104 protein-coding genes, 2 tRNA genes, 1 other RNA gene, 3 pseudogenes and 1 riboswitch (1 of these 111 cut by a window edge) are annotated in these 115,343 nt (G+C 43.2%); of the genes and pseudogenes, 51 read left to right on the forward strand and 59 right to left on the reverse strand.

The genetic code is table 11. The features are described 5' to 3' along the window. Nucleotides 1-520: 520 nt before the first annotated feature. The 4 genes from GB993_RS03925 to GB993_RS03940 all read right to left on the reverse strand — a co-directional run bounded on the left by GB993_RS03925 (nucleotide 521) and on the right by GB993_RS03940 (nucleotide 3,309). A complete protein-coding gene (locus GB993_RS03925; RefSeq protein WP_161003180.1) occupies nucleotides 521-1,054 on the reverse strand; it encodes a TMEM175 family protein in 534 nt (177 codons plus the stop codon). 117 nt (nucleotides 1,055-1,171) lie between these two features. Continuing rightward, entirely contained in the window at nucleotides 1,172-1,405 is a 234-nt protein-coding gene (locus GB993_RS03930) for a hypothetical protein (RefSeq protein WP_161003181.1), read from the reverse strand. 46 nt (nucleotides 1,406-1,451) lie between these two features. After that, nucleotides 1,452-2,114, reverse strand: a complete 663-nt coding sequence (locus tag GB993_RS03935; RefSeq protein ID WP_161003386.1) for an aldo/keto reductase — start codon at nucleotides 2,112-2,114, stop codon at nucleotides 1,452-1,454. A gap of 292 nt (nucleotides 2,115-2,406) precedes the next feature. After that, nucleotides 2,407-3,309 carry a LysR family transcriptional regulator gene (locus GB993_RS03940; protein ID WP_161003182.1) on the reverse strand — a complete coding sequence of 301 codons (903 nt, stop codon included), beginning with the start codon at nucleotides 3,307-3,309 and terminating at the stop codon, nucleotides 2,407-2,409. A 201-nt stretch (nucleotides 3,310-3,510) separates the two neighbouring features. On the opposite strand from GB993_RS03940, the gene GB993_RS03945 reads away from it, so the two are divergent. The 11 genes from GB993_RS03945 (at nucleotide 3,511) to GB993_RS03995 (ending at nucleotide 16,641) form a co-directional block, all read left to right on the forward strand. Beyond that, complete coding sequence (locus GB993_RS03945; RefSeq protein ID WP_238331585.1) at nucleotides 3,511-4,398, forward strand: aldo/keto reductase; 888 nt, start codon at nucleotides 3,511-3,513, stop codon at nucleotides 4,396-4,398. 172 nt (nucleotides 4,399-4,570) lie between these two features. Continuing rightward, nucleotides 4,571-4,936, forward strand: a complete 366-nt coding sequence (locus tag GB993_RS03950; protein ID WP_161003183.1) for a cyclophilin-like fold protein — start codon at nucleotides 4,571-4,573, stop codon at nucleotides 4,934-4,936. 12 nt (nucleotides 4,937-4,948) lie between these two features. Continuing rightward, nucleotides 4,949-5,665: an SDR family NAD(P)-dependent oxidoreductase gene (locus tag GB993_RS03955; RefSeq protein ID WP_161003184.1), complete on the forward strand. Its 717-nt coding sequence runs from the start codon at nucleotides 4,949-4,951 to the stop codon at nucleotides 5,663-5,665. 156 nt (nucleotides 5,666-5,821) lie between these two features. Next, complete coding sequence (locus tag GB993_RS03960) at nucleotides 5,822-7,753, forward strand: cation:proton antiporter (protein WP_161003185.1); 1,932 nt, start codon at nucleotides 5,822-5,824, stop codon at nucleotides 7,751-7,753. A 199-nt stretch (nucleotides 7,754-7,952) separates the two neighbouring features. Beyond that, nucleotides 7,953-8,843 (forward strand): ribosome biogenesis GTPase YlqF, encoded by an 891-nt coding sequence (ylqF, locus tag GB993_RS03965; protein ID WP_161003186.1) that lies wholly within the window; start codon nucleotides 7,953-7,955, stop codon nucleotides 8,841-8,843. After that, a complete protein-coding gene (rnhB, locus tag GB993_RS03970; protein WP_161003187.1) occupies nucleotides 8,836-9,627 on the forward strand; it encodes a ribonuclease HII in 792 nt (263 codons plus the stop codon). Before ylqF ends, rnhB begins: the two co-directional genes overlap by 8 nt. A 180-nt stretch (nucleotides 9,628-9,807) precedes the next feature. Further along, nucleotides 9,808-10,695, forward strand: a complete 888-nt coding sequence (gene dprA, locus GB993_RS03975) for a DNA-processing protein DprA (protein ID WP_161003188.1) — start codon at nucleotides 9,808-9,810, stop codon at nucleotides 10,693-10,695. A gap of 173 nt (nucleotides 10,696-10,868) precedes the next feature. Continuing rightward, complete coding sequence (topA, locus tag GB993_RS03980) at nucleotides 10,869-12,971, forward strand: type I DNA topoisomerase (RefSeq protein ID WP_161003189.1); 2,103 nt, start codon at nucleotides 10,869-10,871, stop codon at nucleotides 12,969-12,971. 176 nt (nucleotides 12,972-13,147) lie between these two features. Further along, nucleotides 13,148-14,506, forward strand: coding sequence for a methylenetetrahydrofolate--tRNA-(uracil(54)-C(5))-methyltransferase (FADH(2)-oxidizing) TrmFO (trmFO, locus tag GB993_RS03985; protein ID WP_161003190.1), 1,359 nt, complete (start codon nucleotides 13,148-13,150; stop codon nucleotides 14,504-14,506). Nucleotides 14,507-14,724: 218 nt separating this feature from the next. Then, nucleotides 14,725-15,705, forward strand: a complete 981-nt coding sequence (gene xerC, locus GB993_RS03990) for a tyrosine recombinase XerC (RefSeq protein WP_161003191.1) — start codon at nucleotides 14,725-14,727, stop codon at nucleotides 15,703-15,705. Between the two features lie 57 nt (nucleotides 15,706-15,762). Next, nucleotides 15,763-16,641: an aldose 1-epimerase family protein gene (locus GB993_RS03995; RefSeq protein WP_161003192.1), complete on the forward strand. Its 879-nt coding sequence runs from the start codon at nucleotides 15,763-15,765 to the stop codon at nucleotides 16,639-16,641. 352 nt (nucleotides 16,642-16,993) lie between these two features. On the opposite strand, the pseudogene plsY reads toward GB993_RS03995, so the two are convergent. Then, nucleotides 16,994-17,596: pseudogene (plsY, locus tag GB993_RS04000) on the reverse strand (glycerol-3-phosphate 1-O-acyltransferase PlsY); the annotation flags it as partial. Between the two features lie 295 nt (nucleotides 17,597-17,891). Here plsY and parE point away from each other — a divergent pair. The 13 genes from parE (at nucleotide 17,892) to GB993_RS04065 (ending at nucleotide 30,212) form a co-directional block, all read left to right on the forward strand. Then, nucleotides 17,892-20,021 (forward strand): DNA topoisomerase IV subunit B, encoded by a 2,130-nt coding sequence (parE, locus tag GB993_RS04005; RefSeq protein ID WP_161003194.1) that lies wholly within the window; start codon nucleotides 17,892-17,894, stop codon nucleotides 20,019-20,021. Nucleotides 20,022-20,076: 55 nt separating this feature from the next. After that, nucleotides 20,077-22,530, forward strand: a complete 2,454-nt coding sequence (parC, locus tag GB993_RS04010; RefSeq protein WP_161003195.1) for a DNA topoisomerase IV subunit A — start codon at nucleotides 20,077-20,079, stop codon at nucleotides 22,528-22,530. A gap of 334 nt (nucleotides 22,531-22,864) precedes the next feature. Further along, a complete protein-coding gene (locus tag GB993_RS04015) occupies nucleotides 22,865-23,863 on the forward strand; it encodes a LysR family transcriptional regulator (RefSeq protein WP_161003196.1) in 999 nt (332 codons plus the stop codon). Beyond that, a complete protein-coding gene (locus GB993_RS04020) occupies nucleotides 23,863-24,789 on the forward strand; it encodes a manganese-dependent inorganic pyrophosphatase (RefSeq protein ID WP_017261881.1) in 927 nt (308 codons plus the stop codon). Before GB993_RS04015 ends, GB993_RS04020 begins: the two co-directional genes overlap by 1 nt. Nucleotides 24,790-24,929: 140 nt before the next feature. Beyond that, nucleotides 24,930-25,316: an iron-sulfur cluster biosynthesis family protein gene (locus GB993_RS04025; RefSeq protein WP_161003197.1), complete on the forward strand. Its 387-nt coding sequence runs from the start codon at nucleotides 24,930-24,932 to the stop codon at nucleotides 25,314-25,316. A gap of 341 nt (nucleotides 25,317-25,657) precedes the next feature. Then, complete coding sequence (locus GB993_RS04030) at nucleotides 25,658-26,020, forward strand: iron-sulfur cluster biosynthesis family protein (RefSeq protein ID WP_161003198.1); 363 nt, start codon at nucleotides 25,658-25,660, stop codon at nucleotides 26,018-26,020. A gap of 68 nt (nucleotides 26,021-26,088) precedes the next feature. After that, nucleotides 26,089-26,538 (forward strand): peptide-methionine (R)-S-oxide reductase MsrB, encoded by a 450-nt coding sequence (msrB, locus tag GB993_RS04035; RefSeq protein WP_161003199.1) that lies wholly within the window; start codon nucleotides 26,089-26,091, stop codon nucleotides 26,536-26,538. Between the two features lie 23 nt (nucleotides 26,539-26,561). Next, nucleotides 26,562-27,110 carry a peptide-methionine (S)-S-oxide reductase MsrA gene (gene msrA, locus GB993_RS04040; RefSeq protein WP_161003200.1) on the forward strand — a complete coding sequence of 183 codons (549 nt, stop codon included), beginning with the start codon at nucleotides 26,562-26,564 and terminating at the stop codon, nucleotides 27,108-27,110. 64 nt (nucleotides 27,111-27,174) lie between these two features. After that, a riboswitch (TPP riboswitch) is annotated at nucleotides 27,175-27,279 on the forward strand. A gap of 143 nt (nucleotides 27,280-27,422) precedes the next feature. Further along, nucleotides 27,423-28,226, forward strand: coding sequence for a hydroxyethylthiazole kinase (thiM, locus tag GB993_RS04045; protein ID WP_161003201.1), 804 nt, complete (start codon nucleotides 27,423-27,425; stop codon nucleotides 28,224-28,226). Nucleotides 28,227-28,237: 11 nt separating this feature from the next. Further along, complete coding sequence (gene thiD, locus GB993_RS04050) at nucleotides 28,238-29,047, forward strand: bifunctional hydroxymethylpyrimidine kinase/phosphomethylpyrimidine kinase (RefSeq protein WP_161003388.1); 810 nt, start codon at nucleotides 28,238-28,240, stop codon at nucleotides 29,045-29,047. Between the two features lie 7 nt (nucleotides 29,048-29,054). Continuing rightward, nucleotides 29,055-29,705 (forward strand): thiamine phosphate synthase, encoded by a 651-nt coding sequence (gene thiE, locus GB993_RS04055; RefSeq protein WP_161003202.1) that lies wholly within the window; start codon nucleotides 29,055-29,057, stop codon nucleotides 29,703-29,705. A 91-nt stretch (nucleotides 29,706-29,796) separates the two neighbouring features. Continuing rightward, nucleotides 29,797-30,066 (forward strand): hypothetical protein, encoded by a 270-nt coding sequence (locus GB993_RS04060; protein WP_161003203.1) that lies wholly within the window; start codon nucleotides 29,797-29,799, stop codon nucleotides 30,064-30,066. A 73-nt stretch (nucleotides 30,067-30,139) separates the two neighbouring features. Then, nucleotides 30,140-30,212: transfer RNA gene (locus GB993_RS04065), tRNA-Ala, on the forward strand. A gap of 165 nt (nucleotides 30,213-30,377) precedes the next feature. Here GB993_RS04065 and GB993_RS04070 read toward each other — a convergent pair. Then, nucleotides 30,378-32,000, reverse strand: coding sequence for a peptide ABC transporter substrate-binding protein (locus GB993_RS04070; protein WP_161003204.1), 1,623 nt, complete (start codon nucleotides 31,998-32,000; stop codon nucleotides 30,378-30,380). Nucleotides 32,001-32,441: 441 nt separating this feature from the next. Here GB993_RS04070 and GB993_RS04075 point away from each other — a divergent pair, with 441 nt between their 5' ends. The 6 genes from GB993_RS04075 (at nucleotide 32,442) to GB993_RS04100 (ending at nucleotide 38,013) form a co-directional block, all read left to right on the forward strand. Continuing rightward, nucleotides 32,442-32,990 (forward strand): GNAT family N-acetyltransferase, encoded by a 549-nt coding sequence (locus GB993_RS04075; RefSeq protein WP_161003205.1) that lies wholly within the window; start codon nucleotides 32,442-32,444, stop codon nucleotides 32,988-32,990. A gap of 186 nt (nucleotides 32,991-33,176) precedes the next feature. Further along, complete coding sequence (locus GB993_RS04080; protein ID WP_161003206.1) at nucleotides 33,177-34,394, forward strand: bacterial Ig-like domain-containing protein; 1,218 nt, start codon at nucleotides 33,177-33,179, stop codon at nucleotides 34,392-34,394. Nucleotides 34,395-34,621: 227 nt separating this feature from the next. Next, entirely contained in the window at nucleotides 34,622-35,536 is a 915-nt protein-coding gene (locus tag GB993_RS04085; RefSeq protein WP_161003207.1) for an ABC transporter ATP-binding protein, read from the forward strand. After that, a complete protein-coding gene (locus GB993_RS04090) occupies nucleotides 35,511-36,266 on the forward strand; it encodes an ABC transporter permease (protein WP_161003208.1) in 756 nt (251 codons plus the stop codon). The genes GB993_RS04085 and GB993_RS04090 overlap by 26 nt, the downstream gene beginning before the upstream one ends. Beyond that, complete coding sequence (locus tag GB993_RS04095; RefSeq protein WP_161003209.1) at nucleotides 36,263-37,411, forward strand: sensor histidine kinase; 1,149 nt, start codon at nucleotides 36,263-36,265, stop codon at nucleotides 37,409-37,411. Before GB993_RS04090 ends, GB993_RS04095 begins: the two co-directional genes overlap by 4 nt. Continuing rightward, the gene (locus tag GB993_RS04100; protein WP_161003210.1) at nucleotides 37,408-38,013 is read left to right on the forward strand and encodes a response regulator transcription factor; all 606 of its coding nucleotides are present in this window, start codon (nucleotides 37,408-37,410) and stop codon (nucleotides 38,011-38,013) included. Before GB993_RS04095 ends, GB993_RS04100 begins: the two co-directional genes overlap by 4 nt. Nucleotides 38,014-38,120: 107 nt before the next feature. Here GB993_RS04100 and GB993_RS04105 read toward each other — a convergent pair. Beyond that, a pseudogene (locus tag GB993_RS04105) lies at nucleotides 38,121-40,366 on the reverse strand (beta-glucosidase family protein). Between the two features lie 43 nt (nucleotides 40,367-40,409). Then, nucleotides 40,410-41,588 carry an MFS transporter gene (locus GB993_RS04110; protein ID WP_161003211.1) on the reverse strand — a complete coding sequence of 393 codons (1,179 nt, stop codon included), beginning with the start codon at nucleotides 41,586-41,588 and terminating at the stop codon, nucleotides 40,410-40,412. A 229-nt stretch (nucleotides 41,589-41,817) separates the two neighbouring features. On the opposite strand from GB993_RS04110, the gene GB993_RS04115 reads away from it, so the two are divergent. Then, entirely contained in the window at nucleotides 41,818-43,023 is a 1,206-nt protein-coding gene (locus GB993_RS04115) for a helix-turn-helix domain-containing protein (RefSeq protein ID WP_161003212.1), read from the forward strand. Nucleotides 43,024-43,121: 98 nt separating this feature from the next. On the opposite strand, the gene GB993_RS04120 is transcribed toward GB993_RS04115, so the two are convergent. The 4 genes from GB993_RS04120 to GB993_RS04135 form a co-directional block, all read right to left on the reverse strand. Beyond that, the gene (locus GB993_RS04120; protein WP_161003213.1) at nucleotides 43,122-43,487 is read right to left on the reverse strand and encodes a VOC family protein; all 366 of its coding nucleotides are present in this window, start codon (nucleotides 43,485-43,487) and stop codon (nucleotides 43,122-43,124) included. Nucleotides 43,488-44,186: 699 nt separating this feature from the next. Then, nucleotides 44,187-44,690 (reverse strand): hypothetical protein, encoded by a 504-nt coding sequence (locus GB993_RS04125; RefSeq protein WP_161003214.1) that lies wholly within the window; start codon nucleotides 44,688-44,690, stop codon nucleotides 44,187-44,189. Continuing rightward, the gene (locus GB993_RS04130) at nucleotides 44,683-44,886 is read right to left on the reverse strand and encodes a helix-turn-helix domain-containing protein (protein WP_161001313.1); all 204 of its coding nucleotides are present in this window, start codon (nucleotides 44,884-44,886) and stop codon (nucleotides 44,683-44,685) included. Before GB993_RS04130 ends, GB993_RS04125 begins: the two co-directional genes overlap by 8 nt. 161 nt (nucleotides 44,887-45,047) lie before the next feature. Continuing rightward, nucleotides 45,048-45,980 carry a helix-turn-helix domain-containing protein gene (locus GB993_RS04135; protein WP_161003215.1) on the reverse strand — a complete coding sequence of 311 codons (933 nt, stop codon included), beginning with the start codon at nucleotides 45,978-45,980 and terminating at the stop codon, nucleotides 45,048-45,050. Nucleotides 45,981-46,093: 113 nt separating this feature from the next. Between GB993_RS04135 and GB993_RS04140 the strand changes: the two genes are divergently transcribed. Further along, nucleotides 46,094-47,737, forward strand: a complete 1,644-nt coding sequence (locus GB993_RS04140) for an ATP-binding cassette domain-containing protein (protein WP_161003216.1) — start codon at nucleotides 46,094-46,096, stop codon at nucleotides 47,735-47,737. A gap of 68 nt (nucleotides 47,738-47,805) precedes the next feature. Here GB993_RS04140 and GB993_RS04145 read toward each other — a convergent pair whose 3' ends face one another. The 3 genes from GB993_RS04145 to GB993_RS04155 all read right to left on the reverse strand — a co-directional run bounded on the left by GB993_RS04145 (nucleotide 47,806) and on the right by GB993_RS04155 (nucleotide 49,633). Beyond that, on the reverse strand, nucleotides 47,806-48,255 hold the full coding sequence (locus GB993_RS04145; protein ID WP_161001316.1) for a universal stress protein: 450 nt from the start codon (nucleotides 48,253-48,255) through the stop codon (nucleotides 47,806-47,808). Between the two features lie 146 nt (nucleotides 48,256-48,401). Continuing rightward, nucleotides 48,402-48,740 (reverse strand): DsrE family protein, encoded by a 339-nt coding sequence (locus GB993_RS04150; RefSeq protein ID WP_161001317.1) that lies wholly within the window; start codon nucleotides 48,738-48,740, stop codon nucleotides 48,402-48,404. A 44-nt stretch (nucleotides 48,741-48,784) separates the two neighbouring features. Further along, nucleotides 48,785-49,633, reverse strand: coding sequence for an aldo/keto reductase (locus GB993_RS04155; protein ID WP_161003217.1), 849 nt, complete (start codon nucleotides 49,631-49,633; stop codon nucleotides 48,785-48,787). Between the two features lie 130 nt (nucleotides 49,634-49,763). On the opposite strand from GB993_RS04155, the gene GB993_RS04160 reads away from it, so the two are divergent. Beyond that, nucleotides 49,764-51,437, forward strand: coding sequence for a glycoside hydrolase family 30 beta sandwich domain-containing protein (locus GB993_RS04160; protein ID WP_161003218.1), 1,674 nt, complete (start codon nucleotides 49,764-49,766; stop codon nucleotides 51,435-51,437). 49 nt (nucleotides 51,438-51,486) lie between these two features. Here GB993_RS04160 and GB993_RS13125 read toward each other — a convergent pair whose 3' ends face one another. Both GB993_RS13125 and GB993_RS04170 read right to left on the reverse strand, forming a co-directional pair. Then, nucleotides 51,487-51,858 carry a transposase gene (locus tag GB993_RS13125; RefSeq protein WP_161003219.1) on the reverse strand — a complete coding sequence of 124 codons (372 nt, stop codon included), beginning with the start codon at nucleotides 51,856-51,858 and terminating at the stop codon, nucleotides 51,487-51,489. Between the two features lie 314 nt (nucleotides 51,859-52,172). Continuing rightward, nucleotides 52,173-53,126 (reverse strand): SDR family oxidoreductase, encoded by a 954-nt coding sequence (locus tag GB993_RS04170; protein ID WP_161001321.1) that lies wholly within the window; start codon nucleotides 53,124-53,126, stop codon nucleotides 52,173-52,175. A 135-nt stretch (nucleotides 53,127-53,261) separates the two neighbouring features. Between GB993_RS04170 and GB993_RS04175 the strand changes: the two genes are divergently transcribed. Further along, a complete protein-coding gene (locus GB993_RS04175) occupies nucleotides 53,262-53,756 on the forward strand; it encodes a TetR/AcrR family transcriptional regulator (RefSeq protein WP_161001322.1) in 495 nt (164 codons plus the stop codon). A 358-nt stretch (nucleotides 53,757-54,114) separates the two neighbouring features. Here the strand turns inward: GB993_RS04175 and GB993_RS04180 are convergent, their stop codons facing one another. Both GB993_RS04180 and GB993_RS04185 read right to left on the reverse strand, forming a co-directional pair. Next, nucleotides 54,115-54,633, reverse strand: a complete 519-nt coding sequence (locus GB993_RS04180) for a DNA-3-methyladenine glycosylase I (protein ID WP_161001323.1) — start codon at nucleotides 54,631-54,633, stop codon at nucleotides 54,115-54,117. A 62-nt stretch (nucleotides 54,634-54,695) separates the two neighbouring features. Continuing rightward, nucleotides 54,696-55,559, reverse strand: a complete 864-nt coding sequence (locus GB993_RS04185) for an aldo/keto reductase (RefSeq protein ID WP_161003220.1) — start codon at nucleotides 55,557-55,559, stop codon at nucleotides 54,696-54,698. Nucleotides 55,560-55,759: 200 nt separating this feature from the next. On the opposite strand from GB993_RS04185, the gene GB993_RS04190 reads away from it, so the two are divergent. Further along, nucleotides 55,760-56,440 carry a YoaK family protein gene (locus GB993_RS04190; protein WP_161003221.1) on the forward strand — a complete coding sequence of 227 codons (681 nt, stop codon included), beginning with the start codon at nucleotides 55,760-55,762 and terminating at the stop codon, nucleotides 56,438-56,440. A 92-nt stretch (nucleotides 56,441-56,532) separates the two neighbouring features. Here GB993_RS04190 and GB993_RS04195 read toward each other — a convergent pair whose 3' ends face one another. Continuing rightward, the gene (locus tag GB993_RS04195; protein WP_161003222.1) at nucleotides 56,533-57,411 is read right to left on the reverse strand and encodes a DegV family protein; all 879 of its coding nucleotides are present in this window, start codon (nucleotides 57,409-57,411) and stop codon (nucleotides 56,533-56,535) included. A 163-nt stretch (nucleotides 57,412-57,574) separates the two neighbouring features. Next, entirely contained in the window at nucleotides 57,575-58,006 is a 432-nt protein-coding gene (locus tag GB993_RS04200; RefSeq protein ID WP_161001326.1) for a MarR family winged helix-turn-helix transcriptional regulator, read from the reverse strand. 210 nt (nucleotides 58,007-58,216) lie between these two features. Between GB993_RS04200 and GB993_RS04205 the strand changes: the two genes are divergently transcribed. Further along, nucleotides 58,217-59,923, forward strand: coding sequence for an NFACT RNA binding domain-containing protein (locus GB993_RS04205; RefSeq protein WP_161003223.1), 1,707 nt, complete (start codon nucleotides 58,217-58,219; stop codon nucleotides 59,921-59,923). A 95-nt stretch (nucleotides 59,924-60,018) separates the two neighbouring features. On the opposite strand, the gene GB993_RS04210 is transcribed toward GB993_RS04205, so the two are convergent. The 7 genes and pseudogenes from GB993_RS04210 to GB993_RS04240 all read right to left on the reverse strand — a co-directional run bounded on the left by GB993_RS04210 (nucleotide 60,019) and on the right by GB993_RS04240 (nucleotide 67,995). Further along, entirely contained in the window at nucleotides 60,019-62,607 is a 2,589-nt protein-coding gene (locus GB993_RS04210) for an ATP-binding protein (RefSeq protein ID WP_161003224.1), read from the reverse strand. After that, entirely contained in the window at nucleotides 62,607-63,686 is a 1,080-nt protein-coding gene (locus GB993_RS04215; protein ID WP_161003225.1) for a carbamoyl phosphate synthase small subunit, read from the reverse strand. Before GB993_RS04215 ends, GB993_RS04210 begins: the two co-directional genes overlap by 1 nt. Before the next feature lie 33 nt (nucleotides 63,687-63,719). Continuing rightward, nucleotides 63,720-64,256 (reverse strand): bifunctional pyr operon transcriptional regulator/uracil phosphoribosyltransferase PyrR, encoded by a 537-nt coding sequence (gene pyrR / locus GB993_RS04220; RefSeq protein WP_017261838.1) that lies wholly within the window; start codon nucleotides 64,254-64,256, stop codon nucleotides 63,720-63,722. A 15-nt stretch (nucleotides 64,257-64,271) separates the two neighbouring features. Then, entirely contained in the window at nucleotides 64,272-65,198 is a 927-nt protein-coding gene (locus GB993_RS04225; protein WP_161003389.1) for an RluA family pseudouridine synthase, read from the reverse strand. Between the two features lie 193 nt (nucleotides 65,199-65,391). Then, nucleotides 65,392-65,838, reverse strand: a pseudogene (gene lspA, locus GB993_RS04230) (signal peptidase II); the annotation flags it as partial. 48 nt (nucleotides 65,839-65,886) lie between these two features. Then, nucleotides 65,887-67,551 (reverse strand): formate--tetrahydrofolate ligase, encoded by a 1,665-nt coding sequence (locus tag GB993_RS04235; RefSeq protein ID WP_161003226.1) that lies wholly within the window; start codon nucleotides 67,549-67,551, stop codon nucleotides 65,887-65,889. A 63-nt stretch (nucleotides 67,552-67,614) separates the two neighbouring features. After that, entirely contained in the window at nucleotides 67,615-67,995 is a 381-nt protein-coding gene (locus GB993_RS04240) for an EbsA family protein (RefSeq protein WP_161003227.1), read from the reverse strand. Nucleotides 67,996-68,053: 58 nt separating this feature from the next. Between GB993_RS04240 and GB993_RS04245 the strand changes: the two genes are divergently transcribed. After that, complete coding sequence (locus GB993_RS04245) at nucleotides 68,054-68,461, forward strand: ribonuclease HI family protein (RefSeq protein ID WP_347877343.1); 408 nt, start codon at nucleotides 68,054-68,056, stop codon at nucleotides 68,459-68,461. A gap of 329 nt (nucleotides 68,462-68,790) precedes the next feature. Then, a complete protein-coding gene (locus GB993_RS04250) occupies nucleotides 68,791-69,069 on the forward strand; it encodes a hypothetical protein (RefSeq protein WP_161003228.1) in 279 nt (92 codons plus the stop codon). A 114-nt stretch (nucleotides 69,070-69,183) separates the two neighbouring features. On the opposite strand, the gene GB993_RS04255 is transcribed toward GB993_RS04250, so the two are convergent. The 4 genes from GB993_RS04255 to GB993_RS04270 form a co-directional block, all read right to left on the reverse strand. Beyond that, nucleotides 69,184-70,329 (reverse strand): THUMP domain-containing class I SAM-dependent RNA methyltransferase, encoded by a 1,146-nt coding sequence (locus tag GB993_RS04255; protein WP_161003229.1) that lies wholly within the window; start codon nucleotides 70,327-70,329, stop codon nucleotides 69,184-69,186. 205 nt (nucleotides 70,330-70,534) lie between these two features. After that, nucleotides 70,535-70,911, reverse strand: an RNA gene (rnpB, locus tag GB993_RS04260) — RNase P RNA component class B. A 25-nt stretch (nucleotides 70,912-70,936) separates the two neighbouring features. Next, entirely contained in the window at nucleotides 70,937-71,341 is a 405-nt protein-coding gene (gene gpsB, locus GB993_RS04265; protein ID WP_186337561.1) for a cell division regulator GpsB, read from the reverse strand. Between the two features lie 68 nt (nucleotides 71,342-71,409). Next, nucleotides 71,410-71,970, reverse strand: coding sequence for an SLOG family protein (locus GB993_RS04270; protein ID WP_161003230.1), 561 nt, complete (start codon nucleotides 71,968-71,970; stop codon nucleotides 71,410-71,412). A gap of 371 nt (nucleotides 71,971-72,341) precedes the next feature. Between GB993_RS04270 and recU the strand changes: the two genes are divergently transcribed. Then, on the forward strand, nucleotides 72,342-72,956 hold the full coding sequence (gene recU / locus GB993_RS04275; RefSeq protein WP_161001336.1) for a Holliday junction resolvase RecU: 615 nt from the start codon (nucleotides 72,342-72,344) through the stop codon (nucleotides 72,954-72,956). A gap of 18 nt (nucleotides 72,957-72,974) precedes the next feature. Continuing rightward, on the forward strand, nucleotides 72,975-75,272 hold the full coding sequence (locus tag GB993_RS04280) for a transglycosylase domain-containing protein (protein ID WP_161003231.1): 2,298 nt from the start codon (nucleotides 72,975-72,977) through the stop codon (nucleotides 75,270-75,272). 81 nt (nucleotides 75,273-75,353) lie between these two features. On the opposite strand, the gene GB993_RS04285 is transcribed toward GB993_RS04280, so the two are convergent. The 4 genes from GB993_RS04285 to GB993_RS04300 form a co-directional block, all read right to left on the reverse strand. Beyond that, complete coding sequence (locus tag GB993_RS04285; protein WP_161003232.1) at nucleotides 75,354-76,088, reverse strand: DnaD domain protein; 735 nt, start codon at nucleotides 76,086-76,088, stop codon at nucleotides 75,354-75,356. Between the two features lie 166 nt (nucleotides 76,089-76,254). Beyond that, nucleotides 76,255-77,550, reverse strand: a complete 1,296-nt coding sequence (gene asnS, locus GB993_RS04290) for an asparagine--tRNA ligase (RefSeq protein WP_161003233.1) — start codon at nucleotides 77,548-77,550, stop codon at nucleotides 76,255-76,257. A 24-nt stretch (nucleotides 77,551-77,574) separates the two neighbouring features. After that, nucleotides 77,575-78,075, reverse strand: coding sequence for a cell wall elongation regulator TseB-like domain-containing protein (locus tag GB993_RS04295; RefSeq protein WP_161003234.1), 501 nt, complete (start codon nucleotides 78,073-78,075; stop codon nucleotides 77,575-77,577). Nucleotides 78,076-78,163: 88 nt separating this feature from the next. Then, nucleotides 78,164-80,971, reverse strand: a complete 2,808-nt coding sequence (locus GB993_RS04300) for a helicase C-terminal domain-containing protein (protein WP_161003235.1) — start codon at nucleotides 80,969-80,971, stop codon at nucleotides 78,164-78,166. Between the two features lie 200 nt (nucleotides 80,972-81,171). Between GB993_RS04300 and mvk the strand changes: the two genes are divergently transcribed. The 4 genes from mvk (at nucleotide 81,172) to fni (ending at nucleotide 85,488) form a co-directional block, all read left to right on the forward strand. After that, entirely contained in the window at nucleotides 81,172-82,110 is a 939-nt protein-coding gene (mvk, locus tag GB993_RS04305) for a mevalonate kinase (protein ID WP_161003236.1), read from the forward strand. A gap of 49 nt (nucleotides 82,111-82,159) precedes the next feature. Further along, the gene (gene mvaD, locus GB993_RS04310; RefSeq protein WP_161003237.1) at nucleotides 82,160-83,140 is read left to right on the forward strand and encodes a diphosphomevalonate decarboxylase; all 981 of its coding nucleotides are present in this window, start codon (nucleotides 82,160-82,162) and stop codon (nucleotides 83,138-83,140) included. Between the two features lie 77 nt (nucleotides 83,141-83,217). Beyond that, nucleotides 83,218-84,297 carry a phosphomevalonate kinase gene (locus GB993_RS04315; RefSeq protein WP_161001344.1) on the forward strand — a complete coding sequence of 360 codons (1,080 nt, stop codon included), beginning with the start codon at nucleotides 83,218-83,220 and terminating at the stop codon, nucleotides 84,295-84,297. Between the two features lie 141 nt (nucleotides 84,298-84,438). Beyond that, nucleotides 84,439-85,488: a type 2 isopentenyl-diphosphate Delta-isomerase gene (fni, locus tag GB993_RS04320; protein ID WP_161003238.1), complete on the forward strand. Its 1,050-nt coding sequence runs from the start codon at nucleotides 84,439-84,441 to the stop codon at nucleotides 85,486-85,488. A 90-nt stretch (nucleotides 85,489-85,578) separates the two neighbouring features. Here the strand turns inward: fni and GB993_RS04325 are convergent, their stop codons facing one another. Continuing rightward, nucleotides 85,579-86,943, reverse strand: coding sequence for an RsmF rRNA methyltransferase first C-terminal domain-containing protein (locus GB993_RS04325; RefSeq protein WP_161003239.1), 1,365 nt, complete (start codon nucleotides 86,941-86,943; stop codon nucleotides 85,579-85,581). 190 nt (nucleotides 86,944-87,133) lie between these two features. Here GB993_RS04325 and GB993_RS04330 point away from each other — a divergent pair, with 190 nt between their 5' ends. Next, nucleotides 87,134-87,964: a Cof-type HAD-IIB family hydrolase gene (locus GB993_RS04330; protein WP_161003240.1), complete on the forward strand. Its 831-nt coding sequence runs from the start codon at nucleotides 87,134-87,136 to the stop codon at nucleotides 87,962-87,964. Nucleotides 87,965-88,031: 67 nt separating this feature from the next. Beyond that, entirely contained in the window at nucleotides 88,032-88,253 is a 222-nt protein-coding gene (locus GB993_RS04335) for a hypothetical protein (protein ID WP_017261815.1), read from the forward strand. A gap of 163 nt (nucleotides 88,254-88,416) precedes the next feature. Here GB993_RS04335 and GB993_RS04340 read toward each other — a convergent pair whose 3' ends face one another. The 3 genes from GB993_RS04340 to GB993_RS04350 all read right to left on the reverse strand — a co-directional run bounded on the left by GB993_RS04340 (nucleotide 88,417) and on the right by GB993_RS04350 (nucleotide 92,010). Beyond that, nucleotides 88,417-89,319: a DMT family transporter gene (locus GB993_RS04340; protein WP_161003241.1), complete on the reverse strand. Its 903-nt coding sequence runs from the start codon at nucleotides 89,317-89,319 to the stop codon at nucleotides 88,417-88,419. Between the two features lie 214 nt (nucleotides 89,320-89,533). Then, nucleotides 89,534-91,033, reverse strand: coding sequence for a glycerol kinase GlpK (gene glpK / locus GB993_RS04345; RefSeq protein ID WP_161003242.1), 1,500 nt, complete (start codon nucleotides 91,031-91,033; stop codon nucleotides 89,534-89,536). 86 nt (nucleotides 91,034-91,119) lie between these two features. Next, nucleotides 91,120-92,010: a YitT family protein gene (locus GB993_RS04350; RefSeq protein WP_161003243.1), complete on the reverse strand. Its 891-nt coding sequence runs from the start codon at nucleotides 92,008-92,010 to the stop codon at nucleotides 91,120-91,122. A gap of 261 nt (nucleotides 92,011-92,271) precedes the next feature. On the opposite strand from GB993_RS04350, the gene GB993_RS04355 reads away from it, so the two are divergent. Both GB993_RS04355 and yjeM read left to right on the forward strand, forming a co-directional pair. After that, nucleotides 92,272-93,702, forward strand: coding sequence for a C69 family dipeptidase (locus tag GB993_RS04355; protein WP_161003244.1), 1,431 nt, complete (start codon nucleotides 92,272-92,274; stop codon nucleotides 93,700-93,702). A gap of 65 nt (nucleotides 93,703-93,767) precedes the next feature. Then, on the forward strand, nucleotides 93,768-95,264 hold the full coding sequence (gene yjeM / locus GB993_RS04360; RefSeq protein WP_161003245.1) for a glutamate/gamma-aminobutyrate family transporter YjeM: 1,497 nt from the start codon (nucleotides 93,768-93,770) through the stop codon (nucleotides 95,262-95,264). 172 nt (nucleotides 95,265-95,436) lie between these two features. Here the strand turns inward: yjeM and rplS are convergent, their stop codons facing one another. The 5 genes from rplS to rpsP all read right to left on the reverse strand — a co-directional run bounded on the left by rplS (nucleotide 95,437) and on the right by rpsP (nucleotide 97,928). Continuing rightward, nucleotides 95,437-95,790 carry a 50S ribosomal protein L19 gene (rplS, locus tag GB993_RS04365; protein WP_017261809.1) on the reverse strand — a complete coding sequence of 118 codons (354 nt, stop codon included), beginning with the start codon at nucleotides 95,788-95,790 and terminating at the stop codon, nucleotides 95,437-95,439. A 184-nt stretch (nucleotides 95,791-95,974) separates the two neighbouring features. Continuing rightward, the gene (gene trmD / locus GB993_RS04370; protein ID WP_161001353.1) at nucleotides 95,975-96,715 is read right to left on the reverse strand and encodes a tRNA (guanosine(37)-N1)-methyltransferase TrmD; all 741 of its coding nucleotides are present in this window, start codon (nucleotides 96,713-96,715) and stop codon (nucleotides 95,975-95,977) included. Then, nucleotides 96,705-97,232 (reverse strand): ribosome maturation factor RimM, encoded by a 528-nt coding sequence (gene rimM / locus GB993_RS04375; protein ID WP_161001354.1) that lies wholly within the window; start codon nucleotides 97,230-97,232, stop codon nucleotides 96,705-96,707. The genes trmD and rimM overlap by 11 nt, the downstream gene beginning before the upstream one ends. A 124-nt stretch (nucleotides 97,233-97,356) precedes the next feature. Then, nucleotides 97,357-97,635, reverse strand: a complete 279-nt coding sequence (locus GB993_RS04380; RefSeq protein WP_161001355.1) for a KH domain-containing protein — start codon at nucleotides 97,633-97,635, stop codon at nucleotides 97,357-97,359. 17 nt (nucleotides 97,636-97,652) lie between these two features. Continuing rightward, nucleotides 97,653-97,928 (reverse strand): 30S ribosomal protein S16, encoded by a 276-nt coding sequence (rpsP, locus tag GB993_RS04385; RefSeq protein WP_017261805.1) that lies wholly within the window; start codon nucleotides 97,926-97,928, stop codon nucleotides 97,653-97,655. Nucleotides 97,929-98,182: 254 nt separating this feature from the next. On the opposite strand from rpsP, the gene GB993_RS04390 reads away from it, so the two are divergent. Further along, nucleotides 98,183-99,151, forward strand: coding sequence for a hypothetical protein (locus GB993_RS04390; RefSeq protein ID WP_161003246.1), 969 nt, complete (start codon nucleotides 98,183-98,185; stop codon nucleotides 99,149-99,151). Nucleotides 99,152-99,237: 86 nt separating this feature from the next. Here the strand turns inward: GB993_RS04390 and GB993_RS04395 are convergent, their stop codons facing one another. Beyond that, nucleotides 99,238-100,284, reverse strand: coding sequence for a CAP domain-containing protein (locus GB993_RS04395; protein WP_161003247.1), 1,047 nt, complete (start codon nucleotides 100,282-100,284; stop codon nucleotides 99,238-99,240). A 210-nt stretch (nucleotides 100,285-100,494) separates the two neighbouring features. On the opposite strand from GB993_RS04395, the gene GB993_RS04400 reads away from it, so the two are divergent. Next, nucleotides 100,495-101,091 carry a stage II sporulation protein M gene (locus tag GB993_RS04400; RefSeq protein ID WP_161003248.1) on the forward strand — a complete coding sequence of 199 codons (597 nt, stop codon included), beginning with the start codon at nucleotides 100,495-100,497 and terminating at the stop codon, nucleotides 101,089-101,091. 114 nt (nucleotides 101,092-101,205) lie between these two features. On the opposite strand, the gene GB993_RS04405 is transcribed toward GB993_RS04400, so the two are convergent. The 8 genes from GB993_RS04405 to GB993_RS04440 all read right to left on the reverse strand — a co-directional run bounded on the left by GB993_RS04405 (nucleotide 101,206) and on the right by GB993_RS04440 (nucleotide 107,647). Then, complete coding sequence (locus GB993_RS04405; RefSeq protein ID WP_017261801.1) at nucleotides 101,206-101,406, reverse strand: cold-shock protein; 201 nt, start codon at nucleotides 101,404-101,406, stop codon at nucleotides 101,206-101,208. A 175-nt stretch (nucleotides 101,407-101,581) separates the two neighbouring features. Then, nucleotides 101,582-101,821: a hypothetical protein gene (locus tag GB993_RS04410; protein WP_017261800.1), complete on the reverse strand. Its 240-nt coding sequence runs from the start codon at nucleotides 101,819-101,821 to the stop codon at nucleotides 101,582-101,584. Between the two features lie 200 nt (nucleotides 101,822-102,021). After that, complete coding sequence (locus GB993_RS04415; protein ID WP_161001402.1) at nucleotides 102,022-103,440, reverse strand: NAD(P)(+) transhydrogenase (Re/Si-specific) subunit beta; 1,419 nt, start codon at nucleotides 103,438-103,440, stop codon at nucleotides 102,022-102,024. Further along, complete coding sequence (locus GB993_RS04420) at nucleotides 103,437-103,751, reverse strand: NAD(P) transhydrogenase subunit alpha part 2 (protein ID WP_161001403.1); 315 nt, start codon at nucleotides 103,749-103,751, stop codon at nucleotides 103,437-103,439. The genes GB993_RS04415 and GB993_RS04420 overlap by 4 nt, the downstream gene beginning before the upstream one ends. Nucleotides 103,752-103,756: 5 nt before the next feature. After that, nucleotides 103,757-104,983: an NAD(P) transhydrogenase subunit alpha gene (locus GB993_RS04425; protein WP_161003249.1), complete on the reverse strand. Its 1,227-nt coding sequence runs from the start codon at nucleotides 104,981-104,983 to the stop codon at nucleotides 103,757-103,759. A gap of 398 nt (nucleotides 104,984-105,381) precedes the next feature. Continuing rightward, entirely contained in the window at nucleotides 105,382-106,845 is a 1,464-nt protein-coding gene (gene ffh / locus GB993_RS04430) for a signal recognition particle protein (RefSeq protein WP_161003250.1), read from the reverse strand. 38 nt (nucleotides 106,846-106,883) lie between these two features. Further along, nucleotides 106,884-107,231, reverse strand: coding sequence for a putative DNA-binding protein (locus GB993_RS04435; RefSeq protein ID WP_161003251.1), 348 nt, complete (start codon nucleotides 107,229-107,231; stop codon nucleotides 106,884-106,886). A 92-nt stretch (nucleotides 107,232-107,323) separates the two neighbouring features. Then, nucleotides 107,324-107,647 carry a MazG nucleotide pyrophosphohydrolase domain-containing protein gene (locus GB993_RS04440; RefSeq protein ID WP_161003252.1) on the reverse strand — a complete coding sequence of 108 codons (324 nt, stop codon included), beginning with the start codon at nucleotides 107,645-107,647 and terminating at the stop codon, nucleotides 107,324-107,326. A 132-nt stretch (nucleotides 107,648-107,779) separates the two neighbouring features. Here GB993_RS04440 and GB993_RS04445 point away from each other — a divergent pair. Then, a tRNA-Arg gene (locus GB993_RS04445) sits at nucleotides 107,780-107,853 on the forward strand. A gap of 87 nt (nucleotides 107,854-107,940) precedes the next feature. Here the strand turns inward: GB993_RS04445 and ftsY are convergent. The 5 genes from ftsY to plsX form a co-directional block, all read right to left on the reverse strand. Next, nucleotides 107,941-109,599 carry a signal recognition particle-docking protein FtsY gene (gene ftsY / locus GB993_RS04450; protein WP_161003253.1) on the reverse strand — a complete coding sequence of 553 codons (1,659 nt, stop codon included), beginning with the start codon at nucleotides 109,597-109,599 and terminating at the stop codon, nucleotides 107,941-107,943. 27 nt (nucleotides 109,600-109,626) lie between these two features. After that, entirely contained in the window at nucleotides 109,627-113,184 is a 3,558-nt protein-coding gene (gene smc / locus GB993_RS04455) for a chromosome segregation protein SMC (protein ID WP_161003254.1), read from the reverse strand. An 18-nt stretch (nucleotides 113,185-113,202) separates the two neighbouring features. Then, entirely contained in the window at nucleotides 113,203-113,937 is a 735-nt protein-coding gene (gene rnc, locus GB993_RS04460; RefSeq protein WP_161001409.1) for a ribonuclease III, read from the reverse strand. Between the two features lie 90 nt (nucleotides 113,938-114,027). After that, a complete protein-coding gene (gene acpP, locus GB993_RS04465) occupies nucleotides 114,028-114,279 on the reverse strand; it encodes an acyl carrier protein (RefSeq protein ID WP_017261790.1) in 252 nt (83 codons plus the stop codon). A 77-nt stretch (nucleotides 114,280-114,356) separates the two neighbouring features. After that, nucleotides 114,357-115,343, reverse strand: partial view of a phosphate acyltransferase PlsX gene (plsX, locus tag GB993_RS04470; RefSeq protein ID WP_161003255.1) — the 3' portion only. 42 nt of this gene lie beyond the right edge of the window; only the last 987 of its 1,029 coding nucleotides appear in the window; its start codon lies beyond the right edge, outside the window; its stop codon occupies nucleotides 114,357-114,359.

The following is a 115,343-nucleotide window of genomic DNA, read 5'->3' on the forward strand; positions in this document are numbered from 1 at the left end:
CGTTTTTTTGAATTTTACCTCTGAAAGCAACAGATGTATCGAAAGCGTCGAAGAAACTGGTAAAATAAAATCATTGGATGATTTTTATGTGAACTTTACTGAAAAAAGTCAAACTTACATTACGAAAAATAAAAGATTTTGCCCTAATTACCTTAAGATATGTACCAAATTCTAATAAATGAAAATCTGTCAACGGATAATACCCGTTGACAGATCAAAGGAGCGATTTTTGTGACTATTCAATGGTAGATTGAACATTGCCATGAGTAAAGCTTCTTTGCAAGGACAAAAAAGACATAAATTTAGTTCTCAATTAGTGAATGGTCCCCGTCTGTGGGGGCCTTTTGTTTACACAACATTGTAATTAACGGTGACATTTAGGTAAGTGAATTACATAGAACCAACAGATGGAGTAAGCCTTTATTATCAATAAGAATGACTTTACGCCCATTTTTATGCCCACTAAAATTCTTGGATAGTATGCCATTTTAAGCGATTTGTGGATGCATTTTTTTGTTAATTAGGCTTTAACCGGTGTAGTGATGATGTTGAAAATCTGACTAAAGGCTGTCAGGATTCCGAAATACGGAAAGAAGTATGTTACCACCAAAGCTAGTATCAGAATTGCATACAACCAATAGTTAATTTTAACCGGTGTATCAGTCATTCGATCGATAGCAATTTCAAGAAAACTGAAGGCCACACCGCCAAGAATAATAATCAATAAATAGAAAGTTTCAGGCTGCCAATGAGTGGCAAATCGACCGACCCATTTGACAGCATAGGGCAAGAATGAAATGACCAATAACCAAATAGCATTGGTCCAAAAAACAAACCCATCGACGTGTTTGGGCAATTTGGCAAACAGGTTGTGGTGATTGATCCAGCCGGCCATTAACTGCAAAAAAGTAATGATGTAAATTAAATACGCTGGCCAATGAACCAGAAGGCTTTGGTAGGTAAATTGATCTAAATCAGGTAAAGATAAAACTAAGATTGTCGCGATAATGGCGATGATTGCATCAGTGTATGCTACTAATCTTGATTTACTCATGAGTACCTCCAATAAATAGATTCATTCATTTATCATAGTAGCATTTTGAACAAACTTAAAACCGCCCTGACTTAGTTTGATAGTGTCAGGGCGGTAATTTTGATGCATAACGTTGAATTAGCGATTATGAACTGCGGCATTCTTTGTATCTTGCGAATACCGTTTCCATTCATGACTTGGTTCAAGTGCTCTGATACCTTCTGACTGTTCAACCTCATACCATTTTTTTAAGACACCCCATGAGATTCCACAGGTTTTAGCGAACGCCGTCAGACTTTGACCTGAGTGTTTGAATTGATGAAACGTATCAAGCCTTTGTTCAAGGCTATACGAACGTCCTTGTTTTTCCATAATAAAATCCCCTTAGAATAGATAGACGATTTATTATTTCGTCTGTCTACTCTAAGGGGACAATAACAGTTCTGTCAGTTGCTGAGCTTTTTGAATACCTTTTGGAGAATACTGTGGCGTGTGGCTTCAAATCACTCTTTTGATCATATTGAGTATTCTGTTTGATATTTCCTGACAGAAATCCATTCGCCATTGGACTGTACGCGACTAGGCCAATATGCAAACTTTCTAGTAAGGGCAGTAGTTGCTCAGCCTTTCTGGCCATCATGGAATAACGGGTTTGGACGGCTGTACCTTTTGTCACTGCGTTAGCCCGCTTGATGTAATCAGCTGAAGCGTTGGAAATTCTCCAGTATTGAATCTTGCCTTCTTTAATAAACTGTCCCATTAAGTCCGCAACTTCTTCTGGACTGACGTTTGGATCCTCCTGATGCTGATAATATAAATCAATGGAATCAACATCTAAACGTTTTAAACTACCTTCAAGTAAATGCCGTAGACTATCTGGTTGAGCGTTTGGAATGCTCTTTGTATGGTCATTATTCCAATAAAGACCTCCCTTGCTGGCGATAACAACCTTGTCACGGATTGGCTTAAGTGCTTGGCCAACGAGCTTTTCATTAATTGATGGTGTGCCATCTGCTTGCTGACCAACGTAAAGTTCAGCTGTATCGAAAATTCTGTAGCCAGCCTCATATGCTTCTCGAATTCACTTTTCGGCAGTTACTGGATCAAGGGCGTTGCCATAGGCGTGTGATAATCCCATTGAACCAAATCCAATCGCTGAAACTGTTAAATCGTTTAGTTTTCTTATCTTCATTTTAATAAAATCCTTTTCTTATTGGACGTTTGGCAATTCCGAATACGAATTTATATTAATTGCAGTTTCAGCAAAAGCGAAGGGACTAAACGGCTAAAAGGGTATTAACTTCAAGTTAATAAAGAATGAAATACTATCAAAAAACAACAGTGAGCCTCTATTTCAGCTCACTGTTGTTTTTTTACTTTTGATTGGTGTGTAAGTTCTGACTAATGATTTTGACGAATTGCTGCATTTTTGCCGATGGGTTCTTTGCATAAATTAATCCATAGGGAGATTCATATGTCCATTTTACCGGAACGGTCTTCATCAGCGGTTGTAAGTTACTCCAAATATCACGAGTTAGCAAAAGGGCATCAGAATTTGCGTATTCATTAAATACGTCGGTATTAAAAAAACGCGTTGTATTAATGATTTTGATTTGCGGATGATTTTTTTCAATATCCTGACAAATTTTATCAATAATGGAAGCTTGATCACGTGGAGGGCAGACAATCGTCTCCCCGTTTAAATCATCAAAATTTAATTTGTCCTTTTTAGCTAGTCGATGAGTCCGTGGAACGGCCAATCGAAACTGATCCATTCCTAAAACTAGTACGCTGTAATTTTGTTGCCATTGCATTGAATCAGTAGGCCCAGATACACAATCTATTTCTGCGCCAATCTTTGCAGACGGCGTTTGTAGAGTGATGTCATCATCGTTAATTGGAATCACCTGAAGTTTGAAATCTTTAAGTGTGTGACTATATTTTCGCCAAATTTCAACCATTGGTGTGCCAGGACGCATGATTGAGGCGCCAACGCTAATAATTTGCTTGCTTTTTTGACCAGTTTCTCGGGCCTTTTCAATTGCGGTATTTGCAGTGGTGTTGATTTTAGTGACGGAATCAAACAGACTTCTGCCGGCATCAGTAAGTATGACACCTTGTGTACTGCGTTTAAAAAGTGGGACTTCCAATTGCGCTTCCAAGTTATTGATTTGCTTCATGACAGAGACTGGAGAAATGAAGAGGCGCTGAGCAGCTTTGGAAAAGCTACCACTTTGCGCCACTTGTAAAAAGGTCAAATACATTTGGTTAATCATTCAATTACACCTCACCAGCATTAACCTAAAGTTAATGCCATTTAAACATTTTGAGCACTTCGCTGTCAAACAAATGACTGATAGGATAACTTCTGTTGAAACGTTGAAGTTGCTTTTTGATCGTAATGATCTGTAAACAAAATCCTATTTTTGGGACGCAACATTTTAACAGAATTTTTCAGATTTTAGGAGGAAATAATTATGATTGAAGTTCCAATGATCAAATTGAACAATGGGGTCGAAATGCCACAAGAAGGATTAGGAGTTCTGGATGCTGGGAGTTTTGATGAAGTTAAACAAGCAGTGTTAGATGCCTTTTCAACTGGTTACCGAATGATTGATACAGCACAAGCTTACGACAATGAAAGCGCAGTGGGAGCTGCAATCTCAGAAAGTGGCCTCAGTCGCGAGGATATCTTTATTACTACAAAAGTTTGGATTAGTAATTATGGCTATCAGGTTGCTAAGGATTCCGTTGAAAAATCGTTACAAGATTTGCAAACGGATTATATAGATTTAGTTTTGTTGCACCAACCATACGGAGATTATTATGGTGCTTATCAAGCGTTAGAGGAACTTTATAAAGCTGGAAAAATTCGTGCCATTGGAGTTGCTAATTTCATGCCAGATCGATATGTCGATTTAGTGCAATACAGTGATGTCACTCCGGCTGTTAACCAAGTTGAAACACATGTGTTTGATCAAGAATGGAATTTACGGAAGTATATGGATCGTCATAATACTCAGATTGAATCATGGGGACCATTTGCAGAAGGCAGACATGACTTCTTTAAAAATGAAATTTTGAAACGAATTGGTCAAAAATATGAAAAAACTGGACCACAGGTTGCCTTACGTTATTTAACCCAAAATGGGGTTGTTATTATTCCTAAATCTGTTCATAAAGAGCGAATGGCTGAAAATTTGAATATTTGGGATTTTAAACTTGACGAAGAAGATTTAAAAGAAATTCGTGGTTTGGACACTGGTAATACGCTTTTCTTTAGTCCACATGATCCTGAAACCGTCGAAATGTTTGCTCGTTTTGTTAAAACTGGTCATTTTGAATTTCGTGAGAACGATGATTAATTTTTACAAAGGTGAATAAAATAACGTTACTGTGATTGCATTCGATACAAGAAGACAATCTAAAAGTTTTTAGGTTGTCTTTTTATTTTACACATCGAATTTTAGATTGTTTCCTTTTAGCATTTTTGACAGTTTATGATTTTGCCCGGTAATAGATAAGAGGTGTCAAACGGTGATAGGGAATGTTTCATTGCAGACTTGTAAACAAGGATATGAATTTGAACTAATTGAAAATAATCTGAGCGAAAGCTTTTATCACTTGCTACCTGTATTCATTGATTTATACGTGGGACAAGATACACGTTACTGGGGATATCTTCCAAGAAAATTAAATATTGAAAATCTTCCTAAAATCGTGATGCCCCCTCGCAGAGGTCTGTACTACGTTCCGAGTTTGCAAACCGTTACGATTTATTATCGTGATGCCATCAGCGAACCAGCAAACGATTTATATTTACTAGGTCGACCCAAGAAAAATTTAGAAACGCTTGCACAACAAGCAAACGACATAGTCATTCGTGCAGAATTTAAGTTTTAAGGAGAGATAAATATGGCAAAAATTTTAGTTACCGGATCAACAGAAGGTTTAGGCTTATTAACTGCTAAAAAATTGATTAATCAAGGAAATGAAGTTGTTTTACATGCACGAAACGAGCAAAGAGCTGCAGAAGTCAAGCAGGAATTGCCGCAAGTAAAAGATATTGTAATTGGTGATTTGTCTTCGAGAAAAGACATTGATAACCTGGCAAAACAAATTAATAAATTAGGGAGGTTTGACACAATTATTCATAATGCAGGAGTATACACTGGTAATGCCAAATTGACCTTTCAAGTTAACGTCCTGGCTCCATACTTGTTAACTATGTTAGTCAAGAAACCCAAACGACTAATTTTTGTTTCTTCGGGAATGCATGCTGCTAGTCATTTGGATTTGGATAATTTGATAGATTTAGATTATTCAGGATCTAAACTACAGATTTTGTTATTAACAAAGGTATTAGCTCGTTTATGGCCGAATGTCACAGCAACTGCGGTTGATCCTGGTTGGGTCCCAACCAGAATGGGCGGCGATGCTGCCAGTGATGATTTAACGCTTGGGTATACTACGCAAGTTTGGTTAGCCACGTTAAACAATTCTTCTGTCAGTGGAAACTATTATCATCACATGAAGTTAGCCACTTATGATCGTCGAGCCGACGATGAAACGATTCAAGATAGGTTTTTAACAGAAATGCAAAAGATTTCTGGAGTCAATTTTGTTAAGTAAAGAGAATTTAAATTGATTATCGAAAGACCTCATCAATCGTGAGGTCTTTTGATTTTTGGCCCAACTTAATTGAATGTCATTTTATCAATTTGTTTATGTCAAAAGTGTCTGTTTAAAAACATTTTCAAGTTAGCCATTTTTCTTAGGAGGCAGTTCATGCAGTTATTTTTTGCAATTATGCTTTTATTATTAGCCGTTGTTCCGGCACAAATATTGTTCCAAAAATTTGATAAAATTCCGATTTCTTTTTGCCAAATTGCGATTGGCTGGATATTATCTTATTTTCCGCTTTATCAAAACTTTACAATTAAGCCGGAGATCTTTTTATTAGTGGTTATCTCAACTCTGATGTTCAGTGATAGCCGCCGGGTTAATCTAGGGAGATTTGCACGTTCATTACGATCCACGTTATCACTAGCTATTACTTTAGTTGTAACGTCCGTCTTAGTTGTTGGTACCGTTGCTCATTTGATTACGCCACAATTGAGTGGGTTTGGCGGCTTTATGCTAGCTGCAATTCTTTCACCGACTGACGCCGTGGCCTATCAATCAATTACTGCAGGAAGGCCATTTCCCCAATATTTAGATAATATGTTGCAAAATGAATCACTATTAAATGACGCCTCTGGACTTGTGGCTTTTAATTTGGCATTGAGTGCTTTAACAACTGGACATTTTTCACTAGCCAGTGGTATTGGTGATTTTATCTATGTATTCATCGGTGGCATAATACTGGGATTAATACTTGGCTGGTTGTTTATGTTTTGTCGGCGTTGGTTGATTATTCATGAAATAAACACCAATATGATTATTGTGCCATATATTATGGCAACACCATACATCGTTTATTTTATCGCTGAAGAATTAAAGATGTCTGGAATTTTGGCTGTTGTGGCGGCTGGGTTATTGCGTACTTGGGAACAAAATAATTGGCAATTGAGCACCGCTCAAACTCAGAATACGGATTTTGCGGTGGAGGGCATGGTAAACTCAATTCTCAATGGTGCTGTTTTTGTCATTATGGGTCTTAATTTACCAAGTATTATTAAACTTGCAAGTACTTACGATGTTTCGATTAGCAAAACTATTTTTCTTGGTATTATTTTGTATTTGGTTTTATTCGGTCTGCGTGTGTTTTGGTTTTCTTCAGGGATTGTTCCTAAAAAAACTAATCAGCATAAGAATGGAATTATTAATGGTTTATTAGCAGGAATCAATGGTGTCCATGGAACTGTAACTCTAATGATGGCTTTGTCGATTCCGTCAACTGTAACCGGCTTAGCAGTTGATTTGAGAGCCACCATTATTCTGATAACTTTAACAGTTGTAATACTGAGTATGTTGATGCCAATGCTTGTTACGCCATTGCTTTTAAATGCCTATCCGAAAACGCCGCGTCATCACAGTGAAAAACAGGTTATTTGGCAAGAACTTGTTCAGGATAGTTTGCGTCGAATTGAAAGTTTACGGCTTAGTGAGGATGTCCAAAATTATTTGAGAGTCTTAATTGTGACACAAAGAAAATTGCCGCGTGTTAGCCAAAAAAAATTACTCAATTTATACCGAGAAACAGACAAACTTGAAAATATGGCAACACAAAAATTATTACAAACAAATACCATTACTCAAAGTGCTAGTGAATATCATGCAGGCATTATTAAACGTGAAGTAATGAATCAACAATTGACCCCTTGGGCTGCCATTATTTATTGGTGGAAAGTTTTAAGTAGTACGGCTGCCTCGAAACAAAGGGCTGCTGCAACAGTTTCTGACAAGACATTATTTCAACAACAAGAACAAATCGAATTAGCAAGTTACCATAAGATAATGCAGTACCTCCTTAAACAGAATTCAGGTTCTCCAGAAGCCAATATTTTAGCTAGAATCTATGTAACTCGTCACGATGACACCTCAACTGTAGAAAAAGTGAATCAGGAACGATTTTATATGATTCAACTCTTTTCTAGTGAAATTGAGTATGTAAGGCAACAATATTGGCGGAATCGTTTAACGCTCAGTGAAAGCCGCTCAATGATATATGATATTAGTCTGCAACAGACAATTTTTATTCGTAGGCATTTCGATTGAGCAAAAGACGAGATTATATTTCTACATGGATTATTAAATCAAGAGTAACTAGATACTTTGGGCAAAATCTTAACAAAGATGGTAGAATTAGTTTTGCTAACAATTCAGTTATGATACTTTTAAGAAATACCGAGCTTGTGTCAATAATATATGAAATTACAATCTCAAAAAATATTTTTCACGAAAGGGGATGAAACCCATGGCTACTATTCAATGGTATCCCGGTCATATGGCGAAGGCCATTCGCCAATTGCGAGAAAACTTAAAGGTTATTGACATTGTATTTGAACTAGTTGATGCACGAATTCCGGAGTCATCACGGAATCCGGAATTACGGGCTACAGTGGCCCAAAAGCCAACCCTCTTGATCCTCGAAAAAAGTGATTTGGCTGATCCCAAAATCACTGGAGAATGGGTGCGATATTACCGTGAACACAATCAACCCGTTATTGCGATTGATGTGAACGATCGAAAATTAGTGGGCAATCTTGTTAAAGCCGCTCGCGAAGTCTTAAAAACACAACAGGAGCGGGCGGAAGCCAAGGGGATTCAAAAACCTGTTATTCGTGCTGTAATGGCAGGTATCCCCAACGTCGGCAAATCGACTTTGTTGAATCGATTGGTTAATAAAAAAGTTGCCATCACTGGTGATCGGCCTGGTGTAACTAAGAAGCAACAGTGGCTGAAGGCTAACGAAGAACTTCAACTGTTGGATACACCTGGTGTCCTGTGGCCCAAGTTTGAAGATCCTCTGGTTGGTAAAAAGCTCGCTTTGACGGGAGCAATCAAGGATTCTTTGTTTGCCAAGGACGATGTGGCACTATATGCAATCAAATTTATGCGTGAGCACAATCAAACTGATCGATTAGCTGAACGATATCATTTAACAGATGATGAACTGACGCTTAGTGACGTTGATCTATTATTGGCTATTACTAAACGACTGGGCTTTAAAGATGATTATGACCGGGCGAGTGAACGTTTGATTTTTGACTTGCGCAAGGGCAAGTTAGGTCGGTTTACGTTTGACACTACCGATGAATTATCTGAAGAATCAGATGATAGCGTGTCCGAGGCGGATCATGAGTGAAACTAAGCCGAAAAAAACATCGATTGCGATGCTACGCGAACAATTAGCTCATGTTCAGCAAGCCGACGATCCGTTGTTAGCTGCATTAGCGGCTGATCCACGAAAAGGTGTTGCGTCGCTGTTACTGCAGACAAACCGGCGATTAACGGCACAAGCTAATGCCGAAGCAGCTTTTGAACAACGTTTGCAACTGGAACGAGCTTGCTGGGCAAAGGGACAGTCATTAGTTGCTGGCATTGATGAAGTCGGTCGTGGCCCCTTGGCTGGTCCGGTGGTGACATGTGCAATTGAATTGCCACATAATTTTCACCTACTGGGTGTTAATGATTCCAAACAGTTAACTGCGCATGAGCGGGAAGCACTGTATCCCCAAATTTTATCCGCCTGTGTTGGTGTTGGCATTGGCATTGCTTCGCCAAAGCAAATTGACCATTTGAATATTTATCAAGCAACGCGGGTGGCCATGCGTGATGCCGTACTAGCATTGCCGCAACAGCCGGATGCGTTATTGATTGATGCGATGCAAATCGACGTGCCAATGCCGCAGCAAAAGCTTATCAAGGGTGATGCGCGTTCCGTCAGTATCGGTGCAGCCAGCATCGTCGCTAAAGTTTACCGTGACCATTTGATGTCGATGTATGATCGCGTTTATCCAGGGTATAATTTTGCACAAAATGACGGCTACGGAACCGCTGCTCATTTAGCTGCCCTCGATCAGCTTGGCGTGACACCAATTCACCGCCGGTCGTTTAGTCCGGTCACTAAAAGATTGCATCAAAATTAATTTGCAATTGCTTTTGATATAACAATAATTAGTAACCGCCGATTCTTTTAAAAAGAGCCGGTTTTTTATTTTGCAGCGAACATTGCTGGAACGAAATTCGTATGTTAAGTCGTCAGGATAAAGTTATTAAGAACTGTTCATGTGCTTGTCTTGATCACAAGATGTTAACGGAGGCTACGCATGGAAAGATTGCTACAAACAATTAACCGGGATGCATTAATTCGACTTCAATTTATGCCTGGTGTGGGCTTAGCTGGGCGACGCAAAGTTTGGCAATTCATGCAGGCAGAGCCGAATGTGCTGCTAACCCTAACAAATTTACTGGACTGCTTAGCTTTGCCAGAAATAAAGGCCGAGCAGCTAGCTAACTGTTGGCGTGATTCACAGTTGTCAAATACAATTACGCGCAATCACCAGTTCGGCAAGGTGACGACTATTCTCGATGAAGATTATCCCACGTATTTAAAAGAAATGTACGCTGCCCCGCTGGTATTATTTAGTCGTGGCAATTGGCAGTTGACTCAGCAAGCCGGACTGGCCGTTGTTGGCGCGCGTCAAGCAACGGCATATTCGTATACGACCCTTAAGCAGTGGTTGCCAGCCGTCATTGCAACAAAGATCCCGATTATTTCTGGATTGGCAGTAGGCGTTGATGCGCTTAGTCACCAACTAGCTGTTCAGCATAATGGTCACACTATCGGAGTCATTGGTACTGGGTTAGACATTGCCTATCCAGCAGCCAATCGTTCTTTGCAACAAACCTTGATGCAAACTCAGTTAGTCATTAGTGAGTATCCGCTTGGCACCGGGCCAGCACGCCATCGCTTCCCTGAACGCAACCGAATTATCGCTGGTCTGGCACAAAGCGTCTTAGTGACAGAGGCCGCAATTCATTCTGGTAGCTTGATTACTGCTAATATTGGTCTTCAAGAAAACCGAAACGTGATGGCGATTCCCGGTCGGGTGACAGACCCATTGTCCGCTGGTTGCAACGCATTAATTAGTGCTGGCGCAACTCCCGTTTGCAATGTAGAGACTATTTTAAACGAACTGCAATTTCAGAGCTAACTGTTCAAATCATCGACTATTATATAGTAGAAAATTCTCGTTTTAGTTGACAGCTTATGTAACTGTGCAGTATGGTGATTTAGATTTGACTGTGCTTATGTGTACGGTTAGACGCTGATGGACAGTATGTTTCATCAGCCAGTAATCAATAATGTTAACAAAGGAGTTGCTTCATGGCGACCTCAAAAACTAAAACAAAAACAAGGGCGAAAACTAAAAAGAACTTGGTGATTGTGGAATCGCCTTCCAAGGCGAAAACAATCGAAAAGTACTTAGGCCGCAACTATAAAGTTGTTGCAAGTAAGGGCCATATTCGGGACTTGCCTAAGTCGCAAATGGGCGTCGACGTCGACCACGATTATGAACCGCATTACATTTCTATTCGTGGTAAAGGCGACACCATTAAAGAACTCAAAAAAGATGCAAAAAACGCTAAACGAGTTTACCTAGCGTCTGACCCGGATCGTGAAGGGGAAGCCATCGCATGGCACTTATCCCACTTATTAAATTTAGATCCTGAAGAAAAGAATCGTGTCGTTTTTAACGAGATTACTAAGGACACTGTTAAAAACGCATTCAAACAACCGCGCGATATTGATATGGACCTAGTCGATGCGCAACAAGCACGGCGGGTTTTGGATCGTTTGGTAGGTTACTCAATTTCGCCAATTCTATGGAAAAAGGTGAAAAAGGGGCTGTCTGCAGGTCGTGTTCAGAGTGTCGCACTTGCGCTGATCATCAAGCGTGAGGAAGAAATCAAGGCCTTCCAGCCGGTAGAATATTGGTCCATTGACTCTGAATTCCAAAAGGGTCGGCAGAAGTTTGCTGCCAGCTTTTACGGAATTCACGGGAAAAAAGCCGGCTTGAAAGATAACGATGCTGTTCAAGAGATCCTAAAGCAAATTGACCAAAAAGCCAGTTTTAACATCACTGATGTTGTGCGTAAAGAACGTCGGCGCATGCCACAGCCACCATTTACGACATCAACCATGCAACAAGTGGCCAACCGTCAATTGAATTACCGGACTCGGAAAACAATGATGGCGGCTCAACAGCTATATGAAGGCATTAATATTGGTAAGGGCGGCAGTGTTGGTCTGATTACCTATATGCGGACTGATTCAACACGAATTGCGCACATTGCCAAGCAAGAGGCTTCAAAGTATATTCATGAAGAATATGGCGCGGAATATGCAGCCGTTAAGCCCGTCAAAGGTAAATTACCAGAAGGGGCACAGGATGCCCATGAAGCTGTTCGGCCAACCAGTGTTTACCGAACACCAGCTGAGATGAAGCAGTATCTGACTAACGATCAATTCCGTTTATACCAATTGATCTGGAATCGTTTCGTTGCTTCACAAATGACAGCTGAAGTCTCCGATACGATGACGGTTACGATTGATCAAAATGATGTTCAGTTCCGTGCCAATGGTTCTAAGACGAAGTTTCCTGGTTTCACCAAAGTCTACAAAGGTGCTGCTGAAAAAGATAATGTGTTACCAGACTTAAACGTGGACGACACGGTTAAGATGGTTAAGAACGATCCGCAACAACATTTCACCCAGCCACCGGCACGTTACTCAGAAGCCAATTTGATTCACGCGTTGGAAGAAAACGGTGTTGGTCGGCCGTCAACGTATGCGCCAACACTGGACACGATTCAACGACGAAACTACGTCAAGCTTGAATCCCGCCGTTTTGTACCTACTGAACTTGGTGAAATCGTCAATGGCGTTATTGTCGATTTCTTCCCCGATATTGAAAATATCGAGTTTACTGCCGGTCTAGAAGAAAAGCTCGACGGTATTGAAAAGGGTTCAGAAGAATGGGTAAAAGTGGTCGACGAATTCTTCAAGCCATTTTCGACTGAAGTAAAAAAAGCCGAAGATAACATGGAGAAAATCAAGATCAAGGATGAAGCAGCCGGTTTTGACTGTGACATCTGTGGCGCCCCAATGGTCATTAAAATGGGCCGTTACGGCAAGTTCTATGCTTGTTCGCGTTTCCCAGATTGTCGTAACACCAAGGCTATCGTTAAGGAAATTGGTGTCATTTGTCCTAAGTGTCATAAGGGTCAAATCATCGAACGTAAATCCAAGCGAAACCGAGTTTTTTATGGTTGTTCACGTTTCCCAGACTGCGACTTTGTTTCATGGGATAAGCCAATTGGCCGTGATTGTCCTAAAGATGGTCACTTCTTGGTCGAAAAGAAGGTCAAAGGTGGCAAACAGGTTGTTTGTCCGAATGGCGATTACGAAGAAGACGTTCAAAAATAGCGATTTATCAACTTGATTGTCATTAAGTTACATTTGCGCATTCTTGATCTTGTGGTTTCTGCTACGAGATTAGGGGTGCGTTTTTACTTACAGACGGTGTAGAATACACACATGCGGTTACGCACCGCTCGACAAAATTCAATCATTCACTTAACGAATAGAAATGAGGCTTCAGCATGGCATCGACACCCACTGTAAACGTAATTGGCGCTGGTCTGGCAGGTAGTGAGGCAGCTTATCACATCGCCAAGGTCGGTGTAAACGTCAAACTTTTCGAAATGCGACCAACAAAGTTAACCCCAGCTCATGAAACCGGTAATTTTGCGGAACTGGTTTGTACAAACTCTCTGCGGGCTAATCAAATTAGCAACGCAGCCGGTTTGCTCAAGGCCGAAATGAGACATTTGGACAGTATCGTTATCCGCTCGGCAGATGCTAATGCAGTGCCTGCCGGCGGCGCATTGGCGGTTGACCGGACACCGTTTGCCGAACAAATCACCAACGAGTTGAAACAGATGCCTAATGTTGAAGTCGTGAGTGAGGAAGTCACTGCCATTCCTGACGGCATCACCGTTATGGCGACTGGTCCGTTGACCGCCGGCCCATTGGCTGAAGCCATTAAGTCCTTTACGGCAGAAGACGACCTGCATTTCTTTGATGCAGCTGCGCCAATTCTAAACAAAGATTCACTGGATATGGATAAGGTGTATTTAAAGTCACGTTATGACAAGGGAGAAGCATCCTATCTCAATGCCCCGATGAACGAGGAAGAGTACAATGCTTTTTACGATGCCTTGATTCACGCTGAGACCGCCGATGTACATGATTTCGAAGACAGCGATGTATTTGAAGGTTGTATGCCTGTTGAGGTTATGGCAAAGCGTGGTCGACAAACGTTGTTATATGGTCCGTTGAAACCAGTTGGCTTAGATGATCCAAAAACGGGCAAGCGTCCGTTTGCGGTTGTACAGCTGCGCCAGGATAATGCAGCCGGTGACTTGTACAACATTGTCGGCTTCCAAACGCATTTGAAGTGGGGCGAACAAAAGCGGGTCTTCCGCATGATTCCCGGTCTGGAAAAGGCCACATTCGTGCGTTACGGCGTTATGCACCGCAATTCGTTCCTAAAGTCACCTAAACTATTACAAGCAACATACCAAACCAAGTCTCGGCCGACGCTGTTGTTTGCCGGTCAAATGACGGGTGTTGAAGGGTATATTGAAAGTGCCGCATCTGGTATTCTGGCTGGTATTAATGCTGCCAAACTTGCTTTGGGACAAGACACCGTAACCTTTCCAAAAACAACGATGGTCGGGTCAATGGCAAACTACATTACGACTGCGGATGCGGAGCATTTTCAGCCAATGAATGCCAACTTCGGAATTGTGCCAGGATTAGACCGTCGTATTCGTGACAAACGTGAACGAAATACTGCGGTGGCTCATCGTGCGTTAACTGATCTTGATGAATTTTTACCTACTGTCGGTATTGAACCGGTTGTGGTAGCTACTGAACAGCCGACTCCTGAAGCCTAGTTATTGGTGGCAGTTTAAGTGGGCTCCGCTTGTCATATCTGTGGTGAAAGTAATCAGAATCATTTCACTGGCAGTTAATAGTGATGAACAGTATTGCTGTAAATGCAACGTTTTGATTTGTAAAAAGTAACTGACAAGCCGATGGTTCTGTTCGTTTGTAAACGCTTGTCAAGCCCTCGTTATTTTGCTAATGTTAGCGGTAACGAGGGCTTTTATTTATGGCAGAAAAAGATATCACATCCGACCCAAGTCAGCTAGAAACCGATTGGGTTCAATTATTCTTGACGTATTTGCAGGTTGAGCGGCGTTATTCAACGAATACTGTGACAGCCTACAAGGAAGATTTACAAGAATTCATGCAATTCATGAAGGACAACGGTGGCTTAAAATCATTTTCCACAATTGATCACCTGGATATTCGGGTATATCTCAGTTATTTATATGACGCACATTATTCCAGAACCAGTACGGCCCGAAAAATCTCATCACTACGTTCTTTTTATGCCTTTTTAGTTAAAAATGATTTGGTTAAAGATAATCCGTTTGTATATGTTAATTTAAAAAAACACCCGTCAACGCTGCCACGATTTTTCTACGACAAGGAGATCGACGAATTGTTGAAGACGGCCAGCGGGGATGGCAGTAAACCGTTGCAATTTCGTGACCGTGCCCTGATCGAAATGTTGTATGCGACGGGAATGCGGGTTTCTGAATGTGCTGGACTGCGCTATCAGGATCTTGATTTCTCAACTCACATGATCTTAGTTCATGGTAAAGGTGATAAAGAACGGTACGTTCCGTTTGGCCGCTACGCAAGTGATGCACTTGATGCGTACGAGCAGCAGTGCCGTACACCATTAATGACTAAATATCATCAACAACATGACTATGTCTTTATTAATCGATACGGTCATCCATTGACCAGCGCAGGCATTGAATACGCATTAAAGCAGGTGATGAAACAGAGTTCACTGACTGGTGATATTCATCCCCATATGCTGCGGCATTCGTTTGCGACACAGATGTTAAACGGTGGGGCTGACTTGCGTACTGTGCAAGAATTACTCGGTCACAGTAGCTTGTCCACGACTCAAATTTACACACATGTAACCAAAGAGAATTTACAGGCCAGCTATCGCAATTATTTTCCACGAGCTGTTGATCATGGCCGTGGCGGTCCAGATGAGCCAGAAAGTTAGCTTGGGTGACACAAGTATCAGAGTTGTTTAAATCTGGTTTGAATCTAGGAGGAAAAAATGATTAAGTTGTCGAATGAAGAATTAACGGTTGCTATCAACGAACATGGTGCCGAATTAACTAGTGTCAAGGATGTACAAACGCATGTAGAATACATGTGGCAGGCAGATAAAAAGTTTTGGGGACGTCATGCGCCAGTTTTGTTTCCCATTGTTGGTCGGCTGCACGATGATCAGTATCGGTATCAGGACAAAACTTATTCAATGACCCAGCATGGCTTTGCTCGTGATCAAGATTTCTTGGTGACAGCACAAACTGCGACCAGCGTTACGTTTACTTTAAAGGATAACGATGCCAGTCGCATCAAATATCCGTTTGCCTTTCAATTAGACGTTATGTTTAGTTTATTGGGCCGCCAGTTAAGCGTGGAATATCGCGTTGCCAACCCGAGTGATGAACCCATTTACTTTTCCATCGGTGGTCATCCTGGCTTCAATGTGCCACTCGGTGACAGTCAAGGGACGTTCAATGACTATACTGTGGCTGCTACTCCGGCTCAAACGTATTCATCATTGAAACTTGATGGTCCATTTAGTGATGTTGACCACCCAACAACCTTGAACTTTGAGCGACCAATGAAACTCAACCATGATTTATTTGAACACGATGCTAAAATTCTTCAATTGAACCAACACCCAGCAACGTTAACACTAACATCAGGGCTTAACGAGCATGGCATTGCCGTCACCCTTCAAAACGCTGATTATGTGGGCGTTTGGTCACCATATCCAGCTAAGGCACCATTCGTTTGTATTGAACCTTGGTGGGGAATTGCTGACGCAGTTAATGCGGATGGTGACCTGACCAAAAAGTTTGGTATTCATGAGTTGTATCCACAAGCGATGTTTAATGCGGACTATAGCATTGAATACTTCTAGGACGCCTTACTTAATAGATGCGACATTTTTAACTAAATTATGAGCGCAATAAAACAGCGTTTACTAACATTTTAATGTGTTAGCAAACGCTGTTTCTAGTCGTTTAACTAGGGTGTGTTAAACGTTATTTTGACTCCGTCGAAGGTGCATCCGAAGTGGACGTATTGCTATCTGACTGCGCTTCTTCACTAGTCGCTTTGGTTGCGGCTTCTGACATTTTCGAAGCTGTAGAAGCCACATCTTTAATGGTTTCTGGATTCACGTCAGCTTTGTCGTTTTCGGCACTGATCGCTTTCGAATCATCGGCGTCCTTCTTAGGCTTGATCGGATGGGATAAACGATAACGTCGATATAGGCCGAAGGGAACCATGTTTTCGGTACCAGCCTTGATGCGATCTAAATTGGCACGGTGTCGGTAAATGATAAAAAGCGTTAGCACAAATGCGACCGTGGTCAGTATGCCATCTTGATAGAGCAAGGACAAAAATGTGATGATGGTCAAGGCAGCCATTGAAGCCACTGAAACCATGCTAGTAATGTAAACTAGGCTGCCGAAGATAATGCAGGCCACGATGAAAAATGGAAAATTATAGCCTGCTAGAATCCCGGCACTAGTTGCGACGGCCTTGCCACCTTTAAATCCGTCAAAGATAGAAAAGGTGTTACCAAGAATGGCACCCAGTCCAATCAGTAAACCGTTGATAACGACACCATGAACGATGGGAGCACCAAATACAACTGGTTGTAACGTTGATAAAGCACCTTTTAAGATATCAATGAGCATGACGACCGTGCCAGCTGTTTTACCAAGGACGCGGTACGTGTTAGTGGTGCCAATGTTGCCAGAACCAGCTTTGCGAATATCTGTATGGAAGAAGATCTTGCCAATCCATACACCGGTGGGAATTGACCCTAATAGGTAGGCCACCAAGAGCATAATCAGTAATTTGAGCATGGGTAACTTCCTTTGTTAAAACTGAATGTGTTCTATTTTATCATGAAGACCATTGGCTGCCAATTTAATTCACAAACTGATGCTTGACAGATGTTCAATCTCATGCGAACATACATTCGTATCAAATGGTAACTTCACGAAATTTATGATGTTTTCCATAGTCAGAAATAGCTGATTAAAACTCAGGTGACTCAAAAATGTCATGCCAAACTTGGTCGGAGTGTGTTATTTTAATTTAGACAGTCTATTTACGTTGTGCTTAAAGTACACGTTTTAAAGAGAGGATGTTGGGTACATGGCTTCATCAGCCAAAGATTACAATGCATCAAGTATTCAAATATTGCATGGCCTAGAAGCCGTCCGCAAACGCCCAGGGATGTATATCGGCTCCACGGATGCACGGGGTCTTCATCACTTGGTCTACGAAATCGTAGATAATGCGGTTGATGAAGCGCTGGCCGGTTTCGGTAAAGAAATCAACGTGACGATTCACGCAGACAACTCCATTACGGTTAAGGATCATGGCCGGGGGATGCCAGTGGGAATGCACGAGTCTGGCATCCCAACGCCTGAAGTTATCCTGACCGTGCTACATGCCGGTGGGAAGTTTAACGACAGTAGTTACAAGACTTCTGGTGGACTGCATGGTGTCGGTTCCTCCGTTGTTAATGCCTTATCTGAGTGGTTAACGGTAACCATCGTTAAGGACGGAATGAAGTATCAGGAAGACTTTAAGGACGGCGGTCACCCAGTTGGCACTTTGGTTAAACTGGGCAAAACTAAGGAACACAATGGAACAACTGTTTCATTTAAGCCAGATCCAAGTGTCTTTACAACGGTCGTTTACAACTTCGGTACACTGGAAGAACGCCTGCGTGAGTCTGCGTTCTTACTGACAAACGTAAAAATCACGCTCACCGATGAACGTGCCGGACAAGAACGCACTGAAGAATTTCACTACCCTGATGGAATCAAGGAGTTTGTTGCCTATTTAAACGAAGATAAGGACACTTTGGGCGATGTCATGTATTTTGATGGCAGCAAAGATGGTGTCGAAGTTGAAGTGGCGGCACAGTACAACGATGGTTACTCGGAAACGATGTTGTCATTTGTTAATAATGTGCGGACTCCTGGTGGTGGAACGCACGAGGCGGGATTGCGGTCCGCTTGGACGAAAGCGTTCAACGAATATGCGCGTAAGGTTGGCTTGCTGAAAGAGAAGGATAAGAACCTCGAAGGCTCTGATGTGCGTGAAGGCTTATCCGTTATTTTGTCACTGCGGATTCCGGAAGCCATTCTGGAATTTGAAGGTCAGACAAAAGACAAACTTGGAACCAGCGAAGCCCGCACCATTGTTGACAATGTCGTTAATGAGCAACTCGGCTTTTACCTCATGGAAAACGGTGAATTTGCGCAAATGTTGATTCGCAAGTCCCTGCAGGCCCGTCAGGCCCGTGAAGCTGCCCGCAAAGCCCGTGACGAAAGCCGTAACGGTAAGAAAAAAGGCCGTCAGGAACGGTTGCTTTCAGGCAAACTGACTCCTGCACAATCTAAAAATGCTAAACGCAATGAACTATTCTTAGTTGAGGGTGATTCTGCCGGTGGTTCTGCTAAGCAAGGCCGAGATCGTAAGTTTCAAGCCATCTTGCCGTTACGTGGGAAAGTCCTAAATACAGAAAAAGCTAAACTACAAGACATCGTCAAAAATGAGGAAATCAACACCATGATTTATACGATTGGTGCTGGTGTTGGTGCCGATTTTGATATTAAAGATGCCAATTATGACAAGATTATTATCATGACAGATGCTGATGATGATGGTGCTCATATTCAGATTTTGCTACTGACCTTCTTCTACAAATACATGCGGCCAATGATTGACGCCGGCCGAGTATACATTGCCTTACCACCGCTTTATAAGCTTCAAAAAGGCGTTGGTAAGAAAACTCAGATTGAATATGCTTGGACAGACGCAGAATTAAGCGGTAAAGAGCAAAAGATTGGCCGCGGCTATTCTCTACAGCGTTTCAAAGGTCTCGGTGAAATGAACGCTGATCAGTTGTGGGAAACGACAATGGATCCAGCGAGCCGTACTTTAATTCGTGTTCGGATTGATGACGCAGCCTTAGCTGAACGTCGTGTCACAACGTTGATGGGTGATAAAGTTGAACCACGTCGAAAATGGATTGAAGACAACGTGGCCTTTAATTTGGAAGAAGACGGTTCAATTCTTGATAATGCAGCCGTTAACTCAGCCCATCATGTTGAAGATGATGAGCCAAACAATGAAGACGACGAAGCTGTAGATACTGCAACGACAGTAACAACAGGCAGTCAAAAAGAGCAAACGACTGATAAGCGTTCAGTCGATGCTCACGATTCTAAACAACAAGGGCCAACGATTACCGTTTGGGACAATAAATAATTAGTTAATTAATTAAACAAGGTGCTTGTTTTAATGCAGGAAAGGAGCAGAACTTGTGGCAGATGACACACAAAACATTCAGGAACTAACCCTGGAAGATGTCATGGGTGAACGGTTTGGCCGTTACTCAAAATCCATCATTCAGGATCGTGCCTTGCCAGATATTCGTGATGGCTTAAAGCCAGTTCAGCGGCGCATTTTATATGCCATGAACAAGGATGGTAATACTTTTGATAAAGCATTCCGTAAATCTGCTAAATCCGTAGGTAACGTCATGGGTAATTACCATCCACATGGTGACTCATCCATTTACGAAGCCATGGTGCGGATGAGTCAGGACTGGAAGTTACGAGCACCGCTGATTGAAATGCACGGGAACAACGGGTCAATTGATGCTGATCCGCCGGCTGCAATGCGATATACGGAAGCTCGTTTAAGCAAGATATCCGGCACGATGCTACAGGATATCGATAAAGAAACTGTTGATTTCGTTCCTAACTTTGATGATACGGAACAGGAGCCAACCGTTTTACCGGCTCGTTTCCCAAATTTACTGGTAAATGGTGCTAGTGGTATTTCTGCCGGTTATGCGACAGAAATTCCGCCGCATAATTTAAACGAACTGATTGATGCACTGATTTATTTACTAGCGCATCCCAAGGCATCAACTGATGACTTAATGGAGTTCGTTAAGGGGCCAGACTTTCCGACTGGCGGCATTATTCAAGGCTTAGATGGTATCAAAAAAGCTTACAATACTGGCGCTGGCCGTATCGTGTTGCGTTCTAAAACAGCCTTCAAGCCCCTTAAGGGTGGCAAGCAGGAAATTGAAATCACGGAAATTCCGTATGAAGTCAATAAAGCCCTGCTTGTTAAAAAAATGGACGAAATCCGGATTATGAAAAAGGTCGAGGGCATCGTTGAAGTCCGTGACGAATCCGATCGGCAGGGGCTGACCATTGCTGTTGAGTTAAAAGCTGATGCAGATGCACAGGGTATTTTAAATTATTTGTTGAAAAACACTGATTTGCAGATCACGTATAATTTCAACATGGTTGCTATTCATAATATGCGACCAGAACGCGTTGGTTTAAAAACAGCCTTGCAGGCATACATTGACTTTCAACGTGAGGTGATTACTAAACGGACGCAGTATGACCTGGATAAGGCCAAAAAGCGTCAACATATTGTTGACGGTTTAATTAAAGCTTTATCCATTTTGGATGAAGTGATTCAGACCATTCGTGGAAGTAAAAACCGCAAGGATGCCAAGCAAAACTTGATGGATAAGTATGACTTTACTGATCCTCAGGCGGAAGCAATTGTGACGTTACAGTTATATCGTTTGACTAATACCGATGTAACCGAGTTGCGGCGTGAGCATGCCGAACTGGACGCCCAGATTGAAAAGCTTGAAGACATTTTGGCTAATGATGCCTCCTTGCGCAAAGTGATGCGCACGCAGATGCAGGACGTAAAAAAGCAATTTGGTTCACCACGGTTGACCCAGATCGAAGACCAAATTGAAGAACTTAAGGTGGATCGAACTGTTATGGTTGCCGATGAAACCGTTGTTTTAATGGTTTCACATGATGGTTATATCAAACGGAGTTCGCCAAGGTCTTATCAAGCTTCTTCTGAAAACGACAACGGTCTTAAAGAAGAAGATTACCCGATCTTATTGAAGCAAGTTTCCACACTGGATCATTTATTTATGTTTACCAGCAAAGGAAACTTGATTTACCGACCGATTCACGAGGTCACTGATGCTCGATGGAAAGATACCGGGGAACACATTTCCCAATCAATTGGTCTGGCAGATGATGAAGAGCTCATTGCAGCCTTTACATTCAGCAGTCTGGAAGAGCCGGGAAATTTTGTTATTGCAACTGCGCATGGTCTTATCAAACAGACGGCGTTTATGGACTTGTTACCGGGACGAACGTATAAGAAACGGGCTAGTGTCTTCGAAAAGTTCAAGCAAAATGATGATCAAGTCGTTGACATTACGTATGTCAATTCAGAAGCGCCATTGACGGTTATGCTAATGTCCCGTAATGGTCTTGGACTGCGGTACGACTTGGCTGAGGTGCCAACTAATGGCGCACGAACCAGTGGTGCCAAGTCGATGGATCTGCGTGGTGATGACGTTGTTGTCAACATGCAGCTGGTTAAAGACTCTGATGACGCTATCATTGTTACTCAGCGTGGTGCCTTGAAGAAAATGGCCATCAGTGAAGTGCCAGTAACAAGTCGTGCTCGTAAAGGTGTTCTATGTCTGCGGGAGCTCAAGGCTAACCCACATGAAATCGTTGCCTTCATTGCGGTTGCTCATGACAGCGTATCTCCAGTTGAAGTGGTTACAAGTCGTGGAATTCGTCATGATATTTTGCCCGCTGAACATGAACGTAATGCGCGGTATTCAAACGGCTCGTTTGTAATCGACATTGATACCGAAGGCGTACCAACGTCACTTCGTCATAAGGAACAGACATTGATTCTTAATTAATTTCAAAACCAACAGGTGGTTTATTAACTAGCTATACCACCGCAAATTGAGCATAATGATTCGTTAACTTAAAAATTAACGATCGTTATGCTTTTTTCGTTCCGTTATTGGATTTATGGATGGGCTTCTTCATTGCATTAGTGAATCGGAGTGCGTATGATTATCACTGTACCAATATGACTGCAGGACAAACACGTAAAATCATTTTGCATTATTTAAAAATAATGATGAATTCAGTTTTAATGCTTGCGTAAACAGACTTCCATTGCGTACAATTATCGTATCGAAAAGATTTTATTTATAATAGATGATTAATTTGAAAGGCGGCTGGATAATGAAAAGCAAACAGGAGACTATCTTTTCTTCGAAAACATTGACCTACTTTTTACAACTGGCAGAAACAATGAACTATACACAGGCAGCCCAAATCCTTGGGATTACACAGCCTGCATTAACGCAACAAATTAAAAAGCTTGAACGAACAGTGGGTGCACCATTATTTTATTCAGTCGGAAAAAAATTACGTTTGTCCGAAGCTGGTAACACCATGCTTAGCGCAACACACGAAATTTATGAGGTGTTGAACCAAGCCACAGACGAGATTCAGCAATCAACGTCTGCTGAGTCTGGCGAAATCAACATCGGACTATTAGCTTCTGTTGAATATTCTGTGTTCGAAGATTTCGCCATTCAGTACTATAAAGAAAATCCTGACGTTACCATCAACTTCCATATGTTGACGCGGAAGGAAATCTGGGATCGTTTGGAGAATAACCGCATTGATCTAGCAATTATGTATTTGCCAGATGATAGCATTAAAAATTGGAAGCCATACCGGTCAAAGAAGATCATTACAGAAGATTTGTTATTCATTCACAGTGATGAAAAAATGGCCAAACGAAAAAAGATTCGTTTAAAGGATACCCTTAATAACGTTTGGGTCACATACCCTCGTGAATATTATTTAGACCAGGTTTTACGTGAAAATTACAAAAACGCCATGGTTGACTTACCTAATGCAGTGGCCCGTTTCACAACGCCTGATCAAATTTATCAATTCAGTGCTGAAACTGGGGCCTACACAGCACTGCCAAATAGTTATATTATTGCTAAAGGAGCTGACAGCAATTTACACGCTGCCCAGTTTGAACCTGGAATTAAATTTGACTTAGCGTTCGTTTTCCGTAAAGATAAGGATGAGATTCCTCGTGTGGGTCGTCTGCTTGATGCATTTGATTCATACTTGGAGGCCGATGACTATATTTCACGGCTGACTCAAATTCATGATCAAAAATATGGTGTTACCCACCACGACGAAGGAGCAAAAGATTAATGAGTAAGGAACTGGTTTTTGGACACCAAAGTCCTGACACCGACGCAATTGTCGCTGCAAAGGCATATTCATACTTACAAAACAAACTTGGATATGATACTGAAGCGGTTGCTTTAGGCGAACCAAACGAAGAAACACAATTTGTTTTAAACTATTTTGACGAACCAACACCACGGGTTATCACTAAGGCCAGTGACGAAGTTGATTCAGTTATGTTAGTTGACCATAATGAACATCAACAAAGTGTTTCTGACATTGAAGATGTCACAGTTACTCACGTTGTTGACCATCACCGGATTGCCAACTTCTCAACATCATCACCACTTTTCTACCGTGCAGAACCAGTTGGTTGTACCAGCACGATTTTGATGAAGATGTTTGACGAATACAAGATTGAAATTCCAGCACAATTAGCTGGTTTGATGTTGTCTGCGATTATCTCAGACACGCTTTTACTGAAGTCACCAACCACAACGGATGACGATAAGGCTGCAGTCATTGCATTGGCTGAAATTGCTGATGTCGATTACAAGACATATGGTTTGGAAGAGCTTAAAGCTGGTACCAACTTGTCTTCTAAGAGTGAAGCCGAATTGATCGAACAAGATGCAAAGTCATTCGAAATGGGTGGTAAAAACATTCGCATTGACCAAATCAACACAGTTGACTTGGACGAAGTCTTTGCTCGTCAAGACAAGCTTGAAGCAGCCATGGCGGCCGATGCTAAGGAAAAAGGTTACGACCTGTTCCTTGTCTTGGTTACTAACATCTTGGACAGCGACTCGCGCTTGTTAGTATGGGGCGAACCAACTGATGTTGTTGAAAAGGCGTTTAACACAACGTTAACCAACAACACGGCCAGTTTACCAGGTGTTGTTTCACGTAAGAAACAAGTGGTTCCACCATTGCAAGACCAATTTAAATGAGCTAGTTAATAAAGACGTTTACAGTGTATCTGTAGACGTTTTTTTAATTGAACCACTAAGGATTTTAAGTATAAATAGTTGCCTCACAACAGCTCACGGCGAATAATAAGCGTGTGAGAAACTGAATGGAGGCGTTAAAAATGGCAGAAGAACATGAATTGACGTTTGACGATGAAGTCGTGGCCCAATTAAAACCCTTACTTATCGACGGAAATCAATTATTATTAAGTTACGATGATGGTGTTGGCCCATACTCACATCATGGTCTAGTGGCACTCCAAGTGTCGTTTCAGCTCGTAGTTGTGGGCAAAGATGCAAATGTTGATGACTATCAAGCATTGATTCCTTCTAATTTAGGTCCTGTACGCTATAAAGACTATTCTGGCCGATTCCTTGGTAAACAGTTGCATGCGACGTTTAACCGTCTTATGCACGCGATTAAGCTGTCTGACGAGGGCGAACAGATCGATGATAACGTTGAGGTTATTGTTGATGCTTCCGCTAGTCAACCAGCACAGTCAAACTAACGTTAGTGACATAATGAGGCTGTGACATAAGTTTATTTGGAATGAATAATGTGGGCAATATTGCTTGCCAAAGTCCTGAGCATTCCGTTTAACCCAAAACTAACCTATTCCCGAACTTGGAGAATAGGTCAGTTTTGGGTTAATGATCGTTTTCAAAGCATACTTATGTCATCGCTCCATTTCTATGACAAGTGCAAAGCAACGAGGACACTGTTCTTTTCTGGTTGAGCAGAATGCTTGCGTTATTCTCTATTTTGCGGAGAATAAAGGTATCGTTAAGTACGCAAGACACAATTTAATTGTGTACGAGATATATTTTTTGATCTACAAGGAGGGTCATTATGAAATTATCCATGTCATCAGATGCTAAGACTAAAATTGCGGCCGCTATGGGACCAAATCAACGTTTATTACTCAGTTTTGACGATGGTGTTGGACCGTTTTCAAACGTTGGTTATTGCTCATTGGATACTTCGTTTGATCTGATTATTGTCGACAAGGATGCAGAAACGCCAGACTATGATGCTATGATTGATTCAGATCTCGGTCCTGTGGCCGTAAAGGACTACAGTAAAACCTATATGTCTGAACACATGCAATTAACAGAAAACACAACATTTCATACCTTACAGTTGACCGGTGACAGTGAACAGTTGGATCCAAACGTCCAAATTAAAGTGATGTCTGGTTCAACAGCGGAATAAGGATAATTGCATGAACGTCATCAAGACACAGCAATGTCGATTCAACATCAGAGAAGGAGATTTGACAATTGGCAAAAGACAAACAAACAAACATTGATAAATTGAGCCCAGAAGCATACGCCGTCACCCAAGAAGCCGCCACTGAGCGGCCGTTTTCTGGTAAATATGACGCCTTCTATCAAGATGGCATTTACGTTGATATTGTCAGTGGTGAACCGTTATTTTCCTCAACAGATAAATATGATGCCGGTTGCGGCTGGCCGTCATTCACACATCCAATAACGAAGGAAACATTAGCGGAACATCGTGACCAATCATTGGGTATGGAAAGAACGGAGGTTCGCAGTAAGGAAGCGGACTCTCATTTGGGCCACGTCTTCACAGACGGTCCTCAAGCAGAGGGTGGCCTCCGCTACTGCATTAACTCGGCAGCGCTGAAGTTTATTCCAGCAGATGAATTGACACGCAATGGTTACGAAAAATATGCTAAACTGTTCCCAAACGTTAAGCAGGTTTAATAATAGTGATGGAGGCGCATTAAATGGCAGAAGAAACAGCAATTTTTGCAGGTGGTTGTTTTTGGTGTATGGTCAAGCCGTTTGAAACAGTAGATGGCATCAATAAGGTGGTATCAGGTTATACCGGTGGACATGTGCCTAATCCAACGTATGAACAAGTCTGCAGCCATACAACTGGCCATACAGAAGCAGTTAAAATTTGGTTTGACCCAGAAGTAATGTCTTACGACAAACTGGTTCAAATTTATTGGCAACAAACGGACCCCACGGATGCGATGGGGCAATTTCAAGATCGTGGTGACAGCTATCGGCCCGTTATTTTTGTCAAAGATGAGACACAACGCCAAATTGCAGAGGCTTCCAAAAAGGCGTTAGCTGAGTCCGGTCGTTTTGATGCCCCAATTGTGACGCAAATTGAGGATGCCAAACCATTTTATCCGGCGGAAGATTACCATCAGGATTTCTATAAAAAGAATCCGTTACGTTATGCAATGCAGGAAAGTGGTGGCCGCGAAGCCTTTATCGATAAGAAATGGAAGACAGCCACAAAGACATCGAAAACAACGGACTAATGTTATTAAACGTAATCTGACTTCTAATTAGAATGCCGAGTATGCTAAAATAATGACATGTAAACTATTCCACTAGGGGTGTTCGGCAACTGCTGAACTGAGACGATGGATATCGGACCCTTCGAACCTGTAAGTTGAGACTTGCGAAGGAAAGTGGCCAGTGTGTGATTGTTTTTAGGCACTGAACCTTTTTCCTATGGGTTCAGTGTCTTTTTTGTCGCCGCTTTATGACGCTGTGTATTTATTGAGTTTCTGATTAGCATCATTAATTTTAGTCACTGTTGGGCACCATCATCGAATTGGAGGATCACAATGAACCTGTCTTTATTGGAAACCATCCGGGAAACTAATCCTGCTGTCTTCACTATTGCTAACAGTGTCACGATTGCGGAAGTGGCAAACGCCGTTAACGCTATCGGTGCGTCTCCCATTATGTCAAAAGCTAAGGAAGAGGCTGGCGACCTGGTTGGGATTGCTGGCGCAATTGCGTTAAATTTAGGCACTTGGACGCCTGATCAAATTGACCAAATGGTGACTGTTGGTAGCTTGGCTAATCAGCATCAACGGCCTGTTGTGATCGATCCAGTAGCAGTTGGCTTACCAAGCCGCCGCCAGCAGTTTGATCGACTAATAGCCACTGCCCAGCCAACAGTCATTCGAGCCAACGCGGGAGAGATGGCGGCTTTGTCAGGCGATCTATCTAACAGTAAGGGAATTGACGCTACCGGTGCTGTGGCTGATCCTAAACGCATTGTTCAGGCCGTGGCGCTGCATTATCATTGTGTTGCTGTGATGACCGGAGCCATTGATTGGATCAGCGATGGCCAGCAGACAGTCAGTCTTCATGTCGGAACGCCATTGTTTGCGACACACGTTGGTTCCGGTGATATGCTCAGCAGCGTCTTAGCTGCTTACTTAGCGGTGGAGTCCAATGCGATGACAGCCGCAGTGACTGGTACCGCCATCTTTGGTGCGACCGGTCAGTGGGCAGTTAACCAAGCCAAACTAACGCTTAGACAGCCTGGTTCGTTTGGCATCGCCCTGATGGATAGTTTTAGTCAAGTGACAGCGGAAACGCTATCGTCATATCTTAAAGATAAGGTCGTAGATGAATAATGACAGAACAGATGACATCACAATTTCCACAGGCTCTTTCCATTGCAGGTTCTGATTCTGGCGGTGGGGCAGGCATGCAGGCCGATTTAAAAACAATTCAAGAACGACACGTTTTTGCAACAACGGTTTTGGTGGCTATTACAGCCCAAAATACCTTGGGTGTGCAGGACTTCATGGCTTTGCCAACCAAAATTATTGACGAACAGTTTGCTTCGTTAGATGCTGATTTGGCCATCAAGGCTTGCAAGACTGGCATGCTCGCTGACTCTATTCGTGTCCATAATGTTGTTGAAAATCTTACCCGTTATGACTTTGGTCCACTCACGGTTGATCCAGTGATGATTGCTAAAGGTGGTGCACCATTATTGGCCGAAGACGCTATTGATACCGTTAAGAAAGAACTAATTCCGTTAGCCACCATTGTGACGCCGAACCTTCCTGAAGCTGAGGCACTAACAGGATTAACCATTGAAAATGATGCTGACATGCAGCATGCCGGACAACAATTGCAGGCGATGGGGGCCAAAAACGTGATGGTCAAAGGCGGTCACGAGGCGGATCCGACAACGGCCAGTGATTTTGTTCTGCTTGAAAACGGACGGTCGTTTTGGCTGAGAAGTCCGCGCTTTGATACACACAATACACACGGTACCGGCGACACGCTATCTGCTTGCATCACTGCAGAATTAGCCAAGGGTAGCGACATTGAAACGGCCATTCGGACGGGTAAAGCCTATGTTAGTGCCACGATTGCACAAGGCATCAAAGTGGGCCACGGCCATGGTCCGCTTAATCACTGGGCTGTGGTATCGGAGGAATAATCGAGCGATGAAATTTCAGAAAGAACAATTAGCAGCTTATTTTGTTGCGGGTTCTCAGGACATGGTTGATGGCCGCCAACTGCCAGAAGTTTTAGAGACGGCCATTGCCGGTGGTATCACGGCCTTTCAATATCGTGAGAAGGGTCCCCACGCACTTTCTGGTGATGCCAAACTAAAATTGGGCAGCATATTAAGAGAATTATGCAAACAAGCTAAGATTCCGTTTATTGTTGATGACGACGTTGAACTAGCGAGACATCTAGATGCTGATGGTGTCCATGTTGGACAATCAGATGAAGCAATTGCAAAGGTTATAGACGAAGTACCAAACATGATTATTGGTTACTCATGTCACACACTTGCCCAGATTCGCAAGGCTAATATGCTCACTGACGTTGACTACATTGGTAGTGGACCAATTTTTCCAACCATTTCCAAAGCTGATGCAGATCCAGCTGTTGGCACCGACGGGCTGACAAAACTCGTTAGTGCATCGGTGAAGCCCATTGTCGCGATTGGTGGCATTAGTCTGACTAACCTTAATGAGATTAAGGGCACCGGTGCGGCAGGTGCTGCGGTAATCAGTTTATTAACGAGAGCCACAAATATAAAAGCCGCCGCAACTGCTATTCGACAAACCTTTTCAAGCAAATCTTGAGCCTTATTTATGAACGTGTTTCAACGCTTGCAACACTCTATGAAAATCGCTACACTAAATGACGTTTATAAAATCTTTTGGAGGCAGTGAAATGAAAAACAGACCTAAACCAATAAATCCGGCAATGCCGACAAATATTGCGGTGGTAATGCTTACTTTAGGCGTTCTTGTTGGCGGAATTATTGGCTGGCTACTGCCAGTACCATTTGACGGTTCATTTATCTTAGGCGTGGTTATCATGTTGATTTTTGACTTTGCTTTTTTGGCTATTTACCGACGTGTAACGATCGCTAAACAAAAAGCAGCCAATGCACAATTGGCCGCGACACAGTCAACAGACCAACCTGCTGAAAAAAAGTAGACTGGTAGATTGCGGTGTTACTAAGTTGTGCTATGCTTGACAGTGAAATAACAGCAGAGATGGCTGTTATTTTGGGCCCGTAGCTCAGTTGGGAGAGCGCCTGCTTCGCATGTAGGAGGTCGACAGTTCGAATCTGTTCGGGTCCATAAAAGTCTTATTAAGAATCAACATGAAATGCAAAGGCATCCTGTTCCTAGATTTCTGGGAACAGGATGCCTTTGTATTAAGATGCGTTTTAAAATTTCGGGAATGTAAGGTCATTCACGTCGTCAATTCTACATAAGTTAATGCTACACCTAGTTTTAGTGTGCTTACTTAAGTTCAACATTTTGATAATTGTAGTTAACCCCGGCACTACTGTAAACCAAATCGCGAATATTGCTACGTTGAAGCGTACCGCCAACTGATGAGCCCCAGAAAAGCGGCACAATACCAACATCTTTGGTCAGCGTGCGCTGGGCATTTAAGAGGTCTTGATAACGGGCGTTACTGTTTAAGGCGTCTTGACCAGCAGCTAAATCCATGTCGTGATCAAATGCTGTACTCGTCCATTTTGCGTTAATTTGTTTATTTTGACTTTGAAAAAGCGATAAGAAAGTTGTTGGGTCGTTAAAGTCACCATTCCAAGTTAAAATCGTGGCGTCATAATTCCCCGAAGTAATGTCACTTAACTGCGCCTTTAAGGGAACTGTTTGGACATTAACCGTTACGTGAGGGAGTTTTTGCCATTGAGATTGAAGATATTCTGCCAGCTGCTTGCCGTTGTTTTGATCATTCGCTAATAGCGTAATGTTCAGGTTCTGTTTGCCACTTTCTTTGAGACCAGTTGCCATGAGTTGTTTTGCATGTGCCATATCATACTTAGTCACTGCGGGTACTGCTGCTTCGCTCGCGAAGTCCTTATGAGTTGATGGATTAGTAACCAATTTTGCTGGTGTAAACCCAGTTGCAGGGGTAGAACCGTCTTGCAACGTATTCCGCGTTAGTTGTTGACGGTTAATCGCATTCGACAAGGCTTGGCGCACAGATTGATTTTGAAGTGGTGACTTTTTTGTTTGATTAAGTCCAACAAAGCCCGAGGCCGCGCCACTACGATATTTATAATCGGCTGCCTGCTTTTCATTAGCGACTTGTGTGCCAGACAGTCTGACAAGGTCGGCTTTGCCTGTCTTATACAGGTTCAATGCCGTGCTTGGGTCTTTGACAACCGTAAAGTGGATACTGTTTAAATGCACAGTACGTTTATCCCAGTACGCACCATTGCGTTTAAGCGTCCACGTATTATTGGTACCGTGCCAGCCAGTTACTTTAAAAGCGCCGTTGTAAACTTGATGTTGCGCAGTTAGGCCGTATTGCTTACCATATTTTGTAACAACTCGATGATCTTGAGGGAGAAACTGTGGCATTGTTAATAGTTGTTTGAAATAAGGAATCGGTTTATCAAGAGTAACCAACAAGTGGTAGCGTGATGTTGCGTGAATGCCTAAGCTTTGAACTGGGGCCAAACCTTTTTGAATCTTATCAGCATTGTGCACGCCAGAAAACAGGTAAGCATACTGGGAAGCCGTTTTTGGATCATTGGTTCGCTGCCATGCCTGCACGAAATCCTTTGCCGTTACAACATCACCATTTGACCAATGCGTATTGTGCCGGAGTGTGAAGTTCCATTGAAGACCGTTTTTCGAAACGGTTGTGTGTGTCGCAAGTGCCTGCGCTGGTGTGCTGTTGGTCGTTTTGTAAAGGCCAGTCATCGTGTTGGCCAATGCGGTGTGAGAAGTGCTGTCCGTGGCCTTTGATGGATCCAAAGTAATCATTTCAGTGGGTGAAACGACTATTATGGTTTTCTTACTCGTGGTATTACGATGGCAGGCGGCTAAACTCGTGGCCGTTAATAATGAACTGACAATTAATGCAAATTTTGTAAAGCGTTTCATGAATGTCTTCCCCTATGAAAGTTTTAATTGACCAAGTAAAAAAGACAGCCCACGCGGACTGTCTTTGGTCAAAAAACACCAAGTCCGCGGTTTGATACCCATGCAGACTTGATGTCAAAAGTACATCAACGAATAAGCCGGCACAGATACAATTTGAGTATCACACTCAGATTGCATCCGTGTTAACGGCGGTTACGCAACCTGATTACCAGCTTTGCCAAGTATTGAGTTGTTGTGCGCAACGGTTCATGACGAACTTCCTTTCACTTAAACTGTCTTTTTTAACTGGTAGCTACGATACAGAATTAGAGATAATCTTGTCAAGTACGTTTGCTAAATGATTTTCTCTAAAAACGATTTAAAATGATCAGAAAAGCTAATTTGACGGGCACTTTTATGGTAAATTGAAAGGCATAAAATGTTTTTACTAAGGGGATAAACATGTTTACACATCAAATCGATGCTCACTTAGCCTTAAAATTATTAAACACTGAAGATGCCGAAGATTTAATCAGCTATATTGCGGAAGACCGCCAGGAACTTAGAAAATGGATGCCTTGGGCAGATAAAATGCAATCCATTGAGGATGAACAAAACTTTATTCAGTATGCCCGCAGTCGTTTTGCTGACAACCAAATGTTGCCATTGACAATCGTCATGGATGGCAAGCCAATCGGCAGTTTGGATCTGCATGAAATTGATAATGTTAACCGTCACGCGTCGATTGGCTACTGGCTAAGTTCTCAGTATCAAGGACAAGGCATTATGACGCGATCTGTGGAACGCTTACTGACAATTGGGTTTGATGAATTCAACTTACATAAAATCATCTTAACTGCCGACGTGAATAACAAGGCTAGTCAAGCCGTTGCTGAGCGATTAGGTCTTCATCAAGAGGGAACGATGCGTGATCAGGAAATCATCAATGGGCATTTTTGTAGTCTTGTTCAGTACGCAATGCTAGAAGATGAGTGGACGAACGAAAATTAAAGTTAAGGGTGTTTAGCAGCTTTTTAACTTCTTAACGTCAGTTTATTCAGTAATCCTTTAGTGAATTTTGTGATAAAGAAACATAAATGCTTTAATAGGGCTGTTCAAGGCGGTTTTTATTGAGTACAATAGTTTTAGAAAATCTTAATGATTCTAATTTGCGATAAATGTTTAGGAGTGAGCCCCATGATTGAACCACATCGAAAAACAACTGAACAAAAGGATTCACAGGCACAAAATCAGTTACGTGTGATTACCAATCAGGCCACTGTCATTGCGCAAGACCAAACGACCTATGTTGGTGGACCTCACTACGGTAAGACAAGTTTTGTTAAGGCTGTCTATGACGCTACAGGTCAGGCCGTTGATCCAGCAAAAGTTCAAGTTGACCTCACCAACGTCGACTGGGACCAACCGGCCGATTACCGGATTAATTTGCAGTATACCAATCCTGGAAAAACGGTATCTGCAACTGCACATTTACATATTTTTGCGTTGGATGGCCGCGACATTACTATTCATGCCGGTGAGCCAATACCTGACAAAACTGCTTTTATAAAACGACTAGTGGATCCAGGTCACATGGCTAACGCGACCCAGAATGTCAAAATTAAGTTTGACGATGGTGAGCCTAACATTATGGCAGACAATAGTTACGGGTTAATGCTGACATATACCGTTAATGGTGTCACCGCGGGTGCGCATCAGGTCCTCCATATTTTGGAAAATATGGTCAACGTCAACACGGCCAACCAAACGACTTATGTGAACGGTCCCCGTACTAATCCTGACCGTTTCGTTCAACATCTTTATGATGCAGATGGTAATGCCATTGATATTGAAAAGGCGATTGTGGACATGTCGAAGGTCAACTGGCAGAAAGCTGGCCGGTATCCGGTTACTGTTCGTTACACGGATCATGGTAAAAATGTGTTTGTAACGGCCTACGAAAATATCTTTTCACTATCTGCTCATAATCAGATTATTGTTGCTGGTGATGGCGACCCAATTCCCGCTCGTTACGTGGCAGATGCGAAGGATCAATATAATCGTGATCGGTCTCGTTGGACGGCTATGAGTTATGACGATCCAACAGCCAATCACAAATTGCCGGGGACATACAATGTTACGCTCAGTTTTGAAGTCAATGGTTCCACGGCTACGGTGCACCCAACGTTACAGGTTCTGCCCGAGATTTTACGACCACAGGGTAGTGCAGATAATTTAACGATTCACATGCAGAGTCAATCAGCCCGTGAAAATACATCCGCCACCTCACAGGCGGCTGGCGTTCGTCACGGATTACGACACATGACGACTGGTTCACGAGTGGCTAATAATGCAGCCAAGGAAGCTGAAAAGAAAACGCGTGGCTTTTGGGCTCGCTTGTTTGGCCGCAAATAAAGTTCACGGCGCAATGAGACGTTTGACCGTTTATAAACTGTAGATAGGCGTTATTTTAAAACAACAGTTAGCATCGCATCGATTAGTTTAACTAATTGGTGGGGTGCTATTTGTAGTTCCATCAGTTGAAGTGACATTTGTCATATAATGTTGTGACATGTACTTCTATTTTTCGACTTGAGAAGTAACTAAACTAAGCTCATCAAATAAAAGAGATGGTGAGCAATATGTCGTCAATAATTGAACTAAAGAATGTTTCAAAAAAGTTCAAACAATTATCAGCAATTAGTAACGTTAATTTAAGCGTTGATGAAGGCGAAATCATTGGTTTGGTCGGAGAAAATGGTGCAGGTAAAACAACCTTAATTAACCTAATTTTGGGACTTCAAAAGCCTGATACCGGTCAGATTAAGGTTTTTGGCACGAATCCAGGAACCACCGTCTGCCGTAATCAGATTGGGGCCATGCTTCAGGAAAATGTAAGCATTAAAAATTTACATGTTGATGAAAGTTTTCAGCTTGTTCGAAGCTTTTATACGCATCCATTATCATTGGAAAAATTGTTCACAATAACCGGGTTAAGTGAGTTCAGACACCATAACATGAGTGCTTTGTCCGGTGGTCAGCGGCGGCAATTAGCATTTGGTATTGCACTGGCCGGTAATCCACGTGTCATCTTCCTCGACGAGCCAACCGTTGGATTGGATAGTATTGCAAGGACACAATTTTGGCAGAGCATTGAGCAACTCAGGCATCAAGGAAAGACAATTTTCGTTACTAGTCATTATTTGGAAGAAATCGAAGCTGTTGCAGAGCGACTATTAATTCTACAACACGGTAAAATTAAGTTTGACGGTTCATTAGATGCACTGACGTCTTTATATAGTGGGGCAACAGCCACATTTGAATCGGAATTAGCTGTTAATTACTTTAAGACATCCCCATTGGTTCTTGAGGCTAAAAAACACGGCGATAAAATCACTTTAAAATTGAGCGATGGGGATCTCTGGTTACTCGAAAGCCAACCTTTTCTCGATAAAATCCATCGTTTATCGTTAATGCCTAATTCGTTAAACGAAATTTTTACTGATGTGACACAAACTGGAGGACGCAATCATGAATCAGCTACACACGCAAACTAAGTACGCAATCAAACGAGAACTGCTTCGTAATCCCAGATTTTTTCTTTTTAATCTCGCAATGCCAGCGTTTTTTTATATTTTATTTACCAAAATTCTTGTTCAGGGAAGTGCGACTGAAAAACAGCAATTTAACTTAAATTATATGGGTAGCATGATTGCCTACAGTGTTCTCATTAGTATGATTTTTTCAGTTTCAGCTTTTTTAGCGGAAGATCGCCAAGAAAACATGCCAACTTTATTGGCCATTACACCAGCAAAACAACTATATTATTATGTAGGACTGATGCTGACGATGACAGTGATGAACATTCTATCGGCATCTGTAATTCTTACCATCGCGACTATTATTAATGGTGTTCATTTGACACTAAGTTCACTACTTTTAATAGTCGGATTATCGGCGCTAGGTGGGTTACCATTAATGCTGATTGGCGTTCTTGTTGCTAAATCAGGAAGACCGTCATCGGTCAATAGTTTATGCAATCTGGTTGTCTTTCCAATGGCAATTATCAGCGGTCTGTGGTGGCCTATCGGTCTATTGCCACATTGGATGCAACAAATTGGTAAGCTCATGCCCACATATGCAGTTAATTCTTTGTTGAATGTGGTCACTAAACAAATGCACTTTAATTGGTCCTTTATCGTCATTTTGGCAGGGTGGACCGCGGCGTTACTGATCATCATATGGATGTTATCGAGGGTCAAAAACGACAGGAGTATTCAAGCATGACCTTTTTACGGTGTTATATTTTGTTTCCATCTAGATTTGGGTTTTACCCTTATTTTTGGTTGATTTTTCTAAGCTATCCAATTGCAATTGGTTTCGCAGAGACCGGCATTCGGCGGGTGCTTACGTTATTTTTTCTAGCAATTTTCTTTTTGTGTTATCGAAACAGCTACGAAATCACTAAATTACTGCCATGGTCAATCGCCGGCCAATTAATTGTGTGCGTGTATATGATGTTAGTGGAAAACTACATGGCGTTATTTATTTTCATTGCGTGGGTAGTTGGTTCCTTACCGTTCACGAAACGAGTTCGTTGGCGCTATTTAACGGCTTATTATGGCACTTTCACGGCTTCGGTGATTGCTGCAGTTATGAAACTCGTCGCGGTGACGCCGCATTTTCAACTCACTGATCGGCTTGATTTACTTGTCTTGCTAGCATTTGCCTATGGTTCACCAATTGCAGCAATATCAGTGATGAGAACTGCTGACAAATCGCGTGCTATCCAGCAAACTAATGAACGTTTGGAAAACGTTATTCGACAGAATGAACGAAATCGAATTGCTCAAGATTTACATGATACTTTAGGGCAGTCATTTTCAATGATCACCATTAAGACAGAATTGGCAAGAAAATTACTCAAGGTCGCGCCTGAAAAGGTTGATGAACAGCTTAATGACGTTGAAAATGCCTCACGAGATAACTTGCAACTTGTTCGTTCAATCGTCAACGATTTGCGACAGTTGAACATTGCTGAAGTCATTATTAATCAAAATCGCAACTTGCAAGATGCCAATGTTACACTTTTGACTATTAACGAATCAATTAGTAATACTTGGCCGCGTCAATTACAAATTACGTTAGGTGCTGTTATTCAAGAAGCAATCACAAATATTATTCGTCACGCGCATGCTGATCATTGCTGGCTGACGTTTGGACAGCAAGGAAATTTGTTAACAATTTCAATTCGTGATAACGGAAAAGGCATTCACAAACCACGTGAAAACAGTTCAGGTATAAGCGGTATGATCAAACGAATGGAAACTATTAACGGAACCCTGGATGTTGCTTCTTCATCTGAAGGGACAACCTTGACCATTTCCTGTCCCAAACCTAAGACAAATAAGGAAGAGGAGCTTCAATCATGATTCATCTATATCTGGCAGAAGATCAAGGTATGTTGAATACAGCGCTAACTACCATCTTAAATCTTGAACCTGACATAACAGTGGTCGGTTCAGCGACGGATGGTCAAACTGCGCTAAATGAAATTCGCCTCAAACACCCTGATATCGCGATTCTTGACATCGAAATGCCTAAACTTAGTGGTTTAGACGTGGCAGATCAGTTAAGGAATGATCAAAGTGCCACTAAATCGCTCATTTTAACAACGTTTGCCCAGCCAGCTTATTTTAAGCGTGCATTGGCAGCTGACGTGGCCGGTTATTTACTTAAAGACAGCCCAAGTGATGATTTAGTTGAAAGCATTCACAAAATCATGGCTGGTCAAATCATTTATGCGCCAGAGTTGGTTCACGGAATGTACAATGCTTCGCAGAATCCGCTGACTAAACGAGAATTGGAAGTGCTTAGTGCTGCTCGAGACGGTGCTTCGACGGTTGAAATCGCCAGAATTGTGTCCTTGTCACCAGGAACCGTTCGTAATTATATGTCAGCCGTTCTAAGCAAGATGGGCGCACATAATCGATTAGACGCAATTAATATTGCCAAGAAAAATAAGTGGCTGTGAACAATCAAAATTGGACAGAAAACGCATCCAGCTGATTTACTTGACCTAAACAACAGTAAATCAGTTGGATGCGTTTTTATTTGATCTTATTGAGTGCAACTGAAGAATTATTTTTTCAAAGCCGCATTGCTTTGATCAATGAAGGCTTGAACAGCGGCGACGGGGAAGCCACCAGCAACGAGCGCCCGCAATGGCGTATTAAACAACATCTGCTGGTCGGCAGCACTAGCATCGTCCTGGTTAGTAAATTGGGCCAACTGTTCGCCAAACATTTGCATTAACACAGATTTTGTTGTGTCGTTTGCCAAGAGAACGTTAAGGTACGTATCCATATTGACAACAAGCGGCCGACTAGCGAAGTGTTTGATGGTTAACTGTTTGATTAGCGGTAAATCACGTGAGGATGATCCAACCGCAATTTCATACAGACCATTGTCGGCCTGCCAAGTCATGCTGTCAGCATCGTACCAACTGAAATCGCGAGTATGCAAGGTGAAGGTAACCGTTTTAGATTTACCAGCAGAAATAGCAACTTTGTCAAATTGACGTAGTTCACGAACTGGTTTTTCAACCGGACTGACGAGGTTACTAATATACAATTGTGGTACTGCAGAACCGTCAACTGATCCAGTATTTTTAACGGTCACGGTAACTTTCAGATTATCTTCCTGCCAGTCACCAATAACTAAATCACTCAATTCAAACGTGGTGTAACTGAGGCCAAAGCCAAATGGAAAGGCAACAGCTTGATGATGCAGATCATAATAGCGATAGCCAACGAAAATGCCTTCGTGGTAACGCTCATGCTCGTTACTCTGGTCAAATGTCCCATAGCTTGGTGTATCAGCCAGTTTAATTGGAAAGGTTTCCGCTAGTTTGCCACTTGGATTAACGTGACCGGTGAGGATATCAATTGTTGCTTCACCAACGGCTTCACCAGCCAAGTAAGTTTCGACGATCGCATCAACCTGATCTCGCCAAGGCATTTCGACTACTGAGCCATTTGCGAGAACAACACTAATATGAGCAACATGTTGTGCCAACGATTGAATTAAATGCGTTTGATTTTCTGGCAGTGATAGGTTCGTTTTATCGAAGCCCTCTGATTCGTCATCGTCACGATAGCCTACAAAGACAACAACTTGATCAGCATGTTGCGCCAACTCAATTGCTTGCTTTTCAAGATATTCATCAATCGCCGTTTTTGATAAATCGTAGCCAGAGGCAAACTGAACGTCTAGGTCTGCTTGCTTCGCTGCTTCTAGAGCTGACACAACATGGTCTGGTGTGACATGTGAGCTGCCTGAACCCTGATACCGCGGTAGATCTGCCATTGCGCCCACAAAGGCAACCGATTTGCCTGACTTTAGTGGCAATACATGGTCCTTGTTCTGCAATAACACAATGCCGCCATCAGCAAGCTTTCTAGCAAATTCATGGTGTTCCGCACGATCATACGGAACCTGAGCAGACTTTTTATCTAACAAACTAACGACCATGGCTAACACTCGACCGGCTGAAAGATCTAGTTGTTCATCTGTAATCGTGCCAGCTTTAACAGCGTCGACGATTTCACTAGTTGAGCCATCACCTTTACCAGGCATTTCAAGGTCCAAACCAGCTTGGAGGGAAGCAACGTGATCAGCTACAGCCATCCAATCTGACATGACGACACCGGTAAATCCCCATTCCTGACGTAAAATATCGGTTAACAACCGCTCGTTTTGGACATTGAGGACACCATTAATTTTGTTATATGACGCCATTACAGCTTCGGGGTGTGCTTGCTTGATGATGCGTTCAAACGGCGCTAAATAAATTTCTCGAAGTGTGCGCTCATCCATATCAGAAGAATTGGTGAAACGGTGGTTTTCACGATTATTGGCCGCAAAATGTTTAACGGTAGCGCCAACACCCTTATCATGCAAACCATTGATATAGGCGGTACCAATTTCACCGGCTACGAGTGGGTCCTCTGAATAATACTCAAAATTACGGCCCCCGAGTGGCGAACGTTTGATGTTTACACCTGGTCCCAAAAGTAAACTAATGTTTTCAGCTTGAGCTTCTTCACCTAAATGTTGACCTAAATCACGTGCCAGCGAGCGATCAAAAGTGCTAGCGACAAGTGCTGCCGAAGGATAGGAAATTGCCTTGACGCTCGCGTTAACACTAAGCGTTTCGCCTTCCTTGGGTATTTGTTTACGCAAACCAGCTGGGCCATCAGTCATCATGATGGCGCTGATGTTAGCCGCGTCTACGGCGGCAGTAAACCACATTTTTTTCCGCTCACCAGCGCGGCCTTTTGTTCGAGTGTGAGTTGATCAAGCACTGCCGAAACCTTTTTATCCATAATTTGACGCCTCCAAAAAATGTGTTTAATTAGACAAGGTATATTACTGAACGTCTGATTGCGTTTTCTTCGGATGATGAATTAAACGGCCAACCACGACGATGACACCGATAATGAGAAACGCAATGCCAGAAATAGTGAGGTTAAAGCTGGGTGTTGTGTTATGGAACAGATTGGCAACCAGACCCCAGAAATAAGGTGCAATGAATGACGCGATGTTAATGCCAATTAACATTATGGACGATGCCAGTGTAGCCGAATTAGCCGGTGCAACATCGGCTACCCGGCCAAATAGATAGGGGCCAACAAAAGCAGAAGTAATACCTAAAAGGGCAGCAATGACAAACGTTAACCACAGCGTTCTGGATAGCGCCAAACCGACAATTAAAATTCCAGTCAGTAATGCGCTTCCGGGCAAGACTGACGTTGCAATCCGTTTGTACACTGATCCATACACCAAACCACCAAGCATCTGACCACCGCCGACAATGGCTAAAATAAGGCTACCTTGAGCAGCTGTTCCGTATCCGCCAGCAATAATTAAAGTTGATGCCTTAAGTGTAACCAACGTGAACAACATCATGATTAGAAACCATAACAATGAGTATCCGATAACGGCCCGATTAATAGATTGCTTTGGTTGGTCTTCATCGCCTTGCTGATGCCGATCACTTGGCACCACTAAAGCGAACAGCGCTAAAATCAAGAACGAAATTCCGTAAACGATAAAGGTAGCATGCCAACCCATTGGCGTTAGCTGAGCAACGACTAGGAAAAACAAGATACTGCCAACCGCCGTTACTGCACCTTGAAATCCAAGTAGGGTTGCGCGCTCATCGCCCTCATAATAAATGCTAAAAATACTATAGGCAATAGAATTGAACAGTCCTAAACCTGCACCAAATCCCAGTCTAGCCGCTAAAATGACCCAGTAGCTGCTGGTAAACATTGGAATAATTCCAGAAACACCGGTAATTAGTAGACCTAAAAGCACAGTATTTTTCATTCCAATATGATCACTAATTGCCGAACTAAAAATGACAAATATTAAAACGGTAATGCTTGGCGCAGTGATGAGTCCTTCAACAGCAGCGTGACTAACGTGTGGTAAACTAGCCTCCATCAATGGGATAACGCCAGCAACTGCATTGGCAGCCACTAACACAAGTGAAATTGACAGGATTGCAACCTTAAACAGCCAGCTTTTTGGTGAACGAACCATGATGACCAACTCCTTTAGTATAATGACAACAACACTAAACACTTCTGTAAGCATGTACCCAAATGGTCTAAAATGTTAACGCTTACATTTAAGCTCATTTTATCAACTATTGCCGTAAAAACTGGTAAAATACCCTTGAAAAAAGCACTGTTGGAACATTATTTTTATAATTGGTTTAGATGGTATTTAAGAATAATAAACAAACAATGTGAATTAGAAGGAAATGCACATGAATCAAAAACAAACAACACAAGTGTTAGTCAATTTTTATGTCTTAACGCACCTTGCTGTCAGCAAAATTGCCTGTAAAAACCGCTGGATAAGTGCGGGAAACGGGCGTTGGCACGAACTGCGAAAGAATCAATTTGAAACGTTTAATCGCATCATTGATGATCAAACACAACTAATCTATTTTGCTGGCGACCATGGCGAGCAATACCTGTGGTGTCAACGACACAAGGACAATGGTATCCTCATCGGTCCGTTTATCAATTCAACAAACGAAGGGCGTAAACTAAAAAGGGCGACTGGAGAAGAAATGAACCAGTCACCCTCATTGGCTGAACAATTTGATTATTTTTCCAGAACTTATAATGGTCTACTACCGACAGTTATCAGCCAGACGCAATTAATCGCTAGCGTAGAATTACTGCTGACTGCGTTGTTTGATCAAAAAACGGTCAACACATTAATCCATCAGCTGACTAGTGAACTTCGTTTGCCACAACCCAAGGTCGACGCCATAGCTAAAGATGTATCTTCCTCACAATTGGACCGCGCCTCCTATCAGGCCGAAACTGCCCTTTATAACACCATTAGGGCAGGGCAGGATGATCAGGTCATCGTTGCATTCCAACGATTCTCCAACAGTGGCAAGCCAGGCCTAGTCGTTCCAGGTAATCAACTTCGCAATGAAAAAGACTTAGCCATCGCAGCCACCACGTTAGCAACTAGGTCAGCCATTCAGGGTGGCTTATATGCAGACAGCGCGTATGCCATTAGCGATCAAACGATTCAGATGATTGAGGCTCAGACGAGAACGAACGATGTTGTTGGGGTTTTAATGACCCAAATGACTCGTTTCGCTAAAGAGGTTCGTTTAGCAAACCAACGCCATTATTCGAAAGACATCAATGCACTCACGGCTGAAATTTATGCTCACCGGGATACCGGTATTCAGCTGACCACTTTAGCGGCACAACAACACAAATCTGCCAAGTATTTAGCAAGTCGTTTTCGCAGTGAAACAGGTCGAACATTTATGAATTATCAAAATCAGTTCAGGCTAACGTTTGCTCAAGAACAACTGACAACCACTTCGGCCAGCATTACTGAAATAGCGGCAATGATGAACTTTGAAGATGCCAGTTACTTCACAAAGTGGTTTAAACGGTTGTGTGGTCAAACGCCTAGACAATACCGGCAGCAACATTAAATTGTGAACTATAGTGAATTGAATTGGGTAGAGAAGTTTCAACTAGTTGTATTATACAACCGGATATATTAAAACGTATTGCAGTAATTCAAGCGTTATTACTGATTCAACTGCTCAGCAATCACAAAAAAATGGCCTTCGGGGTCAGCAAAATTAAATGTTCGCACACCGTTATTCACGATAATGTGGCCAGTATTCGGTAATCTTTTATGAAGCTGTTCAAATTCATCAATGAACAGCATTAATGACGGCGTTGTAAGTGATACTTCAGGTGAATACCGTTTGATAAACGATGTTGTAAATAATGAAATTTCGAGGGCTGAAGTGAATCGTAAGACGATGTTTTGACTTTTGTCGGACATCTCATTGGTCTCAGCAATTTCAGCGTGAAAATATTTGTGCCAGAAATTAGCACAGACGGCAACATTAGTCACATAAAGCATGATGCGATTTTTAACGATCATAATTGAACCTCCGAGAAATTGATTAGATGACTGTGTGTCAATATACAGCAAAGTATTCGTGAATCTAAATGAAGTATACGAGACATGAACAGTTGATGTCGAACGATGCGTCTAAAAAACGAGACATTGAGATTTAAGAGCATGTTCACGTTATTTAAAGAGCTTCTTTTACTACTTTGTATAATATATATTATGTAAACTAGAAAGCGAAATTAAAAGTATTCAGTCAAAATGTAATCAGTTTGAGTCCACTCTCTACTGCATACATACTTCTGAATGCTTTTAAAGTCTATCTAACTTTGCCGATCAAGTTTACGATACGTGAACACCAGTCAACTCATACGCGTTACTGAAAAATCAGTTTGGTTTAACGACATTGCTAACAGTGAGTCTCCATCCATAAACATTGAAATTGTGATGATTTAAAATTATGACTAAAGCAATGTAAAATCCAGTTATTCTTTGGCTTATTCGCATGACCTGTAAAGTGTTTTGCCACTCACGCTCATCATTGGAATGCTGGAATGCTGTCGAGTGATAGTCGTTTAAGACTAAATAGGTCCGTTGCTTTTTCCCCGTTATTTGTTAATTGCTTTCTAAGCCGTATCAATCTAATTTCGCTGACTATGACAGTAGCGTACAGTATCAGTCGAACAAGATGACCAACGAAACCAGGTATCAATATTGCAATCAACTATTTCAGAAGCGCTGACTGTCTTCTTCTATTTTAAAATAAATGAACACATAGCCCCATTCCTTCACCAAAAATATGTATCCGATGAGGCTAACAACTATAGACCCCATTATATGTGGTGAAAAAAAGCCTGATCCAAAATCACCTGAACCTTGAATGAACTCTGGTAACATCGTGGCTGTGACCAATGGCAAACTTAAAGATATCAACATAATTCGCGTGCTCAAATAATCTGCCTTGAGTAATTGCTGCCACTCTCGTTCATCATTTGCTTCCAAAGTGATAAGTTGACGGTGTTTTTTACTGGTAAAGATACTGGCTTGATATGCCGGCTTTCCAATTTTTTCTAAATAGCTTTGAGCCCACACAAAGGCAAACAAACTTATCATTAAAATAATGCCAGCACTAAATTTAATTATCACCCTGCTCCAGAAAAAATACATAAATTCCATTATCATGACTGTGTCTAGTACCGCATGTCGTAAAATAGCATGTTTCGTTTCAATCATGTTTATCACCCCATAAAAATAGTTGATCCACTCTCAGTCCAAGCACATCGGCTAACTTAAACGCCAAGTCCAAAGATGGATCATACTTATCGTTTTCAATTGCATTGATGGTCTGCCGAGTTACCCCTGTTTTAGTCGCTAATTCGGCCTGAGAGAGTTTTTGCTGCTTACGTGTTGAATTGATCACGTTCTGCACGACCGTCAGCTCCTTTGTTTATTAATCTAATGTCAAACGTCTTTGACACTTAAAGTAAAACATCTTTGACATTTCGTGTCAAACAGTTTTTACATTTCATCTCAAAAAAAGAATTCAAAGTGAGCGGCTAAAGCCGAGTAAAAACACCTTGTTAATTCAGATCAGTGATAGCGATGATATTCTTGTGCACGTTTGAGTTGAAACGTAATAATTTCTTCCTGGATGGAGATTTGATGCTTATCTTTGCCATTAAGCATTCGAAATGTCGTTAACAACTGATGCGCTTGGTTGATAGCGTCCTGTTGGTCATCGGCAAAGTAGAGTGCACCAATAACATGGCTCATTAATCGCTCCAGTCGGCAATTAAAGTCTGATGACAAATCAGATAACGCATCAATTTCCTTCCAAGCTTTCTTGGCATCACTGAATTTAGCGTCCTTTACATACGTTGGTCGTGTCAGCAAGTCCTGCAAGTAATTAAGCCACAGCATCTCTCTTAAATTAGCAGCATATGAACCATTCATGGCAGCATAAAAATGATAGCAAGCCTCTCCTCGCTCAACTAATGCCTGTTTGCGTTTTAATGAATTGACAGTCCAAATCGCTGGGCCGGCTAATTGTAGTTCGAATAAAGACCACTGAGACAGATCTTCCAAGTGTTCAACAGCAATTAAACTTGGTTCAACCGCCATCTTGAACATGTTTGTTCCATACGCGCGCACTAATGTATAGATTTCACTGGCCAATAATCGATCAGATTCCAACCGTGAACTCCGTTTTGCTATATACAATTGTTTCAGTTCGTCAAAGCGATGCTGTGCATATAAATCGCTTATTGTATTAAGCAAGCTGGCCTCAGAAGTGATTTGATGATTACGTCTGAGGTAATCAAATTCGGCTGCGCCAACACTGAGCCGATCTAGTAGCTGCCATAAATGAGTTGCATCCACATCGTACTGGCCGTGTTCTAAACGACTATAAAAAGAACGTGAAACGATGCCCTGATAAACTTCTTTTTGGGTCAGTGCCCTAGCCTGTCGCAACTGTTTAATCACAATACCGGCTGGCAAGATTGGCTGGTTATCTTTTTGCATATTCCGTTACCCTCTTTTTAAAAGCCTCTATATGTGCAGTATACGCCACATTTTCTAAAAGCTGCCCATACGTCTGTTTACTAAACTTAGTGACAGACATTGGAGGGACTCAAATGAAAAAGTACATTATGCAGTTCAAGCGACAATTCATCTTCGCAATTTGTTTGTTAACTTTGGCTCAGTCATTGACGGTTTACGCGTCGGTCATCAATGCAAATATTCTAAATGCATTGATCAAACGACAAGTAATTCAGTTCGTTCAACAGGTAGGAATACTGTTATGTATTTGGTGCACCGTCGCACTCATTCAATATGTCTCTGAAGTGTTTGAACAACATCTTATTCAAAACCTCGATATTGCCATCAGAACGGATATTGTCACCGTATTAACGGCCGAGCCATACAACATATATAATCGGCGCGACTCAGCAACTTATGAATCTTGGCTGAATAATGATCTACAACTGATTAATCAGCAAGGTTTTGAAAGCTTGTTTATTGTTATTGAAGACATTGCTGGTGCACTTTTGGCCTTAGTTACCCTAGCCTATTTTCATTGGTTGCTAGCTTCAGCGGCGGCAGTGCTGACAGGATTAATCATTTTACTGCCGCGCCTTTTGGATCACCGATTAAGCGTTACGAGCACTGGTTTAACACATCAAAATGAGCAATTTGTTAGTACCCCACATGATGCCCTTCACGCCTTCAACCTGCTCTATACTTTTCAATCGTTGCCTTTACTAATTGCTAAAGTTCGTTCCGCCTCAGTGACACTGAAATACGCAAACGTTAAACGAACAGTCGTTCAGACACAAATTGGTATAATCGGCTTTTTAGGTAATATTCTTTCGCAAGTAATTTTAATTGGCCTAGCCGGTTTATTGGCCGTTCAGCATCTTGTCAGCATTGGCACCATCAACGCGGTCGGCAGTTTGGCGGGCAATGTTTTTAATAGTTTGGGCAACCTAAGCAATACACTTGGATTGATTCGCGGCACACGGCCAATTTTTCAAAAATATGTTGATGAGCAGGCATTCATGACGGCATCGTCCGTCAAACCAGGCAATGCGCAGAAAGACGTACCACTCGTGCTTCAATTAAATAATGTGTCATATCACTATCCAGCAAGCTCGATACTGCTATTTGATCATGTCTCGCAAACGTTTTATCAAGGTCAAAAAATCTTGCTAACTGGCGCAAGTGGTACTGGTAAGTCAACCCTTTTGAAACTAATTGCTGGTTACTTGCCGCTGACTGAAGGGACGATTATGCTATCACGTCATCAAATATCAGCTAGGTCTGCAGACTACGTCTTAAGTAAAGTTCTTTACTTAGATCAACAACCATTGCTTATTCAGGGCACGGTTCGTGAAAATTTGCGGTTAAATCAAACATTCACGGATCAACAGCTGATTCATCAACTGTTACAAATGAAATTGGTAACTTCAGAAAAAGATGGAGCTCATTTTCTTAATTTACAAGTTGGCACTGACGGTAATTGCTTATCTGGCGGTCAACGACAACGGTTAGCATTAGCAAGAGCTTTATTACGTCAACCAGAAGTGCTTCTGTTAGACGAAGGCACTTCCGCAATCGATCCAGCCACTGCTATTTATATTGAGAAGTTGTTATTAAACATGCCTGCTTTGACGCTCATTATGATCAGTCACACGGTTCACAATCAAGTTCTGCCATTATTTAGTCGTGTCATTGATTTTGCAAACCTAACTCGAACTCAGGACACACAGACTAATTAATATTCAGAGCAAATTAAAACGCTTCGACCAAAACGAAGTAATGGCAGAAGCGTTTTAATCAACATTATTCAGGCGTCATCTTTAACTACAAACACGTTAACAGTCGCATGCCGAACAACATAGGCAGTAACTGATCCCATGACCGCCTGACTGATGGCGTTCATTCCCGTAGCCCCAATAATGATTAAATCAATTTTGTGTTCTTCTGGGTAGCTACGAGCAAGCGTAGATTTAATATTGCCTTGCAGTAGCTTTGTTGAAAAGTTTGTAAAACCACTTTCCTTAACTCGCTTGGCAACATCCTCTAAATAATTTTCGGTTGCGAGTCGAACATCCTCGTTAAATACGGTCGCATTAGCGCCACCACCGTAAGCGGCATAGATGTTTGGATCAATGACACGGACGAGGTGTAAACGGGCCTTGCTTTCTTTCGCCAGAGCAATGGCTGTTGTCAAAGCCCGTTCAGCATTTTTGGAACCATCGAGGGGTACCATAATGTCTTTTGGTGGAAATGCCATCTTAATCGCCTCCTTCAAAGGGATTAGGTTTATGAAATCTGACTTATATATATCATAATTTGATTTCATCCTCACATAATCTGCCTTTGAATGTTCAGTGAACATTTATAGTCGCTAAATCAGCGATTTTGCACAGCATTCCACGTCTATGGTTTGATATACGCGTACCCGGACTCTTGTAATTTAATGAGATCTAGAACACCCACGGGGACCACAATCACGCCCTCTGGCAATTGATCGGCAGTAACATGATGCGTAGTCATCGAGTTATGACAGGCATGAAATTCAACTTCGGGAAAACGGCGAACGGCATTTTGACCATCCTGATCCAAATATTTGGTGATGGCAGCGCCGTTGACTAACACGGCAACTTGCAACTGCTCCTTAGGTTCAGATTCGACGTATGTGGTTAAGTTAGCGACATTTTGCATCGTGTGAGCCCAGTGATCAGGCTGATCCACATGAAAGACAACCTTATGACGCATTTCAACAGCTCCTTTAATTTTTCGGCTTTTATAAAATTGGCTTGTTAAATCACAGCTAGCGGAACTTTATGTGTTGGCGTCGGGAATGCGATATTTATCCGCGTCAGTTCTTCATCGCTAAGCACTAGGTCCGCCACAGCAACATTTTCTCTGGCATGATCGATTGTCCCAGACTCTGGAATTGCCAACACATCAGGCAATTGAATAACCCATGCCAACATAATAGCAAACACCGACACATGGTGGGCCGCAGCAATGCTTTTCAGTGTTTCATTGTCTGCCAAGTTGCCTCCCAGTGTATCGCCTTGTGCAATAGGTGAATAAGCAAGTGTTGGAATATAATGTTCCTCTTGCCATGGCAACAGATCAAATAAGGTGCCACGATTTTGTAAGTTGATAAGCACCTCATTAACAGCAACCTGGTCGCCATCAGGCACGCTTAGCAATTGTTGCATATCATCCACGTCAAAGTTTGATACGCCCCACGCACGAATTTTACCTGCCTTCTTAGCAGCTTCCATTGCACGAACCGTCTCTGCAAGTGGAATATTGCCCCGCCAATGTAACAGGTATAAATCAAGGTAATCAGTATTCAAGGCTTCCAAAGAACGATCTAGACTGCGCGGTAACTGTTTTGCACTCGCGTTTTCTGGCAGGACTTTGGACACAAGATAAACATCATCGCGCTGATGTTGGTTTAACACTTCACCAACGAGCCGTTCAGAGCGGCCATTGCCGTACATTTCCGCGGTATCAATCACTTTAGCACCGGCATCAAGTCCAGCAGATAGCGCACCAATTTCGCGCGACCTGGTCGCCTCAGAATCGCCAATATGCCACGTTCCTAAGCCAATTGCGGGCAGTACTTGCTGATTGATTGTGACTGTTCTCATCTGTAACACCCTCCCATTATTTCAACCACTTTTACCATACCTGTTTTAAAACTATCTCACCAGTTAAAACCCTTCTCTTCAATAAACACCATGCTATACTTAAGGAAATCGTGGTAAAGGAGCGGTCTACGTGGCAAAGCGGAAACTTGGTTCGTCAATTAAATTAGTCGTTATTGCCATGCTAACCGTGGGCGCTACAAACGTGATCAGCAGCACTTGGCCTGCATTAGCCATGTCGGTGTCGAAGGCTGATCCACGATACCAAACGACGATGACGACTACCAATCAAGCTGGTCAGCATGATCAACGGCATCTTGTGATGGGTAAACATATTGATCACGTTTCCAATAGTACTGGCTTTGTACAAGTCTTCCCTAATCGTCGTCGCCAAACATTTACTGGCGTTGGTGGCGCCTTAACAGACAGTGCTGCCAGTGTCATTCAAAAGAGCCGTCCGCAAACACGCCGTCAAATTCTGACGGCCTACTTTGGTGCTCAAGGAGCTCGTTACACAAATTTGCGTTTGACGATTGGATCGACTGATTTTTCGACGTTTGGCTATACGTATGCTAAACAAGCCACGCCAGCGACATTCAGTTTAAAACCTGACGATGTTCACGTCTCACCGGTCTTACAGCAGATTCTCAAGCAGGCGCCCAACGTCCAAATTATGGCCGCACCATGGGCGCCACCAAAATGGATGAAAGTTAGTCACCGCCGTGATGGTCAAAACTTTCTCGTCAACAACGCATTAAAGCGTGCTGCTATGTCCGCTTATGCTGACTACTTAGTTAAGTACGTTGACGCGCAACAACGCCGCGGTGTCGCGATTAAAACGTTGTCCTTGCAAAATGAATTACAAGCTAGCTCGCCATGGGAAGCAATGACGTGGACACCGGATGCAGCAGCGACCTTTATCACCCACTACTTAGGTCCTAAATTAAAAGCACGGCATCCACAAACAAAAATTATGGTTTGGGACTACGTTAAAAGTGACGCCACTCAGCCAATCATGATGGGCTTTAATCAATGGACCCAGGAGTTTTACGCGCATCGAGGTGTGCACCAATACGTCGACAGCGTTGGTGTGCACTGGTACGCCGCCAGTTTAAATGCTCAGATGAGCTTGGGCAACCTTAGTGGTCAACCGGCTTGGGATGATAATTTTAACAACCTGGACCTGTTTCATCGTCAGCAGCCCCAACAACAGATTATTGCCACGGAAGCTGCACAAGAAAAAGGCGTTTGGCTCAATCAGTGGACGCCAGCAGCCCGTTATGGATACGACATCATTAACGATTTTGAACACCATGTTCAAGGGTATCTCGATTGGAACTTGGTCCTCAATGGTCAAGGCGGTCCGACTCACGCAGCCGTTAATCCCTGTGGCGCTGCAATCAATGTTTTACACGCCGGCACACCGAAAGAGCAATTGGTGATTAATCCTGCCTATTACGTTCTCAAAAGAGTCAGCCGTGATGTCCAACCTGGCACCGTGAGTGTCGCCTCAACGACAAATCGTCAATTGGATCACACAGCCATTTTGCAACACGATGGCTCAACGCGACTGTTGGTTGAAAATCGGTCCTCTCAAGTGCAAACAGTCCAGGCTGTTATCGGGCATCGGGCTTACAAAGTACGATTAACGCCGCATTCTTTCAACAGTCTGCAATTACCTAAGCAAACGGCAAAAAATTTGAAAACGCCACCGATAACACATACGCCAACATCACTGAAGCGCTTGTCGCGGTTCGATAATCACTGGGTAACGCCAATCTATCGTTTCTTAGGATTACAGGACTAGCAATTTAGGTTCTATGTCAACTGTTGTTGGTTTTCTATTTAACACCCAATTATCGAATGATGATTGGGTGTTTTGTTTTAATTGTTTTGGTGAGTAAAATCCGTAAACGAAAGTTGTTAAATCGAGTGTAACCATACCCATTTCGTTTATGGACTTTAATGCGATTATTAGTGCCCTCAAGTGGCCCATTAGAATACCGATAGATCAGGGCATTATCCACGTATTCAAGATGATCCTGCATGTAACTTAAGTGCTTTACTAAGGGCTCAGAACACACATTTGTCTCAACTAATGCCAGATGTAGCTCTTCAACATCGCTTTCAGTGATCAAGTATTTGAAGTAGGTAAATTTCCGGAAGTTCTTGTAGTCAAGGTTTCCAGCCGTTGATGCCCCATTCAAATCGCCTCCCTTGACCATCATTCCTTTCTAAATCTTGGCATGGTATATTGCCAAAGCTAATGGAATCGTTTTAGGCGATTTAATCTTTGAGGACTTCTCCGACAAGGTTCATAACAAGACAGTTGCTCAAGATTACGTCTGAGTTTCGCTTCTAAATTCAAATTGCTGAGTTAACAGATTTATTGTACAAAAAGACACTAATAACCGTCAGCATTGACAGTTACTAGTGTCTTTTAAATATCAGCATTATTTATATTTCACAAGGACAAAAAAAGGCCAGTTTTTATCGAAAATATCGTTCCTATTAGATTCCATTCTAGAAAAAATGCGTTAACTTAGTCAGTAAAGTAATGATCCATGTCATCTAAAAGTTGGGCATGTGTAGGTTTCCACTTTAACGTTTGCCGAGTCAACTTACTCGAAGCCGGAATGTCCATCGCAAACAACATTGATTGTGGCGCTGCAAACAACATTGATTGTGGATCTACGCCGCTTTGTTGGTCGGGGTGCTGTGGGTCAGCATAAACATCTTTCACTGCTACATGTAATTTATCAGCAATCACGCTCCGAAGATTCTTCATCTTAAGTTGTTCCTCATCATTGGCATTGAAAAAATGCAACCCATCATGCGACCTCAAAGCGTATTCCAAAGCAAGTACAAACAAATGACCCGCATCCAAAACATGAACGGCAGTCCAACGATTTTGCCCGCCATTATAATTTTCAACAAATCCTTTAGACTTTGCATCGGCAATCATGTTTGATACAAAGCCATGATTTAAATCTCCATCTCCATGAACAATGGGTGCCAATCGCACAACATAGGCATTCACGCCTTCATTCAACAGCTCACGGGCCACGACCTCGGACTTACGTGGTGATCGCTGTGGAAATCCAGCATCGGCTTCATCATTTTCAGTAAAAAACTGACCTGGCAACATCACGGCAGTTCCATGTGTAACGATTAAAGGCTTCTGTGTTCCTTTTAAAGCCTCCCCCATCACACGAATGTCGCGTTCATCCAGTTCACATATTTCACTAAAGGTTTTAAAATGTTCTGTTGCCCCCATACCAAGGTGCAATACCGCATCAGCTTTAGAGGCAGTATCGGCTAATAAATCATAATCCTCTAAACTTCCTTTTAATGCTTGTGCACCCCATTTAGTCAACTTTTCAACACCATTATCAGAGTGAGTAAGTGCAGTAACTTCATAACCCTTTTCAATTAGTTCTTTGGTTAACGCAGTGCCTATAAAACCCGTTGCGCCAGTCATAAATACTTTTGTCATGTATAAATCTACCTTTCTCAATTATCATGATAACCAAACAATAGAGACATAATATCACCTTTGTGTTAATATTTGGGAGACAATAATCAACAGTGTTGCTTAATGCAACACAATCTACAATTGGAGGATTTAGGCATGCCAGATTTACGTACGCGACGAACACAAGCAATGATTCTTCGAGCTTTTACTGAGTTACTGACGCAAGAACCCTTCAGCAAAATTACTGTAAATGAAATTGCCGATGCTTCACTGATCAACCGTTCAACTTTTTACAAACACTTTGTTGATAAATTTGCACTGCTTGAGTACCATTTCAATCAAGTCACTGTTAATGACCACATTGAAACCCATGACATCTATCGGCACCCGTTTAAGATGCTTGCCGAAATTAAATCATCTAGCTTACGGCCATTAATACAAACACAAGCAGACGACGAACAGTTTGTAAAAGAGTTTTCTAATTTTTTCTTTGAGAGAATAATCAGTCAACACAAAGAAATTTCTCCACTTAATCAATGTTTCTTTATCGGTCGTGTAAATGCAATTACACGTTGGATTCGAGTAACACACCAGCAATTCGATATTTTTAGCGACTATGACGAACTAGATCGCATTTTTAACAATGTCTAGTAATTAAACGACGACTCGCAATCAAATAAACATACTATCAGGTTTCGCACCTGGCTCTATTAGATTAAATGAAAATCATCACCACAATAGTTTAAGATTCCAAGCCATAATTAATTATTATCGTCATAACTTTTTTTATTTTGGGTTAGGCATCTCCAACAGGTAACTTCGATACTATTTTGTCAAGGATCCAACCATGACTGAGATGTTGAACTGATTGATATTTTGGACACAATTCTTGAACAAATTATAAAAGCACTGCCAAGTAATCTGGACGATTATTTAAAAATAAAGCACCCCATAGTTTCGACTCATAGTCGTCATTATGGAGTGCTGTTTTGTACATGTATGGTGTGTTTTAGCTGTCCCACACCTGATCTTGAATCATGCCGCAAGCTTTCATAAACATATAAGTCACGGTTGGTCCAACGAACGTAAAACCGTGTTTCTTCATGTCTTTGGCCACCTTACCAGCAAACGGTGTGCTCGTTTCCACTTCATCGCGTGTTTCGTAACTCTTAGTGTGAGGTACTTCGTCGACAAAATTCCACATGTAATTGGCAAAACTGCCATATTCTTTTTGAACACCGATTATGGCCCGAGCATTTTTAATAACTGCCCGGATTTTTCTGGGATTGCGAATCATATTCGGATCGTTTAAAACGTTGTCAATATTTTCTAAGTCCATGGCAGCAACCTTAGCAATGTCCATTTGATAAAAATTACGCCGGTAAGCTGGCAACTTGCTAGCAGCTGCTTGCCAACTTAACCCCACCTGAAAAACACCAACAGTTAATAATTCAAACATCCGCTGATCGTCATGAGTTTCTTTCCCAAAATCGCGATCATATTCAATTACCCCAGCTGATTTAGCCATTCGCAGACTCCTTAATTGCCTGCGTCGTTAGTGATCGATGAAGTAACTTAACGCAAGCTAATTTATTTATGATTGTCGTAGGTCGTAGAACGCTTTAAGAACGCTTCATCGTTAGGATCTGAACCCACCCGACCGTTGCGGTCTAACGTCGCAATGGTGCGCATCTCTTCAGGCGTTAACGAAAAATCAAAGATGTCCGCATTCTCCTCGATTCGTTGCTGATGAACGGACTTGGGGATGACCACCTCACCGCGTTGAACGTGCCAGCGGAGAACAATTTGTGCTGCACTCTTATGATGCTTAGCGGCTAAGTCAGCGATCACCGGATCACTGAGCACGTCACTCTTGCCACCGCCCAATGGACTCCATGCCTCGTGAACAATATGGTTGATTTCACAGTACTCATGGACTTCATTTTGTTGCAAGTATGGATGTGTTTCAACTTGGTTAATCATCGGTGAAACCGTGGCCGATGCCATCAAATGTTCAATGTGCCGTGGTTCAAAGTTGGAAACACCAATCGCCCGAATTTTACCAGCGTGATACAGGTCTTCCATGGCCCGCCAATTTTCTTCATAGCCAGCAGCTGGCCAGTGAATCAGATACAAATCCAAATAGTCAAAGCCTAATAGGCTTAGTGACCGGTTAAATTGATCAATTGTTTCCTGATAGCCGCGGATATTATTCCAAACTTTGGACGTGACAAATAAGTCTTGTCGTGGCACACCACTTTGACGAACACCATCGCCGACAGCGGCCTCGTTACCGTAAAAACTAGCCGTATCAATATGACGGTATCCCGCTTTCACTGCGTCAACAACACTGTCAACGACGACTTGCGGATCATTGACACGAAAGACGCCTAATCCAATTTGAGGGATTTCAACGCCATTACTCAATGTGATGCTAGGAATGTTTGAACTCATGTTTGTCATCCTTTCTCAAATAAACTTACTTGTCCATTATCTCGTGAATGCCGCCATGTTTCAAATCCATTCATCATTCGTTTAAGAAAAAGAATGCGCAGTTACAGTCGTTATCAGCACACAGTAAATAATTGTCGTAAAATTAAAGATAGTATGTAAATCTGATGAAATGCAATCAACTATGAAAGTTGGTGATTCTTATGCAAAGAGCTACGGTAATTAGCGATCACACATTTATCATGAAAGTCAGAACTGCGATTCTGCTTGCCTTTATTGGTGGGATGGTCGATGCCGATTCTTTTTGGTTTCACGGCGGTGTTTTTGCGAGTCTGCAGTCTGGTAACCTGGTCCTTCTTGGGATTAACATCGCTCGCGGACATTGGACTGCTGTTTGGCAACGGTTGATTCCATTGCTGATTTTCTTCTTGGCTGTTGGTGTTACCCGGATCGTTCAGCAAACTATTTCAGTTCAGTCACTTCGCCAATGGATACGGATAACCATTGCTGTCGAAACGCTGTTAATTATCCTATCGGCTACGCTTAACTTCCTACCTAATATCGTCATTACGTCGGGACTCTCGGCTTTATCCGGGATTCAACTGCAATCCTTTCGCAATATTGACGATGTGACATTTAATTCGACGATGATGACGGGCAATATTCGTGCTTGTGCGGCCTTTTTGTTTGGTGGCCTCTGGCAACATGATTGGGTAATGGTTAATCAAGGGCTAAAACTACTCGGTATTTTCTCCGGCTTTTGTATTGGCGCCGTGACGCTTGTTTTTCTAAGTGATCAATTCGGGCAATTATCGTTGTTGCTAGCGGTAATCATTCTGATCATTATTTTAGTGGACCTATTGTCCACACATCTCACTGATTAAACTGCAAAATAAAAAGCCATTTTCATGTTTGCACTGTCATCAGACAGTACCGTTGTGAAAATGGCATTTTAAATTAACAATCAAAATTTTAGTTAATCTTTATAAGCGCGTTTGTAATCAATAACCCAAGCTAGGGCAAGCGCTTTTTCACCTAAATGAGCACCGATAACTGGCCCAAAATAACTTAGCTCAAACGGCATTTCAGGAAATTGCTTGGCTAGTTTGTCCCGCCACGTTTGCGCGGCAACTGGATCGTTGCCATGGATGACGATGCCTCGTAGCGGATAGTCAACCTTTTGCTGTGCTTCAGTAAACAATGTTTCCACTCTTGCCAACGCCTTTTTAGTGGAACGCACTTTTTCGAAAGCGACAATTTCATGTGTGTCGTCATCAAATGTCAGTAGTGGTTTGATTTTTAACACAGACCCAATGAAAGCTGAGGCGTTGGACAACCGGCCGCCACGCACCAAGTTCTGTAAATCGTCAACCACAAAGTATTCACCCATCGTGGCGCGCATTTCTTCCAGCCGAGCAATAATTTCATCAGCATCAGCACCATTCTTAACCATGTGCGCGGCTTCCAGAACCAAATAGCCCATCAACCTAACCGTAATTTGCGAGTCAAACGGAATTACTTTGATTCGATCACTAACTTCACTAGCGACGCCTTGCAACGAATTAACAAAGCCAGAGATGGTAGATGCTAAGTGAATGCTAATTACGGTGTCATAACCCTCATCAGCCAAGTGGTTATATAAATCAATCATCTCACCTAATGGTGGTTGCGACGTACTGGGAAACGATTTTGATTCACGCAGTAACTGGTAGAATCCTTCCGTACTAATGTCGACACCCTCGTCAAAGGTCTTGCCGTCCACAACAAACGAAATCGGAACTACGTGGATATTATTTTCATCAACTTCAGTTTGCGACAGGTAACAGGTACTGTCTGTAACCACGGCAATCTTCATAAGCTCTCGTTAGCCTTCTTTTTTCCAAAATGTATTTTTCAATTCTAACACACATCAAAAAAAGCGACTACCACTCATCGACAAAATGACGGTATCGCTTCTATATGAACATAAATAATAGTGCCTCAATAATAAAGGTCTCTTTATAAACAGTAACTATACGCTAGTTAACGCCGTTTTTATTTGTTCGGGATAAGCTCGTTTCTAACCGATTTAACAAAATCTGTAGCAAGTTTTTTTCTTCATCTGTCCACTTATCAAATACCGTAGCTGTGAGCTGTTCGTACCCTTGGTTGATATCAGTCAATGCCTGTTGGCCCTGTTCCGTGACGTGATAAATGAGCTGCCGGTGGTCACGGCCAGTTGCTTCTTTGTCGATCATGGCCTTAGTACCGAGACTCTTGAGCTGACGACTCAATGTAGATGTGTCAAGCGTAGTGGCAGCTGACAACTGTTCTTGCGTTGTGTGACCGTCTGCCAAATTCATCAACAATTGCCATTCTGCGATGGTTAACTGATATTGTTTAGTTAATGCTAATAATTGTGCTCGATGAATTTTTTCACTGTCTCGTAAGGCTTCTAAACTCTGTTTCATATGTATGTACCTGCATTCGTTAATATTTTCTTAACCTGTATTGTATTGTACAATATCAAACTTGCACTTTACAAGTACCATTATTCAATTCTTTATTTTGCCTTGTAAATTAGAGACGTCTATAATAATAAAGACTGTTCTGTAGTTTGCTTGATCAAAAGTGGACTAACATTTATCACACAATCAATTTTATTAAGGAGGTGCTTTGAAATGTCCTTTGATGGCGCTTTTACGCATGCAATGGTTACCGAGTTGCAACAAACCTTAACTGGTGGTCGAGTTGCTAAAATATCACAACCCTATCCTAACGAAGTGGTTTTGACCATTCGCAACAATAGCCAAAACTACCCTTTGCTACTGTCAGCTCATCCAACCTATGCTCGTTTGCAGATCACCCGCATTCCGTACGCCAATCCTGCAACGCCAAGTAACTTCACCATGATGTTACGGAAATACTTGGATGGTTCAATTCTCAATAGTTTGGAACAAGTTGAAAATGACCGGATCGTCCGTTTGGCATTTAACACCCGCAACGAATTAGGTGACCAGGAGACAATTGCCCTCACCATTGAAATGATGGGCCGGCACAGTAACGTTTTTCTAATTGAACAAAGTGATAACCGCATTCTTGATCTTATTAAGCACGTTAATCCTGACCAAAACCGGGTTCGCTCATTGCTGCCTGGCGCTACTTACATTGCGCCGCCAAAACAAGACGACGTCAATCCGTTTACGACTAGTGCCAACGTTAACGATCTAGTTCGTGATTATCCTAATGAAGACGTTTTGGCTAAGCAGCTGCAGCAAACCTTTCAAGGATTGGCCCGCGATACAGCATTAGGGTTAGCTGGTGCATTACATGCCACTAACGGTAGTGTAGAAGAACGTTTCACCCATTTCTTTGCGCAATTCAATCAACCGGTACCGACATTAAATCGGCTAAAAAATGGTAAAACAAGTTTTAGTGCGTTTGCGATGCCAACACCCAACCTTGACGATACCCAAACATTTGCGACCCTCAGCGAACTGTTAGACTTTTTCTATCAGGATCGGGCCGAACGTGAACGTGTTAATGAGCAGGCTGGTAACCTGATTCACATTGTTCGTAACGAACTTAAGAAAAACCGTAGCAAGTTAAAAAAATTGCAGCAAACCATGGCTGAAACCAATCAGGCCGACAGCTTTCGAATCAAAGGTGAATTGCTGACGACTTACCTCAATCAGGTCAAACGTGGGATGACTGAAATCACCTTGCCTAATTTTTACGATGATGAAAAACCATTAAAAATTAGCCTGTCAAATCAAATTGGACCATCTCAGAACGCACAGAAATATTTCAATCGTTACCAAAAGTTGAAAAACGCGGTTGCTTATGTGACGGAACAAATTCGCCTCACCCAAACCGAAATTGATTACTTGAGCAACATCCAGGCCCAAATTGAGCTTGCCAGTCCGAAAGATATCAATGAAATTCGTTTGGAATTACAGCAACAAGGTTATATTCGAGTTCATCGTAAACGCGGCAGTAAGAAGCCACGTTTACAGATTAGTCAACCAGAAAAGTTCCATGCTAGTGATGGAACTTTGATTTCCGTTGGTAAAAATAATCTACAAAATGATAAACTTACCCTCCACACAGCTAAAAAGACGGATATTTGGTTGCATGTGAAAAACATGCCCGGTTCGCACGTTATTATCCATAGTGCTGACCCGTCGGACGAGACGATCGATGAAGCAGCCAACTTAGCTGCTTACTTCTCTAAAGCCCGTGATTCTGCCAGTGTGCCGGTTGACTATGTTCAAGTTAAGCGTGTCCACAAGCCCAATGGTGCTAAACCTGGTTTCGTCATTTATGAAGGTCAGCAAACAGCCTATGCTACACCAGATGCTGAGCTAGTCAAAAGACTCCGCGGTTAAGCCAGTAACGCTATGCAGCTAACGTAAATAAAAGAGGATTCGCGCAAAATTATGCGAATCCTCTTTTTGTCTCGCCGTAAATCAACTAGCGATTGTTAGTTGATGATTTTAAACTCGTACGGAAACTTCACATTAATCTTGGCACCTAATTTGAACTGGGCGCCGGCCAACGGTAAATTGGCACGCCAACGCGTATCAAGATTAACAGGAATATCGACCATTTCGACATCCCCACGCGTGGCAGTGATAAATGGTCCCTGACTGAAATCGCGTCGATCAGCGGCCGTCGTTTTGTCTAACAAGGCGCGGACCAGCATGCGAATCCAGTTAATGCCTGTGCCCTTGTTCAACAAGCCAAACTCTGGGAATGGTAGGGCAGTGGTGACCATTCTTGAATGACCACTGAACGCAGAGAACAAGGTATTATAAAAACCGCTTTGTCGCATAGAACCAGGTTCCGCATCAATCCCTGGCACGCCTTGGTTGTCAACGACCAGTCGATGCGTTGGTGCATGATAAGCCGTTTGGGCAATTTCAACTGGGTCAGCGACGCCAATTTTATTAGTATGGTAAACAACTCTGGTTAAGAATTGGTCGCCATCTTGAGCTGCCTTGCTGGCCTTGTCCTTGTTAATAACAATGACGTTAATGTGGCGCAATCGCAATGCACCAATCAGCTTCAGCCGATTGCCGGGCACAAACACCCAGCGTGGATGTTCCAAGTCAATAATGCCTAAAATATCCGAAATTTCCTGAGGCTCCAAGTACTGTTTATCGGTCAATTGTGGAATTAAGCTGATTGCGTTGGGGTTATTATTGACAACTACCGTTTTGATACCTTGCTGATGCAACTCACTAATCACAGTGCTCATCACGTATTCGCCGGCAGCCCCGTCACCGAGCCGAAAAGCACCAGTTGTGACCACCAACGCAGTATTGTCAGCTAGCGGTCGGCTTTCATTTTCCAGTTCGTACGTTGAATAAAATGTTGGCACTACTTCTGAAAACTCACCGGCAGTCGGTTCAACGGTCTTATAAGTTGGGATAATGCCAGCGGTGTGTGCCTGGTTCATAACGGCATCGGCATTTGTCTGCCATAGCTGAGCAATAAGCCCATCACTAAAACCATAATACTTTGCTCGTTGCAACCATTCTTCAGATCCTGAGTGGGCCGCAATATCAACTTCCAGATTATAAATGTTGCGTAATTTGTGAAAATAAAACTCATCGATTTGCGTCAGCTCAGCTAATTCATCAGATTGGTAGCCGCGACGAATTGCTTCTAGCAACAGCATCATACGGTTATCATGGGGGTGAATTAATTGCTGAATCAGATCGTTGTCTGATAATTTTGATAATGCATCAAAAGCGAAATCGCGATTGTGATAGTGAGCCGCCCGCATCGCCTTTAACATCGCCTCTTCCAGTGAACGACCAATGCCAAGCGTAGCACCCACCGATTTCTGAACAGTTGTGAGCTGACGGTCCACTTTCACCCCACGTCGTTCTGCCTCATCAAAAGCAAAGATTGGAAAACGGACAACAACGTGGTCTAATACGGGTTCAATTAACGCCGTCCGTTTCGCAAAACGACTCGACAACCGAACCTCAGGCAAAGAGATGCCCGTCATGACATTAGCTGCTACCAGTGCAATCGGATAGCCACTAGCACGCGACAGCATGGCTGAAACGCGATCATAATAAGGATTTACTTTCATGATAAAGTAATTGTCCAATACCGGATCCAACGCAAACTGAACGTGCATCACACCGACGATATGCAATCGCCGAGCTACGTGGAACGCTGCCTGACGCAACTTTTGATACTCACGATCCGTTAAAGTTTGAATTGGGGTCACTTCAATTGAATCGGCTGCATGAATACCAACCGGATCCATATCTTCCATCGCACCCAGTAAAAGCTCAGTTCCGCGTGCATCACGAAGGACCTCGAAAGACACTTCTTTCAGACCGACGATACTCTGATCCACAATCACTTGACGTGTGCGTGAGCGTTCAAAAGCGGCTGATAGAGCAACATCCAATTGGTCCGCATTTTCGGCCAGTACACGATCACCCTCACCACGCGGCGCCACCGACTTAACAATCACTGGGAATCCGACCTGACGAGCAATATCGAACGCATCGGATGTTGTACTAGCTACTTGCGACGTAATCACGGGTTCGCCTAAATCACGAAGCGTCTGATTCATTAACGCAGGATTATTGATTAAGCGAACTGTCGTCAACGGCATCCCCAAAACATTAATGTGCTTGTCATCCAAATAATCGTGGGCAATCAATTCCTCAACAGTTCTCATGGCAGTGAGTCCGCCAACCGTTGGCACGATGCTGGTAATATGTTCACTTTCAATTACCTGGCGCACCGTAGCAACGTCAGATGGATCTCCCATAATCACTGTCGCACCGCATGCATTTTCCATTGAAAACGAAAACGGATTGTTGTTTAAATAAACTGTATCGTAGTTGTGTTTATGAAGTACACTCAACGTTTGATAGGTCGCAGCATCTAACTCCGTTTCGTGACCAAAATCGTTCGGACCGTCACCAATCACTAACAGGCGCTGGTGAACAGATGCCGTTTTTTCTGCTGAGTGCTCGGCTTGATTAAATGCCGCAAGCTGAGCAGTCGTTTGTGCACCCTGACTTGTTTCTTCTGCCATTAATGCTGTTCACCTCTAATTCCTGTGAGCTCGATGAAGTCGTCAAACACTTGGGTTGCTTCCCACGGACCCGGCGCAGCATCCGGAAAGAATTGAACCGAAAATGCTGGATAATCACGGTGGCGTAACCCTTGGATTGAACCATCGATCAAGTCAATATGCGTAATCAAAAGCTGATCACGATTGATACTATCACGCTCAACGCCATATTCTTCGGCCTGTGCCGCATACATAATCTGATTAGTAATGATTTCACGGATGGGATGATTCATTCCCTGATGAGCAACTGGCAGGCGTTGAATCGTTGCACCATTAGCTAGCGCGAATAGTTCGTGACCTAACCCGATTCCTAATAACGGCACGCGCGTTTCCAGCGTTTTAATGGTCGTTAAAATGTCCTTACCTAGATCACGCGGATCCCCAGGTCCACTCGACAAGATAATGCCATCCGGATCGAGGTTAAGAATATCATCAGCAGTCGTCGTGTATGGCACCACAGTTACATTTGCATCACGAACCGCCAGTTCCCTTAAAATACCGCTTTTTAGACCAAAATCCATGACCACAATGTTATGACCCATGCCGGGGTTGGCATATGGGCGTGGTGTGGCCACCTGTGAAACTTGCTGATTTGTCAGCACGATGGCATTAAGTTGGTCAAACGCGTGCTCATCAGCAACGTCAACGATGCTGGCGTTAAGACCATTATGGGTTCTCAGCTTACGGACTAATTGCCGTGTGTCAATGCCTGCAATCCCCGGAATGTTATGGACACGTAGAAATTGATCCAAACTTAAAGATCGCTGTCGATTGGTGGACACTTCTGCCACTTCGCGCACCACGACCCCTTTAGCAGTTGGCAAAATTGATTCATAACTTTCATGATTAACGCCCACAGCGCCAATGGTTGGTGTGGTAAAGACAATTATTTGATTGTGATAAATCGGATCAGTAATAATTTCTTGATACCCGGTGACACTCGTATTAAAAACGATGGTGCCGCTTGTAGTTGCCGGCGATCCAAACGCTTGACCTTTATAGGCCGTGCCATCTGAAAGAATTAAATAGCGTTCTGTCATCTGCACGTTCCTTTCTATCTGGTACCTTGTCTGTTAATCTTTGCCGGTGATGATTTCAACGCTATCCTTACCATCAACTTCGTTCACTGAGACTTGGATTCGTTCATTTTGGGCCGTTGGAATATTCTTACCAACAAAGTCAGCCCGAATTGGCAATTCACGGTGACCACGATCAACCAACACTGCTAAGTTAATACTGTTGGGCCGGCCTAAATCCATAATGGCATCCATGGCGGCACGAATGGTCCGACCAGTAAACAAAACATCATCGACCAATACCACTTTTTTATCCGTTACAGACGTATTGAGATTACTGATAGCGGCCTTAGTTGTTGGTTCTGAATTCGCAATGTCGTCACGATATCCGCTAACATCCAATTGGCCAACAGGAACAACTGTATCTTCCAGCTGATGTAAACGTGATGCAATTCTGTCAGCTAAATAGACCCCGCGTGTTTTAACACCGATCAAAACTAAATTTCCAATCCCACGATTACGTTCAATAATTTCGTAGGTGATTCGAGTCAACGCCCGTTGCATCGCCATTGCATCGACAACTTCTTTTGCCATTTTGAGTTACCCCTTTTATTTATTTTCTTGTGCGTCCAGCTGTTTCAACATCGTGTTAAACCATGCTGGTAACGGAATTTCAAACCGCATTGTTTTACCAGTACGAGGATGAACGAATCCCAAAGTTTGTGCCGTTAAGTACTGACCATTACCTGGCAGTGTCTTTTTAGGCCCGTATAACGGGTCACCAGCTAGTGGATGCCCAATATAGGCCATGTGGACACGAATCTGATGTGTCCGGCCGGTTTCTAGTCGGCAACTAATCAGCGTGTACTGTTGATATCGTTTGATTACATGAAAATGTGTCACGGCATGACGGCCATCTTTAACAATCGCCATTTTTTTGCGGTCCTTCGGAGAACGGCCAATCGGTGCGTCAACGGTACCATCATCTTCGCTAATAACGCCATGGACGAGTGCAATGTACTGGCGCTCGTTTGTTTTAGCCTTGAGTTGTGCAGACAGACTCTGATGGGCCAAATCATTCTTGGCAACCATTAATAAGCCAGACGTATCCTTGTCAATTCGGTGAACAATCCCTGGACGCAAACTGCCATTGATCGTTGACAACGGACTATGCGCTAACAACGCATTGACCAATGTATGATCCGGGTGCCCAGGTGCAGGATGAACCACCATTCCTTGCGGTTTATTAACGACAATAACATCGTCATCTTCATACACAATGTCTAAGGGAATAGCTTCAGGAACCAAGGCAATTGGCGTCGGCGTTTTGGGCACAAACGTTACTTTGTCACCAGCGGCCAGCTCATCACGTTTTTTAACGTCTTGACCATTAACCGTTACCCGGTGATCAACGATGGCACTTTGTGCTTGGGATCGTGTGATGCCAGCTAACTGACTTAAAACCTTGTCCAAACGACCGATTTGCGTCGTGATGATAAAGGTTTGCGTGGCTGGTGTAGTAACTTGAGCTGGCATGCTGTCATATTCTTGGCGATGCGCTTTCGCATCAGTTGCTGATGTGCTGGTTGTTTCGTTTCTATTCATAGTTGTGTCAATTAATCCTTAATTATTTTGCTGCGTGTCGGGGACCACTGTGTTTAATTGGTCGATTATCTTTTTTAGGGGTCTTAGCCTTCTGTTTGGAACTTGCTTGACTGTGTCCTGTTGTATTGTCATCACGGTCAAAAATCACCGCAACAATCAACAAAATCACGCCAACCGTGAGACACCAATCTGCAAAATTACTGATTGGAAAACTCTTCATGAAGTCCAGTTGAAACATGTCGACGACATAGCCCAAACGAATACGATCAATAAAGTTTCCGAGTGTTCCAGCCATCATAAAACTGATGCCCCACATGTATAATCGCTGGGCGCGTAACCGCCACATCGCATAAGCCAAGACGATAACCGCCACGATTGTAATCACAATAAAGATGTCAATGCGGCCCGTCAAAATCGACCATGCGGCACCATTATTTCTAAGGCTCGTTAATGATAACAGTCCCGGGATGAACGTATGCGTGCTACCTAAGGCTAGATTATTCGCAATATAGTACTTGATACCTTGATCAGCACCCACCAGCACAGCAATAAAAATCCAGTAATATATCATTGGCGTAACGTGGCTCGTGGCCACAACTCCTTTTCATCAAGCTGATTATTAGAAAATTCCAGAGATCTTGCCATCATCTGTAATTGCCATATCTAAAGCGGCAGGATGTTTCGGCAGACCAGGCATCGTTAAAATGGAACCAGTTAACGCCACCATGAACCCAGCACCTAAACGAGGCTCAAATGCCCGAATATGAATGTCAAAGTCCTTCGGGGCACCGAGCTGCTTTGGCCGATCTGTTAGTGAATACTGCGTTTTTGCCATGCAAACAGGTAGCTTATCCCAGCCACGTTTTGCATACCGGCGTAATTGTGCCTTGGCATGCGGTTCCAAGACAACGCCACGGCCGCCATAAATGGTCGTCACAATTTTAGTTGCTTTAGTCACAATATCATCGTCAGCATCGTATAATGGCTTGAAGTCGGTCGGTTGTTGAGCGGCACGAACAACGGCATGAGCTAACTCAGTTGTCCCATCACCGCCATGTGCCCATTCATCAGCTTCCACAGCTTCTACATGGAACTGTTGACAGTAATCCTGGATCAACTTAATTTCTTCTGAAGTGTCTGATGTAAATGCATTAATAGCAACGACAACCGGAATTTGATAACGTTGCATACTTTCAATGTGTTTACCAAGGTTGGCAAGCCCTTTTTGTAATGCATCAAGGTTTGGTGTTGTTAAATCAGCAAGTGCTTGACCGCCATGCAACTTAAGCGCACGAACAGTGGCCACCAAAACAACTGCATCCGGTGTTTTACCTAGAACTGGTACTTTGATATCAAGAAACTTTTCGGCACCCAAATCAGCCCCAAAGCCAGCCTCTGTAACAGCATATTCACCTAATTGAAGGGCTGTTCGCGTTGCCAACACACTGTTACAACCATGAGCAATATTTGCAAATGGGCCACCGTGGATGATAGCTGGTGTGCCTTCCAAAGTTTGAACAAGATTTGGCTTGATTGCTTCCTTGAGGAGCAAGGCAATGGCGCCGCCAACCTGTAAGTCAGCGACGGTAACTGGTTGCCGATCGTAATTTTCAGCGACAACGATGCGGTTGATCCGTGCTTTTAAGTCGTGCAGATCAGTTGCCAAACATAAAATGGCCATCAGTTCACTGGCAACAGTAATATCAAAATGATCTTCCCGAGGCATACCCGAGGTTGGACCGCCCATGCCGATAACCGTATTCCTCAGCGCACGATCGTTAATGTCCAAGACACGGTGAAAACTGATCCGTCGTGGGTCAATATGCAGCTCGTTACCTTGTTGAATGTGATTGTCAATTAACGCAGCCAATGTGTTATTGGCAGTTGTTAAGGCATGAAAATCACCGTTAAAATGCAAATTAATATCTTCCATTGGCGCAACTTGTGCATAACCACCACCAGTGGCACCGCCTTTCATTCCCATCACGGGGCCTAAGGAAGGTTCGCGTAAAGCCAAAACGGCCCGCTTACCAATCTTACGTAAACCATCGCCAAGTCCAATTGTAACTGTCGTCTTACCCTCACCAGCCGGTGTTGGATTAATTGATGTAACCAACACCAACTTGCCAGATTGACGTTTGCCAGTTAACGGCAAATCAATTTTGCCTTTGTAACGACCAAATGGTTCAATTTCATCCTCTGTTAAGCCTGCCGTCTTGGCAATTTCACTAATTTTACGTAATTTAGTTTGTTGTGCAATCTCGATATCTTTTGGTTGTGTCATGAACAACTTCCTCTCCTCAGACCGTTTAGGGTGTCTGTTATAATAAATCTTATTAGGGTTGGTCTAGTCAGCACTAACAATGGTTTTAATCTTCGCCAATGAGTGTTTGGTTACGCGGAATCGATAATGTTTGCCGCCCAAAGAAAAACTCATGGTGCGACCACTAAGTGACAATTGTTCCAATTGATGAACATTGACGGTTAGTGCTCTGGGCGCCAGCATCCGACGAACAATCAGGTTTTGACCGGTAAAGACCAGTTGACGGCCTAAAAGTTCCCAAGCAAGCAATAAAATAAATAAGCAAGCGATGAAAATCGCCGGCCAGTTAAACCGCGCCATTTCATATTGAAAAATCACGCCACCACAAAAGAATATGGCGACCCATGACCAAATAATAACCGCAGTTAAACCGCTTGGCCGATAAAAAAAACGTTGTGTGTGCATCGACGTACGAAACCCCTTTCTTTCAAACACTTCTATTTTACCAAATTTAAGGACTAAGATGATGATCAAACTTTATACAGATGCGGCGAGCGTCGCAACTCATCCAAAAATAGCTCAAATTTCCAGCGGTGCGGGCATTCTTCTCGTTCAGAATGGTCACCAGTATCCCTTCAAACAAACAATCAGTGCTCTTGATAATCATGCCGCTGAATTTCAGGCTGCTATCCTTGGCTTTAAGGAGGCTCAAAAATTGAGTGAGCCGGAAGAAACGGTGATGTTTTTTACGGATAGTCGTTTGGTAGCAGATGCTGTCGGTAAAGGCGTTATGAAACATTACCCAGACCTAACGCAAAAGTTACTGACCCTCCAAGATTCGTTTTCATTAGTCATCACACAGTGGATTCCGGACCGTCAGAACATGGGTGCTCACAGGCTTGCATTACAAGCACTACATCAAGCGCATTAAGCGTATCATATCGAGAATTTATCAGAGCCAATTGACAACAATATTTAACGGATTTAAATATTTCGTCCAGTTTCTGTTATTCGTTTAATCACAAACGACTGCATGCATTACAGTTGCCACCTTTTGACTGGCATTGGTTAATACTTAACCCTGTTTGCGTGTGTTAATTACGATTGCTTGAAATTATAAGCTTTTGAGCATACATTAATAACAATCACATAAATGACGTGTTGATTGTAGACATTCAATCACGATACCTCGGCCAACTTTTTGTACAACGTTCGTTTGCCACTCAGCTAATTAAGCTGTTTTTTTGGGGGGATGTTGTTATGTTAAATGCAACGAAGCTTGAAGCAACCAAGTACTATCCGTCTAACCCACTGAAAAGATTCAGTTTCATCGCTAAATCAGCGTTGCTTGTAGCCTCAATTTTTGTTTATAACGAAACTGGACTAGGACTGCTAGCCATTGCTGGAATGGTATCTTTGAACGCTCATTTCATGACATTTGAGGACACTGCCGACAGAAACCCGCTGAATCTTGTCGATTTAGTTGTATCGGTTTTGCTTATTATTCTCACAACCATTTTAATGATTATTCGATCTTGATTAAGCTGTGGTTTGACTAGCTGAAATAAACGCAAAATATTCGAAAAAACCGACTGGAATTATTTTCCAATCGGTTTTTTGATATTCAGCTCCCATGTCTATTCATATAGACTTCTACTTATTATGATGCCAAATTGGTTTGCCCCAGTATTGGTACAAATCTGTCCGTAAAGCCCCATTATAAAGTTTACGTTTCTTAGTCGCTCGCTGACCGTACGCAGTCTCGAAATCTAAATCACTGGTCAAAATGTATTTACTCCACGTTGTCAGTGGTTTAAATGCCTTACCCATGCCTTTGTACAAGGCACGAACGGCCGTTTGATCGCTCAAACGTTCCCCGTATGGCGGGTTGGCAACTATAACACCGTTAATTTTATCGGTCGTCAATGCCGTTACATCTGCCACACTAAAATGGACATCTTGGCTCAAACCAGCTGCTTGAGCATTCTTTTTGGCAATGGCAACCATTTCAGGATCATTATCACTACCAGCAATGTCAAATTCGCTGTCATAATCGGCTGCGGCATCTGCTTCGTCCCGCACTGTGTCTGCCACTTCAGAAGAAACCCATGGCCAGCTTTCACAAATAAAGTGGCGGTTGTATCCAGGAGCAATGTTACGTGCAATAAGTGCTGCTTCAATTGGTAATGTTCCTGACCCACAAACAGGATCAAGAAATGGCATGTCAGCGGGGGTCCAATGCGTTAATAAAATTAATGCGGCTGCCATATTTTCTTTCAGTGGCGCGTCCCCTTTAGCTACCCGGTAACCACGTTTGAACAATGAATCTCCGGTTGTTTCCAACGTCAACATGACTTGATCTTTATTGATGGCCACTTCCAGTGGAAATTTAGCGCCCGTTTCTGGTAGTCGAGTTCGCCGGTGGTAAACGTCACTTAACTGAGTAACGATGGCTTTTTTTACAATTGCCTGAGCATCGGGAACACTATGCAGCTGTGAATTATGTGAACGCCCTTCCACTGGGAAATTAGCGTCCATTGGCAAAAGCTCATCCCAGGCCACAGCCTCAGTCTGGTCGAACAGTTCGGTAAATGTTAGCGCAGGAAATTCCTTAACCACAATTTTGATACGATCAGCTGTCCGTAACCATAAGTTGGTCCGTAATATATCTTTAACAGTGCCGTTAAAGCGGACACGGCCATTTTCAACCTGGGTTTCATACCCTAAATCTCTCAGTTCGCGACCAACCAAGGCCTCAATACCTGCGGCACAAGTCGCAATTAATTGAAATGTTTGCATCTTTACTCCTTACTATGTTGTGAGTGACTGTAATTGAGTCAGTTGATCCTTTGCAATTACTTATCCCCACCAATTCGATAACCATCTTACCATTTGCATTAGCAAGGTGCTACCTAATTAGGTAATCAGTACAAGGTCGTTGATTTTCTAATGCAGAGCACAAAAAAGTCCTTCTCACACGTGAGAAGGACTGCCTGTTGCAAATTTCTGTAAGCCATGTTTTGTACTTCGTAGACCTCAGGCGCAATCTACTCCGTGGTAATCATCTATCTCAAGGTCAAAGACCTTCCCCCACAATCAGTTCAGTTACCTATGTGAAGCTCCCCTACCGTAGTTTGGGTTTCCCGCTCGAGGGGTTTACCGCGTTCCACCCAGCATGTTTCCATACTGGTTTCGTCACTGTGGCACTTTTCAGGGATACTAGCGCATAGCCGAAGCCTTAGCAACGTTTTCCCGCCGTTACCTTCAAAAGAAGGCACCCCAGCTTATTTTTTCACTGAGCACGAACACTACAGGCATCACAGCCTGTGCGAGCATGGACTTTCCTGACACAACATAAGTTATGCCCAATTACCCGAAATTTGCAATATTTGGTTAACAAATAAAATTAGTCGTTCCAACCAGACTGGGAACCGGCACTAAAAGTGTCTTGACCCTTCTGATTGTTGGCACCATTATCCAGCTGAGAACCAAATACATGGCGTTCCAAATTGCTAAGCCGCTTTAAAATATCCATGTTAGTTACGCTATTATTAGCCTGGCTAGTGGACGTTTCAACGTTGCTTTGAACAGATTGACGAGCGTTAACTTGACGAGTTAAATCATCAACCTTCCCGGACAACTGTTCGTTTTCGGCGCGAAGTTGAGAAATTTCACGATTGAACGTTTCGTAATCTTTGATTACAAGGTCCAAGAAACTGTCAACGTCCGTTGGATCGTAGGCGGTTCCCATTCGTTTTTCCTTAAATTCTTTTTGCAGAATATCCTGCGTCGTAAAGTTGATCTCTTGCATGAACATTACACCTCATCATCTATCTGTCGAAACACGACTTTAAGTATTGTATCGCATGTTGACGAAAATTAAAACGACTGTCGATGATTTTCTTGATATTCATCGGCACTCTCTTGCAACCAGTCGAAATCTATGAGGGTCATTTCATAAGGATGCTGGTCGTTAAAAGCCTTGATGGCTAAGTAATCGTACGTAGGTTTGCCCTCGTGTTCTATATCATATACTAAAAGTGCCGCATCTGTATGCGAAAGCATAAAGGCTTGATAATTTTTTAATTGTTGCGGTGATTGATAAGATTGCTTTGACACTGAATCTGAAAAATCTACCCGTTCCCGTAGTGTTGCAAGCTGGGCCTGATTGTTTTCATTCCAATTCTGCCCGAATTCAGCAAATGGTAACATCATGGCCACTTTTAGTTGCGGGTAATCAGCCTTGAGGTCATTGGCAACCTCAATCGTCCATTGTTCAACACCCAGCTGACCACCTGTAATGATCCAGTCAACGCCATTCTCAATTTGGTTAGTCAACGTTTGCCGGAGCGCGTACTTTAGTACTGTGAGTTTAGGATCTTTACTGCCAAATACGCCGAGTTCATAACTACGATAACCAGTAACCCATAACCGACTCATATTAGTGAATATCCTTCCCGATTAGTTAAAATCAATAAATAAAACTCACATTAGTTATCCTTAGTTTTAAATATCATTTTGCCATAAACAAAGTCAGTGACGCAAATTCCTGTTTAAATCAGCCCAGTTTTGTCAAAAATTGCACTTTTTCATCACAAACACATTAAACATAAGTTACGGGTTTGTTAACATCATTACAGTCTCGGAGACTATTCGGCAAATCTGATATAATGGGCGCAATGTAAGAAAGTGTGGCGAAAATGCCTGCAAGTCTGGTAGCGTTAGGAAGTTTTAGATATTTAAAAACTAAAATTCAATCACTACCTGTGCTTTTGCGGGCTGTCGCACACAACTAAGGAGTGTGGTCTGTTGTGAACATCCGTTACCCAAACGGAGCCGCTTATCATGGACCAGCAAAACAGTCTGCCCCCCTGCATACCGGCACCAGAACGAATTACGGTGACCGTGGAATGTCTTTGGAGGCGGAACTAAACGAAAGTAATCAATACTACCTGACAAATGGCATTGCGGTGATTCATAAAAAACCGACACCAGTTCAGATCGTAAAAGTTGATTACCCCAGACGGTCCGCTGCAACGATTAAAGAAGCCTACTTTAGGCACCCATCAACAACCGATTATAATGGTGTGTACCAAGGCCACTACATCGATTTTGATGCGAAGGAAACGAAAAATAAAGTTTCTTTCCCGCTAAAAAATTTCCACGAGCACCAGGTGGAACACCTACGTGCCTGTGTTCAGGCCGGTGGGATCGGCTTTGCAATCATTCGATTCACCAATGAAGGGGATACGTTCTTGTTACCAGCCTCTGTCTTGTTCAAATTTTGGGACAATCAGGCAAACGGTGGCCGAAAATCGATCCCCCGTGCGGACATTGAAGCAAATGGATATTCAATTCCCTTTCAGCTTAATCCGCTAGTTCCATACCTAAGTGCAGTCGATTCATTGATTGCAAAAAAGAAGTAACTGTTTAAGGAGAGCAACATGTCTGACAATAATGATCAATCTCAGTCACGAATCGCCCGGTATCATGGCGACGATGGCAGTCTACAAACATCCGGTCCCAAACGAAGACGACCACTTTGGCGAACCATTTTATACTGGTTACTTGGTATTATCTTGCTGGGTCTCTTGGCAGGTGGCGGTTTGTTTGCTTACTACGCTTCCAGCGCACCCAAAATCACGACTGCACAATTAACCAGCCAAAACTCCACCGAAATTTTAGATGACAGCGGTAATGTGATTTCAAACTTAGGCGCACAAAACCGGACGTACGTGCACTCACAAGATATCCCCAAGACATTGAAGCAATCCGTTGTTTCAATTGAAGACCGTCGCTTCTATAAACACCACTTCGGAATTGATCCAATGCGAATCATTAGTGCAACATTGGCCAATATCCACGGTAGTTCATTGGGACTACAAGGTGGATCAACGTTGACACAACAGTTAGTTAAACTGTCTGTCTTTTCAACAGCTGCTTCTGATCGTACGTTAAAACGTAAATCACAAGAAGCAGCACTTGCCTATTACGTGGAAAAACATTACTCCAAAGATCAAATTTTGGAGTACTACATCAACAAGGTTTACATGGGTAATGGTGTTTATGGCATGGCCACTGCCGCCAAATACTATTACAACCAGCCATTAAAGAAGCTTAACTATACTGAATTAGCAGTTCTTGCAGGAATGCCACAGTCACCAACCTACTATGACCCAGTGGCCCATCCTAGTTACGCTAAGCAACGACGTGATACCGTGCTGCGGGCAATGTATGAAAACAAAGTTATCACTAAGCAACAACTAACCGATGGCCTGAGCACTCCGATTTCTTCGGGATTGTCCGTTAACCATACTGTTAATGGCACAGATTCAAATGATAAAATTTTCGATGCTTATCTTCAACAAGTTATCAAAGAAGTTGAAAAGAAGGGTTACAACCCTTATAAGGAAGGTATTAAGGTTTACACCAACCTTAATATGAACGCTCAGAAACGGTTATACGACATCGTTAACACTGATAAATATGTTGATTTTCCTAGTGACCTGCTTCAAGTTGGTGTCACGATGACAGATCCTCAAACCGGAGCTGTCACAGCCATGATTGGTAGCCGAAAACAAAACGTTGCCTTTGGGTTAAACCGAGCCACACAAACGGATCGGTCCTCCGGTTCAACCATCAAACCATTTATGGATTATGGTCCGGCCATCGAGTACAAACAATGGCCAACGTTTAAAACTGTTCAAGACACTAAGTACAATTATCCAGGCACTAACATTCAACTAAATGACTGGGATCAAAAGTATCAAGGCTCCTTAACAATGCGTAAGGCGTTGGTTGAATCACGTAATATTCCCGCTATTCGAACATTGGAAGCAGTCGGCTTGAACCGGGCAACTGAGTTTATGGCGCAAAACGGCATGAAGTTTAAGTCAGCCTTACAATATTCAAATGGGATCGGTGCCTATGTTTCCAGTGAACAAGAATCAGCAGCCTTTGGTGCCATTGCCAACGGCGGAACATACAGAGCCCCTCATTTAGTCAATAAAGTCATTACTGCTGACGGTGTTACTCACAAATTCAACGTGGCCTCTCACCGATCGATGACTTCCGCAACAGCTTACATGTTGACGGATATGCTTAAGGGCGTGCCAACGGCTACGTGGGCACCGGGCGCACAAATTCCTGGTTTATATCAGGCCGGTAAAACTGGTCAGTCAGGCTATCCAAGCAGTGTGTCGGGCATTCCAGACGGCGCTGTTATGGATGCTTGGTATTCTGGTTATACACAGCACAGCTCCATTTCCGTTTGGACGGGTTATGATCAGCCAAATGAACCAAATCATTACATGACAACAGCACAGTTATCAATCGCAGAGTCCATTTACAAGAACCTCCAAATGTACATGGCACAAACACAAGCCAATGATAATTGGGTTCGTCCAAGCAGTGTTCAAGTCGTTCGGCATAACGGCGTTGATGAACTTGCCGTAGTCGGATCAGACTGGAAACAATATCTGAACGAAAAGGATCAAAGTAGCTCCACTGGTTCTTCCTCCTCTATGGTTTCCTTCTCTTCTTTCTCACGAGACAACAATTCAAGTTCAAGCACGTCCGATAACGCCGCTTCCAGCCGCGAGTCTGAAAGCAACGCTACTCAGGGTGGCAATAATGACAATAGTTCTTCGAACGACACTAGCTCAAGTTCGTCGAGTAGCAATTCCGAGAGCAATAGCTCATCGAATAGTGAAAACAACAATAACCAAAGCAGCAGTCACTAATAATTTTTACAGCTACATTTAAAACGATTTTAAAAGGGCACCCCTCTTAGCCGAAACTAAGAAAGGTGCCCTTTTCATTTACTATGATTGTGCCGGTGGTTCAGAAACTTTAAATAAAGGAATGCTTGGCCCCTTTGGTGTCGACTGCGTCGGCGGCGTGGCCTGTTTTGTGCGCCTTTGTGACAATTCTTTTTCCACCTGTCCCGCAGAAGTTAGGTTTTTCTGGCGCCAACTGAGGAGGATTCGATCAATATAACGCAAGCTATAAGCTTGGTTTAGCACTGCTTCACGTAAGGCAATTAGAATTAATTCGGGTTTGAAATGATCCTCGTCAAACCAACGTGCGATTGTTTGAAGCTCTGTTGGGCTGAGTGGCCGACCAAACTCAACCTCAATTTTGTTAAACACATCTTCCCTTGCCGACTTTGAATCAGGTGCAGATATAGCAGCGGTGGTTGTATGCACACCACTGAGTGTATCCGGCAAAGCAGCCAGCTTTTGGTATAGCGGTGAAAAGTCGTAACGATCACGCAATTTTCCGGTCTCATCGGCTTTAGACTCAATCAACAACAAATCTTTCTTGAGTAAATTATCCAGCTGCGTATAAACATCAGCCGTAGTGGTACCCATTACGTTTGCAACGGCCTCTGCATCAGGAAAATCAATACCACGATCCAAAGAACGTTTATATTGTAAAAACACAATCAGCTCTTCGTTAGTCATATTTAATGCGCGATAACGGGTTAGAATTAAATTATTGATTGTCGTTTCACCAGCCTGCAATAAAGCTGACGCAAAATTTTCCAATTCGTGCACCTTCTTTTCTTCCTGTACTATACCAGTAATTGCACCTGAACACTATTCCAGATGGCTGGTGATTAAACACCCCGTATTTTAAAAATAATTAGTATCGCTCACCCCACGTAAAAGTGGTTTTCATGAGATTGTCTCATAAAAACCACTTTAGCAAATGCATTTAAAATTACGGGTAAATCCGGTTGATCATCCGTGGGAATGGAATCGTCTCACGTAAATGATCTTGAAGTGTAATCCATGTTAAAAACCGTTCGAGACCCAAACCGAAACCGGAGTGCGGAACACTACCGTATTTGCGTAAATCAAGGTACCAATCGTAGTCTTTAGGATCTTGACCAGATTCCACGATTCGGTCACGCAAGTAATCAAAGTCAGTATCACGTTCAGAACCACCGATGATCTCGCCGTAGCCTTCTGGTGCAAGCAAGTCGGCACAGATAACCACATCATCACGAGTTGGGTGTCGCTTCATGTAAAACGCTTTGATTGCCTTTGGATAATTCAAGACAAACACGGGTTGATCAAAGTGATTAGCGAGGAATGTTTCTTCAGGTGATCCAAAGTCAACGCCCCAATCAACATCGAAGTCGTTTTCTTGAAGCAGTTTAATCGCATCATCATAGGAAATCCGTGGATATGGTAACCGCGTGTACTTCTTCAACGTTTCCACATCACGCCCAATAACAGCTAATTCACTTTGACAGTTATCAATGACTGACTGAACTAAAAAGGCAATGTATTGTTCTTGAATGGCCAAACTATCTTCTTGGTGCATCCACGCCATTTCTGGTTCAATCATCCAAAATTCTGTCAAATGCCGACGGGTCTTTGATTTTTCCGCCCGAAAACTAGGTCCAAATGAGAATACCCGGCCAAACGCCATCGCCGCAGCTTCTTCGTACAGTTGACCAGTTTGTGACAGAAAGGCATCCTGACCAAAATAGTCTGTTTTAAATAATTCAGTCGTGCCTTCTGGTGCAGAACCAGTCAGCAATGGTGCATCGATCTTAATAAAGTCCCGGTCATTAAAGAATTCAAACGTTGCACGAATGACTTCATTACGGATTTTAAGTAAGGCATGTGGCTTGGAAGAGCGCAACCACAAGTGACGATGATCCAACAGAAAATCGATGCCGTGCTCTTTTGGCGTAATCGGATAGTCTTCACTTTCGCCAACGACTTCGAAATCCTCAATTTCCATTTCGTAGCCAAACTTAGAGCGACTGTCCTCATGAATCGTCCCAGTTACATATAAGCTCGTTTCTTGACGTAGTTCTTTAGCTTCGTCGAATTTTTCTTCGCTAACGTCATTTTTTCGTAAGACACCTTGAAAAAATGCTGTCCCGTCACGAAGCTGTAAGAACGCAATCTTCCCGCTAGAGCGTTTATTGCTAAGCCATACACCAATACGAACTTTTTCATCGACGTGTTCCGGTGCGTGAATGATGCTGATTGTTTCCACTGAAATTTCCCCTTTTGTTTTAAATTATAAATTCTGAATGGATTGAACCATGGTGCCATCCTTAAAACGAATTAAGTCGTAGCAAAGGTTGCCCTTCTGATTTAAGTAAGTAACCTCCCAAACGGGTTCTGACTTGCGAATACCTAAACCAATATTCAGCACCTTTTTTGGATTGTTCTTCTGCCAAACTTGACGGAGGATTGCTGTTTTTGAAGTACCATCGGATTGCTTCAAAATCTTCGTTTGTCCATTTTGCTTAGCCACCACAACGTAAACCGCTTGATTTTTCGCACTGCGACCACTAACCGAATAATAGGTGTGTTGTCGATTGTAAGTCAAAAAATCCCCAGTATCGCTGATACCCTTTTGACGTGCAATACTAACAGTCTGTCCCGCAGCAGTTTTAGCTGGTCTCAAAGCCTCATGAAAAATGATGCCAATGCTACCAGCAATAAAGGCCACGATTAGCACGGTCCATAGAATGATTTGTGACCACTGTCGCTGCTGATGCTGTTTTCGCTGCATGCTAACCTCCATTCGTTCTGTTAACACGAAAATGTCAATAACCTGATTAATTATAGCAAACATCGCCAATCAAACAACGGTCTACTAGTCATTTAAAGAAATTTTGTGTTTGTTTGATGATTTCTGCCGTTCCTTGGGGGATCACCGTCAGTGCATCTGGTAACGCCTTTTGCATGGTGCCACCATAACGCTTTGTTATCAATCGTGGATCTAGCACGACAATGACACCGCGGTCATTGTCTGTACGAATCAGCCGGCCAATGCCTTGACGTAAACGGAGGGTCGCTTTGGGCAGGGCAGAGGAATAAAACGGATTGTGCCCCTTGGCTTCCAACTGAGTATTGGTGGCGGCGACCAGTAAATCCGTCGGTGCGTCAAACGGTAACCGTGTAATGACAACTAATTCTAATGCATCCTTAGGCAAGTCAATGCCTTCCCAATAACTGGCAGCACCCAACAAAACGGCACTATTTTCAGCCGTAAATCGTTTCAAATTTTTCTCGCGACTACCGGTAACGCCTTGTGCATATACAGTATGGTTCTCCGGTAGCAAACCGTGTGTCAGCGCCTCATAAACAGCGCTAACCGCGGCTAAAGAATTAAACAGGACTAACGTTTGACGGCTGGTCGTTTGGACAAGCTTAGCAATCGTTGAAGCCCAATAATGAATTTGCTCATCCGGATGATTAAGATTGATCGCCGGTGCATCTGTCGCAACAAACAGTCGCGCTTGTGATGCATAGTCGAAACGTTCAGCAAGACGTTTGGTAGCCGTTTCTTGCCGATCTAAATCCAACTGATCAATTAGGTAATTCGCTCGGGAGGATGTGAATAACGTGGCCCCCGTGAATGTTGGCTGCTTGAAATGTGCATAAACGTTTTGACGGAGCCAACCGGTTGCAAGTAACAGGCCGCCACTGAGTTTCAAGCTTGACGAGTCCCCATATTGATTTTGACGTATCCAATAAACGTTAGCGGTTTCTTGATCATTTAACTGAGCCTTGAACGCATCAAGTTGTGATAACAAGTCTGTAATCCGCCCCACGGTGCCGGCAAATTCATGCATCAGCGCTGCATCCGAATTCAGCCACTTCTTTGATTGAACCGTAAACCGTTTTTGTAACTTAGTCAGCGACGTCGTTAACGCTATTTGACCGTTCATCAGTGTCGTAAAAGCACCTTTATCATCGTTCATTAGTTGCTTGAGTTGACGATTATCAATCAACTGTTCGACGATGCGTTGACCTCGAGCGCTAACTTGAGCACTCAGTAAAAATTGTCGATACATGGAATGACCAAATTGATCTAGATCGGCATCCAATTTAATCAGCGTATTGGACAAGGACCGCAATTGCGTTGCGGCAACGGCATCCTCACTAAACATCTCGGTTAGGTGATGGTCATGTTGATTAAAAATATTTGCCTGCGCGTGGTGTAACAGTGACACCAAATCGTGAAAACGAACTGTATTGCGATGTTGATTAACAGCGACATCCGGCAAATGCTGGGCCTCATCAACTAACAAATATGGCTTATTAAGCAACGTGTCCAGTTGATCGGCATGCTGCGTTAAATACGCGTGATTGACAATAATCAAGTTTGCCTGACGAATACGTTGGTCTAACCGTCGCAAATAATCATCCTCATAAAAAGGATCGCTTGGCTTAATGGTTTTTAGACCACGGTGACAAACTTCTTCAAATAGCTGTGCTCGATATGACGTTAAGTGCAGCTCATCTAAGTCGCCAGTTTCAGTTTGTAACAACCACACTAAAATACGTGCTTTAAGAAATTGACTCTGTTGAGAATGTTCCGGTAGCGTCAACGTATCTGCAAACCGATTAAGATCTAGATAGTGTTGATTGCCTTTAACAGCCACAACATTGAGATCAAACGGTAACATTTCTTGTAATTGTGGCAATGTCTCCTGCATAAACTGGCCCTGCAATAGCGTGGTTTGAGTTGAAATGACCGTCGATTGGCCCGTTTGTGATAAATAAGCAAATGGCACCGCATACCCCAACGTTTTACCAATCCCTGTCGGCGCCTCAATGATCAAATTTTTAGTGTTTTCATGACTGTAGTTATTGAAAATTTGATTCATCATTTTGGCTTGCGGATCTCGCCAACTAATTTTGGAACCCCATAATTTCTGCTTAGCCGCCTTTGACTTTGGGTAAGCTTGTGGCTGTCCCAAATCAACAGACTTAATTGGCGTGGCTTCGTGAAGTACCAACCGATCACGGACATATTCACCAGCCGGCAATTTGCCGGGATGATGACGTGCCTCTTCTAACGCAACGTTGAAGACTGCTGTCGTGTCCTGTGGTAATGACAGGTTCAAGTTAGTCAATTGCCTCAGTGTATTAATCGGAAGCTGATGAAGTTTATCCAATAATTTAATTAACAAAACAGCCGTTGCATCTGCATCTGAGTCGGCTGTGTGTGGCTGATCGTGCTCAATGTGAAAATGAGCGCTCAAATCCCGCAAACGGAAACTGGGCAGCGTTGGAAATAAAATTTGGGTCAGCGTCACCGTATCAATTGCCTCGATTTGAAGTGCCGGATACCCCACCCTGGCAAATTCGGCATTTAAAAAAGGAAAATCAAAGTTCACGTTGTGCGCAACAAAGACCGTGCCCTGAAGCATAGCATAAAACGACGCCGCAATATCATCAAAAAAGGGAGCGTTCGCAACGTCACGATTCGTAATGCTGGTTAAATGTGTAATGGCGCTTGGAATTGATTTTCCCGGATTAATTTTCGTACTATATTGATTGACGACCTTACCGTGTTTAACAAACGCGCAGCCAATCTGGATGACGCGATCGCCATCTTTTACGCTGGTGCCAGTCGTTTCAATATCAACGACGGCGTAAGTTGTGTCTTTATCCATTAAGTCTGAATACCTTTCTACGTAAATAATGACAACACCGATTGAACATCTTATGTTTAGCGTTTCCGATGTTGAAATTATGATCCTTGTTTCATTCTACTCTGTTTGTTGCAGTAGGCAAAGACCCGCTAAGCATGATAAAGCATTTGTGTCTGTGGTATGATGATGGTCGTAAAATATGCCGAAGGAGTGACGTCATCATGCGTGTTGCAACAGGTAGCGCTCATGCAAAGATTATTTTAATTGGTGAACATAGCGTTGTTCATAGCCAACCGGCGATAGCTGTCCCCTTGCTCAACGTTGCCGTAACCGCTACATTAAGTGAGACAACGCGCGGTCAACGTCTAGTAAGTAGCTACTTCACCGGGGCACTGGTCGACTTGCCTGGTGAATTTGAGGGATTACGCGTCTTACTGCAACGCTTGTTGCGTCGGTTTAATGCTTTATCTTTAAACTTTGATTTAAAAATTGATAGTGCCATTCCTGAAGAACGTGGTATGGGCTCTTCAGCGGCGGTTGCGACCGCCGTTACGCGCGCCGTTTATGCTTTTTTTGAAACCGCGCTGGATCCACAGCTATTATTAGACACGGTTAACATTGAGGAAGTTATCACGCACGGCTCACCATCTGGCATTGATGCAGAAACGGTTAGTTCTACACAACCAGTGTGGTTAGTCAAAGGTAATCCGCTCAAACATTTTCCGATTCACATGAACGCATTTTTAGTTGTTGGTGACACAGGTGTGACGGGTCAAACCAGCATGGCAGTTAATTCGGTCAGCGAACTGCTGAGAGATGATGAACAGCCTGGTGTCGGTCAACATTTGATCAATCATCTCGGCACCTTAACCGCTGCGGCCGCTAAGTATCTCCAACACGATCAAGTTCGTTTGTTAGGACAAACATTGACTGCTGCTCAGCAGGACTTAACCGATCTTGGCGTTAATCACCCTGTTTTACAACGTTTAATTAATGCCGCAAATGATGCAGGCGCATTGGGTGCCAAACTAACGGGTGGTGGCCTGGGGGGATGCATGTTTGCACTGACTCAAACCGCCGAGCAAGCCGCTAAAGTGGCCAATGCCTTGAAACAGCACGGAGCTGTGGCAACTTGGATCGAGCCATTGACACAACGATAGCCTGATCACGAAGATCAGAATAAAGCACGAAAGATAGGACATTAGCAATATGACAATTTCGCAGACGCCTGTAATTGCAAAGGCGCACACAAACATTGCGTTAGTTAAATACTGGGGTAAAGCAGATGAACACCTTATTTTACCCACCAATGATTCGATTTCCATGACGCTAGATCATTTTTACACCACAACCAGCGTTCAGTTTGACGCACAATTGGCGGCTGATGACATCATTTTAGACGGAATCAAGTTGCCGACAGATGGTCAACAACGAATTCGTCAATTCATGGATCTAGTGCGCCAACGTGCTAACACTAGCCTCTTTGCTCATATTGAAACGAGTAACCACGTACCAACCACAGCTGGCCTGGCTTCATCTGCATCCGGTTTTGCAGCATTGGCTGGGGCCGCTGCTAAAGCTGCCGGTCTCAATTTATCCCGACGTGAACTGTCTCAGCTTGCAAGACGAGGCTCCGGCTCTGCCACCCGTTCGATCTTTGGTGGTTTCGTTCAATGGCACGCTGGTCATGACGATGAAAGCTCTTTTGCTGAGCCGTTGGATGAAAAAGTTGACTGGCCAATTCGAATGGTTGCCATTGTGGTCTCACAAGATGAGAAAAAAATTGGCAGCCGTCACGGCATGAAACAGTCACAAACATCACCGTTCTTTAATGACTGGGTTCAGCAAGCAAATGCGGACATCGAGCCGATGAAGGCCGCATTACTTAAAAAAGATATAAACCGTGTTGGTTCAATCGCGGAACACAATGCAATGTGCATGCACGCAACGACTCTTAGTGCCACACCGCCTTTCACATACTTTAATGGCGATACCATTAAGGCAATGCAATTAATTAACGACTTGCGCTCAATAGGTCTGAACTGCTATTATACGATGGACGCAGGTCCGAACGTAAAAGTTATCTGCCTAGCAGATGAAGTTGACGCCATTTTGGACCATCTACGGCCAGCATTTGGTAACGACCAATTGGTTGTTGCAAAGCCAGGCCCAGGCTTGACCTATTTATAAAATTTTGAAATGAGCAATGTTTGCGCTATTCAACATGAATAACGCACACATTTTTTGTCTTGAAAGGACATGATTAATTGATTAGCGTGAAAGCGCCCGGCAAATTATATATTGCCGGCGAATATGCGGTTGTTGAAGCGGGGTTCCCTGCCATTATTGTGGCATTAAACCAGTTTGTAACTGTCACAATTGAGGAAAGTAAAAACTTCGGCACAATCGAGTCTGAACAATACAAAGAAACTTCAGTGAACTGGCGGCGGGCTGGCGATGAACTTGTGTTTGACAATCGGGATAATCCCTTTCATTACTTGCTCTCCGCTATTCGTCTGACTGAAAGTTACGCACGCGCATGCGGACGTGAACTGAAATTCTATCACCTGTCAGTAAATTCACAGTTGGATAGCAAGGATGGCAAAAAGTTTGGTTTAGGCTCTTCCGCTGCTGTTACGGTAGGCACAGTCAAAGCACTCTGCAAGTTTTATCAACTGCCGATCACTAAGGACACGCTATTTAAATTAGCAGCTATTGCCCATTTGGATGTTCAAGGTAACGGTTCCCTAGGTGATATCGCAGCATCTGTTTACGGTGGCTGGATTGCTTACCATTCATTCGACCATCAGTGGCTAACAGCCAAGCGTGATGATCTACCGCTAATTGATTTGCTAGCCCTTGACTGGCCTGGACTGTCTGTTGAACTTTTGACGCCGCCAGCAGATTTAAGGTTGCTAATTGGCTGGACTGGTTCTCCCGCATCAACATCTCACTTAGTTGATAAGGTCACGTGGGCTAAAAGTATGGATCAACTCGAATACCGAACATTCCTGCAATCAAGCCGTGATTGTTTAAACCGGATGATTCAAGGATTTCGAGATGGTGCAATCGATATCATCCAACGCGAACTTCGCTTGAATCGCAAACTGTTGCAGCATTTAAGTGCCTTCAGTCATGTTCCGATTGAAACAGTCGCTTTAAATAGCTTATGCGCGATTGCTGAAGATCACGGTGGCGCAGCTAAGACTTCTGGTGCTGGTGGTGGTGATTGCGGTATCGTTTTGATTGATCGACACGAGGCCGTTGATACACTGTTGCAGGATTGGGAAACTCAAGGCATCACTACCCTGCCATTGAGTGTTCATAATGTCATGGATTTAGTTTAACCACTCTAAAATAAAAGTGAGCGCCATATTCAAACTAAAAACCGTAGAACCCGATTATCGGTTCTACGGTTTTATTTCTCAAATCTTTGTGACTGATTAAAATAACAGAATTCGCTGAGGATAAAATTTAGGAGGCCAGCCATGAGCAAGTTAACTGAATCCGCCCACGCACATCGTAAGGATGAGCATCTCGCTATTGCTTTAAAACAATACCAAGAAAAAAGCGACGCCGGTTTTGACGATATTCAAATCATTCATCAAAGCTTGCCAGAAATTGCAGTTGATAACATTGATTTGTCAACTCACTTTGCTGGATTGACCTTATCGACACCGTTTTACATCGAGGCAATGACTGGCGGCTCTGAGAGAACCGGTCACATCAATGCTCAGCTCGCTGAAATTGCGGCCGCAACTGGCGTGGCAATGGCAGTGGGCTCGCAAAGTATTGCTTTAAAGGAACCTGCAGCAGCGTCAACCTTCACCATTGTTCGAAAGGTAAATCCGCACGGCCAAATTTTCGCAAACATTGGTGCTGGTCACTCACTTGACGATGCACAGCAATTAGTCGACATGGTTGCTGCCGATGCATTGGAATTACACATCAACAGTGCACAAGAACTAATTATGCCTGAAGGTGATCGGGATTTGCGCTGGCGCGACCACATTACCGAAATTGTTAACGGCTTGTCCGTCCCTGTTATTGTTAAAGAAGTTGGTTTCGGCATGAGCCAGGAAACCATTAACACTTTAAAACAGATGGGTGTTCAATACATTAATGTCAGTGGCCGTGGTGGTACTAACTTTGCTCGGATTGAAAATGAGCGCCGCCATCATCAAGAACTGGGCTATTTATCTAACTGGGGGCAAACGACCGTTCAATCCCTTCTGGAAGCACAAGCAGTATCCGATATGCAAACTGCTGCCTCAGGTGGCGTGAGAACCCCATTGGATGTCTTAAAAGCGTTAATCCTAGGGGCAAACGCCGTTGGTGTGGCTGGCCACTTTCTGCGTGTTCTCATGACCCATGATGAAGAGACCCTGCATACGTACATTAAGGATTGGCAAAGTGATTTACGCTTGCTGTACGCGTTAACGGGATCACGCACAACAGCCGATTTACGAACTGTAAAAACAGTTCTATCCCCCGCCCTAATGAATTATTGTCAGCAGCGAAACTTAAAACGCCAATAGCAAAGACGAGTCGTATAAAAAATGTTCAGTCCGTTTGAGACTGAACATTTTTTATTAGCTGTTGAATTGATCTAACACTAAGTCTGTTAATTAATCAGCTTTCACTAGAAAACGTAATCCCTTAGGGTAACCGTTCTTAAGTGTCTGACCGACCACCTTGCCGAAACCAATACCGTTGCCGTTAATGGTCGCCAGTGTCCAACCATTTTCAGTTGGTTCTTCTAATGTCACGGTGTCACCGTGAACAAACTGTGCCCATTGGGCCTGAGTCAAAGCCACTGTTGGCCGATACTGATCCGGATGCGTGGCAAGTGCTAACGCAAACGCTGGCTCAAACCGGTTCTTTTTTAACGTGCCCAGATGAAGGCCAGGCCGCAATACATTCAGTTTACCGAGATCTGGCGTTAACGCAGGAACAGCATACAATTGAGCCCCAAATACGGTCAACGATTGCCCCGCTGTAATTGATTGAGTAAAGTGTTGTTGCTCAAATGCCTGCCATAGTTTAACCTCATTTGCGTCAGGTTTCGGCAATCTCGCTGGTTTATGGGTGACGTTTGTCTTACTCGAACGACGCATCAATTTAGCGATAAAGTGGCCTTCGCCATCCATATGATGGGGGAACAACCGGCCAGCTTTACTCAGTTCAGAATCATTATTGGCCCACTGAGGCCGAGCCGCTTCCAAACCAGGTAATTTCGGCAATGAAACCAGTTCAAAATCCGGGAATGACGTCAATACCCACGCCATCATTTGCTCATCTTCCTCTGGTGCGAACGTGCACGTCGAATAGATGAGTTGGCCTCCTGGTCGTACCATCTTGACAGCTTCAGTCAAAATTTCTCGCTGACGCGTGGCACACTCAAGCGGATAGTCAGGCGTCCAGTATTGAACAGCGTCTGGATCTTTACGAAACATGCCTTCCCCAGAACACGGTGCATCCACCACGACCTTATCAAAAAAGTTGGCTAACTGTTTTGAAAGATGAGCAGGCGTTTCGTTCAAAACAACTGCATTGGCAACACCAAAACGTTCCATGTTTTCTGCTAACACGGCTGCACGTTTGGCAAAAATTTCATTTGTCATTAATAACCCTTGCTGTTGTAATCCGGCCGCAATTTGAGTTGATTTGCCACCTGGTGCTGCACAGAGGTCAAGAATCCGTTCTCCCGGTTGGGCATCCACAACTGCCCCAACATAAGTCGCAGAAGGTTCTTGGTTATAAACCACTCCCGTCGTATGTGCAGGCGTATGACCACTAACATGGCCGTAATAGCCTGTGGGAATCCCTGTAGGATCGCTTAATGAAACGTTTTCTGGAACCGCGTTAGCCTTTAGCGGATTAACACGAAACCCTTGGTGGATCGGCTGATCAAAGCTGGCTAAAAAGTCCTTTGCCTCGCTTTCATCCATTAATGTTGAATATTTCTCGGCAAAACCCGCCGGTAACTGCATTTTGTTCCCTCCATAACCGTTTTAAAACACTCGCATCAGTTTACACCGAAATCTTTAGTACGTCACGTTATCGCCATGAATCACCGGGCTACAGATGAGTTTCTTAGCAAACTTGCAGAACCCAAATGAATAAGGTAAATTAGAACGAAGATATTTTTGGACGAAAAAATCGTCTAAGGGAGATGATTTCGTGAATCGCAAGCTTATTGCCATCGATCTGGATGGTACTACCTTAAATAACCAATCTGCTATTTCACCGTTTACAAAGCAGGTTTTACAAACAGCTGTTGCTAGTGGTCACATCGTTAGTATCGTCACTGGCCGGCCTTATCGTATCTCACGTCAATACTACGATGAACTCGGCTTGCATAGTGCAATGATCAATTTTAATGGCTCACTTGGTCATTTACCGCACCATCAATGGCAGCATGAGTACCAATACACCATTGATCGAGACATTGCATTAGATCTTCTGGCACATCAATCATCGCTTGGAATTGAGACGATTGCTGCCGAAAACAAAACAAATGTATGGGCCAATCATGCGAGTGATGGCACAATTGACTTTTTTCCAACCATTCTGCAACCACAACAAATTCTCAACGCACGAAACTTAACGACTGACCCAACTGCACTCACCCTTTACTTCAGTGAACAACACCGTGATCAACTGATTCACAATATTACTACTAGGTATGGCGATCACATTGATATGAATGTTTGGGGCGGTCGTTGGCCCGTATTAGAAGTCGCCCACAAAGGGGTTGAAAAAGCCACAGGTCTCGAGTTTTTAGCCCAGACCTATCACATTGACCGCAATGACATTATTGCTTTTGGCGATGAAGGCAATGATCACGCAATGATTAGTTATGCCGGTTGGGGTGTTGCCATGGCTAACGGCATCGACGATCTTAAAGCTATCGCTCAGGATGTGACACCTTTAGACAACGATCATGACGGTTTGGCTCACTACCTACTCGATTATCTCAATCTGCCAGTTGCCCTCGCGAAAGCTGAATAATTGCTTTTTGTTCTGCCTGCGAGCATGATGATGGTAATCATTTTTTACCTCAAAGGAGGTCTTGCTGATGACTGAAGAACATGTTCTTTTCAATCCTGGTGATGCGATTGCCAATGCGCATGATTATAACGCGGTATATCAGAGCGCACAGATATACAAGCATAAACACCCGCACGCCCTGTTTATTGTCTCAGAGACGGATGGTAAACCATACGTTCTGTTTGATAAAGTTGATCAAACAGATGATCCTAAGGATGGCAAACGTTACCGCGTTATTAAAAAAATGTAGGTTCCGTTCAATACTAGCAATTAAATCACAATATAAAAAAGATGTTTCCACAAAAGGAAGCATCTTTTTTTGATTTTTTAAATAAGAAAATCAGTAGTTGCATTATACACTTAAAGCAAATGTATAATGCACTATCCTGCCAGAATAAGACATGTAGTCGCAATCACGTTGCACTGCTACCCATTCTTTGTAACAGGTATACGGCTACAACCACCAGGATGGAACCAATCACTTCCATCACACTGATCTGCAGATGAAAGAAAATGATGCTCAGGATAAAAGTAACAACTGGCTGCAGCGCATCAACAATGCTAATTACCGCTGAAGGCGCAAAGTTTAAACTGTACAGCAATGAGGAGAACGCGAAGATGGTGCCAACAAGAATAACAGCACTAATAGATAATACCAGCTTACCAGTAATGACCGGCGTGTGACTCCAAAATGGATGCCATAAGTTAAATAGCACACCGCTGATAAACATCCCCCAGCCAAGTACTACAAATGGTGAATGTTTGGCAACGATTTTCCTTGGTAACACCACATAACATGCCGCCGTGACACCTGCTAACACACCCCAAATAATTGAGTTCATCGGTACCGCCAGAGAATGGATATTGCCCTTCGTTATTGCTAAGAAAACACCTACCAATGCAATACCAAACGCAATTAAGTCAGTTTTTAACGGCCGTTCATGTTTGAAGACTAAGGCCCCTAGCACAATAAACAGCGGACTTAAGTATTGCAAGATAGTGGCCGAAGCTGCATTACCAGTTTTAATACTCATGTAAAAGGTAAATAAGTTTGCCATTAGCCCAATCAGTGCATAGGCGAACAGCCAACCGATCAAGCGCCACGATTTAAACAGGTCAAAAATGTGACGACCTTCGCGAAACCAACTAATTAAGAGCAAAATAACGCCGGCACCAAGCGTCCGCACCGATAAAAACCAGGTTGCTGGGATATTCTGTGTTTGAGAAATAAACTGCAAGATCGTGCCTGAAATCCCCCACAGTGTGGAAGCAAAGGCTGCCCACAGAATACCCTTTGTGTAATTTTGAGTTTTCATGAATCAATCCTCTAACCTAATGTATATTTTTAACCGCCATCATTAACTTGATTGAACTCAATAAAATCCGTACTCCATTTTGCCCGTTTTTGGTAGTTTCAATCAAGGATGGATACTTCACAGTAAACTTTTTCTCGTCATTCTTGCCGTGTTAATACGTTTTAATAATTTACTGTTTTTACTGTAGTTCAGCTTTCTTTTTATGAGAAAACGATTATTGTTCAAACGCTTGGGCGGCTTTAATGGCGACCTGCCAGCCATGATAAAGTTGATTACGTTTACCTTCCGCCATTTGTGGTTCGAACTGGTCGCCCGTCATATACAAGCGACGTAACTCTTCTTGATCTTCCCAAAAGCCAATCGCTAGTCCAGCTAGGAAAGCTGCTCCAAGCGCTGTCGTTTCGTTAATCTTGGCACGTTTGATGGTTGTATTTAGAATGTCAGCTTGAAATTGCATCAAATAGTCATTCTTGGATGCACCACCATCCACATGCAATGTGTCAATTTTCAAACCGGTGTCACCAGCCATTGTATCGACCACGTCGCGAGTTTGGTACGCAATTGCCTGCAATGTTGCCCGCACAAATTGTTCACGGGTTGTTCCACGTGTGAGTCCAAACACAGCGCCACGCAGTTCTTGATCCCAGTATGGCGCACCTAACCCTGTAAACGCCGGTACCACGTAAATATGATCATCTGGATCCGCCGCCATGGCCATTGCTTCAGAATCCCCAGCGTCTTGAACCAGCTTCATTCCGTCTCGCAACCACTGAACCGCCGAACCAGCAACGAATATTGATCCTTCAAGGGCATAAGTTACTTCACCATTTAAACCATATGCAATGGTCGTTAGTAACCCCTTAGTTGATAATGTGGGTTGCTGACCAATGTTCATAACAATAAAGGCACCAGTGCCATAAGTATTTTTGACGTTGCCTTTGTCAAAAGCTGTTTGACCAAAGAGTGCCGCTTGCTGATCGCCTGCGATACCACAAATCGGCACCGACACACCTGACATGGTGTAATTTGCCGTATAGCCGTATATTTCGGACGAGCTTCGCACTTCAGGTAATAACTCAGCTGGAATATCAAAAGCCTTTAACAAATCGGCATCCCACTTCAAATCATGAATGTTGAACAGCATTGTCCGACTGGCGTTTGTATAGTCTGTCGCATGAACCTTACCACCAGTCAGCTTCCATAACAGCCATGTGTCGATGGTGCCAAACAGTAGGTCACCAGCTTCTGCGCGTTCACGACAACCTGGCACATTATCCAATAACCACTTGATTTTAGAAGCAGAAAAATAAGCATCTACCACAAGCCCCGTCTTTTGACGAATTGTCTCAGTCAACCCGGCCTGTTGCCATTGTTCTGTAATGCTGGTCGTCTGTTTTGACTGCCAAACGATGGCATGATAAACGGGCTTTCCCGTTTTGCGGTCCCAAATAATGGTTGTTTCACGCTGGTTGGTAATCCCAATTCCACGGATTTTGTATGGAGCAAGGTGCGCCTGAATCAAGGCATCTGCCATCACTGATTGAACACTACTCCAGATTTCCTCGGGATCGTGTTCCACCCATCCCGGTTGCGGAAAGTATTGTGGAAACTCTTTCTGAGCTTTTCCTACAATCTGTCCTTGATGATTGAAAATCATGGCCCGACTACTAGTCGTTCCCTGGTCAATCGCCATCATGTACTGCTCGTCGTTCATGTCGCAACTCCATTCATTGACAAGATTCGAATTTTTGAACACGTTCCACCAAACAAAGATAAGTTTAGCAAACTTTTAGGCATCTGTTACCCCTGTTTTGACGATTGCCTCAATTCTGCCTGCTTATCTTCATCAAAAAAGTTGCCTGCAATATCAACCGTTGCAACCAGGTTCATAAAACTGTCTGGATCTGTTTCCTTAACGGTCGTTCGCAAATCGTACAATTCATAACGTGAAATGACGATCATTAATGTTGAATTGTCACGATTCGAAAAGGCGCCACGCGAGGATAAAACAGTGACACCGCGAAAAAGGTGTTCTCGCAACGCCGCGATTAATTCATCCGGCCGGTTCGTCACAATAAGAGCAGTCATCTTCTGATGACGTGTGTGAATTGTATCGACCATTCGTGAGGTTGCGTAGATAGTGATAATCGTAAATAGCGCATTTTCCCAACCGATGAAGAAACCGGCAACAGCAATGATTCCGGAATTGAGCATCATCGTCAGTGTCCCTATTGAGCGGCCAGTCGTTTTTTGCAAAACCATGGCAATGATGTCCATGCCGCCGGTTGAAAATCCAAACCGAAATGGAAAACCAATGCCAATACCAGTCAAAATACCGCCAAACAATGCGTTTAGCAATGCATTATGAGACACACTCACCTCAGGAATTACAATTGCCAGCACGGATGTCACAATGGCGTTAGCAAAGCTCCAAGCCGTAAAACGTGGCCCAATTTTGCGCCATCCCATGATGCCAATCGGGAGGTTAAAAGCTAGAATAAACCAACCAGTTGAAATATCTGCACCAGTAAATTTAAGTCCCCAGTGCAATAACTGTGCAATCCCATTGAGTCCGCCAGCAAAAATGTTACTGGGGATCAGAAAAACATTCAACGCAACGGCACAGCATACGGCCGAAAATAATAAAATTACAATTTTGATAAACGGGTTTTCATCATTCCATCGTGTCATTTAGGGGATCCTTTCTTTTTGCTCTCAATGACCATAATTAAACCACAATCTTGACGTTTATGACCACAAGTTGAAACCAATTTGGCGGCTATCCTCACAAAAATGTCATTCTTACAAACGTTTGATGAGAAAATGCGATGAAACCGCTTAAAATCGGTCACCTTTTCGCACCTGTTTTCTCTTTTCTGCTACAATTTATTCATTGTGTTTTTGTAATTTTATTCATAATGTTTCAGATTGATTGAAAGAGAGGCATCCTTGATGCAAATAGATGACACCAGAAGACCATCGGCATGTACAAGTATTTTAATTGGTCGTTCCGCCTCAACGGACGGTTCCGTGATGATCGGCCGTAATGAGGACAGCAAAGCTTCCTGGCCAAAGCACTTTGTCGTTCACCCAGCTCAAACCTTTAGTGAGACGCAACAGTTTAAGTCAAAGGATAATGGTTTTACGATGCCACTGCCGAAGACGGCAATGCGTTATACCGCGACTCCTGAATGGACGACAAAGTATGGTCTTTTTGAGGAAGATGGTATTAATGAAGCAAATGTGGCCATGTCTGCGACGGAAAGTGCTTATTCTAACGCTCTCGTTCTGGCAGCTGACCCCTTAGTTGCTGATGGCATTCAGGAAGAGGCAATGGTTACCGTGGTGCTTCCATACGTTACCTCGGCTAGAGAAGGCGTTCAACGACTGGGTAAATTAGTTGAAACTTATGGAACAGCAGAGACAAATGGTATTTTGTTCGCGGATTTACACGAAGCTTGGTATTTAGAGACTGGTGCCGGCCATCAATGGGTAGCACAGCGTATTCCAGATGATGGCTATGCAGTCGTTGCCAATCAGTTGGCCATTCAGCAAATCGATTTTACCGATCATGATAACTTTATGTTTGCTGATGGGATTGAGGACTTTGTCCAGCAGCATCACCTCAATCCTGATGCTAACGGTTTTAATTTTCGCCATATTTTTGGTACAACGGGTGTGAGTGATGAAATGTACAACACGCCGCGCGTTTGGATCGGTCAAAAAATGTTTAATCCAGAAATTGATCAGTCACCAACCGATGAAGAATTGCCTTTTATTCGTTACGCTAGCAAACGTCTTTCGGTTAACGACGCAGAAGCTTTTCTCAGTAATCATTACGAAGGCACCGAATACGATCCAGTTGGCCGCGAAGCAACGCACAAACACGCCTTTCGTCCGATTAGCTTAGCCAAAACACAAGAATCCCATGTCCTCCAGCTTCGGCCAAATGTGCCTGCAGTCATGGCTGGCGTTCAGTGGTTGGCGATGGGCGTTGCGGCTCAAAGTAATTATGTTCCCTTTTACACGGCCATCAATAGCACACCATTAGCCTATCAACGTGGACAAGGCAAGTACGCCGCCAACAGTGCTTACTGGACGTTTAAGTTGGCTAGCGTGCTACTTGACGCTCATTATCGTCACTTTGAAACGCCTTATCATCAAGCTCAGCTTAAATTACAAGCAGATCTCGGCGCACACCTCTGCGAAAGCGATGCTAAAGCCCTCAAATTAAGCGGTGACGTATTGATTCAGTATCTGACTGATAGCAACGCCGAATGTGCCAAACAAGCTTTAGACACGTATACAAGCCTAATCAGCGATCTTATCACTAACAGCACTGATTTTTCGCCTCTAAACTTTAACACAGACGAAAATCTATAAAATATTACATTCACACCAGTACGGGCGATTTTTCACTGGCAATGATATTGAGGAAGTAAATACAAATGGAAAAGAAAAAGACCCTGTCACTTGGGGCATTAGTCTTAATGATTTTCACCACTATTTTTGGTTTTGGGAACACTCCGGCAGCCTTTGAACAAATGGGCTACGGCGCAATCTTCTGGTATTTACTGGGCGCACTGTTATTCTTTCTGCCCAGTGGTTTAATGTTCGCTGAATACGGTTCCTCGTTGAAGGAATCAAAGGGTGGCATTTATTCATGGTTGGATGCGTCCATTAGTGAAAAATGGTCCTTCATTGCAACCTTCATTTGGCTATCAGCATGGATCATCTGGCAAGTTATGATTTCGCAAAAAGTTTGGATCACTCTTTCAACCATCATTAGCGGTCACGACACCACGAACAATTGGCATTTTCTAGGCTTGAACTCAACGTTAACAGTTGGCCTACTCGCCTGTCTGTGGATCATCGCCATTACTTGGGCAGCCTCACGTGGAATGTCCTTCATCGCTAAGGTTTCATCAGTTGGTGGTATTGCCATTATGGCGCTTAACGTGATTTTAGTACTTGCTAGCCTCATCATTTTAATCGCTAATCATTTTACACTGGCCCAGCCAGTTAACCATTTATCCGACTTTGCCACTTCACCAAATCCACAATTCCAATCGCCCATTGCGATGATCAGCTTTGTCATTTATGCCATCTTTGCTTACGGTGGTTTGGAATCCATTGGTGGGGTTACTGACTCACTGGACAAACCTGAAAAAACATTTCCTCGGGGCATCTTGATTGGCACCATTGTCATTGGGATTAGCTACTCACTTACCATCTTTTTATGGGGGATTTCAACAAACTGGAGTATGGTGATTGCTCACGGGAACGTTAATTTGGGTAACATTACTTATGTATTAATGGAGAACCTAGGGGATATTCTTGGCCTCTCAATTGGTCTATCAGCTTCTAGTGCTCATATTTTGGGCGAGGTATTTTCACGTTTTGCCGGAATCAGTATGTTTTTAGCTTATTTAGGCTCTTTCTTTGTCCTGATATACTCACCTCTAAAATCCTTTATTTTAGGTTCACCTAAAGAACTTTGGCCTAAGAAAATGACCCGTTTGAACAAGCATGATATGCCAGAATTTGCGATGTGGATGCAAGCTACCGCGGTTGTCATCTTTATCGCAGGGATTTCATTAGTGTCTGTGCTTACCCACAAAGATGCTAAGTTCTTCTATAATGTGCTGACGTCAATGAGTAATGTGTCAACCACCTTGCCTTACCTCTTCTTGGTAGGTGCCTTTCCTTATTTCAAGAGAGAAGATCGTCCACGTCCGTTTGTCGCCTACCATTCACATCGCTGGATGATATTCGTTGTTACTGTTGTGATGGTAACGTTAAGCATCGGAATTGGTTTCTCCATTCTGCAACCATTTTTGGAAAAGGATTGGGTAACCGCCATTGCGACTGTTGCTGGTCCACTGATTTTTGGCTGTATTGCCTGGGCTTTTTATGCAAACCGGGAACATCACACCACCGACTAAACATTTTTTAGTCAATAGATAAAAACTACCATCACTGCCATTGGTATTGTCCTTTTTCGACGTGCTAACGGTAATGATGGTGGTTTTTTAGTATTTTTGAAAAGCAATAATTAAGCCAGCAAAAAACGCCACCTGTCCGAAGACAAATGACGTTTGGCTCAAATCGCAAATCTTAACGACGTGCTTCCTTGATCCGGGCTGCCTTACCATGCAATGCACGTAAGTAGTAAAGCTTACTACGACGAACACGGCCATGGCGAGTTACTTCAACGTGGTCAACTCGTGGTGAGTTAACTGGGAATGTCCGTTCCACACCAATCCCGTTACTGATCTTACGAACAGTGTACGTTGCGGAAATACCAGCACCGCGGCGCTTAACAACAACACCTTCGAATAACTGGATACGTTCGCGAGTACCTTCAACAATTCGTGCGAAAACACGAACAGTGTCGCCGGCACGGAAATCTGGCATGTCATCGCGAAGTTGCCCTGCGGTGATCTTTTCAATTAATTGGTTCTGTCTCATAATGTGAGAACTTCCTTTCACTCAAAATTCATAAACGGGCATCCCGCCAGCGGAATATTGGTAGTATTGGGCTCAAAGCCACAAACTAGATTACCATAGAACAAGCGCATTTGTAAAGGCATTTTCCTTTACAGAATTAATGAGTTCTGCGGACCAGGTAATGCCGCAAACTTATCAAACGCACTTAGCCCCGCGTTTCTTCATCTATGACATCAGCTAATAAACGACGTTGTGAAACCGTCAATTCGGCATTATCAAGCAGGTCTGGTCGCCGTTGATAGGTCCTTCTCAAGGACTCTGTTTCACGCCACTGATCAATCAATTGATGATTACCGTTTGTCAGCACCTCAGGCACTTTCATGCCTCTAAAATCTGCCGGACGTGTGTACTGCGGATACTCCAGCAAACCGTTACTAAATGAATCTCCGGGCGCTGAATCCGTATTTCCCAACACGTCAGGAATCAATCGAACCGTTGCATCAATCATGACCATAGCGCCAAGCTCCCCACCGGTTAGCACGTAATCGCCTAGGGATACTTCATCGGTGACTAAATGACGAATCCGTTCGTCATAACCTTCATAATGGCCACAAATAAATGTCAAATGTGACTCTTTAGAAAAGTCTTCCGCAACATGCTCGGTAAAAGGAACGCCAGCCGGGTCGAGTAAAATCACGCGCCCTCGATCACCCGCTTCTTGTTCAACATGATCCATGGCATCAAAAATCGGCTGCGGCATTAACAGCATACCAGCGCCACCACCATAAGGCGTATCATCGACATGATGATGTTTATCCGTCGTAAACTGACGAAAATCAGTCACGTTGATATCTAGAATTCCTTTATCAACAGCCTTACCAACGATGGACTCAGTTAATGGCCCACTAAACATGTCCGGAAAGAGACTTAAAATATCAATTCTCATCGCTGTCCAACCCCGCCATCATTTCGATATGAACGACACCATTAGCGATGTCGACATCTTTAACAACTTGATCAATCACCGGTAACAACAAGTCAGACTTGCCTTGTCGCTTAACCACCCAGACATCATTTGCACCAGGCGCCATAATTTCAGAAATCGTGCCAAGGTCTTGTTGATGTTCGTCAATAACATGAAGCCCAATAATTTCACGGTAATAATATTGACCTTCAGGCAATTTTTGCTGCTGATCTTCCGTAACATACAGATCAGCGCCCTTATATTTTTCAACCAAATTAATATCGTTCATTCCTGTAAAAGTAATGAGGATAAAACTTTTGTGGGGTCTTGAGGAGGCGATGGTTAATTTTTCTTGGTGCGCGCCCGGCGTTTGTGCCGTGACGTAAACCTGACTGCCAACCTTAAAACGTGACTTTGGAAAATCAGTACTGGAGATAACCCGAAGTTCTCCCTTCAGACCTTGTGTATTTACAATTTTACCAATGGTGTAAAATGCCATTCCAATCTCCTTAACATTTAACGTGCAACAGCAAACACTCTATAACTAAATATAAGTGGTGTTCTCACAGCTAACTAATAAATATTATAAAAAAAGGACCGAGAAATAATCATTCTCAGGTCCCTTATTTATTCTCGTCAACAATAATCAAACGAACCTTTTGTTGGTCAACCGTCCGAATGCTGTACACCAATGTGCGAATTGCTTGCGCAACCTGACCATGACGGCCAATAACTTCACCAATATCATCGGGCGCAACCGTTAATGAATAATTCATAAAACGGTCCCCCTGTTCCGCCTGTACAGAAACTGCATCAGGATGTGAAACAAGTGGTTGGACCAACGTTTGGATTAGTGAAGCAACTGCATCGACTGATAAACGATTATTTTGATTCGTACTCATGAATTGTCGCCTCGAATTTACTTCTTAGTGAACTTAGCTTCGTGGTACTGCTTCATGATACCTTCACGTGAGAAGATGTTTTTAACAGTGTCAGAAGGTTGCGCACCATTGTTTAGCCACTTCATTGCTAATTCAGCATCTAATTTAACTTCTGCTGGGTTAACCAAAGTGTTGAAAGTACCAATTTGTTCGATGAAACGGCCATCACGTGGTGAACGTGAGTCAGCAACAACGATACGGTAGAATGGGCGCTTTTTAGAACCCATACGTTTTAAACGAATTTTTACAGACATGAGATTTCCTCCCTCAATTTCTTAACGTGTACTAGTTTATCTAAACTCACCTAGGGTGTCAAGAGGTTTTTCTTTACAGTTGAAATTATCCCACTCTAACGCAGATTTTCAACCCTCGACAATTCTGTAAAAAAAGTTAAGATGCTTAAAGTCTGGTCAAGATTGGCAAAACTTAAACCTCATAATAAAAGCGCTATGATACATTAACAGTACATTTAATTCGATAAAAACGATCCACTAAAAAGGAGTTTCATATGCAAAATAATTCGGATCCGCGTATTAGCTTTCTTCATCCACAATTGCGGATTGTTAAAACGGACGCGATCAATCGTCCCACGAATGCACGGTTATTGCAAGCTGTGGGCGCGACAGCAATGGACAGTCGGGGCACAGACCTCACCGCCCATTTGAACGCCAATCTTGAAAATATTGATTTTTCAGTCGCAGGTCAGCATCAGGTACCCGTTGCCGTGATGGACGACCGGGGAAATGTCGGCCGTGCTGCCTTCACTTTGACCATTGTCAATACGGAAGCCGATCTTGACGGCCATTCCCCGATTGTTGTTGAATCCGCACCAGAGTCTGCTGCCGCGAGTCAAGTTGCTTCAGGTGCTACCCAGCCCAAAAGTAAACGTCGTCGTCCAAAACGGTTGATCATTGGAGGCGTCGCTGCACTTTTAGTACTGGTGCTCATCATTTGGGGTGTTTCCGCTCACCAAAATGCAGCAAATCAGGCAGCCGAGGCTTCTTCTTCCAGTCTGGCCGCCAGTTCCTCTGCAGCGGCCGCTAGCAGCGCCGAGGCATCTTCTAAGGCTGCTGAATCATCTGCCGCTGCCTCATCGCAACAAGCATCCTTAACCTCTCAAAACAGCAGCTTATCTAACAAGGTTGGCAGTTTAAAATCGCAAGTCAAAGAAATGACTACCGTCGTTAAAAATACCCAACAAGCGGTTAATGACTACAAAGATAGTAACGATCGAGCACAATATGAGTCCACGATTTCCTCTCTTCAGCAACAAGTTTCAGATCTTCAGCAACAAGTGCAACAAGGAAATTCGAACGCTGTCGTTCGTGGTACCATGTCATCTCAGCTAAATAAGCTGTCGACCACAGTCGGTGATTTAGAAAATAGTTCCAGCCCTTCTGATGCTAGCAGTACACTAAAAGATAGTGGCGTTAACGGCATCGTTAATAAAATGCAGGACTTGCTCAGCAGCTTTTAATAGTTTAATGAACGCATTATCAAAAAAGGTACCAGCCTCTGTCATCCCATTTAATTGGAAGTCAGAGGCTGATACCTTTTTTACGTTTAATGTGAAGCATCACGGGCAAGTGAAAATGGCTTAAATTGATACTGATAACCCTTAGGATACTGAGTTAGTCCCGTCAAACGAACACGATACTTGTGACCATTTACAATCTTTAAGGATGGCCGGTAAGTAATGATTGAAGCAAACTGGCCAAAATGATTCGTACGATCAAGATTGACGTGAGATGCGTTAACCGTCCGTTTGGCAGTTAAGTCAGTGACCTGTACTTGGACCCTGCCTGTTGTCCCTTGTTCCATGGTGAAAGCACTCGACCAATAAACGGGGCGATTTTTAACGTCACTCGTTAAAAGCTCTTTCGGAAAAACACCGGTGGTCGGATAGTTGATTACGACAGCGCGATTGGACGTGACGGCTCGTTGTGCCTGATCCGTAAAATAAATGTCACTGTAGGCAAACGTCGCGTTAGGACGGTGTGCGACGCCTATGCCAACGCTATGGATAACCGGAGACAACAACCACGCACGATGACCAGTATTGTTGCCCTCCACATTGAAATTGTCGCGAATGTAATTGCCCATAGTTGCGTCAAGACGCTCTGGCACGTTCATTTCACCAATATTACTATTAAGGGTGATTTGCTGACCTTCTTGCCACTGTTGCTGACTAACAATTCCCGGTCGTTCGATCCCCTTTAAACCATGTTGAAAGTTATTAGCGGCAGCCATGTCAGCCGCTGCAGTTTGGGCTTGTTGATTAGTATTAAATTCGTAGTGAACAGTTGGCAATCCCTCAATTTGACGATAAAAATTCAGTGATGCCAATAATTGCGTCTGATACTGATTGGAAAGTTTGCCAGCCACCAAATGCTTTTTAAAAGACGGGCGTCGTGCGTAACTATTGTGATCGTCATACTCACGTTGACTAATTTTATGGTACATTTTACGCTGCTTATCGATTTGTCGCTGTTCAGCATTAGTATAAGTGGCAGCTGATACAGAAGGCGTATGAATTATTGATACTAATGTTAAAGCACACACACTCACGCCAATTGAAACTAACCATCGCTTTACCCATCTTTTTGACATTACCGTTTGCTCATTCCCGTCATTCAAAATAATGACCTTGAAAAATAAGTTAACCTGTTTAATCCCCTTAACTCATTTAAAAATGCCATCGTATTTCTATCATTTATTTTAGTATAACAACAAACTGTGAGCGAATCAGGTCCAATTGCTAATTCTTTCATTCATTGAAATGTTGTATGCTAAATGTAATTCATTTAGGGACGTGTTCACGTGCAAATTAATTACTTTAAAAAAAGATGGGCACTGTATTGGCCACAATTTGTTTATTTCGCGATCATAATGATGTTAATCTGGTTGCTTGTACCGACTATTTTTTATGTCTTTCACTTAGATGGTCAGTCTGCCCGCGATGGTCTTACACTCGGCCTTAACGTAAATACTAGTGGCCGTTTAAACAACTGGCAAAATGTTCTCAGTCTTTTTGAACGCAATTATGGCCTTGCATGGTTTTGTGTCAGCGTTGCTTTCTTACCCTTGCCCTGCTACTGGCTATTTGCCATCATTAATGCCTTAACTGTTGGTATAGTTCTAGTTGGTTCTCAACCAATTGCGACTTTATTTTTGGGCATTCTGCCTCATGGAATATTTGAAATCACCGCGCAAATATTAACATTTTGTATTGCGGCTCAGATTACTAAATACATTCAGCAGTCAATCCACCAGCTCTGTCATCCAACTCAATGTCCACCAGCGATTCAGTGGTCAACATTATTAATTGATATGTGCAGTATTGTTCCTTTGTTGTATGTTGTCTCAGCTATCATCGAAACATTCATTACACCTGTATTACTACAGGATTATTTTTAAAATGAGCTACTCGATCCCTAGCAAGAGAAGCAAATGAAGCCGTAATTTCTAAAGTCAAACACAAAAAAAGAGCATTCACAAATGTGAATGCTCTTTAAAATCTAATTATTAAAATTAGTCTTTGTTAACGTTTGTAGCTTGTGGGCCACGGTCGCTGTCTTCAACATCGAAGGAAACGTGTTGACCTTCGTCCAAAGTCTTGAAGCCGTCGCCTTGGATAGCTGAGAAGTGAACGAATACATCGTCACCGTTTTCGCGAGTAATAAAGCCGTAACCCTTGTCAGCGTTAAACCATTTAACAGTACCTTGTTCCATATGAATGAAACCTCCATGCGCATTGCGCAAATTAATTTTTGCATCTAAAGCCGGGCGAGAAAGGTTGTCATTCAAAAGAACTAGTACACTTACTACCGAACTATCAATACAATGACTATACTTTAACCCTAATTAGACCATAGAGCAAGCATAAACATCTTTTATCACCAAAAACTTATACAACCGGTGTCGGTACGACTAATTTTTTCGCAATGACAACCTTGTCGTTAAGGTCATCTAATGTGGATTGATAACGGGCTGTGAAGTCCTTTACGTTTAGTTTCAACAGCACCGCATGATCGTAAACTTTCACAATTGTGCCTTTAAAATTTCTTGGCAAACCTGTGAATCGTTTGCATACCACGTGCTCGTTGACCTTAAACTGTTCAGTCGTTGAGTCCTCTGTTTCACTCATGTAAACGCCTTCCTTCGCCACCAACATAACACTCTTAAGTTATTTTGGTAACTGAAAGAACTTTTAATGAATTCAACCACAAGCGTTAACCCATTATATTGAACTGCGCCAAATTCTGTCGAAGACAATAAAAAGAACCATCTCAATGAAAGTTTATCCATCGAAATGGTCTTTCTATTCATCACGAACAATTACTCATCTTACTGGTTAATGTACTCTTTAGTCGATGCAATGATGTCAGCAAGACCCTTCTTTGCGTCGGAGAAGAACATCTGCGTGTTATCCATCGAGAACAGTGGATTTTGAACACCAGCATAACCTGTGCTCATTGACCGTTTGATAACAACCACGGACTTCGACTTATCAACATCCAGAATCGGCATCCCAGAAATGGCATTACCACTTTCGCGAGCCAATGGGTTGGTAACATCGTTTGCCCCAATAACAAGTGAAACATCAGTGTTTTCAAACATGGAATTTGCTTCTTCCATCTGTTTCATCTGGTCGTAAGGCACGTTAACATCCGCCAACAGCACATTCATATGTCCTGGCATCCGCCCAGCAACTGGGTGAATGGCGTAATTGACATTGATGCCATTGTCCGTCAACAGTTTGGCCAACTCAGCGACTTCATGTTGCGCTTGAGCAGCAGCCAACCCATAACCAGGAACGATCATGACATTGTTAGCATAAGCGAGTTGCAAGCCAATATCGTCAGCTGACGTTTCTTTAACGTTAACGGGTGTTTCATCGGCAGCAGAACTGCTGTTGCTATCGCCCGTACCGAAACCACCGGCAAGGATGTTGGCAACTGAACGGTTCATCGCATCAGCCATCTGTAAGGTCAAGATCGTCCCTGCAGCACCAACCAATGCCCCAGCAATGATCAATACTTGATTATCGATAACAAACCCGGCAAACGCAACTGCCAACCCAGTAAAGGCATTTAACAGTGAAACAACAACCGGCATATCAGCCCCACCAATTGGCAAGGTCATTAACAGACCAAAGACCAAACTGGCAATTAAGCCAAGCACCATGAACCAAACATTTGTTGGCAAACCAATCATTAACCAGGCAGCCACTAAAATAGCAATGACAACTAACACATTGACCAGACGAGCGCCTGGGAATGTAATTGGCTTACCTGGAACATGACCAGATAATTTCCCGGTCGCAATCAGCGAACCAGAGAATGTAATTCCACCAATAATAACATCTAGTAAAACTGGTAGTGAAAAGGCAACGCTCAAGTGGGTGCCGCCCGCTTTGACCGCGTAGTCGAAGATCCCAATTACAGCGGCAGCACCACCACCAACAGCGTTGAACAAACTAACCAATTGAGGCACATCCGTCATTGGCACCTTGCGTGCACGGGCAACCCCGTACCAAACACCAAGTGCTAGACCGAGAATCAATACAACCCAACCGGTACCAGTAATCTTGCCCTCAGCGATGATCGTGATCACAATCATAATCACGGCTAAGAACATCCCAACTGCAGATAAACCATTACCACGGCGAGCAGTTTTCGGTGACCGCATTAAGTGCACACCAATCACATAACAAACGGCGGAAATCAAATAAACTAAAGAAGCAACAGTCGTTAACGCACTCATTTATTCTCATCCTCCTTTGAAGCAGATTTCTTAGGACGATTAAACATACCCAGCATCCGGTCTGTAACGGTATAACCGCCAGCCACGTTAACCGCGGCGAAGAAAGCGCCTAGAAAGGCTAAAACATAAAAGATCCAACTGTTTGCTTCCGCAGCGATCACAAATGCACCGACGACAACAACCCCGTGAATGGCGTTTGCCCCAGACATCATGGGCGTTTGTAACGTTGACGGAATCTTACTCATAACTTCAAATCCAACTAACAGACTCATCACAAAGATGGCCAAGTTGGTATATAATTCCTGACTCATGACGGCTAAGCTCCTTTCGAATCATTTTTAGACGTAGATTGACCATCTTTGGCAGCCTCACTTGAAGCGCTGACAGTTTCCTCAGCAGCTTTCCGCTCTGGCAACTTCATTGCCCCACGCAGACGGTTACTAATAATTTCGCCATCCTTGGTAGCCAATAGTTCACCAATAACGTCATCGTCCACATCCAGTGTCAACTGGTCATCTTTAGTAATGTAAGTAATGACCGCTTGAACGTTCTTAGCAAACATATCGGAAGCAGCGGATGGCAACTGACTTGCCATGTCACCAGCACCAATAATTTGCGCCCCAGCGTCGGTTGTTACCGTCGTCGCAGGTTTTGAACCAGCAACGTTACCGCCAAGGTCACTAGCGGCTAAATCAACAAAGATCGTCCCAGGTTTTGCTTCATCAACGGATTTTTGAGTTACCAACAATGGTGGCTTTCGACCAGGCACTTGCGCCGTAGTAATGATGACATTATTCTCTGCAATGAAACCAGCCAATTCATCTTGTTGCTGTTGCGTTTCTTCAGGTGTTAATTGACGAGCATAACCGCCTTCACCAGCACCTGAAACAGATGTCGTCAAGAACGTGGCCCCCAGCGATTCAACTTCGCCGCGTGAGGCCGGACGGACATCATAACCCGATACAACTGCACCCAAACGTTTGGCTGTCCCAATGGCCTGCAATCCAGCGACACCGGTACCCAAAACTAGTACTTTAGCCGGTTTGGCGGTACCAGCAGCGGTAATCATCATTGGGAAGTAACGTGAGAAGCGATCTGCCGCCAATAAAGCCGCTTTGTAACCTGCAACACTGGATTGTGAACTGAGCACATCCATTGTTTGCGCACGCGAAACAGTCCGTGGCAGTAGCTCAAAAGCTAACGCACTAACCTTTTTATCAGCAAGTGCCTTCACCGTATCCTGATCAGTCAATGGTGCCAACAAGCCAATAATTGCCTGACCTGCCTTTAACTGCTGAATTGTTGCGGCGCTTGGTTTGTCAATCATGGCAATGATACTAGCCTGATTAATGGCCTCATCCCGACTAACGACCTTTGCACCAGCTTTGGTGTAGGCGTCATCTGGGTAGAACGCGTTTACCCCGGCGCCCTGTTCAATTAAAACTTCATAGTTGCTCTTAACTAACCGACTAACGATGTCAGGTGTCATTGCGACACGATTCTCGCCATCGGCTTCTTTAAGCGCAGAAACTACGATTGCCATTCAACATCCCTCCAATTTTGAAAGTGTTTTCACGTATTTAGCATAGCGCTTACACAGATCGGAAACAATGTCATATATCAAACAATGCTGAAAAATATGAAAAAAATTTTAGCGACTTTGAAAATTTTTAAACTAGAAGTGTTAGAGCTTCATTAAATAAATGCTTGAAATAGTAAATGTTTATTCAATATGGGTGATAAATCCGTCCCCTTATTTGGTCTATTAAAATCATTACCCTATGCCTAGTCGAAAATTTTTTTCATCACCAACGGTTGACTTTCGAATTAAAACACGGAATTTTTTAAAGCATCCTGAAATGAATGTTTACACGATTTTTGGACAAACAAAAAAATGACTTGCGGCCTTCAAAAAATTGGGCATTCACAAGTCATTTTCTATTAGCGACGGCGTTTGTTCTTCTTAAGCCGCTTCTTTTTATTCTTCTTTGTTTGACGGACCATTCGGTTAACCGCCATTTTGCCTAAACGACCTGACATTCCAGAACCGCTGCCCATCATGCCGCCTAAACCACCTGGCACCATTTGGTCCAACGCACCCATATTACCGTTAGACATCTGTTTCATCATCTTTTTCATTTGATCAAACTGCTTAATCATCCGGTTGACTTCTTGAACAGGTCGACCAGCCCCAGCAGCAATTCGACGGCGACGACTCGGGTTTAACACCTCGGGATGTTCACGCTCTTGTGGCGTCATCGAATACACTGTCGCACGCATGTGGGCAAGATCCTTAGGGTCAATTTGGGCATTGGCGAGCGCAGGATTGTTAGCCAATCCTGGAATCATTTTCATGATACTCTCCATGCCACCCATTTTGTTCATCTGGTCCATTTGATCGAGAAAATCGTTAAAGTCAAACGAATTTTCCCGCATCTTTTGTTCCAAATCAGCAGCTTGCTTCTCATCAGAAACTTGTTGAGCCTTTTCAATCAGGGTAAGCATATCCCCCATACCCAAGATTCGTGAGGCCATTCGGTCTGGATGGAAAGTATCCAGATCGGACATCTTTTCGCCTTCACCAACGAACTTAATTGGCTTGCCAGTCACGGCCCGAATTGACAGTGCAGCACCACCACGCGTATCACCATCCAGCTTGGTCAGGACGACACCGGTAATATCCAGTTTGTCATTAAATCCAGTCGCCGTATTGACCGCATTTTGACCGGTCATCGCATCGACAACCAGCAAAATTTCAGTTGGATTAGCTAGCTTTTTAATGTTAGCCAGTTCATCCATCAGCTGTTCATCAATTTGCAAACGACCAGCCGTATCGATAATCACGTAATCGTTTTTATCGGCTTCGGCCTTCGCCAAACCTTGGCGAACAATTTCCACGGGATCAACATCAGTCCCTAATTGGAAGACTGGAACATCAATTTGTTGAGCAACTTGTTCCAACTGATCAATCGCGGCGGGACGGTAAACATCGGCCGCAATGAATAATGGTCGAGCGTGTTGTTCAGTCTTCAACTTATTGGCTAACTTACCAGCAGTCGTGGTCTTCCCGGCCCCTTGAAGACCAACCATCATAATAATTGTTGGAATTTTTGGTGCCTTATTTAATTCTGAAGCATCAGAACCCATCGTTTTTGTGAGTTCTTCGTTCACAATTTTGACAATTTGTTGAGCTGGATTCAAACCATCCAGCACTTTACTACCCATGGCACGATCACGTACCGTTTTAACAAATGTTTTAACAACATCAAAATTAACATCAGCTTCCAACAAGGCAAGCCGAATTTCCCGCATGGTTTCACGAAGGTCACTTTCAGAGACCTTGCCCTTACCACGCAGTGTTTTCATTGCATTTTGTAATCGTTCAGTAAGCCCTTCAAAGGCCATGTGTCATTCCTCCATCGTCAGCGACTCTGAATAATTGCTTATTCAGAATCGCTTTCTGTTGTTTCAAGTCGGTCAGCTAACTGAATTAGCTGTTTGTCGCTAGGATATGCGCGTCGTACATAACCGGAAATTTCATCAGCCACCTGATTACGTTTGAGAAAATCACTAAATAGATGCAATTTTTGCTCGTAACCTTCCAGAATTTTTTCTGTTCGTTTAATATTGTCATAAACGGCTTGGCGACTTACGTCAAAGTTTTCTGCAATTTCGCCAAGAGAATAATCATCGCCGTAATATTGTTCAATATAAGCTTTTTGTTTTTCCGTCAGTAACGGTTCATAAAACTCAAATAATGAATTTATGCGATCATTTTTTGCGATTTCCATCTTTCCACGCACCCTTCATTATTCCCGATACCGTAATAGTTTAACATTTTGACTCACTAAAGAACACTGCACAGCCACGTCAATCAAAAGAATTAGTTCTTTTTGGGCGATTTGTCCGGCATCAACCGTTTATGCCCTTGCTCATCATAAACACGGTGCTGATCAATTCTTAGTTTGGCTGTTATGGCCTCACCCAAATCGACGTGTTCCATCTCAGCAATGCCCGGTAGGAAAATTGCAACATCGGCCAATTCTTCAATAATGTTGTCCTGATCTTTTTTCAAAGTAGCCTCAAATAGTTCGCTTGTTTCACTGTACAATTGTAAAAGTTCAAACCGCACATCAGTCGTGTTCCAGTTATGAGCTGCCTTATTAGCCATAATTGCCTGTTGTAGCATTGTCGTATCAATTTCCATATTATTGCCCCGCGTAAATCATCGCTTGAAATCAAAAAAATTTTTCAACAAATAGTTTACCCTTTGCACTGATAACATTGCAATTGACGAAGACAATCGAAACCACTAGTATTAGTAGTGTAATCAAGTTATGCACGAGTGGCGCAACTGGATAGCGTATTGGTCCTCGAAACCAAGGGTTGTGGGTTCGAACCCCACCTCGTGCATCGATATAAGAAAAGAAGGATTGTCGACATTGCCGGCAGTCCTTCTTTTTATTGTTTTTATAATTAACGCTTAATTTAAAAACCTGACTATTCTTTAATCAATCCTTTAAACAGTCCGTAAACGAATTCGTTTGCATCAAATGGTCGCAGATCGTTGACTTGTTCGCCCAGACCAACAAATTTAACGGGTAAATGCATTTCATTTCTGATTGCCAACACGATACCACCTTTAGCAGTACCGTCAAGCTTCGTCAATACAATACCAGTAACGGCTGTAATCTCGCCAAACGTCTTTGCTTGGTTCAACGCATTTTGACCTGTTGTGGCATCTAGCACGAGTAAGACCTCATGCGGAGCCTCAGGAATTTCACGCGTTAACACACGCTTCATTTTTGACAACTCGTTCATCAAATTAACTTTGTTTTGCAAACGACCAGCCGTATCAACCATCAAAATATCAAAGTGTTCATCTTTTGCGCGTTGCACTGCGTCAAAAACAACTGCGGCTGGGTCACTACGTTCAGGTAACGCCACTACGGGAACGCCATCGCGTTGTCCCCATACTTGTAACTGTTCAATGGCACCAGCACGAAAAGTATCGGCCGCAGCCAACAAAACTTTTTTACCTTGTTGCTTGTACATGTTAGCCATTTTCCCGACCGTTGTGGTTTTCCCAACCCCGTTGACACCAACGAAGAAGATGACGGTAGGTCCACTTTTAGCCATGTTGACGGCAATGTTTTCGTCAGCACCATCCTGATCGTATAAGTTGACTAACTTTTCTACGATCACGTTTTCAACATCCTGTTGCTTTTTCGCATTTTTCAATTTAACTTCGTCGCGAAGCTCATCGGTTATCTGAACTGCAGTATTGAAACCAACATCAGCGCCGATCAGCGTTTCTTCAAGATCATCAAAGAAATCTTCATCAACAGACCGGAAATTAGCTAAGAACGCATTTAAACGATCACCAAGCGTCTTACGCGACTTGGCTAATCCCTGATCATAAAGTTCAGCATCCGTTCGCGTATCTGTCGCTGACTCAGATGCTTCACTCGACTCAGACTCAGATACGTTATTTTCGGAGACACTGACAGATGTACTGATAACAGACTCACCCGTAACTGACTGACTGGCTTGTTCACTTTGAGACGCTAATTCAGATGCTCGTTGTTCTGATGCGCTTTTTTCAGCAGCATCTGCGCTCAGTGAAGCGGTCCGATGTGCCAATTGACGAGCCGCCGCTATCGAATTAGCGACAGACTGCCGCGCCGTCAGGCCACTTGTAACGTTGCTACTAGCAACGGCCGACTTTGCCTCAGACGGTTGGCTGTCCGTTAACGAGGAAACACTTGCAGTTGATTGTTGATGGTCTTCGTTTCTGTCTAAGTCCGCGTTTAAGCCAGATTTTTGTGCAGAAGCATCGTTGCTCTCGTCAGTTACTAATGAGGCGTCACTAGATGCCGCAGTGCTTCCTGTTACCGATTCCATCGCTTCATCCGGCTCACCGTGTTGGCTGTTAGCCGATGAAGGCGTCTGCGAATAATGGCCAGACTGGCTATCATGATCCTGACTAGGCTCAATGGAGGTTGCTATTTTAACTCGTTCAGAGTCGGAATTAGCAGCTTGAGCAGATTCTGAACCGACCGCCGATTGCGAGGCCGTTTCAGAATTTTCACTGGCCTGACCTGAGTCTTTTTTATTTTCTTCAGCGTTTCGACGACGAAAAATATCAAATAGTCCCATTTCTTCACCTTCTCAAATTTAAATTTATTATGACACAGCTTCAACATCATCGAGAGAAACCGAAACCATTTTTGAAACACCCGATTCCTGCATAGTGACCCCGTACAGCACGTTTGCGTTCACCATTGTGCCTTTGCGATGTGTAATGACAATGAATTGTGTATCACCCGCAAAATCGCGCAGATAACGGGCAAACCGCGTAACATTGGCTTCGTCCAAGGCCGCTTCTGTCTCGTCGAGAATTGCAAACGGAACGGGCCGCACGTCAAGAATCGCAAACAAGAGTGTAATCGCAGTCAAGGCTCTCTCACCGCCTGAAAGCAAACTCATTCGCTGGAACTTCTTGCCAGGTGGCTGTGCCATGATGTCGATTCCAGTCGTCAATAAGTGTTCCGGATCAGTTAGAACGAGTTGCGCCTTACCACCACCAAACATCTGGACGAAAATCTTGCTGAAAGCCTTGGCCACGTCATCAAACGCTTGTTTGAATCGCGTCTGAACTTCTCCGTCCATTTCTGTCATAGTTTCCTGTAACTGCTGTTGGCTGGTCAATAAATCTGACTGTTGGCGTGCCAAGAAATCATAACGTTCTGAAACACGCTGGTATTCGTCAATCGCGCCAATATTCACATCACCAATTTCATCCAAACCACGCTTGAGTAGCTTCAACTGCTTTCTAATCTCATTCGGATCGAGGTCATTCAAACCAGCTTGAGCATCTTCGAAACTCAATTGATAGGTTTCGCTCAACGTATTTAAATCATTATCTAACAATGTTTCCAGTCGGGATTGACGGGCACTCAAATCATTCATCTCACTCAGAGATGCACGTTGAAGCCCCTGAATCCTCGTTAACTCGGCATCGCCAGTCGTTAATTGATCACTCAATTCCGTCAAGTCAGCATTTGTTTGTTTTAACTGCTTCACAACTTGCTTAACTTCGGCCTGCGATTTGGTCAATTGAGCAGCAACTTCACTCATTGACATCCCCGAAACCGATTGGCTCGTTTGCAACGATTTCAAACGATCAGATAATGATTGCTGACGGTCAGTAAGATCCTTCAAGGATTGCACGCCCCGCTGGTAATCAGCTTCTTTAGCAGCTAATTGCGCTTTAGCAGTCGCTAACCAAGTCATCTTTTCTTGTAACTGAGTCGCTTTCGTTTCATCGTCTGCCGTTAAACTCGTCAAGTCCCGTTGTGCTTGTTCACGTTGTTCTTTGATTGTCGCCAGCTGTTGCTCAGTTGCAACTGTGTTGGACCTGTTCTTTGCTAACTGTGATTCATAATCAGCTGCATCCTGAACCTGTTGGTCACGTTCAAACTGACTAGCAGAAAGCTTTCGCTTGGCTTCCTTAATTTTATCACCGAGCAGCTCTAATTGACCTGATTGCTGCTGAACCTGAGTATCAGCATCGTTCATTTGATTTCGTAAGTCTGTCCCCGTGCTAGCCATGGCGTCGACTTGTGATTGTAAATCAGCAACATGTTGTTCCTGTTGATCCAATTTGGCCTGCATTTCTGCAATAGCCGCTGTCAGTTCATCACGTTCAGCGCGCTGGCTTAATAGACCTGCCTGAGCATTTCGATTGGCCCCACCAGTAATCGAACCACTGGCATTCATGACCTGACCATCTTGTGTGACGATTCTAAAGCGATGACCAGCGATGTTCGCAATCGCAATCGCAGCATCTAAATCAGTTGCAACAACAGTGGTTCCCAGCAAATGATCGATGACTGGCTCCAATGACTGATCAAACGTCACTAATTCCGCCGCCAAGCCGACATACCCGTTGGTGGATGAAACTGCTGACAGCTGTGCTGATGACAGTCGACGGCCATGGATGGTCGTTAATGGCAGAAAGGTTGCTCGCCCGGCTCGTTTCTGGGTCAAATAATGCACTGCATCACGGGCTGTCTGCTCATCACGAACAACTAATTGCTGTAATTGAGCTCCTAAAGCCGTTTCAATGGCCTTGACCAAATCCTTAGGTACGGTGATGAGATCCGCCACTGAACCGATTAAGCCACTAAACTTGTTTCGTTGCTTCAAAATCGCCTTAACACCTTGATAAAAACCAGCGTGCTCCTCATTCAAAGCTGCCAGACTATCCGCACGGGCCTTGGCCCGTTGTTGCACGCCTAACGCGTTGTACCAATTTTTTTGTGCTTTTTCAAAGGCTTCTGTAAGCTCATGGTACTTATCACCAGCATCCTTAAAGCTAGCACGTACTTTGTCCTGATTGGATTTACTAACACTCAGTTGAGCTGCTAATTGATCACGCTGGGCCGTTAATTGATCCAATTCTGCACGGGCTTTGCCAGCTTCATCCGAAAGGTGGGCGCGGGCCTGACCACCTTGCTCATGTTCCCGTTCCAAATAATGCAACTCATTGTGCAAGGTTGTCAGTGACTGCATTTGCTCAATGTATGCGTCTTGTAACTGACTAATTTTGCTTTCTAACGTTACTTGTTGCTGTTTGTTTTGCCCATCTTTAAGGCCTGCAACGACACTACTGGCTTCGTCAATGGCCTGTTGTTGAGTAGCAATAGCCGCCTTTAAAGTATCGTTATCAGCACTCACTTTTTGTGCATTTGTCTTTGCTTCGCTTAGTGCATGTTGCACTTCTTCCAACTGTTGCTGTTGAAAGGCTGTTTTAGTGCTGGCATTAGTCCGTTGACCCGTTAACCGCTCAACTTGCTGCGTAAGTGTTAACTGTTTGTTCTGCAAAGCATCTTTTTTGTTCAGCAATTCTGTTTGATGCTGTTTCATCTTTGCGACAGCTTGCGTTTGGTCTTTTACTTGTTGCTCATAGTCACTCACAAGCATCTTGGCCTGGGTCATTTTCTGATCGACCTCGTGCTTAGCGCGTCGATTATCCTGAATTTCAATAACCAATCTAGATTTATCCAAATCGTCAAACCGGTGCTTTTGATCAAGATAGTCCTTAGCCATGGCACTTTGCTCAGCCAACGGTTCCATCTGGCTTTCCAGTTCCGCAATAATATCATTGACCCGGTTCAAATACTCGCGAGTCGTGCCTAATTCTTTTTCAGCCTTGTCCTTATTTTGCTTGTACTTATAGACACCGGCTACTTCTTCGATAATTGTGCGGCGGTCTTCCGGTTTACTATTAAAAACGGCTTCAACACGCCCCTGACTAATAATCGAAAATGATTCTCGACCTAAGCCAGTATCCATGAATAAACTAACAACGTCACGAAGCCGACACTGATTACCATTGATCCGATACTCAGACTCCCCGTTACGAAAAAGACGCCGTGTAACGCGAACTTCAGCATAATCACTCTTTAGATAATGATCACTGTTATCAAACGTAATCGAGACTTCCGCCCGGTTAAGTGGCTTTCGGTTCGCTGCGCCGGCAAAAATCACGTCAGTCATTTTGGTTCCACGAAGATCACGCGCAGACTGCTCGCCTAAAACCCAACGGATGGCTTCAATAATATTACTTTTACCGCTTCCGTTCGGGCCGACGATACCAGTCATGCCCGGCATAAATTCAATTTTTGTCTTATCAGCAAACGATTTAAAGCCGCTGATCTCTAAGGCCTTTAATTTCATGCAACATCCATCCGTTAATTAATCGAGTTCGTCCTTACCATGCGTCACTAAGGTTTCTTGTTGACCACGAAGGCTTTGAAGTGCTTGTAACGCAGCGGCTTGTTCCGCATTTTTCTTTGATTTACCGGTGCCTTCACCAATAATCTTTTGATCTGCAGCAACGGTCATCGTAAAGTTGCGATCGTTTTCGGGGCCATCTTCACGTTTAAGCTCGTAATCAATAATGACATCGCCATCGCGTTGTAGCCATTCCTGCAATGCCGTTTTATAGTCAATCGCATGATCGAACCAGCCTGCATCAAGTTTGGGAAAAATAACCTTTGTGATAAAGGCAACAACGGCATCTTTGCCTTGGTCCAAATACAATGCGCCAATAAAGGATTCAAAAATATCACAAAGTAATGATGAGCGGTGACGGGCACCCTCTTTTTCTTCTCCGCGACCCAAACGGATGTATTGATCAAAATGGCACTCTAGTGCAAACTTGGCAAAACTAGCCTCTTGAACCATTGCCGCACGTAGCCGTGTCAACTTACCTTGTGGCATTTCTGGATACCGCTTATAAATGTACTCTGATACGGTCAATTGAAGCACCGCATCACCTAAAAATTCAATTCGCTCATAAAACTTCAAGTTTTGATGTGGATGTTCATTTACGTAGCTGGCTTGTGTAAACGCCTCGTCCAGTAGTTCCGGATGCTGAAAATGAATATCAAATCGTTTTGCTAACTCGTCTTCTAGTCCTGCAATCAATGTGAACGCTCCTTAAGTCCTATTGTGACAATGCATTTTTACATAAACTGACTGTTTAAAAAAACCGCCTGTGAGGCGGCTTTACCAAACTTAGTCAGTTTTTTCCTGATGATCATAAATGTAATCGACCACTTGACCAATGGTCGTCAATTTTTCGGCATCATCATCCGAAATTTCGGCGCCAAAAGTATCTTCTAGTTCCATGATAAATTCAACGAAATCAATGGAATCAGCATCTAAATCAGTTCGAAAGTTAAGGTCATTAGTAATCTTGTCCTTGCTAACTTCAAACCGGTCTTCAATAATTTTAGAGATTTTATCAAAAATTTCCTGTTTAGTCATGTTTAACCTAGTTTCTCATAAGTGTTTTACAGTCATTTAGTCTATCGTTTTAGGGGCGAAATGTCTACCTCTCGAAGCTACTTTTCAGTGTTATCCGCGTTCGTTTGGTCCGCCGAAGTATCAAAATAGTCAATTGTTTGTTCAATTAATCCGCTAGCAATAATCTGATGAATCTGACCCATTGTATTGCGAACGGTTTCTGCTTTCGAAGAACCATGAGTTTTGATTACTGCACCTTTCAAACCGAGCAACACTGCCCCACCATGCTTGGAATAATCCATGACTTGACCAACTTGGTGAAACGCATTACGACTCAATACATAGCCCATTTTAGCTTTGGTAGAGGCCATGATTTTTGAACGAATCAACGTCATCATGGACAGTGCTGTTCCCTCAATGGCCTTTAACGTAGCATTTCCAGTAAAACCATCTGTCACAACAACGTCAGCCGCGCCATTTAACAATTCGCGAGATTCCACATTACCAATAAAATTAATGTTTGTCATTTCTGACAATCGTTGGTATGCCTCACGATGCGCCTTGTCACCCTTATCCGATTCGGTACCGTTGTTCAGTAAACCAACGCGAGGTGTTTTGATACCCATCACGGTTTGACCGTAAAAATTGCCTAACACAGCAAATTGTTCAATGTTGGTAACCTTATAATCAGCGTTAGCACCAACGTCTAACATGGTGAAACTACCAGTAGCATCCCCAGTGACAACTGGCAACGTAGTCGTTAAGCCTGGTCGATCGATTCCTTTGACACGACCAATAATAAACAATCCCGCGGCAAGGACAGCACCCGTATTGCCAGCAGAGAAAAATGCATCTGCCGTATGTTCCTTAACGGCAGTTGCGGCTAACACGATGGATGAATCCTTTTTCGTCCGCACCGCGCGCACCGGCTCATCTTCCATCGCAATGACGGAATTTGCGGGCACAACAGTAATACGATCATCGTTTTGAACCAACGCTTTAATTCGCTCTTCCGGTCCAAAGAGTTGAAAGGACATGTCAGGATATTTGTCCCGAGCCAACTCAACACCTTTGACAATCTCTTC

Source organism: Furfurilactobacillus milii (assembly GCF_009864005.1).
In the GTDB taxonomy this organism is placed as follows: domain Bacteria; phylum Bacillota; class Bacilli; order Lactobacillales; family Lactobacillaceae; genus Furfurilactobacillus; species Furfurilactobacillus rossiae_B.

Bases quoted from the DNA above. Each gene is read 5' to 3' on its own strand.
- GB993_RS03925 (WP_161003180.1), bottom strand. From the start codon at position 1,054: ATGAGTAAATCAAGATTAGTAGCATACACTGATGCAATCATCGCCATT.
- GB993_RS03930 (WP_161003181.1), bottom strand. From the start codon at position 1,405: ATGGAAAAACAAGGACGTTCGTATAGCCTTGAACAAAGGCTTGATACG.
- GB993_RS03940 (WP_161003182.1), bottom strand. From the start codon at position 3,309: ATGATTAACCAAATGTATTTGACCTTTTTACAAGTGGCGCAAAGTGGT.
- GB993_RS03945 (WP_238331585.1), top strand. From the start codon at position 3,511: ATGATTGAAGTTCCAATGATCAAATTGAACAATGGGGTCGAAATGCCA.
- GB993_RS03955 (WP_161003184.1), top strand. From the start codon at position 4,949: ATGGCAAAAATTTTAGTTACCGGATCAACAGAAGGTTTAGGCTTATTA.
- GB993_RS03960 (WP_161003185.1), top strand. From the start codon at position 5,822: ATGCAGTTATTTTTTGCAATTATGCTTTTATTATTAGCCGTTGTTCCG.
- ylqF (WP_161003186.1), top strand. From the start codon at position 7,953: ATGGCTACTATTCAATGGTATCCCGGTCATATGGCGAAGGCCATTCGC.
- rnhB (WP_161003187.1), top strand. From the start codon at position 8,836: ATGAGTGAAACTAAGCCGAAAAAAACATCGATTGCGATGCTACGCGAA.
- dprA (WP_161003188.1), top strand. From the start codon at position 9,808: ATGGAAAGATTGCTACAAACAATTAACCGGGATGCATTAATTCGACTT.
- topA (WP_161003189.1), top strand. From the start codon at position 10,869: ATGGCGACCTCAAAAACTAAAACAAAAACAAGGGCGAAAACTAAAAAG.
- trmFO (WP_161003190.1), top strand. From the start codon at position 13,148: ATGGCATCGACACCCACTGTAAACGTAATTGGCGCTGGTCTGGCAGGT.
- xerC (WP_161003191.1), top strand. From the start codon at position 14,725: ATGGCAGAAAAAGATATCACATCCGACCCAAGTCAGCTAGAAACCGAT.
- GB993_RS03995 (WP_161003192.1), top strand. From the start codon at position 15,763: ATGATTAAGTTGTCGAATGAAGAATTAACGGTTGCTATCAACGAACAT.
- parE (WP_161003194.1), top strand. From the start codon at position 17,892: ATGGCTTCATCAGCCAAAGATTACAATGCATCAAGTATTCAAATATTG.
- GB993_RS04015 (WP_161003196.1), top strand. From the start codon at position 22,865: ATGAAAAGCAAACAGGAGACTATCTTTTCTTCGAAAACATTGACCTAC.
- GB993_RS04020 (WP_017261881.1), top strand. From the start codon at position 23,863: ATGAGTAAGGAACTGGTTTTTGGACACCAAAGTCCTGACACCGACGCA.
- GB993_RS04025 (WP_161003197.1), top strand. From the start codon at position 24,930: ATGGCAGAAGAACATGAATTGACGTTTGACGATGAAGTCGTGGCCCAA.
- GB993_RS04030 (WP_161003198.1), top strand. From the start codon at position 25,658: ATGAAATTATCCATGTCATCAGATGCTAAGACTAAAATTGCGGCCGCT.
- msrA (WP_161003200.1), top strand. From the start codon at position 26,562: ATGGCAGAAGAAACAGCAATTTTTGCAGGTGGTTGTTTTTGGTGTATG.
- thiM (WP_161003201.1), top strand. From the start codon at position 27,423: ATGAACCTGTCTTTATTGGAAACCATCCGGGAAACTAATCCTGCTGTC.
- thiD (WP_161003388.1), top strand. From the start codon at position 28,238: ATGACATCACAATTTCCACAGGCTCTTTCCATTGCAGGTTCTGATTCT.
- thiE (WP_161003202.1), top strand. From the start codon at position 29,055: ATGAAATTTCAGAAAGAACAATTAGCAGCTTATTTTGTTGCGGGTTCT.
- GB993_RS04060 (WP_161003203.1), top strand. From the start codon at position 29,797: ATGAAAAACAGACCTAAACCAATAAATCCGGCAATGCCGACAAATATT.
- GB993_RS04070 (WP_161003204.1), bottom strand. From the start codon at position 32,000: ATGAAACGCTTTACAAAATTTGCATTAATTGTCAGTTCATTATTAACG.
- GB993_RS04075 (WP_161003205.1), top strand. From the start codon at position 32,442: ATGTTTACACATCAAATCGATGCTCACTTAGCCTTAAAATTATTAAAC.
- GB993_RS04080 (WP_161003206.1), top strand. From the start codon at position 33,177: ATGATTGAACCACATCGAAAAACAACTGAACAAAAGGATTCACAGGCA.
- GB993_RS04085 (WP_161003207.1), top strand. From the start codon at position 34,622: ATGTCGTCAATAATTGAACTAAAGAATGTTTCAAAAAAGTTCAAACAA.
- GB993_RS04090 (WP_161003208.1), top strand. From the start codon at position 35,511: ATGAATCAGCTACACACGCAAACTAAGTACGCAATCAAACGAGAACTG.
- GB993_RS04095 (WP_161003209.1), top strand. From the start codon at position 36,263: ATGACCTTTTTACGGTGTTATATTTTGTTTCCATCTAGATTTGGGTTT.
- GB993_RS04100 (WP_161003210.1), top strand. From the start codon at position 37,408: ATGATTCATCTATATCTGGCAGAAGATCAAGGTATGTTGAATACAGCG.
- GB993_RS04110 (WP_161003211.1), bottom strand. From the start codon at position 41,588: ATGGTTCGTTCACCAAAAAGCTGGCTGTTTAAGGTTGCAATCCTGTCA.
- GB993_RS04115 (WP_161003212.1), top strand. From the start codon at position 41,818: ATGAATCAAAAACAAACAACACAAGTGTTAGTCAATTTTTATGTCTTA.
- GB993_RS04120 (WP_161003213.1), bottom strand. From the start codon at position 43,487: ATGATCGTTAAAAATCGCATCATGCTTTATGTGACTAATGTTGCCGTC.
- GB993_RS04125 (WP_161003214.1), bottom strand. From the start codon at position 44,690: ATGATTGAAACGAAACATGCTATTTTACGACATGCGGTACTAGACACA.
- GB993_RS04135 (WP_161003215.1), bottom strand. From the start codon at position 45,980: ATGCAAAAAGATAACCAGCCAATCTTGCCAGCCGGTATTGTGATTAAA.
- GB993_RS04140 (WP_161003216.1), top strand. From the start codon at position 46,094: ATGAAAAAGTACATTATGCAGTTCAAGCGACAATTCATCTTCGCAATT.
- GB993_RS04145 (WP_161001316.1), bottom strand. From the start codon at position 48,255: ATGGCATTTCCACCAAAAGACATTATGGTACCCCTCGATGGTTCCAAA.
- GB993_RS04150 (WP_161001317.1), bottom strand. From the start codon at position 48,740: ATGCGTCATAAGGTTGTCTTTCATGTGGATCAGCCTGATCACTGGGCT.
- GB993_RS04155 (WP_161003217.1), bottom strand. From the start codon at position 49,633: ATGAGAACAGTCACAATCAATCAGCAAGTACTGCCCGCAATTGGCTTA.
- GB993_RS13125 (WP_161003219.1), bottom strand. From the start codon at position 51,858: ATGATGGTCAAGGGAGGCGATTTGAATGGGGCATCAACGGCTGGAAAC.
- GB993_RS04170 (WP_161001321.1), bottom strand. From the start codon at position 53,126: ATGACAAAAGTATTTATGACTGGCGCAACGGGTTTTATAGGCACTGCG.
- GB993_RS04175 (WP_161001322.1), top strand. From the start codon at position 53,262: ATGCCAGATTTACGTACGCGACGAACACAAGCAATGATTCTTCGAGCT.
- GB993_RS04180 (WP_161001323.1), bottom strand. From the start codon at position 54,633: ATGGCTAAATCAGCTGGGGTAATTGAATATGATCGCGATTTTGGGAAA.
- GB993_RS04185 (WP_161003220.1), bottom strand. From the start codon at position 55,559: ATGAGTTCAAACATTCCTAGCATCACATTGAGTAATGGCGTTGAAATC.
- GB993_RS04190 (WP_161003221.1), top strand. From the start codon at position 55,760: ATGCAAAGAGCTACGGTAATTAGCGATCACACATTTATCATGAAAGTC.
- GB993_RS04195 (WP_161003222.1), bottom strand. From the start codon at position 57,411: ATGAAGATTGCCGTGGTTACAGACAGTACCTGTTACCTGTCGCAAACT.
- GB993_RS04200 (WP_161001326.1), bottom strand. From the start codon at position 58,006: ATGAAACAGAGTTTAGAAGCCTTACGAGACAGTGAAAAAATTCATCGA.
- GB993_RS04205 (WP_161003223.1), top strand. From the start codon at position 58,217: ATGTCCTTTGATGGCGCTTTTACGCATGCAATGGTTACCGAGTTGCAA.
- GB993_RS04210 (WP_161003224.1), bottom strand. From the start codon at position 62,607: ATGGCAGAAGAAACAAGTCAGGGTGCACAAACGACTGCTCAGCTTGCG.
- GB993_RS04215 (WP_161003225.1), bottom strand. From the start codon at position 63,686: ATGACAGAACGCTATTTAATTCTTTCAGATGGCACGGCCTATAAAGGT.
- pyrR (WP_017261838.1), bottom strand. From the start codon at position 64,256: ATGGCAAAAGAAGTTGTCGATGCAATGGCGATGCAACGGGCGTTGACT.
- GB993_RS04225 (WP_161003389.1), bottom strand. From the start codon at position 65,198: ATGCCAGCTCAAGTTACTACACCAGCCACGCAAACCTTTATCATCACG.
- GB993_RS04235 (WP_161003226.1), bottom strand. From the start codon at position 67,551: ATGACACAACCAAAAGATATCGAGATTGCACAACAAACTAAATTACGT.
- GB993_RS04240 (WP_161003227.1), bottom strand. From the start codon at position 67,995: ATGCACACACAACGTTTTTTTTATCGGCCAAGCGGTTTAACTGCGGTT.
- GB993_RS04245 (WP_347877343.1), top strand. From the start codon at position 68,054: ATGATGATCAAACTTTATACAGATGCGGCGAGCGTCGCAACTCATCCA.
- GB993_RS04250 (WP_161003228.1), top strand. From the start codon at position 68,791: ATGTTAAATGCAACGAAGCTTGAAGCAACCAAGTACTATCCGTCTAAC.
- GB993_RS04255 (WP_161003229.1), bottom strand. From the start codon at position 70,329: ATGCAAACATTTCAATTAATTGCGACTTGTGCCGCAGGTATTGAGGCC.
- gpsB (WP_186337561.1), bottom strand. From the start codon at position 71,341: ATGCAAGAGATCAACTTTACGACGCAGGATATTCTGCAAAAAGAATTT.
- GB993_RS04270 (WP_161003230.1), bottom strand. From the start codon at position 71,970: ATGAGTCGGTTATGGGTTACTGGTTATCGTAGTTATGAACTCGGCGTA.
- GB993_RS04280 (WP_161003231.1), top strand. From the start codon at position 72,975: ATGTCTGACAATAATGATCAATCTCAGTCACGAATCGCCCGGTATCAT.
- GB993_RS04295 (WP_161003234.1), bottom strand. From the start codon at position 78,075: ATGCAGCGAAAACAGCATCAGCAGCGACAGTGGTCACAAATCATTCTA.
- GB993_RS04300 (WP_161003235.1), bottom strand. From the start codon at position 80,971: ATGGATAAAGACACAACTTACGCCGTCGTTGATATTGAAACGACTGGC.
- mvk (WP_161003236.1), top strand. From the start codon at position 81,172: ATGCGTGTTGCAACAGGTAGCGCTCATGCAAAGATTATTTTAATTGGT.
- mvaD (WP_161003237.1), top strand. From the start codon at position 82,160: ATGACAATTTCGCAGACGCCTGTAATTGCAAAGGCGCACACAAACATT.
- fni (WP_161003238.1), top strand. From the start codon at position 84,439: ATGAGCAAGTTAACTGAATCCGCCCACGCACATCGTAAGGATGAGCAT.
- GB993_RS04325 (WP_161003239.1), bottom strand. From the start codon at position 86,943: ATGCAGTTACCGGCGGGTTTTGCCGAGAAATATTCAACATTAATGGAT.
- GB993_RS04335 (WP_017261815.1), top strand. From the start codon at position 88,032: ATGACTGAAGAACATGTTCTTTTCAATCCTGGTGATGCGATTGCCAAT.
- GB993_RS04340 (WP_161003241.1), bottom strand. From the start codon at position 89,319: ATGAAAACTCAAAATTACACAAAGGGTATTCTGTGGGCAGCCTTTGCT.
- glpK (WP_161003242.1), bottom strand. From the start codon at position 91,033: ATGAACGACGAGCAGTACATGATGGCGATTGACCAGGGAACGACTAGT.
- GB993_RS04350 (WP_161003243.1), bottom strand. From the start codon at position 92,010: ATGACACGATGGAATGATGAAAACCCGTTTATCAAAATTGTAATTTTA.
- GB993_RS04355 (WP_161003244.1), top strand. From the start codon at position 92,272: ATGCAAATAGATGACACCAGAAGACCATCGGCATGTACAAGTATTTTA.
- yjeM (WP_161003245.1), top strand. From the start codon at position 93,768: ATGGAAAAGAAAAAGACCCTGTCACTTGGGGCATTAGTCTTAATGATT.
- rplS (WP_017261809.1), bottom strand. From the start codon at position 95,790: ATGAGACAGAACCAATTAATTGAAAAGATCACCGCAGGGCAACTTCGC.
- trmD (WP_161001353.1), bottom strand. From the start codon at position 96,715: ATGAGAATTGATATTTTAAGTCTCTTTCCGGACATGTTTAGTGGGCCA.
- rimM (WP_161001354.1), bottom strand. From the start codon at position 97,232: ATGGCATTTTACACCATTGGTAAAATTGTAAATACACAAGGTCTGAAG.
- GB993_RS04380 (WP_161001355.1), bottom strand. From the start codon at position 97,635: ATGAGTACGAATCAAAATAATCGTTTATCAGTCGATGCAGTTGCTTCA.
- rpsP (WP_017261805.1), bottom strand. From the start codon at position 97,928: ATGTCTGTAAAAATTCGTTTAAAACGTATGGGTTCTAAAAAGCGCCCA.
- GB993_RS04390 (WP_161003246.1), top strand. From the start codon at position 98,183: ATGCAAAATAATTCGGATCCGCGTATTAGCTTTCTTCATCCACAATTG.
- GB993_RS04395 (WP_161003247.1), bottom strand. From the start codon at position 100,284: ATGTCAAAAAGATGGGTAAAGCGATGGTTAGTTTCAATTGGCGTGAGT.
- GB993_RS04405 (WP_017261801.1), bottom strand. From the start codon at position 101,406: ATGGAACAAGGTACTGTTAAATGGTTTAACGCTGACAAGGGTTACGGC.
- GB993_RS04410 (WP_017261800.1), bottom strand. From the start codon at position 101,821: ATGAGTGAAACAGAGGACTCAACGACTGAACAGTTTAAGGTCAACGAG.
- GB993_RS04415 (WP_161001402.1), bottom strand. From the start codon at position 103,440: ATGAGTGCGTTAACGACTGTTGCTTCTTTAGTTTATTTGATTTCCGCC.
- GB993_RS04420 (WP_161001403.1), bottom strand. From the start codon at position 103,751: ATGAGTCAGGAATTATATACCAACTTGGCCATCTTTGTGATGAGTCTG.
- GB993_RS04425 (WP_161003249.1), bottom strand. From the start codon at position 104,983: ATGGCAATCGTAGTTTCTGCGCTTAAAGAAGCCGATGGCGAGAATCGT.
- ffh (WP_161003250.1), bottom strand. From the start codon at position 106,845: ATGGCCTTTGAAGGGCTTACTGAACGATTACAAAATGCAATGAAAACA.
- GB993_RS04435 (WP_161003251.1), bottom strand. From the start codon at position 107,231: ATGGAAATCGCAAAAAATGATCGCATAAATTCATTATTTGAGTTTTAT.
- GB993_RS04440 (WP_161003252.1), bottom strand. From the start codon at position 107,647: ATGGAAATTGATACGACAATGCTACAACAGGCAATTATGGCTAATAAG.
- ftsY (WP_161003253.1), bottom strand. From the start codon at position 109,599: ATGGGACTATTTGATATTTTTCGTCGTCGAAACGCTGAAGAAAATAAA.
- smc (WP_161003254.1), bottom strand. From the start codon at position 113,184: ATGAAATTAAAGGCCTTAGAGATCAGCGGCTTTAAATCGTTTGCTGAT.
- acpP (WP_017261790.1), bottom strand. From the start codon at position 114,279: ATGACTAAACAGGAAATTTTTGATAAAATCTCTAAAATTATTGAAGAC.